Origin of the sequence: Streptomyces dioscori, from assembly GCF_003024195.1 — a bacterium.
Classification (GTDB): Bacteria; Actinomycetota; Actinomycetes; order Streptomycetales; family Streptomycetaceae; genus Streptomyces; species Streptomyces dioscori.
This window is the reverse complement of sequence record NZ_KZ679045.1, coordinates 114,187-229,529: the sequence shown is the minus strand read 5'-3', so window position 1 is coordinate 229,529 and position 115,343 is coordinate 114,187. Positions and strand designations below refer to the sequence as shown.

General features: G+C 70.1%; 90 protein-coding genes, 1 other RNA gene and 3 pseudogenes (1 of these 94 running past the window's edge). 46 read left to right on the top strand and 48 right to left on the bottom strand.

Annotated elements, in window-relative coordinates:
* Positions 1 to 269, top strand: the end of a protein-coding gene (locus C6Y14_RS21635) for a zinc ribbon domain-containing protein (protein ID WP_199854814.1). The gene continues 475 nt to the left of window position 1, outside the view; 269 of the gene's 744 nt are visible here — the last part of the coding sequence; its start codon lies beyond the left edge, outside the window; it ends in the stop codon at positions 267 to 269.
* Positions 270 to 489: 220 nt separating this feature from the next.
* On the top strand, positions 490 to 1,203 hold the full coding sequence (locus tag C6Y14_RS21630; RefSeq protein WP_107018416.1) for a histidine phosphatase family protein: 714 nt from the start codon (positions 490 to 492) through the stop codon (positions 1,201 to 1,203).
* Positions 1,204 to 1,401: 198 nt separating this feature from the next.
* Here C6Y14_RS21630 and eda read toward each other — a convergent pair whose 3' ends face one another.
* Positions 1,402 to 2,058 carry a bifunctional 4-hydroxy-2-oxoglutarate aldolase/2-dehydro-3-deoxy-phosphogluconate aldolase gene (eda, locus tag C6Y14_RS21625; protein ID WP_107018415.1) on the bottom strand — a complete coding sequence of 219 codons (657 nt, stop codon included), beginning with the start codon at positions 2,056 to 2,058 and terminating at the stop codon, positions 1,402 to 1,404.
* A gap of 69 nt (positions 2,059 to 2,127) precedes the next feature.
* Positions 2,128 to 2,955 carry a peroxide stress protein YaaA gene (gene yaaA / locus C6Y14_RS21620; RefSeq protein ID WP_107018414.1) on the bottom strand — a complete coding sequence of 276 codons (828 nt, stop codon included), beginning with the start codon at positions 2,953 to 2,955 and terminating at the stop codon, positions 2,128 to 2,130.
* A gap of 101 nt (positions 2,956 to 3,056) precedes the next feature.
* Here yaaA and C6Y14_RS21615 point away from each other — a divergent pair, with 101 nt between their 5' ends.
* Complete coding sequence (locus tag C6Y14_RS21615; RefSeq protein WP_107018413.1) at positions 3,057 to 4,568, top strand: RNB domain-containing ribonuclease; 1,512 nt, start codon at positions 3,057 to 3,059, stop codon at positions 4,566 to 4,568.
* Here the strand turns inward: C6Y14_RS21615 and C6Y14_RS21610 are convergent.
* Positions 4,519 to 5,181 carry a hypothetical protein gene (locus C6Y14_RS21610; protein ID WP_107018412.1) on the bottom strand — a complete coding sequence of 221 codons (663 nt, stop codon included), beginning with the start codon at positions 5,179 to 5,181 and terminating at the stop codon, positions 4,519 to 4,521. The genes C6Y14_RS21615 and C6Y14_RS21610 overlap by 50 nt on opposite strands.
* Positions 5,178 to 6,104, bottom strand: a complete 927-nt coding sequence (locus C6Y14_RS21605; RefSeq protein ID WP_107018411.1) for a MerR family transcriptional regulator — start codon at positions 6,102 to 6,104, stop codon at positions 5,178 to 5,180. The genes C6Y14_RS21610 and C6Y14_RS21605 overlap by 4 nt, the downstream gene beginning before the upstream one ends.
* Positions 6,105 to 6,337: 233 nt before the next feature.
* Here C6Y14_RS21605 and C6Y14_RS21595 point away from each other — a divergent pair, with 233 nt between their 5' ends.
* From C6Y14_RS21595 to rnpB, 3 genes and pseudogenes are all read left to right on the top strand, one after another.
* Positions 6,338 to 7,351, top strand: a complete 1,014-nt coding sequence (locus tag C6Y14_RS21595; RefSeq protein ID WP_225891194.1) for an AraC family transcriptional regulator — start codon at positions 6,338 to 6,340, stop codon at positions 7,349 to 7,351.
* Between the two features lie 19 nt (positions 7,352 to 7,370).
* Positions 7,371 to 8,153: pseudogene (locus tag C6Y14_RS45895) on the top strand (DMT family transporter); the annotation flags it as partial.
* A gap of 115 nt (positions 8,154 to 8,268) precedes the next feature.
* Positions 8,269 to 8,675: RNase P RNA component class A (rnpB, locus tag C6Y14_RS21585), an RNA gene on the top strand.
* A 227-nt stretch (positions 8,676 to 8,902) separates the two neighbouring features.
* Here rnpB and C6Y14_RS21580 read toward each other — a convergent pair.
* The gene (locus tag C6Y14_RS21580) at positions 8,903 to 10,807 is read right to left on the bottom strand and encodes a DUF2075 domain-containing protein (RefSeq protein ID WP_107018410.1); all 1,905 of its coding nucleotides are present in this window, start codon (positions 10,805 to 10,807) and stop codon (positions 8,903 to 8,905) included.
* 134 nt (positions 10,808 to 10,941) lie between these two features.
* Positions 10,942 to 12,951, bottom strand: coding sequence for a DUF2075 domain-containing protein (locus tag C6Y14_RS21575; RefSeq protein ID WP_159074294.1), 2,010 nt, complete (start codon positions 12,949 to 12,951; stop codon positions 10,942 to 10,944).
* A 265-nt stretch (positions 12,952 to 13,216) separates the two neighbouring features.
* Here C6Y14_RS21575 and C6Y14_RS45890 point away from each other — a divergent pair, with 265 nt between their 5' ends.
* Entirely contained in the window at positions 13,217 to 13,408 is a 192-nt protein-coding gene (locus C6Y14_RS45890; protein ID WP_404828815.1) for a DNA/RNA helicase domain-containing protein, read from the top strand.
* Positions 13,378 to 14,355: a DNA/RNA helicase domain-containing protein gene (locus C6Y14_RS21570; protein ID WP_404828811.1), complete on the top strand. Its 978-nt coding sequence runs from the start codon at positions 13,378 to 13,380 to the stop codon at positions 14,353 to 14,355. Before C6Y14_RS45890 ends, C6Y14_RS21570 begins: the two co-directional genes overlap by 31 nt.
* Positions 14,356 to 14,407: 52 nt before the next feature.
* Here the strand turns inward: C6Y14_RS21570 and C6Y14_RS45105 are convergent, their stop codons facing one another.
* Both C6Y14_RS45105 and C6Y14_RS45100 read right to left on the bottom strand, forming a co-directional pair.
* Positions 14,408 to 14,536, bottom strand: coding sequence for a DUF6408 family protein (locus C6Y14_RS45105; protein ID WP_225891193.1), 129 nt, complete (start codon positions 14,534 to 14,536; stop codon positions 14,408 to 14,410).
* Between the two features lie 251 nt (positions 14,537 to 14,787).
* Positions 14,788 to 16,599 (bottom strand): HNH endonuclease, encoded by a 1,812-nt coding sequence (locus tag C6Y14_RS45100; protein WP_225891192.1) that lies wholly within the window; start codon positions 16,597 to 16,599, stop codon positions 14,788 to 14,790.
* A 265-nt stretch (positions 16,600 to 16,864) separates the two neighbouring features.
* On the opposite strand from C6Y14_RS45100, the gene pglW reads away from it, so the two are divergent.
* Both pglW and pglX read left to right on the top strand, forming a co-directional pair.
* Entirely contained in the window at positions 16,865 to 21,610 is a 4,746-nt protein-coding gene (pglW, locus tag C6Y14_RS21555) for a BREX system serine/threonine kinase PglW (protein ID WP_107018408.1), read from the top strand.
* The gene (gene pglX / locus C6Y14_RS21550) at positions 21,607 to 25,227 is read left to right on the top strand and encodes a BREX-2 system adenine-specific DNA-methyltransferase PglX (RefSeq protein WP_107018407.1); all 3,621 of its coding nucleotides are present in this window, start codon (positions 21,607 to 21,609) and stop codon (positions 25,225 to 25,227) included. Before pglW ends, pglX begins: the two co-directional genes overlap by 4 nt.
* Here pglX and C6Y14_RS21545 read toward each other — a convergent pair.
* Entirely contained in the window at positions 25,154 to 25,678 is a 525-nt protein-coding gene (locus C6Y14_RS21545; RefSeq protein ID WP_199854813.1) for an ATP-binding protein, read from the bottom strand. The two genes, pglX and C6Y14_RS21545, sit on opposite strands and share 74 nt — an antisense overlap.
* Before the next feature lie 271 nt (positions 25,679 to 25,949).
* On the opposite strand from C6Y14_RS21545, the gene C6Y14_RS21540 reads away from it, so the two are divergent.
* From C6Y14_RS21540 to C6Y14_RS21525, 4 genes are all read left to right on the top strand, one after another.
* Complete coding sequence (locus C6Y14_RS21540) at positions 25,950 to 26,735, top strand: helix-turn-helix domain-containing protein (protein WP_107018405.1); 786 nt, start codon at positions 25,950 to 25,952, stop codon at positions 26,733 to 26,735.
* The gene (locus tag C6Y14_RS21535; RefSeq protein ID WP_107018404.1) at positions 26,732 to 26,935 is read left to right on the top strand and encodes a DUF397 domain-containing protein; all 204 of its coding nucleotides are present in this window, start codon (positions 26,732 to 26,734) and stop codon (positions 26,933 to 26,935) included. Before C6Y14_RS21540 ends, C6Y14_RS21535 begins: the two co-directional genes overlap by 4 nt.
* Positions 26,936 to 27,313: 378 nt before the next feature.
* On the top strand, positions 27,314 to 28,189 hold the full coding sequence (locus C6Y14_RS21530; RefSeq protein ID WP_107018403.1) for a hypothetical protein: 876 nt from the start codon (positions 27,314 to 27,316) through the stop codon (positions 28,187 to 28,189).
* Between the two features lie 307 nt (positions 28,190 to 28,496).
* Positions 28,497 to 30,689 (top strand): NACHT domain-containing protein, encoded by a 2,193-nt coding sequence (locus C6Y14_RS21525; RefSeq protein ID WP_159074293.1) that lies wholly within the window; start codon positions 28,497 to 28,499, stop codon positions 30,687 to 30,689.
* A gap of 12 nt (positions 30,690 to 30,701) precedes the next feature.
* On the opposite strand, the gene C6Y14_RS21520 is transcribed toward C6Y14_RS21525, so the two are convergent.
* The gene (locus C6Y14_RS21520; protein ID WP_107018401.1) at positions 30,702 to 31,061 is read right to left on the bottom strand and encodes a hypothetical protein; all 360 of its coding nucleotides are present in this window, start codon (positions 31,059 to 31,061) and stop codon (positions 30,702 to 30,704) included.
* A gap of 292 nt (positions 31,062 to 31,353) precedes the next feature.
* Here C6Y14_RS21520 and C6Y14_RS21515 point away from each other — a divergent pair.
* A pseudogene (locus C6Y14_RS21515) lies at positions 31,354 to 31,973 on the top strand (class I SAM-dependent methyltransferase); the annotation flags it as partial.
* Between the two features lie 145 nt (positions 31,974 to 32,118).
* Here the strand turns inward: C6Y14_RS21515 and C6Y14_RS21510 are convergent.
* Together C6Y14_RS21510 and C6Y14_RS21505 are read right to left on the bottom strand one after the other, a co-directional pair.
* A complete protein-coding gene (locus C6Y14_RS21510; protein WP_107018400.1) occupies positions 32,119 to 32,757 on the bottom strand; it encodes a DUF6879 family protein in 639 nt (212 codons plus the stop codon).
* Positions 32,750 to 33,019 carry a hypothetical protein gene (locus C6Y14_RS21505; protein ID WP_107018399.1) on the bottom strand — a complete coding sequence of 90 codons (270 nt, stop codon included), beginning with the start codon at positions 33,017 to 33,019 and terminating at the stop codon, positions 32,750 to 32,752. The genes C6Y14_RS21510 and C6Y14_RS21505 overlap by 8 nt, the downstream gene beginning before the upstream one ends.
* Positions 33,020 to 33,245: 226 nt before the next feature.
* On the opposite strand from C6Y14_RS21505, the gene C6Y14_RS21500 reads away from it, so the two are divergent.
* Entirely contained in the window at positions 33,246 to 33,656 is a 411-nt protein-coding gene (locus C6Y14_RS21500) for a hypothetical protein (RefSeq protein WP_107018398.1), read from the top strand.
* Positions 33,653 to 35,827, top strand: coding sequence for a tetratricopeptide repeat protein (locus tag C6Y14_RS21495; protein ID WP_107018397.1), 2,175 nt, complete (start codon positions 33,653 to 33,655; stop codon positions 35,825 to 35,827). The genes C6Y14_RS21500 and C6Y14_RS21495 overlap by 4 nt, the downstream gene beginning before the upstream one ends.
* 266 nt (positions 35,828 to 36,093) lie before the next feature.
* On the opposite strand, the gene C6Y14_RS21490 is transcribed toward C6Y14_RS21495, so the two are convergent.
* On the bottom strand, positions 36,094 to 36,492 hold the full coding sequence (locus C6Y14_RS21490; protein WP_107018396.1) for a PIN domain-containing protein: 399 nt from the start codon (positions 36,490 to 36,492) through the stop codon (positions 36,094 to 36,096).
* Positions 36,489 to 36,785, bottom strand: a complete 297-nt coding sequence (locus C6Y14_RS21485; RefSeq protein WP_107018600.1) for a hypothetical protein — start codon at positions 36,783 to 36,785, stop codon at positions 36,489 to 36,491. The genes C6Y14_RS21490 and C6Y14_RS21485 overlap by 4 nt, the downstream gene beginning before the upstream one ends.
* 109 nt (positions 36,786 to 36,894) lie before the next feature.
* On the opposite strand from C6Y14_RS21485, the gene pglY reads away from it, so the two are divergent.
* A complete protein-coding gene (pglY, locus tag C6Y14_RS21480; RefSeq protein WP_107018395.1) occupies positions 36,895 to 40,794 on the top strand; it encodes a BREX-2 system ATPase PglY in 3,900 nt (1,299 codons plus the stop codon).
* Positions 40,791 to 43,691 (top strand): BREX-2 system phosphatase PglZ, encoded by a 2,901-nt coding sequence (gene pglZ / locus C6Y14_RS21475; protein WP_107018394.1) that lies wholly within the window; start codon positions 40,791 to 40,793, stop codon positions 43,689 to 43,691. Before pglY ends, pglZ begins: the two co-directional genes overlap by 4 nt.
* 48 nt (positions 43,692 to 43,739) lie before the next feature.
* Here the strand turns inward: pglZ and C6Y14_RS21470 are convergent, their stop codons facing one another.
* Together C6Y14_RS21470 and C6Y14_RS21465 are read right to left on the bottom strand one after the other, a co-directional pair.
* The gene (locus C6Y14_RS21470) at positions 43,740 to 44,786 is read right to left on the bottom strand and encodes a CBS domain-containing protein (protein ID WP_107018393.1); all 1,047 of its coding nucleotides are present in this window, start codon (positions 44,784 to 44,786) and stop codon (positions 43,740 to 43,742) included.
* Complete coding sequence (locus C6Y14_RS21465; protein WP_107018392.1) at positions 44,783 to 46,606, bottom strand: DUF262 domain-containing protein; 1,824 nt, start codon at positions 46,604 to 46,606, stop codon at positions 44,783 to 44,785. Before C6Y14_RS21465 ends, C6Y14_RS21470 begins: the two co-directional genes overlap by 4 nt.
* A gap of 181 nt (positions 46,607 to 46,787) precedes the next feature.
* Here C6Y14_RS21465 and brxD point away from each other — a divergent pair, with 181 nt between their 5' ends.
* Both brxD and C6Y14_RS21455 read left to right on the top strand, forming a co-directional pair.
* Positions 46,788 to 48,137, top strand: coding sequence for a BREX system ATP-binding protein BrxD (gene brxD / locus C6Y14_RS21460; RefSeq protein WP_107018391.1), 1,350 nt, complete (start codon positions 46,788 to 46,790; stop codon positions 48,135 to 48,137).
* Positions 48,137 to 50,350, top strand: coding sequence for a DEAD/DEAH box helicase (locus C6Y14_RS21455; protein WP_107018390.1), 2,214 nt, complete (start codon positions 48,137 to 48,139; stop codon positions 50,348 to 50,350). The genes brxD and C6Y14_RS21455 overlap by 1 nt, the downstream gene beginning before the upstream one ends.
* A 142-nt stretch (positions 50,351 to 50,492) precedes the next feature.
* On the opposite strand, the gene C6Y14_RS21450 is transcribed toward C6Y14_RS21455, so the two are convergent.
* From C6Y14_RS21450 to C6Y14_RS21425, 5 genes and pseudogenes are all read right to left on the bottom strand, one after another.
* Entirely contained in the window at positions 50,493 to 50,942 is a 450-nt protein-coding gene (locus C6Y14_RS21450) for a spore-associated protein (protein WP_107018599.1), read from the bottom strand.
* A gap of 180 nt (positions 50,943 to 51,122) precedes the next feature.
* Positions 51,123 to 51,218, bottom strand: a pseudogene (locus C6Y14_RS45535) (restriction endonuclease); the annotation flags it as partial.
* A gap of 417 nt (positions 51,219 to 51,635) precedes the next feature.
* Positions 51,636 to 52,334 carry a polysaccharide deacetylase family protein gene (locus C6Y14_RS21440; RefSeq protein WP_107018389.1) on the bottom strand — a complete coding sequence of 233 codons (699 nt, stop codon included), beginning with the start codon at positions 52,332 to 52,334 and terminating at the stop codon, positions 51,636 to 51,638.
* Complete coding sequence (locus tag C6Y14_RS21435) at positions 52,331 to 53,002, bottom strand: glycoside hydrolase family 11 protein (protein ID WP_107018388.1); 672 nt, start codon at positions 53,000 to 53,002, stop codon at positions 52,331 to 52,333. Before C6Y14_RS21435 ends, C6Y14_RS21440 begins: the two co-directional genes overlap by 4 nt.
* Before the next feature lie 753 nt (positions 53,003 to 53,755).
* Entirely contained in the window at positions 53,756 to 54,427 is a 672-nt protein-coding gene (locus C6Y14_RS21425; RefSeq protein WP_107018387.1) for an enoyl-CoA hydratase-related protein, read from the bottom strand.
* A 281-nt stretch (positions 54,428 to 54,708) separates the two neighbouring features.
* Here C6Y14_RS21425 and C6Y14_RS21420 point away from each other — a divergent pair, with 281 nt between their 5' ends.
* Entirely contained in the window at positions 54,709 to 56,064 is a 1,356-nt protein-coding gene (locus tag C6Y14_RS21420) for an extracellular catalytic domain type 1 short-chain-length polyhydroxyalkanoate depolymerase (protein WP_107018386.1), read from the top strand.
* Between the two features lie 5 nt (positions 56,065 to 56,069).
* The gene (locus C6Y14_RS21415; protein ID WP_107018385.1) at positions 56,070 to 57,452 is read left to right on the top strand and encodes an SGNH/GDSL hydrolase family protein; all 1,383 of its coding nucleotides are present in this window, start codon (positions 56,070 to 56,072) and stop codon (positions 57,450 to 57,452) included.
* 68 nt (positions 57,453 to 57,520) lie between these two features.
* On the opposite strand, the gene C6Y14_RS21410 is transcribed toward C6Y14_RS21415, so the two are convergent.
* The gene (locus tag C6Y14_RS21410; RefSeq protein ID WP_107018384.1) at positions 57,521 to 58,048 is read right to left on the bottom strand and encodes a MarR family winged helix-turn-helix transcriptional regulator; all 528 of its coding nucleotides are present in this window, start codon (positions 58,046 to 58,048) and stop codon (positions 57,521 to 57,523) included.
* 91 nt (positions 58,049 to 58,139) lie between these two features.
* On the opposite strand from C6Y14_RS21410, the gene C6Y14_RS21405 reads away from it, so the two are divergent.
* Positions 58,140 to 58,673 (top strand): YceI family protein, encoded by a 534-nt coding sequence (locus C6Y14_RS21405; protein ID WP_107018383.1) that lies wholly within the window; start codon positions 58,140 to 58,142, stop codon positions 58,671 to 58,673.
* 183 nt (positions 58,674 to 58,856) lie between these two features.
* Here the strand turns inward: C6Y14_RS21405 and C6Y14_RS21400 are convergent, their stop codons facing one another.
* The 5 genes from C6Y14_RS21400 to C6Y14_RS21380 all read right to left on the bottom strand — a co-directional run bounded on the left by C6Y14_RS21400 (position 58,857) and on the right by C6Y14_RS21380 (position 63,289).
* The gene (locus C6Y14_RS21400; protein WP_107018382.1) at positions 58,857 to 59,180 is read right to left on the bottom strand and encodes a MazG-like family protein; all 324 of its coding nucleotides are present in this window, start codon (positions 59,178 to 59,180) and stop codon (positions 58,857 to 58,859) included.
* Positions 59,181 to 59,185: 5 nt separating this feature from the next.
* Positions 59,186 to 59,746, bottom strand: a complete 561-nt coding sequence (locus C6Y14_RS21395; RefSeq protein WP_107018381.1) for a DoxX family protein — start codon at positions 59,744 to 59,746, stop codon at positions 59,186 to 59,188.
* A gap of 218 nt (positions 59,747 to 59,964) precedes the next feature.
* Positions 59,965 to 60,675, bottom strand: coding sequence for an ABC transporter ATP-binding protein (locus tag C6Y14_RS21390; RefSeq protein WP_107018380.1), 711 nt, complete (start codon positions 60,673 to 60,675; stop codon positions 59,965 to 59,967).
* Positions 60,676 to 60,742: 67 nt separating this feature from the next.
* Positions 60,743 to 62,236 (bottom strand): ABC transporter permease, encoded by a 1,494-nt coding sequence (locus C6Y14_RS21385; protein WP_107018379.1) that lies wholly within the window; start codon positions 62,234 to 62,236, stop codon positions 60,743 to 60,745.
* A 240-nt stretch (positions 62,237 to 62,476) separates the two neighbouring features.
* Positions 62,477 to 63,289, bottom strand: a complete 813-nt coding sequence (locus C6Y14_RS21380; RefSeq protein ID WP_107018378.1) for an SDR family oxidoreductase — start codon at positions 63,287 to 63,289, stop codon at positions 62,477 to 62,479.
* Positions 63,290 to 63,434: 145 nt separating this feature from the next.
* Here C6Y14_RS21380 and C6Y14_RS21375 point away from each other — a divergent pair, with 145 nt between their 5' ends.
* Positions 63,435 to 65,081, top strand: coding sequence for an alkaline phosphatase D family protein (locus C6Y14_RS21375; RefSeq protein WP_107018377.1), 1,647 nt, complete (start codon positions 63,435 to 63,437; stop codon positions 65,079 to 65,081).
* A gap of 185 nt (positions 65,082 to 65,266) precedes the next feature.
* On the opposite strand, the gene C6Y14_RS21370 is transcribed toward C6Y14_RS21375, so the two are convergent.
* The gene (locus C6Y14_RS21370; RefSeq protein WP_107018376.1) at positions 65,267 to 66,268 is read right to left on the bottom strand and encodes a Gfo/Idh/MocA family protein; all 1,002 of its coding nucleotides are present in this window, start codon (positions 66,266 to 66,268) and stop codon (positions 65,267 to 65,269) included.
* A gap of 123 nt (positions 66,269 to 66,391) precedes the next feature.
* Here C6Y14_RS21370 and C6Y14_RS21365 point away from each other — a divergent pair, with 123 nt between their 5' ends.
* The 4 genes from C6Y14_RS21365 (at position 66,392) to C6Y14_RS21350 (ending at position 70,770) form a co-directional block, all read left to right on the top strand.
* Positions 66,392 to 67,759: a multidrug effflux MFS transporter gene (locus C6Y14_RS21365; RefSeq protein ID WP_107018375.1), complete on the top strand. Its 1,368-nt coding sequence runs from the start codon at positions 66,392 to 66,394 to the stop codon at positions 67,757 to 67,759.
* Complete coding sequence (locus tag C6Y14_RS21360) at positions 67,687 to 68,889, top strand: serine hydrolase domain-containing protein (RefSeq protein WP_404828810.1); 1,203 nt, start codon at positions 67,687 to 67,689, stop codon at positions 68,887 to 68,889. Before C6Y14_RS21365 ends, C6Y14_RS21360 begins: the two co-directional genes overlap by 73 nt.
* A 58-nt stretch (positions 68,890 to 68,947) precedes the next feature.
* A complete protein-coding gene (locus tag C6Y14_RS21355) occupies positions 68,948 to 69,940 on the top strand; it encodes a small ribosomal subunit Rsm22 family protein (protein WP_107018374.1) in 993 nt (330 codons plus the stop codon).
* A 209-nt stretch (positions 69,941 to 70,149) separates the two neighbouring features.
* Positions 70,150 to 70,770: a TetR/AcrR family transcriptional regulator gene (locus tag C6Y14_RS21350; protein ID WP_107018373.1), complete on the top strand. Its 621-nt coding sequence runs from the start codon at positions 70,150 to 70,152 to the stop codon at positions 70,768 to 70,770.
* Here C6Y14_RS21350 and C6Y14_RS21345 read toward each other — a convergent pair.
* On the bottom strand, positions 70,743 to 71,633 hold the full coding sequence (locus C6Y14_RS21345; RefSeq protein ID WP_107018597.1) for a glycerophosphodiester phosphodiesterase: 891 nt from the start codon (positions 71,631 to 71,633) through the stop codon (positions 70,743 to 70,745). The two genes, C6Y14_RS21350 and C6Y14_RS21345, sit on opposite strands and share 28 nt — an antisense overlap.
* A 170-nt stretch (positions 71,634 to 71,803) precedes the next feature.
* Here C6Y14_RS21345 and C6Y14_RS21340 point away from each other — a divergent pair, with 170 nt between their 5' ends.
* Positions 71,804 to 72,535: a bifunctional DNA primase/polymerase gene (locus C6Y14_RS21340; protein ID WP_107018372.1), complete on the top strand. Its 732-nt coding sequence runs from the start codon at positions 71,804 to 71,806 to the stop codon at positions 72,533 to 72,535.
* 76 nt (positions 72,536 to 72,611) lie between these two features.
* Here the strand turns inward: C6Y14_RS21340 and C6Y14_RS21335 are convergent, their stop codons facing one another.
* The 7 genes from C6Y14_RS21335 to C6Y14_RS21305 form a co-directional block, all read right to left on the bottom strand.
* A complete protein-coding gene (locus C6Y14_RS21335) occupies positions 72,612 to 73,592 on the bottom strand; it encodes a hypothetical protein (RefSeq protein ID WP_225891190.1) in 981 nt (326 codons plus the stop codon).
* Between the two features lie 218 nt (positions 73,593 to 73,810).
* A complete protein-coding gene (efeU, locus tag C6Y14_RS21330; protein WP_107018370.1) occupies positions 73,811 to 74,659 on the bottom strand; it encodes an iron uptake transporter permease EfeU in 849 nt (282 codons plus the stop codon).
* 3 nt (positions 74,660 to 74,662) lie between these two features.
* Entirely contained in the window at positions 74,663 to 76,039 is a 1,377-nt protein-coding gene (gene efeB, locus C6Y14_RS21325; RefSeq protein ID WP_107018369.1) for an iron uptake transporter deferrochelatase/peroxidase subunit, read from the bottom strand.
* Positions 76,040 to 76,048: 9 nt separating this feature from the next.
* The gene (gene efeO / locus C6Y14_RS21320) at positions 76,049 to 77,209 is read right to left on the bottom strand and encodes an iron uptake system protein EfeO (protein WP_107018368.1); all 1,161 of its coding nucleotides are present in this window, start codon (positions 77,207 to 77,209) and stop codon (positions 76,049 to 76,051) included.
* 209 nt (positions 77,210 to 77,418) lie between these two features.
* Complete coding sequence (locus C6Y14_RS21315) at positions 77,419 to 78,255, bottom strand: heme ABC transporter ATP-binding protein (RefSeq protein WP_107018367.1); 837 nt, start codon at positions 78,253 to 78,255, stop codon at positions 77,419 to 77,421.
* A complete protein-coding gene (locus C6Y14_RS21310) occupies positions 78,252 to 79,412 on the bottom strand; it encodes a FecCD family ABC transporter permease (RefSeq protein ID WP_107018366.1) in 1,161 nt (386 codons plus the stop codon). Before C6Y14_RS21310 ends, C6Y14_RS21315 begins: the two co-directional genes overlap by 4 nt.
* 2 nt (positions 79,413 to 79,414) lie before the next feature.
* Positions 79,415 to 80,407, bottom strand: a complete 993-nt coding sequence (locus tag C6Y14_RS21305) for a heme/hemin ABC transporter substrate-binding protein (protein WP_199854799.1) — start codon at positions 80,405 to 80,407, stop codon at positions 79,415 to 79,417.
* A gap of 256 nt (positions 80,408 to 80,663) precedes the next feature.
* Here C6Y14_RS21305 and C6Y14_RS21300 point away from each other — a divergent pair, with 256 nt between their 5' ends.
* From C6Y14_RS21300 to C6Y14_RS21290, 3 genes are all read left to right on the top strand, one after another.
* Positions 80,664 to 82,169, top strand: a complete 1,506-nt coding sequence (locus tag C6Y14_RS21300; protein WP_107018364.1) for an HtaA domain-containing protein — start codon at positions 80,664 to 80,666, stop codon at positions 82,167 to 82,169.
* Positions 82,170 to 82,254: 85 nt separating this feature from the next.
* Positions 82,255 to 83,745 (top strand): HtaA domain-containing protein, encoded by a 1,491-nt coding sequence (locus C6Y14_RS21295; protein WP_107018363.1) that lies wholly within the window; start codon positions 82,255 to 82,257, stop codon positions 83,743 to 83,745.
* Positions 83,746 to 83,806: 61 nt separating this feature from the next.
* Positions 83,807 to 84,451 (top strand): PhzF family phenazine biosynthesis protein, encoded by a 645-nt coding sequence (locus tag C6Y14_RS21290; RefSeq protein WP_107018362.1) that lies wholly within the window; start codon positions 83,807 to 83,809, stop codon positions 84,449 to 84,451.
* 344 nt (positions 84,452 to 84,795) lie between these two features.
* On the opposite strand, the gene C6Y14_RS21285 is transcribed toward C6Y14_RS21290, so the two are convergent.
* Positions 84,796 to 85,455, bottom strand: a complete 660-nt coding sequence (locus C6Y14_RS21285) for a biliverdin-producing heme oxygenase (protein WP_107018361.1) — start codon at positions 85,453 to 85,455, stop codon at positions 84,796 to 84,798.
* A gap of 182 nt (positions 85,456 to 85,637) precedes the next feature.
* Entirely contained in the window at positions 85,638 to 86,495 is an 858-nt protein-coding gene (map, locus tag C6Y14_RS21280) for a type I methionyl aminopeptidase (RefSeq protein WP_107018360.1), read from the bottom strand.
* Between the two features lie 58 nt (positions 86,496 to 86,553).
* On the opposite strand from map, the gene C6Y14_RS21275 reads away from it, so the two are divergent.
* Positions 86,554 to 86,784: an SPOR domain-containing protein gene (locus C6Y14_RS21275; protein WP_107018359.1), complete on the top strand. Its 231-nt coding sequence runs from the start codon at positions 86,554 to 86,556 to the stop codon at positions 86,782 to 86,784.
* 269 nt (positions 86,785 to 87,053) lie between these two features.
* On the opposite strand, the gene C6Y14_RS21270 is transcribed toward C6Y14_RS21275, so the two are convergent.
* The gene (locus C6Y14_RS21270) at positions 87,054 to 88,367 is read right to left on the bottom strand and encodes an MFS transporter (protein ID WP_225891189.1); all 1,314 of its coding nucleotides are present in this window, start codon (positions 88,365 to 88,367) and stop codon (positions 87,054 to 87,056) included.
* Positions 88,368 to 88,476: 109 nt separating this feature from the next.
* Positions 88,477 to 89,256 carry a hypothetical protein gene (locus tag C6Y14_RS21265; protein ID WP_107018357.1) on the bottom strand — a complete coding sequence of 260 codons (780 nt, stop codon included), beginning with the start codon at positions 89,254 to 89,256 and terminating at the stop codon, positions 88,477 to 88,479.
* A gap of 119 nt (positions 89,257 to 89,375) precedes the next feature.
* Here C6Y14_RS21265 and C6Y14_RS21260 point away from each other — a divergent pair, with 119 nt between their 5' ends.
* The 3 genes from C6Y14_RS21260 to C6Y14_RS21250 all read left to right on the top strand — a co-directional run bounded on the left by C6Y14_RS21260 (position 89,376) and on the right by C6Y14_RS21250 (position 91,530).
* Positions 89,376 to 90,455, top strand: a complete 1,080-nt coding sequence (locus tag C6Y14_RS21260; protein ID WP_107018356.1) for a sialidase family protein — start codon at positions 89,376 to 89,378, stop codon at positions 90,453 to 90,455.
* Between the two features lie 38 nt (positions 90,456 to 90,493).
* Positions 90,494 to 91,204, top strand: coding sequence for an NADPH-dependent F420 reductase (npdG, locus tag C6Y14_RS21255; RefSeq protein ID WP_107018355.1), 711 nt, complete (start codon positions 90,494 to 90,496; stop codon positions 91,202 to 91,204).
* A 131-nt stretch (positions 91,205 to 91,335) separates the two neighbouring features.
* Positions 91,336 to 91,530: a hypothetical protein gene (locus C6Y14_RS21250; RefSeq protein WP_107018354.1), complete on the top strand. Its 195-nt coding sequence runs from the start codon at positions 91,336 to 91,338 to the stop codon at positions 91,528 to 91,530.
* 38 nt (positions 91,531 to 91,568) lie between these two features.
* Here C6Y14_RS21250 and C6Y14_RS21245 read toward each other — a convergent pair whose 3' ends face one another.
* Positions 91,569 to 92,369 (bottom strand): site-2 protease family protein, encoded by an 801-nt coding sequence (locus tag C6Y14_RS21245; protein WP_107018353.1) that lies wholly within the window; start codon positions 92,367 to 92,369, stop codon positions 91,569 to 91,571.
* A gap of 191 nt (positions 92,370 to 92,560) precedes the next feature.
* Here C6Y14_RS21245 and C6Y14_RS21240 point away from each other — a divergent pair, with 191 nt between their 5' ends.
* The gene (locus C6Y14_RS21240; protein WP_107018352.1) at positions 92,561 to 96,082 is read left to right on the top strand and encodes an AfsR/SARP family transcriptional regulator; all 3,522 of its coding nucleotides are present in this window, start codon (positions 92,561 to 92,563) and stop codon (positions 96,080 to 96,082) included.
* Positions 96,083 to 96,100: 18 nt separating this feature from the next.
* Here the strand turns inward: C6Y14_RS21240 and C6Y14_RS21235 are convergent, their stop codons facing one another.
* The 3 genes from C6Y14_RS21235 to panB form a co-directional block, all read right to left on the bottom strand.
* Positions 96,101 to 96,931 (bottom strand): ABC transporter permease, encoded by an 831-nt coding sequence (locus C6Y14_RS21235; protein WP_107018351.1) that lies wholly within the window; start codon positions 96,929 to 96,931, stop codon positions 96,101 to 96,103.
* Positions 96,928 to 97,974, bottom strand: coding sequence for an ATP-binding cassette domain-containing protein (locus tag C6Y14_RS21230; protein WP_107018350.1), 1,047 nt, complete (start codon positions 97,972 to 97,974; stop codon positions 96,928 to 96,930). The genes C6Y14_RS21235 and C6Y14_RS21230 overlap by 4 nt, the downstream gene beginning before the upstream one ends.
* Positions 97,975 to 98,233: 259 nt before the next feature.
* Positions 98,234 to 99,100: a 3-methyl-2-oxobutanoate hydroxymethyltransferase gene (gene panB / locus C6Y14_RS21225; RefSeq protein ID WP_107018349.1), complete on the bottom strand. Its 867-nt coding sequence runs from the start codon at positions 99,098 to 99,100 to the stop codon at positions 98,234 to 98,236.
* 400 nt (positions 99,101 to 99,500) lie between these two features.
* Here panB and C6Y14_RS21215 point away from each other — a divergent pair, with 400 nt between their 5' ends.
* The 6 genes from C6Y14_RS21215 (at position 99,501) to C6Y14_RS21185 (ending at position 107,804) form a co-directional block, all read left to right on the top strand.
* On the top strand, positions 99,501 to 101,075 hold the full coding sequence (locus C6Y14_RS21215) for an MFS transporter (RefSeq protein WP_107018347.1): 1,575 nt from the start codon (positions 99,501 to 99,503) through the stop codon (positions 101,073 to 101,075).
* 369 nt (positions 101,076 to 101,444) lie between these two features.
* Positions 101,445 to 101,972 carry a TetR/AcrR family transcriptional regulator gene (locus C6Y14_RS21205; RefSeq protein ID WP_107018346.1) on the top strand — a complete coding sequence of 176 codons (528 nt, stop codon included), beginning with the start codon at positions 101,445 to 101,447 and terminating at the stop codon, positions 101,970 to 101,972.
* 227 nt (positions 101,973 to 102,199) lie between these two features.
* Entirely contained in the window at positions 102,200 to 103,237 is a 1,038-nt protein-coding gene (locus C6Y14_RS21200) for an endonuclease/exonuclease/phosphatase family protein (protein ID WP_107018345.1), read from the top strand.
* Positions 103,238 to 103,325: 88 nt separating this feature from the next.
* Complete coding sequence (locus tag C6Y14_RS21195) at positions 103,326 to 104,546, top strand: MFS transporter (RefSeq protein ID WP_107018344.1); 1,221 nt, start codon at positions 103,326 to 103,328, stop codon at positions 104,544 to 104,546.
* A gap of 122 nt (positions 104,547 to 104,668) precedes the next feature.
* Positions 104,669 to 106,006 carry an MFS transporter gene (locus C6Y14_RS21190; RefSeq protein WP_225891188.1) on the top strand — a complete coding sequence of 446 codons (1,338 nt, stop codon included), beginning with the start codon at positions 104,669 to 104,671 and terminating at the stop codon, positions 106,004 to 106,006.
* 178 nt (positions 106,007 to 106,184) lie between these two features.
* Positions 106,185 to 107,804, top strand: a complete 1,620-nt coding sequence (locus C6Y14_RS21185; protein WP_159074292.1) for a lipase family protein — start codon at positions 106,185 to 106,187, stop codon at positions 107,802 to 107,804.
* A gap of 19 nt (positions 107,805 to 107,823) precedes the next feature.
* Here C6Y14_RS21185 and C6Y14_RS21180 read toward each other — a convergent pair whose 3' ends face one another.
* Positions 107,824 to 109,578 (bottom strand): NAD+ synthase, encoded by a 1,755-nt coding sequence (locus C6Y14_RS21180; protein WP_107018342.1) that lies wholly within the window; start codon positions 109,576 to 109,578, stop codon positions 107,824 to 107,826.
* Between the two features lie 518 nt (positions 109,579 to 110,096).
* On the opposite strand from C6Y14_RS21180, the gene C6Y14_RS21175 reads away from it, so the two are divergent.
* Positions 110,097 to 110,783, top strand: coding sequence for a DUF998 domain-containing protein (locus C6Y14_RS21175; protein WP_107018341.1), 687 nt, complete (start codon positions 110,097 to 110,099; stop codon positions 110,781 to 110,783).
* The gene (locus tag C6Y14_RS21170; protein ID WP_107018340.1) at positions 110,780 to 111,673 is read left to right on the top strand and encodes an alpha/beta fold hydrolase; all 894 of its coding nucleotides are present in this window, start codon (positions 110,780 to 110,782) and stop codon (positions 111,671 to 111,673) included. The genes C6Y14_RS21175 and C6Y14_RS21170 overlap by 4 nt, the downstream gene beginning before the upstream one ends.
* A gap of 120 nt (positions 111,674 to 111,793) precedes the next feature.
* On the opposite strand, the gene C6Y14_RS21165 is transcribed toward C6Y14_RS21170, so the two are convergent.
* From C6Y14_RS21165 to C6Y14_RS21155, 3 genes are all read right to left on the bottom strand, one after another.
* Complete coding sequence (locus tag C6Y14_RS21165) at positions 111,794 to 113,752, bottom strand: S53 family peptidase (RefSeq protein ID WP_107018339.1); 1,959 nt, start codon at positions 113,750 to 113,752, stop codon at positions 111,794 to 111,796.
* A 166-nt stretch (positions 113,753 to 113,918) separates the two neighbouring features.
* Positions 113,919 to 114,542, bottom strand: a complete 624-nt coding sequence (locus tag C6Y14_RS21160) for a DUF305 domain-containing protein (RefSeq protein WP_107018338.1) — start codon at positions 114,540 to 114,542, stop codon at positions 113,919 to 113,921.
* A 5-nt stretch (positions 114,543 to 114,547) separates the two neighbouring features.
* On the bottom strand, positions 114,548 to 115,216 hold the full coding sequence (locus C6Y14_RS21155; RefSeq protein ID WP_107018337.1) for a DUF3105 domain-containing protein: 669 nt from the start codon (positions 115,214 to 115,216) through the stop codon (positions 114,548 to 114,550).
* Between the last annotated feature and the right edge of the window lie 127 nt (positions 115,217 to 115,343).

The following is a 115,343-nucleotide window of genomic DNA, read 5'->3' as shown; positions in this document are numbered from 1 at the left end:
CCTTCGACGGGGAGAGCGCGACGCTGACCAAGGAGCGCGAGGTCGTGGCGGGCACCGTCCCCGCCGACCTCCTCAAGCTCTACGAGAAGCTCCGCGAGCAGCAGGGCGGCGTCGGCGCGGCCCGCCTCTACCAGCGCCGCTGCGAGGGCTGCCGCCTGGAGCTCAACATCACCGAGGTCAACGAGGTGAAGGCGGCGGCCCCGGACCAGGTCCTCCGCTGCGAGAACTGCCGCCGCATCCTGATCCGCACGTCGGAGTCGGGCCTGTAGCCCCGCGCCCCGGACGGAGGGGCCCCATCCGGGGCCCCGCAAGGGGCGCGGGGAACGGCGCGGCCAGCCGCAACGGACGATCAGCCGAACGTACAAGCCCGCTAGGCAGCACCGGCCCACCCAGGGCCCCGTAAGGGGCGCGGGGAACGGCGCGCTCAGCCACGACGGTCCGTCAGCCGAACGACACCCCCGTGACACCGACGTACAGGCAGCCACACACATGACCCGCCCCCCAGACCTGGGCACCCCCACCACCTTCGTCCTCCTCCGCCACGGCGAAACCCCCCTCACCCCGCAGAAGCGCTTCTCCGGAAGCGGACGCGGACGCGGACCCGGGCGCGGAAGCGGAACGGGCGGCGCCGCCACAGACCCACCCCTCTCGGACACCGGCCGCCACCAGGCCGACCGCGTCGCCACCGCCCTCGCCGCGCGCGGCACCGTACAAGCCACCGAGGCCATCCAGGCCATCCAGGCCATCGTGTCCTCCCCCCTGACCCGCTGCCGCGAAACAGCCGAGTTCGCGGCGGCCCGTCTGGACCTGGACGTACACATCGAGGACGGCCTCCGCGAGACGGACTTCGGCGCGTGGGAAGGCCTGACCTTCGCGGACGTACGGGAGCGCCACCCCGCCGACATGAACGCCTGGCTGGCCTCACCGGACGCCGAACCGACCGGCGGCGGCGAGAGTTTCGACGCGGTGGCCCGGCGCGTGGCGGCTGCCCGTGACGGGCTGCTCGCGGCGTACGCGGGCCGTACGGTGCTTGTCGTGTCGCACGTGACGCCGATCAAGACGCTTGTGCGGCTGGCGCTGGGCGCCCCGCCGGAGTCGCTGTTCCGGATGGAACTGTCGGCGGCGTCGCTGTCGGAGGTGGCGTACTACGCGGATGGCAACGCGAGTGTGAGGCTGCTCAACGAGGTCACTGCGTTGCGCTGAGCGTTTTTTGGCTGCGGTCCGGTGGGGGCTGGTCGCGCAGTTCCCCGCGCCCCTTGTGGGGCGGGTGGTTGTTTGTCGGGTGCGGGCCGGTGGGGGTCGGTCGCGCAGTTCCCCGCGCCCCTTACGGGGTCGGTGGGGGCCCGCACGGTGTCGCGCACGCCCCCTATGGGGCCCCTGGGGCGCTCCATAGGGCCGCCCCTACGGGCGCAATCCCGCCGCCTCTCGGGCGAGGGTTTCCACTCGGGTCCAGTCGCCGGAGGCGATCGCGTCCGGGGGGAGCATCCAGCTTCCGCCGACGCAGAGGACGTTCGGGAGCGCGAGGTACTCGGGGGCGACGGCGGGGCCGATACCCCCCGTCGGGCAGAAGCGCGCCTGCGGCAGCGGCCCGGCCAGCGACTTGAGATACGCCGTGCCGCCGGCCGCCTGAGCCGGGAAGAACTTCATCTCGCGCACCCCGCGCTCCAGCAGCGCCACGACCTCCGACGTCGTCGACACCCCCGGCAGGAACGGCACCCCGGACGCCTTCATCGCGTCGAGCAGGGTGTCCGTCCAGCCGGGGCTGACGAGGAAGCGCGCTCCGGCGGCGACGGAGTCCGTCACCTGGGCGGCGGAGATGACCGTGCCCGCACCCACCACCGCGCCAGGCACCCCGTCCGCGATGGCCCGGATCGCGTCGAGCGCCACCGGCGTCCGCAGGGTCACCTCGATCGCGGGCAGCCCGCCCGCGACGAGCGCCCGTGCCAGCGGAACGGCGTCCGCGAGGTCCTCGACGACGACCACCGGCACGACGGGCGCGAGTTCGAGCACGGGGAGGGGCGACGGCGAAGACGACGAGGGCAGCGGTGAGGGCGACATGCCGTCATCCTGCCCGTAGTGCGCAGCATGCGCAAAGGTCATTGCGCATGCTGCAACAACAGGCGGTACTCAGTGGACCTCGTCCACCAGCACGTCCAACATCCACGGCTTGCCCGCACCCGCCGCACCCGCCGTACCCGACGATCCGGCCGCCCCGCCCGAACCGCCCGTCCCCGCGACCTCCACCACATATCCCAGGTCCCGCAACGCCTCCACCAGCTCCGCCGGCCCCGACGGAACAACCCCGGTCTCCATGAGGCTCCGTACGATCCGCCCCTTCGTCGCCTTGTTGAAGTGGCTGACGACCTTCCGGGTCGGCGCGTGCAGCACCCGTACGCTCGCCGTCCGCCCCGCGACCTCGCCCTTCGGCTTCCACGCGGCCGCGTACGCCGCCGACCGCAGGTCCAGTACGAGCCCGCTCCCGGCGGCCTCGGGCAGCACGGCGGCCATCGGCGCACGCCAGTGCGAGCCGAGCGCCCCGAGACCGGGCAGCTTCACCCCCATCGAGCAGCGGTACGAGGGAATCCGGTCCGTCACCCGGACCGCGCCCCACAGCCCCGAGAAGACGAGCAGCGAACGCGCCGCCCGCCGCTTCCCCGCCGTGTCGAGGGAGGCCAGGTCCAGCGCGTCGTACAGCACACCCGTGTAGATCTCCCCGGCCGGCCGCGCCCCCGCGGTCCGCAGTTCCGTGTTCTTGGCGACCTCGCCGCGTAGGCCTTCGCTCAGCCCGAGCACCCCGCGCGCCTTCTCCTCGTCGGCCGCGCACAGCTCGACCAGTTCGTCGAGCACCGCCTGCCGTGCCTCGGCGAGCCCCGGCATGGACAGCGACTCCGCCTTCAACGGCGCGCCCCGCCCGGAGGGAGCCTTTCCTTCGGACGGCGGCAACAACACGAGCACGGCGGATCTCCCTGGGGCTTTCGATACGTACGCCGAACGTACGCGGAGCACCCGCCAGCCTACGGGGTGCCGCCCGCCCCACCCCGTCCTACGCTCGTCGTGTGCCCCGCCGCCGGATACGAGCGACCGACGCAGCCGAGACCCCGCTGCGGGCCGCGCTGCGCGCCCTGCGCACCGAACTGGGTGTCCCCGAGGACTTCCCGCCGGACGTGCTCGCCGAGGCCGAACGCGCCGCCCGCGAGCCGACGCCGCCGGACCACGGCACGAGGGCCGACGCGACGGACATCCCCTTCTTCACCGTCGACCCGCCCACGTCCACCGACCTCGACCAGGCCATGCACCTCTCGCGCCGCCCGCACGGCTACCGGGTGCGGTACGCGATCGCCGACGTCGCCGCCTTCGTCGTACCCGGCGGCGCCCTGGACGCCGAGGCCCACCGCCGGGTCACCACGCTCTACTTCCCGGACGGGAAGACCCCGCTGCACCCGCCGGTGCTGAGCGAGGGCGCCGCGAGCCTGCTCCCGGACGGCACCCGCCCGGCCGTCCTGTGGACGATCGACCTGGACGCGGACGGCAACCCGACCGCGACCGACGTACGCCGTGCCCTGGTCCGCAGCCGGGCCAAGCTCGACTACGCGGGCGTGCAGCGGCAGATCGACGCGGGCACGGCCGAGGAACCCCTCGCCCTCCTCAAGGACATCGGGCTGCTGCGTGAGCAGCGGGAGGTGGACCGCGGCGGCATCTCCCTCGACGTCCCCGAACAGGAGATCATCGAGCGACCCGCCCCCGACGGGACCCACACCCACGGCGGCACGTACGAACTCGTCTACCGCGCCCCGCTCCCCGCCGAGGGCTGGAACGCGCAGATCTCCCTCCTCACCGGCATGGCCGCCGCCGAGCTGATGCTCACGCACGGCACCGGCACCGGCACCGGTATCGGCACAGGCGCCGGCATCCTGCGTACGCTCCCGGCCGCCCCCGACGGCGCGGTCGGCCGGCTGCGCCGCACCGCGCACGCGCTGCGCATCGACTGGCCGCACCACGTCTCGTACGCGCGCCTCATCCGCTCCCTGGACCCGCACCGACCGCACCACGCGGCCTTCCTCCAGGAGTGCACGACGCTGCTGCGCGGCGCCGGCTACACGCCCTTCCGGGACGGAGCCGTCCCGGACCTCATCACGCACGCCGCCGTCGCCGCGCCCTACACCCACTGCACGGCCCCGCTGCGCCGCCTCGTCGACCGGTACGCCTCCGAACTGTCCCTGGCCGCCGCCGCGGGCGCCGCCCCGCCCGAGTGGGTGCTCGCCGCGCTCGACGAACTGCCCGCGCGGATGGCCGAGGGCACCCGCAGGGCGGGCCAGGCCGAACGCGGCTGCGTGGACATCGTCGAGGCGGCCCTGCTCAAGGACCGCGTCGGCGAACTCTTCGACGCCACCGTCGTGGACGTACAGGAACGCGAACCCACCGTGGGGACGGTCCAGTTGGAGGTCCCGGCCGTCGTCGCCCGCGTCGAGAGCGGGAACGGTACGACGCTGCCGCTGGGGGAGCGGCTGCGGGTACGGCTCACCCAGGCCGATCCGGGGACGGCGAAGGTGCTGTTCGCTCCGGCGTGAGCGGAGCGGGCTGTACGGGCGGGGGCTGTACGGCCTCGCGTATCGCGCGTACCAGTGCGTCGGACTCGTCGGCGTGAAAGCGGATCAGCCGTACGTCCCGGGGGCGCCCCAGGAAGCTGAAGTGCCTCACCGGAGTGTCCAGTTCGAGGGTGACGGTGGTCTGCGCGGCCACCGCCAGATCCAGCCGGCCTTCGCTCCGCTCGTGCGTGGTGACCAACTCCCGCCGTACGGAGGCGATCGCGGACAGCGGCACGCGCAGATCGACTTGCGCGGCGCGGCGTACGCGCAGGACCGTGTCGCCGAGGACGTGCGGGCGGGTCACGGACGCCGCGTGCATACCGACGACGAGCAGCAGCGTGTAGACGTCGAGGGCGAGTACGACGCGGTGCACGGCGGGATGGTTGCGCAGCAGCACCGCCATGCAGGCGCTCTCCAGGACGCAGACGAACCCGAACCCGAACATCATCGCGCCCTGTCCGCGGGCGTACCCGAAAGCCCGCCCTCGCCCCGACCCCGACCCCGGCCCCACGCCGTCGGGGCGCCGGGCCACCCACCGGACGATGCTCGCCAGCAGCCGCACCTCGTGCGCGACGAGCCGCCGTACGGCCCTCATCGCTCACGCTCCCCGTGCGCGGGCTCGCCTTGCGCGGGCTCCACGCGTCCGGGCTCCACGCGTCCGGGATCCGCGCGTCCGGGATCCGCGCGTCCGGGATCCGCGGGCCCGGGCTTCGGGCGCGCCCGCCGCACGAGCAGCCGGATCGTGCGCAGGACGGCCGCGGACTGCGCTGGCGGGAAGTCGTCGAGGAAGGCGCTCAGGAAGCCGCCGCCGTTCGCCCCGGGCCCGTTCGCCCCAGGCCCGTCCGGGTCGAGATCGGCCAGGTCGAGGTCGGCCAGGCCCAGGCCGGCCAGGGCCTCGTCCGGAAGGCAGTCGGCGAGGGCATGGGCGGCCTCCTCGACGCGCGGGTCGGCCGGGTCGGCGTCCGCGAGCTCGTCCAGCAGCGTGTAGGCCGCGTGCGCCCGCTCCGCGGCGCCCGGCACATCGGCGGTGGCTCGCAGCGCGGACAGCAGGCGCTCCCGGTCCTTCGGGGCGGCGACCGTTTCGAGGAGGGCGATCATCTCGCGGTCCCTCGCGGCGATCGCCGGTTCCGGGTGCCGGGTCAACTCACCGAAGATGGCAGCGAGTTCGGGGGACACGGGGCCTTCGGCGGGCATCCGGCCCCCGTCGAGCAGGGCGCGCAGCCGCAGCCGCCTCGCCCGGATCGCCGCCTCCTGGCGTGCCAGGTCGTCGTCGAGTTCCGCGAGTACCTCGGCGAGGTCGCGGCCGGCGTCGTCCGCGAGGATGTCCCGTACCTCGGTGAGCCCGAGCCCCAGCTCGGTCAGCCGTCTGATCCGGGCGAGCGCGGCGGCGTGCCGCAGTCCGTAGTCGCGGTAGCCGTTGGGGCGCCGCTCGGGCTCGGGCAGCAGCCCGAGCTGGTGGTAGTGCCGCACGGTCCGCGTCGTGACGCCGACGGCCGCGGCGAGCTCTCCGATCCGCATGCCCTCAGTAGAAACGTTGACGTTGCGACAAGGTCAAGCGAGCCGCACCGCGACGGGCAGCCGGGAGACCTCGCGACGCGAAAAGGCATGGCGACGACGAAGAGGCATGGCGACGACGAAGAGGCATGGCGACGGCGAAGAGGCATGGCGACGGCGAAGAGGCATGGCGACGGGCACGGAAGCGGGGCATGGAAACGGGGCCGAGCGCGTTGCCCTGGCGAGGGGGTGCGTCCATGGGGGAGGCAAGCAGGCGTGAACACGCAGGCCACGACGGCCACGCAGACCACGCAGACCACGCAGACCACGCAGACCACGCAGACCACGCAGGCCACGGAGGCCATGACAGCCACGCAGGCCACGCAGGCCACGGAGGCCAGGGCAGCCACGGAGGCGACGGCAGCCACGGAGGCCCGGTACCCGCGGGCGGGCGTGAGCTGGCCGTCTGGACGAGGGCGACCCTCGGCGGCTCAGGCCTGCCGCTCGACCTCCTGACGGCCAGGTTCGACCGCCATCGGTACGCGCCCCACGCGCACGACGAGTTCGCCGTCGGCGTCGTCGTCGCCGGCGCGGACGTCATCGACTACCGCGGCGGCCGGATCCGTTCGGGCCCCGGCGCGATCGTGGTCCTGGGCCCCGGCGAGGTGCACACGGGCGGGCCCGCCGTGACCGACGACGGCTACGCCTACCGCGCCCTGTACCCGGCGACATCCCTGCTCACCGAGGGCACCCTGGGCATCCCGGACTTCCGCGAACCACTCGTCGACGACCCCGAACTGGCCGCCGCCCTGCGCCGCGCCCACACCGAGCTGAGCGCGTGCCCGGACCCCCTGGAGGCCGAGTCCCGGGTGCCGTGGCTGCTCACGGCCCTGGCCCGCCGCCATTCCACGGTCCGCCATGTGTGCGACACGATCCCGGGCGCGGGCCGCGTGGCGGAGGCGGTACGCGACCGCCTCGCCGACGAACTCCTCGCCCCGCCCTCCCTCGCGGCCCTGGCGGCGGACCTCGGCCTGTCCCGCTACCAACTCCTCCGCGCGTTCCGTACGAGCATGGGGATGCCGCCTTACGCATGGCTGGCCCAGTACCGGGTGAACCGCGCCCGATGCCTGCTGGATGCGGGCCACCGCCCCGCCGAGACGGCCGCTCTCGTGGGCTTCGCGGACCAGGCACACCTCACCCGCTGGTTCCGGCGGGTGCTGGGGGTGACGCCGGCGGCGTACCGCAACAGCGTTCAAGACTCCCGACGCTGAGCCGGCCGAGACTGCGCACATGACTGCACGCGGCTGGTTTCTCTTCTCCCTCATGGGAGTGCTCTGGGGCATCCCCTATCTGATGATCAAAGTGGCGGTGGACGGTGGCATGTCCGCGTCCATGGTGGTGTTCGCGCGCTGCGCGGTGGGCGCGGCGCTGCTCCTCCCCTTCGCCGTCCGCCAGGGAAACCTGATCAACGTCGTACGAGCACACTGGCGCCCCATGCTGGCCTTCGCGTGCATCGAGATCATCGGCCCGTGGTGGACCCTGACCGACGCCGAACGCCATCTCTCCAGCTCGACGGCGGGCCTGCTGATAGCGGGCGTACCGATCGTCGGCGTCCTCCTGGCCCGTTTCTTCGGCGACACGGAACGCCTCGGCGCCCGCCGCACGGCAGGCCTGGCGCTGGGTCTGGGCGGAGTGGCGGTCCTGACGATCCCGCACCTGACGGGCGGCGACGCCCGCTCTCTCACGGAGATGCTGGTCACGGTGGTGGGCTACGCGACGGCCCCCTTGATCATGGCCCGCTACCTCCGCCAGGTCCCCACCCTGCAACTGATAGCCCCCTGCCTGCTCCTCTCCGCCCTGGTCTACGCCCCGGCGGCGACCCTGCAATGGCCCTCCACCCCGCCCTCCCTCCCGGTCCTGGCCTCCCTCGCGGGCCTGGGAGTCATCTGCACGGCGCTCGCGTTCGTCGCCTTCCTGGAACTGATCAGGGAGGCGGGACCGACCCGCGCGGTGGTCTTCACGTACGTCAACCCGGCGGTGGCGGTGACGGCGGGCGTCCTGTTCCTGGACGAGGAACTGACGGCGGGAGTGGTGGCGGCCTTCACCCTGATCCTGCTGGGCTCGTTCCTGGCGACGGCCTCGGGACGGCGGCGGGGCGAACGCCCGGTAGCATGGTCGACACGGCAGACGAGCCGGGCGGACGGCCGCGTGGAGTCCCCTTCGGGGGCGCTTCCCGAGGAACGTCCGGGCTCCACAGGGCAGGGTGGTGGCTAACGGCCACCCGGGGTGACCCGCGGGACAGTGCCACAGAAAACAAACCGCCCGGGACCTCGGTCCCGGGTAAGGGTGAAACGGTGGTGTAAGAGACCACCAGCGCCTGAGGTGACTCAGGCGGCTAGGTAAACCCCACCCGGAGCAAGGTCAAAAGGAGCGCTGTAAAAGGCGCTCTGCGAGGACGTTCGAGGGCTGCCCGCCCGAGTCCCCGGGTAGACCGCACGAGGCCGGCGGCAACGCCGACCCTAGATGGATGGCCGTCTCCCCGGCCGCCGCGAGGCAGCCGGGCGACAGAACCCGGCGTACAGCCCGACTCGTCTGCCCCTAAGTGCCACTGACCAGTGAAAGTAATGGTCAGGGGCACTTTTCTACTGAATCTGAGACCTAGCCAGAACCCGTTCCGCACCGGTTCAGTCGGGGTCGCATGGCTACGTACGTAGCCATGAAGGTAGCCGTGAGGCGTGGTGTTGGAGATCGGCGTCCTCGAGGCCTGACCTGAGGCAAGTGACGTCTGCCCTGGAGCATCCAGGTTCCGCCGCCTAGTGGCACTATCCAGCGCTGAGAGCTATGGCTGTCGATCTCGTAGGCTTCACCAGCTCATGGAGCTTCGCCCGAGTCTCCGGATCCGTTGAGTAGATGGCCGTGCCGACCATGCCACGCGTCAGGAGCACCTTGTACGTATTGCGGATCAAGCGATCCACGTCGTTGTCCGATGCCGCAGTCTTGCCGTTCCCCCTCCGCAGGGCGGGATCCTTCGAAGCCGCCCGGTCGACGACCCAACCGTTCTCCCGCCAGACGAAATCGGGCCCGATGATCACGCCGCTCCAGTCGTACTCGAAGCCCTGCGCCGTGTAGACGCAGCCGATCTGGTCGAAGCCGGCAGGGTCAGTGGCCCAAAGCGCTGAGGGCGGTGCACCCATGATCGACCGCTCGCCCTTGAGGTTCCACGGCCGGGCCCATCCGCCGATTTGCACATCGGCGGGAAGCGGCTCGCCCGGCTTGGCATCCGACCAGCGCCAACAGAACCCGGCTGACAACCGGGCCCCGTACCCCTTCGACCGCTTCTCGTCCAGAAGGGCTTCCAACTCCTCCGGAGAATCGACGACATCGAGCTGCATCCGACCGTCGGGTTCCCATACGACGGCCTTGTCGCCCTCCAGCCCCAGCAGCCGTACGACCCACCGCAAATACGCGTCGCTCCCACCACAGCGGAACTGGCTGTCCAGCTCCACCACCCGGCACGCCAGATCCTTCTGCGCGGCCGCTGCCTTGATCTCATCGACGGTCCCTGTCTCTCCGGGCCGTACCACCTGATGCTGGTCCAGGAGAAAAACGGGCACACGGGCAACGTCGATCAGTTCCTCGAGCTGCCGCTTGCCGGTGCGCTGAGTCGCCGGAGTGAAACGGCTCGCGGACGTCTCCCGCACGCGATGGGCTTCGTCGCACATCAGCACGTCCAGGCTGTTGCGCTTTGCGGTCACGAAACTGTTGAAGTATTTGAAGAGGTCCCGCACTTCGGGCTTCCGCGCGCCGGCCACCTTGCGCATGGTCCTGGTGAACGACTGCGAGCCCGTCGCGTGCAGAGCGGGAACCCCACGCCGGTACAGCTCACCGAGGAGCGACAGAGCGATCACACTCTTGCCCGTCCCGGGCCCACCCGTGATGATTACAACTTCTTTACGATCAGCCTCGTGCGCCCGCTCGACGGCTTTCAGCACGGTCTCGTACGCCACACGCTGCTCATCGAGAAGGACGAAGTGCTCCCGCTCGCGCACCTCCTGCGCCGCGACGGCCATCAACTGCTTCGAAGGCTGAACCTTGGCAAGTAACAACTCGTCGGCTGCCTGGGCTCCGGACGCGGTGCTCAGCTTCGACTGCAGGTACGCGAGGAAGTCCCCGCGCCTGTCGGCCGTGAACATACGGCCACGCGCACTGAGTTCGACTTCGTCGAGACCGGACACACCGAACGCGGTCGCATTGTGCAGATAGGCGACCCCCGAAATCCGCTCAGGACGCTGAGCCAGTGCTCCGTTGAAGGCGACGAGGTAGTCGCAGTAACCACGGACCTGCTGGATGGGGTTGAGAACCGCACGTGCGTAGTCGGGTACGAAACACAGCAGGGGATCATCGTCGTCGGGATGCGCCTCACTCCATTGCTTCAGCTCGACGACGACATATGACGGCGCACCGGTCCGGGGGTGAACACCGGCGAGAACCGCATCGGCCCGCTTGCTCGTCAAAGGCAACCCGAACTCCAGCAACACCTCCACCTGACCCAGCCCCGCATCGAGTAATGCGTCGGTGAGTGCCGGGATGCTCCGCTCCCAGGAGCGCGATTCCGCCATGCTCGGCCTGTACCCGTGGATCCGAGTGAACTGCTCGATGAGATAGAGGCCCAGTGACCCTTCGAGGTGTCGGGCGGCGACCGCAGTGGCGGAATCACGGAACAGCAAGAAATGCCCCCAGGCAGCACGAAGTATCCCGTGCGGGTGGGGGCGTGTCCTGAGGCGGAAGCCCGGCGGGCCGCATTGACGATCGATCGAATGCTACCGAACGGCCTGCCCGGCCAACCGGCGGAAAGTCGTCGTCACGGGCTGGCGATCTTGCGCATCTTCTTGGGGAGCGGATGCTGCACCGAGGTGATCACGTGCCCGCGCAGAGCGTCCCGAGTGGCCTCATCCGTCGCATAGATCACCACGCCCATGATCCCGCGGGTCAACAGCACGTGATACGCGTTGCGGACGCACCGGTTGATGTCTGCCTCGTCGATAGTCCTGGGCCGGAGTTCCGGATCATGGGTGGCGGTCCGGTCGATGACGAAACGGCCGTCGCGCCAGACGAGATCGGGACCGATGATCACGCCCACCCAGTCGAACTCGAAGGTCTGGGCGGTGTAGACGCAACCGACCTGCCCCGTTCCCCGCGGGTCGGTCGCCCAGAAGTCGGCATCGGGTGCGCCTTCCACGGCATGGCCGCTCTTCACGTTCCAGGGCTGCTGCCAATCGTCGATGGTGACGTCCGGGACCAGCTTGCCGTTCTCGTCCGGATCACTCCACGGCCAACAGAAACCGGCGACGACGCGCGTGCTCGCCCCTGTGAGTCGATGCCCTTCAAGGAAGTCCGTCATTTCCTGCGGCGAGTCGGCGAGGTGGACCTGCATCCGTCCGTCGGGTACCCAGACCTGAGGGGTGTGCACGCCCACGCTGAGCAGCTTCAGCACCCAGTCCCTGTAGTAGGCGCTTCCCTGGGCCCGGAACATGCCGCCCAGGTCGATGAGCGTGTGCCGAAGCCCCAACGCCTTCGCACGTTCGATCAGGTACTCGGCCGTGCCTACCTCGCCCGGGCGAAGGGACTGCCAGTCGTCGAGCAGGAAGACGGGGACGCGCGCTGCCTCTATGATCTCGTCGGCCTGAGGGCGTGCGTTCTCCCGCTCCTCGCGTGGTGTGTATCGGTCGACGGAGTGACGACGGATGCGGTGCGCCTCATCACAGATGACCACGTCACAGCTGTCCGGTGGCAGCTTCTTCAGCTGGTTGAAGTAGGTGAACAGCCGTGTGGCTTCCTTCTTCAGCTTCCCCTTCATCCCACGCGGAGCGTTCTGCGCGTAGGTCTCGCGAAGGGTCAGGGTGAGCGCCTTGGCCCCGGAGGCGTGAACGACATTCCAGCCGGCCTGGTCCAGAGTGCGCCGGAGCTCGAGCGCGATGGCGCTCTTCCCGCTGCCGGGCCCGCCTCGGACGATGATGACTTCCTTCGTGCCGCCCTCGCGGACCCGCCGTACCGCCTCGTGCACGTCTTGGTGCGCCAACTCCTGCTCGTCCAGCAGCTGGAAGCGCTCCGGTGGCCCCATACGCGCGGGAAGGTTGACGTCGGCGATCTTCGGAGGATCGTACTCAGGGGAGTCGATCAGCACCTGGGCGGCCTCCCCACCCGGCAGCGCGGCCAGCCGAGCGCCGAGCAGCTTCCGGAACCGCTCGAACCGGTCCATGGTGTAGAGCCGTCCGTGCTCGCTCTCCGGAAGCTCGAAGAGCTCTCGCACGTCGTCGTCGTGAGTGTTGTGCATCAGCACGGCTCCGACGACGCTCTCGGGCTTCCCGCGCAGTGCGGCCTTGTACTGCACCAGGTAGTCGCAGTATTTCTGCACCTGCCGGACCGGATGCAGTTTCCAGTTCGCGAAACCGAGATCGACGGCGACCGACCGATTCGGGTGCACGGTCGCGGAACGTTGCTGCTTCAGCTCGATCAATACGTACGAGGGTGCGCCGCTGCCCGGGTGTACGCCGGCCAGGAGTACATCCACATCGGCGTCGGTGTGCGGAAGCCCGAACTCTATGAACACCTCCACCTGGCCAAGACCTCGTTCGACGAGGGCATTGATCACCGGAGGAAGACTGTTCTCCCAGGCCTCGACAAGACCGTTCGCCGGAGGCGTCCCGTCCTGATCCCTGCCCTTCTTCCGCTTGTGCTTGTCCTTGTAGGCCAGGACCAACCGTTCGGTCAGTGGACGATGAGCCATCCCGGGTTGCCGCTTGACCTCCTCGGCCAACGAAGCAGCAGACTCCCGGAGCAGATACGACGACAAGGACTTCTCCCACGGCACGCCAAACCCCTTGCGGGTGGAGGCGTGTCCTGGGGAGCGGAAGCCTGGCGGGCCGCGATGACAGCCTGCGACATTAGCTCGATTCGAAGCCTCGTGCGCAAGATTCAGCCAGGAACGCCAAGCGAGCAGAGGGGAGGTAATCGCTACACGGTAAGGTCGGCCGAATACTTTTTGACCGCATGCTCCCTGTGTCTCCCCGTACCGTTGGGACAGGACGTCCTCGACCACGTGCGGCGTCTCATGCCGTCGGCCGAGCCGTACCGTTCTGGGCGACGGGGAGTTCAAGGAGTCCTTCACCTACTTCAGCAACTTCGTCACCCCGCCCGACCCGCCTCTGGACGTACTGATCTGCGACGAGGCCCACCGTCTGCGTGACCGCTCCACCAACCGCTCTGGAAGCCGGAGGACTGGGGCAGCAAGCCTCAGGTGGACGAACTCCTCGACGCCTCGCGGTTGACGGTGTTCTTCCTCGACGAGGGACAGTCCGTGCGCCCTCAGGAGGTCGGCACAGCCGCTCTCGTGGAGGAGGCCGCGAAGCGCTACGACGCGGTCCTGCTCCGTAGCAGCCTGCGGGAACAGTTCCGCTGCGGCGGCAGCGACGGCTACATCCGCTGCATACGCGGCGCCTTGGGAGTGTCCGAGGCGAAGCCGGAGCTGTGGACCCCGGACGGCGTGATGCACGTCGAGGTCGTGAACAGCTCGGAGGAGGAACTGGAGCGGATCATCCGTTCCGAGGCGGGGGCCGGAGCGTCCGCCCGCATGGTCGCCGGTCACCGCTGGCCCTGGACGAAGCTCCTGGGCAAGGAGAAGCGACTCGAACCCGACATCTGGATCGGTGACTGGCACCGGCCGTGGAACGCGTACAGCGATTCCTTCTGCGAGAACAAGACCGTCCCGCCCTCCAATATCTGGTCGGTGCACGAGAACGGCCTCGGCCAGATCGGCTGTGTGTATACCTCTCAGTGCTTGGAGTGGGACTGGTGCGGCGTGATCATGGGTGACGGCATGGTGCGCCGGGGTGACCGCTGGATGTTCCGCCGGGGCAAGGAGCGGGCGGACAAGGAGGCGGACGTCAAGCGGGTCGCCGTTCCCGGGTCGTTCGATCCCGAGGTGAAGCCGAAGAGCGCGGACGACGACGAGTTCGCCCGGCTTGTCCGGCACGCGTATCACGTGCTGATGACCCGGGCGAGCCCGGCGACCGTGCTCTGTTCCACGGACGAGGAGACCAGGGCGCATCTGAAGGGGCTCGTCGGTAACGTCCACATCCACGGCCTGCGACCGACCTGGGAGAACCTCCCGGAGCAGGCGCGACAGCCACAGCTGCCCCGCCCCGGCCGCGGAGGTCGCCGCCGCAGGAACCGCCAGAAGAAGGGCACTCCGCCAGACGAGATGCGCCTGTTCTGAATCGGTGCGTCAGTAAGTGGAGTGGCGGGCTCCCGGGCCCGCCACCTGCCGGTCAGAAGACCAGGCGCGCTGCCACGGCAAGGGCCGTCACCAACAGATTGGTGACGACTCCCACCGCGACGTCGACCAGAATCTGACGAATCCGGTCATGACGTGCACGGGTGTACTCAACGGGGTTCATCGGTTTCCACTCCTGAGCATGAGCTGGGAATGGCAGGGATCGCCCTACCGGGCATCCGCAGTCACACCGCGTATGACACGCGGTGGAGACCGTTCGTCGCTCATCGCCGAGGACCGGCTCCTGGAACACCGCCGACGTAACCTCCGGGAAGGCGCGCAGCGAGTAACCACGTTAGTGCACGCGCCAGTTGACGCAAACCGATTCAGAACGTCGCCGGTCGCGGGACGACGGGTGGATCGGAACGACCTGGCTCAGCTCCGTGTCACCCTGTTGAGTTCGCAGAGAGCTCGGTGGTAGTCCAAGTGTGCTTCGTCGATGCGATGTCCGTTGTGTCGGCGAAGCTGTTCCACTGATCCGCCCCCGTGCGTATTCCTCACCATGCCGTTGACATCGACGTAGATTTCCAGCCCGTCGAAGAGAACGTGGTGGTTGGGGCACAGACAGAGCAGATTCGGCAGTTCGTCCGGACCGTTGTGAGGCTTCCCGAGACCGCGTATGTGAGCGGCCTCGCTGTACGGCCTGCGCTTGTACTGCAGACGCTTCCCACAGACCTGACAGCCGTGTCCGTGCAGTTCCTTGACCTCACGGGCGATCGCGGGGTCGCGGACAAGTTCTGAGAAGGTACGCGGCCGTCGTGCGGCGGGACCGGTCGCACGCTCGGTCGCGGCGGTACCCTCCTGGTCGTCAGAGTCCTCGTCTCCGTCGATCAGGCCGTCAGCCGTGGCGTACCCGGCGAGGCCCACCCGATCGAGCAACTCACGCTGGTCGACACCGTCGAAGTACGTGCCGCACAGCTTGATCACGGCCTGCAGACGGATGAGGGGGTCCCTCAGCAGCTCAGCGCTCGTGTGGGTGAGGCCGGCAACGGGTTGGGTCGAGTCGAGGGCGCCTACTCCCGGCGCAGAGCCGGCCTCACGGTCTATCCCGTGCAGCTCCCATAGGCCGCTGCCACGCAGGTGCCAGAAGGGGTACTCGGGGGTGACTTTCGAACCGGGGAGTCCGAACTCGGCGAGGAGTGGACCCACCTCCGCCCGGAAGAGCGCCCACGGTGTCAGGCGTGGCCTGTCCGCGGAAATCCGGGATATCGCCCACAGCAAGGACAACGGCTGGTGGCGGCTGGCTGCTTTGCTTCCTGGTTGACGATGAGTGTGGAGGGAGCCCAGCTGCTCCAGCAGGCCCTCCGCGGTGAAGTCGTCGGATGCGGTCGTGCCTGAAGGCGGCACCGGTGGTGACGGAACCACCCGCCAACTCTTCGGCGGCAGGAGTGGGAGAACGCCGCGGTAGTTCTCGGGGGACCGCAGGGTGAGGCTGCGCAGAGGTACCGGAACGTTCATCCTGCGCAGCACGGGTGCTGCGAGGACAAGGGTGGAGAATTCCTCAACGTCCCCCAGCGCCATGATGTGTTCCCAAGTGGCATTGTCGTCATCGGCTCCCCAGACCCTCCGTGCCACAGGTGGGCTGGTGAACAGGTGGAGGATGCGTGCGCGAGCGAAGAAATGATTCTCCGTGTAGAAGTACACGTCGTCGCCGACACGGCGATCTCGCAGGGCTCGCACTTTCTCGTTGTTGGCTTGCGCAGTGGGAGTGGTACCCCACAATCGCGCGATTCCGTCTGGATACAGGGCGTTCAGCGTGGTCGCCTGGTCGCCGAGCACATCGTGGATGTCCGCGATCCGGATGCCTCGATGCACCGACTTGGCGAAGTTCTCTGCCCCTCGAAGCCGGGCCCCGCCGCGAGGCTGGAGGAGTATCTGCGGCTCGACCTGTTGCGGGTGGTCCGCAGTGGTGCTTCCGTCCTTCACGGTGAAGCCGAGTGCTCGCAGGCGCTGCGCCACCGTGTGCGCACCTCCGCTGAAGTCGTCAGCCGGCAACAGGGTGCCGACCGAGTAGAGATGAGCTACACCGGCTATGGCCTTCGAGTCGTAGCTGTCTCCGTCCACGACCAGCACGTATGTCAACGCCCGGCCGAAGCTGTACCGATGGCGAAACGTTTCGCGTCCCAAGCGCTGACACTCCGCGACCGCAGCCAGCACGCCTGCACGCGTGATATCCCCAAGTCCCATGCGCAGGACATTAGTAGGTAGGTATGACAAGTGCCGCCGTGTGTCGACTCGTTGCCTGACCGGTTCACTGCTTTCGCCTCGGTGAATCCCCTATAGGCGCAAGGAGGGCAAATCGCCCGGCTGTATTTCGCCATGTGGGGCGAATGTCCTGTAGCCCCGCTCTTCACAACCTCTTCTCATGCCCCTGGCACCCACTAGGATCTGCTTTAAGGGTCTGACCATGGGCAAAGGCGACCTTGCGGGACAAGGGGAGCGGGGAACAGGCATGCGGGAAGGCCGGTGGGTCACGGTCACCGAGTCCGAGTTCGATCATGAGCGTCGTGGCCTGGAGGCGATCCGGGAGAAGCTGCCGGACTCCGACCCCTGGCGGGCCTGGTCGAACTTCACCTTCACCGCGAACACCGGGCACGTCCGCGAGGTGGACCTGCTGGTCGTCGCCCCCGGTGGCGTCTGCATGATCGAGCTGAAGGACTGGCACGGCTCGGTCACGTCCGAGAACGGCACCTGGGTGCAGACCACCCCGGGTGGCCGCCGCCGTACGCACGGCAATCCGCTGCACCTTGTCAACCGCAAGGCCAAGGAACTGGCCGGCCTGCTCGCGCTGCCCGGCAACAAGCGGGTCTGGGTCGCGGAGGCCGTCTGCTTCACGGACAACGGCCTCCGTGTACGCCTGCCCGCTCACGACCAGAACGGCGTCCACACCGTCCACCAGCTGGTCGAGATGCTCAAGCAGCCGCCGCGCGACGAGCGGCGCCGCATCACCGCGATCGGGTCGCGCGAGATCGAGGCGGCCCTCAAGCACATCGGCATCCGCAAGAGCGACGCGCAGTACAAGGTCGGCCCGTACGAGCTGCAGCGGAAGTCCTTCGACTCCGGGCCCACCTGGGCGGACTACCTCGCCCGCCACAGCGACCTCCCCGAGGCCGCCCGCGTCCGCATCTACCTCAGCGAACGCGGCTCCGACGCCTCCCTGCGCCAGTCCGTGGAGAACGCGGCCCGCCGCGAGGCCGCCGTGCTGGGCCGCTTCAAGCACCCGGGCGCGGTCGAGCTCAAGCAGTACTTCCCCTCCGGGCACGCGGCCGGCCCCGCGCTGATCTTCGACTACCACCCGGACACCCTGAAGCTGGACGAGTACCTGGTCCAGTACGGCGAGAAGCTGGACATCCTCGGCCGGATGGCGCTGGTCCGCCAGCTCGCCGAGACGATACGTTCCGCGCACCGCAGCCGTATCCACCACCGGGCGCTCGCCGCCCGTTCCGTGCTGGTCGTCCCCCGGCCGCGCGGTGCGAAGGGCCGGGCCGTGGGGGAGGAGGCCGCCTGGCTCACCCCGCAGCTCCAGATCTCGGACTGGCAGATCGCCACCCAGCGCAGCGGCGACTCCTCGCAGGGCCAGGGCATGACTCGTTTCGCGCCGACCGCGCTGTCCGCCCTGCACGTGGCCGACGACGCCGACGCCTACCTCGCCCCCGAACTCACCGCCCTCAAGCCCGACCCGGTCCATCTCGACGTGTACGGGCTCGGCGTCCTCACCTACCTGCTGGTCACCGGCAAGGCCCCGGCCGCCAGCCAGGCCGAGCTGCTGGCCCGCCTGGAGGCGGGCGAGGGCCTGCGCCCCAGCTCCCTTGTGGACGGCCTGTCGGAGGACGTGGACGAGCTGGTGCAGGCCGCCACCGCCTACCGGCCAGGCCAGCGACTCTCCAGCGTCGACGAGTTCCTGGAATTGCTGGAGGTCGTCGAGGACTCCCTGACCGCCCCGGCCCAGGCGGCCACCGCCGCGGAGGCCCCGGACGACGAGGACGGCGACGGGACCACAGCGGACAAGGATCCCCTCGAAGCCGTCGCCGGTGACGTGTTCGACGGCCGCTGGGAGATCCGCCGCCGCCTCGGCACCGGCTCCACCAGCCGCGCCTTCCTCGTCCGCGACCTCCAGGCCGAGGCCCGCAGGACCCGTCCGCTGGCCGTGCTGAAGGTCGCCCTCTCCGACAGCCGCAGCGAGATCCTCGCCCGCGAGGCCGAGGCCATGGGACGCCTGCGCCCCCACTCCGGCATCATCCGCCTCGTCGAACCCGAGCCGCTGCACATCGGCGGCCGTACGGTCCTGGCGCTGGAGTACGTCGGCGACGAGCGTGACGACAACGGACAGGGCACCGAGGGCGGGGTCCGTCCGCGCCGCCGTGAGGAGACCGTAGCTCGCCAGCTCCGCGACAACGGCCGTCTCCAGGTGGACCAGTTGGAGGCGTACGGCGACTATCTCTTCGGAGCCGTCGACTTCCTGGAGGGCGAGGGCATCTGGCACCGGGACATCAAGCCCGACAACATCGCCGTCCGCATCCGCCCCAACCGCACCCGCGAACTCGTCCTCATCGACTTCTCCCTCGCCGGCTACCCGGCGAAGAGCACCAACGCGGGCACCGACGGCTACCTCGACCCCTTCGTCGATGTCATCACCCGCGGCTCGTACGACTCGCACGCCGAGCGGTACGCCGTCGCCGTCACCCTGCACCAGATGGCCTCCGGCGAGCTGCCCAAGTGGGGCGACGGCAGCCTCCTGCCCCGGATGACCGACCCGAAGGAGTGGCCGTACCCGACGATCGCGGCCGAAGCCTTCGACCCGGCCGTACGGGACGGCCTCGTCGCCTTCTTCCAGAAGGCCCTGCACCGCGACGCCGGCCGGCGGTTCCCTGAGCTGAAGCCGATGCGGGACGCCTGGCGCAAGGTCTTCCTCGACGCCTCGCAGACCGTCCCGTCCAGCCACCGTTCCCGCCACCCCGCCGCCACGCCCACGGGGGAGGAAACCCCCGCCGGAGGCGCCGCCGCGGTGGCGATCGCCGACGCCGAGCCGGAGACCGCCGAGCAGCAGCGCGACCGCCTCGCCGCCGAGGTCACCCGCGACACCCCGCTGACCGTCTCCGGCCTCACGCCCGCCGCCCAGTCCTTCCTCTACGGCCTCGGCATCACCACGGTCGGCGAACTGCTCGACTACAGCCGCCGCAAGCTCGTCAACGCCCCCGGCCTCGGCGCCAAGACCCGCAACGAGGTCCAGCAGCGGCAGCGCGAGTGGGGCGAGCTGCTGCGCGAGATCCCCGTCTCGCCGCTCACACCGAAGGGCCGCGCGGAGGCCAAGGAGGAGCTGGAACAGCTCACGGCCGCCGAGTCGGCCCTGGTGGGCCAGCTCGCGACGGGCGAGTCGGCGGGTGCGCTGCCCGCCCGCACCCTGCGCTCGGTCAGCCTCGACACCCTGGCCACCGTCTTCGTGCCGGCCGTCAACAACAACGGCTCCAACCGCAACAAGGCGGAGATGGTACGGCTGCTGCTGCGCCTGCCCGACGAGCACGGCGTGCTGCCCGGCATCGGCGTCTGGCCGAAGCAGAAGGACGTCGCGGACGCGCTGGGGCTGAGCCATGGCCGTATCCCGCAGATGCTCAAGGACGAGCGCAAGCGCTGGAAGGCGGAGCCTGCCGTCCAGGCACTGCGCGAGGAGATCATCGACCTGCTCGTGAGCATGGGCCGGGTCGCCTCGGCGGTGGAGATCGCGGACGCACTGGCCGTTCGGCGCGGTACGCATCTCGCGGGGCGCGAGCAGCGGCGCGCGATGGCCTTGGCGGCCGTACGGGCCGTGGTCGAGGTCGAGCAACTGCTGCCGCAGGAGGCCGAGTTCCTGCACCAGCCGAACCGCAAGGCGACGGACGAGTCCCTGGGCGCCGGCCTGCTCGCCTTGGACGTACGGGAGAACGACGGCCCGGATACTCCTACTGCGCCGGGCTTGCTGGAGTACGCGACCCGCCTCGGCAAGACGGCCGACCGGCTCACCAAGCTGGACACCCTCCCGACAGCGGCGACCGTACTCGCCGAGCTGAGCGCGCTGACGGTACCGCCGGGCGCGGTGGACTGGGACGAGCGGCGGATGGTGGAGCTGGCGGCGTCGTCGTCGCTGAACGCCGCCGCAACTCCACGCCTGGAGATCTACCCGCGCGACCTGCCGCTGGTCCGGGCGCTGCGCCTCACCCAGGCTGGGCTCGTCCGCTGGATCCCGGGGATGCCGGAGGGGCAGCAGCCGGGCCTAATCGGCGAGGCCGTGCATGAGCGGGTCCGTGCCCGCTTCCCGGAGATGGTCGTTCCCGACGGGCGTGGCGGCACGACCCACGAACTGCCGACGGGCGGTCCGCTCACCAAGGCGTTGCGCGACGCCGGCTTCGAACTGTCGCTCAGCATGCACGAGCGCGAGGGCGTACTGCGCTACCTGCCGACTCGAGTGGACGACGCGTCGAGCTACCTGACGACGGGTGCGTGGCGGCAGTCGACGCGTATGGGGGCGGTGACGCGGTACGCCGACGACCCGCAGCTCGCGGGCGCGGTCCGCGCGGAGGAACGGCTGCTCGCCTCGGCCCGCCGGGACGGGTACCGGGTGCTGACCGTACGGCAGCAGCTGGTGCGGGACGCCGTACGGGAACTGGGTGCCGAGCGGCTGGGCGCGGATGTGCTGTCGGTGACCGAGCTGTTCCTGGAGGCCTTGCACGCGCAGGTCACGCCAGGCACCAAGCCGACCTGGGAGACCCTGCTGAAGGCGGACGCCGCCGAGCCGGGTTCGAAGGGGGCGGTGCGGTTCGCGGAGTACACGCGGACGGCGTGGGGGGCGGTGGAGCCGCGGATCGCGGAGTTGTTGGGTGGCGGCGGTGGCGGCGGTGGTGCAGGTAATGCCGGTGGTGCCGGTGGCGGGGCTGGTCCTGTTGGGCCCGTTCTGCTCACGGAGGCCGGGGTGTTCGCGCGGTACGACGCGATGGGCGTCCTGGACCGGCTGGCGTCGGCGGCCCGGCGGGGCGGGCGGGGGCTGTGGCTCCTGGTCCCGCAGAGTGACCCGTTGCGCGAGCCCCGGCTCGGGCAGGTGGCTGTGCCGTACCAGGCCGGCCTGGGGGAGTGGATTCAGCTTCCGGACACGTGGGTGGGCAACGTCCACCGTGGGTCCGGCGAGGTAGTGGCTAGCGCCAGTGGTGTTGAGGGAGACGTCAAGTGATCGACCGCAAGGCTCTGTTGAACGACCTGAAGCAGCAGGTCAAGGCGGTCGAGACCGACCTCGGACGCCAGGTGAAGGTGCTGGAGGATGTCGGCGCGCGGCTGAGGGCAGAGTACGACCAGGCGCGCAAACTGGGGCGTACGGCGGCGACGTGGACCTCGTGGCTGGACGAGCGGGTTACGCAGGTTGCGGTGGCGTGGGTGCTGGGGACTGTGTTCGTACGGTTCTGCGAGGACAACCGGCTGATCCCGGAGCCATTTCTGACGGGGCCGGAGGGGGACCGGCGGGAGCTGGCGGAGTCTCGGTACGACGCGTATGTGGAGACGGACGAGGACCCGACGTACCGGGGGTGGCTGGAGAAGGCGTTCGAGGAACTGGGACAGGGGCAGGCGGGTCGGCTGCTTTTCGACAAGCGGCACAACCCGCTGTACCAGGTTCCGGTTTCGCATGATGGGGCGCGGGAGTTGGTCGAGTTCTGGCGGGGGAGGGATGAGGGCGGTGTCCTCGTCCACGACTTCACCGATCCGCTGAACAAGGACGGCACGGAGGGGTGGGACACGCGGTTTCTGGGGGACTTGTACCAGGATCTGAGCGAGACCGCGCGGAAGACGTATGCGTTGCTGCAGACGCCGGAGTTCGTGGAGGAATTCATCCTTGATCGGACCATGGACCCGGCGGTTCGGGAGTTCGGGTACGAGGAATTGAAGATGATCGACCCTACGTGTGGGTCGGGGCACTTTGTGTTGGGGGCATTTCGGCGGCTGGTGCGGCTTTGGGGGGAGGGGCAGCCGGAGAAAGACTTGCACGAACGGGTGGAGGCTGCCCTCAAGTCGGTGCATGGTGTGGACGTTAATCCATTTGCAGTGGCTATCGCGCGCTTCCGATTGCTGGTTGCAGCAATGGCGGTAAGTGGGGTGCGGACCATGGGTGAAGCGATGAAGTATGAGTGGCCAGTCCACTTGGCAGTTGGAGACTCGCTCATCAAATCTCGGCAGCTGAGGCTCTTTGACGGAGACGAAGGCGAGGACGAGCTGGCTGAATTTGCGTACGTGACGGAAGACGTAAATGAGCACCCTGGTATTCTTCAGCAGGGGCGGTATCACGTGGTGGTTGGGAATCCTCCATACATCACAGTGAAGGATAAGAAGCTTAACGCATTGTATCGAGAAATGTACGATGCTTGTGCTGGGAAGTATGCCTTGTCGGTTCCATTTGCGCAGAGGTTCTTCGAATTGGCCCGGCGTGGAAACTCTGAAGGCTGCGGTTATGGCATGGTTGGGCAGATTACGGCCAGCTCATTCATGAAGCGCGAATTTGGGGCGAAGCTAATTGAAAATTACTTTGGGCGCGAGGTGGAACTGACAGAGGTGATCGACACTTCGGGCGCGTACATTCCGGGACATGGCACGCCGACAGTAATCCTCATTGGCAAGAGGCGTGGAGGGACTGGTCGATCTGTAACGATCCGTACGGTGCGGGGTGTCCAGGGTGAGCCGTCTGTCCCGAAGAGCGGAGAGAGTGGCGTCGTTTGGAGTTCTATCGTTAGTCATATTGATAAACCTGGACACTCTAATCCGTGGATCTCTGTTGACGACCTAGACCGCAAGCGTTATTTTGCCAAACAGCCGTGGATTCTTGCGGATGGCGGACTCGAGCTCAATCAAGCGATTGAGGAGGGTGCGGTTCTTAGGTTGCGATCAGTAATGTCGCGAGATATTGGGTTCGCTAGCTTTCCAGGGCAGGATGACGCATTCATCAGTACTCCTGCTGCGCTGCGACGCCATGGCGTCACTCCAGAGGTGGCCAGGCCGCTAATTGTCGGAGAAGTGGTCCGCGACTGGGACACGCACTGTGTCGAGAGCGCGATAACTCCCTACGGTCCGGACCTGAGGCCGCTTCCCTATGATCCCGATGCCGCCTGGGGGCGCCTCCTGTGGGGTGTACGTAGTCATCTTAGGTCCACGATCGACTTCGATGGCCACACGCAGCAGGATCTTGATAAGCCATGGTGGGCTTGGTACCGCTGGGTGTCGGAGCGATATCGTACCCCGCTTGCGATGACGTTTGCCTTTGTTGCGACGCATAATCACTTTGCGCTCGATCGTGGAGGGAAGGTGTTCAAGCAGTCTGCTCCAGTTATTAAGCTGAGAGAGGAGGCGAAAGAGGAGGAGTATGTGCAATTGCTGGGGCTCCTCAATAGTTCCAGTGCGGGTTTCTGGATGAAGCAGGTTTCTCATAATATGGGGAGCACTGTTGATTCGAAAGGTGCGCGACAGAGTACCGTACCCTTTGACGATTTCTATCAGTTCAACGGAACGCCGCTGCAATCATTTCCCCTGCCCGCCACGTATCCCACCTCTCTAGCCGTTAGTATTGAAACGCTTTCTCGGCAACTTGCTGCCCTTGCTCCTTCTGTGCTAGTAGATAAAGCAACCCCAGAAGCGATCGCACTTCGAGCGGCACGTATCAAATGGGAATCAATGCGTGCTCAGATGATCGCACTTCAGGAGGAATTGGATTGGCAGGTCTATTATCTCTATAACCTGATTCCGAACGATCTCCGTGTCTCTGAGAACGCCGATGACTCCAATGCGCGTGAAGTCGCGCTGGGCGAGCGAGCATTCGAGATTATCCTCGCCCGCCGCGTAGCTGCAGGCGAAGCCAGCGACGAGTGGTTCAAGCGGCACAGTTCCAAACCCATCACGGAGATCCCAGCTCACTGGCCCGCCCCATACCGCGAGATCGTCCAGAAGCGCATCGACGCCATCGAGTCGAACCGAGCCATCGGCATGGTCGAGCGGCCCGAGTACAAGCGGCGCTGGGCTACCGAGGGCTGGGACGTGCTTCAGGAGAAGGCCCTGCGCTCATGGCTGCTTGACCGTATGGAGAGCCGCGATCACTGGTTCGACGAGAACGACCAGCCCACCATCCTTACTCTGGCTCGCCTCACTGACGTCCTTTCCCGTGACGAGGACTTCGTCTCCGTTACCAAGCTCTACTCGCCCCGCAAGGAACTCGCGAAGGTCGTCGCCGAGTTGATTACCGGCGAGCACGTGCCGTTCCTCTCCCCTCTGCGTTACAAGCCCTCCGGCCTCAAGAAGCGCGCCGACTGGGAAGAGGTGTGGGACCGCCAGCGCAAGGAAGATGCCGCGCCGGACGAGCCCGCCAAGCAGAAGATCCGGGACTCCATCCCCGTGCCGCCGAAGTACACCTCGGCCGACTTCCTCCGTCCCTCCTATTGGAAGGCGCGCGGCAAGCTCGACGTGCCTAAGGAGCGGTTCATTTCCTACGGGCAGACCAACGCCGCCACACCCGAGCTGTACGGGTGGGCCGGCTGGGATCACCGGGAGCAGGCGCAGGCGCTCGCCACGTACTTCACCAACACCGCCCTGTCCACCGAGGAGATCACGCCATTCCTGGCCGGCCTGCTCGAACTCCAGCCGTGGCTGTCCCAGTGGCACAACGAGTTCGACATGGCCTACAGCGGCTCCCCGGCGGACTTCTTCGCCGGTTACCGCCAGCAGAAGCAGGGCGAGCACGGACTCACTGACGACGACCTCCGTGGCTGGCGTCCTCCGGCCGCGACCCGTGGTCGTCGCGCAGTAGCGAAGAAGTAATCAGGAGTAGATCGACGTCCGTCGGTTCAGGGGCCACCCGGTGCACAAGCGGGTGGCCCTGTTGCTGCACGCGCAGTTCTGCCCACACGGTCTTCCCCGGGGCGGCCTGGCGAGGGCTGACGCCCCAGTTGTCCGCGAGCGCTTCGACCAGGAGCAGGCCCCGGCCGGACTCGGAGAGTGAGTCAGCCGCCGGAGGGCTGGGTGGAGGCTGCTTCTCGGTACAAGTGTCGGTCACCTCAACGCGGACGGCGCCGTCAGCCAGGGTGAGGCAGAGGTGGAAGTCCCGGCCGGGGATGTGGCCGTGGCGTACGGCATTGGCGGTGAATTCAGCCGTGATGAGGCTGAGCGTCTCGTTGACCGAGGTCGTGTACGGGTGTCCCCAATCGTTGAGGCGGTGCGAGACGAGTCTGCGGGCGAGGCGGGCGCCGCGAGGTGTTGAGGTAAAGCACATCGCGAACTCGCGTTCGGGTGCGATGCGTTGTGGCATATGCCCGTTCGGGGGAGTTGTTGACTTCACAAGGTCAACGGTTGCCTACCGTGCGTAGCGTTGAATAGGAGTGATGCGCTGACGGGTGCGGCTGTACCCGTACGCGGTGCGCTTGTACGTGGTGTTGGGCGTGACCGGGTCCAGGGCTCCGAGTTGGCTGGCTGGGGCGGTCGTATGAGAGGAACCGTGGCGTGGACGACGAATTCAGCAGCCGGAGTACGCGGTCGGGACGGGCATGCTGTGCGTGTTCGGGCGACAGTTGAAGCTGTTTCGTGAGCGGGCGGGCATGGACCGGGCGGGGGTCGGGTCGCGGACCGGGTACTCGGCCTCGACGATCGCCTCCTTCGAGCAGGGGAGGAGGATTCCGCCGCCCCACTTCATCGATCAAGCCGATGAAGTGCTGGGCGCAGGCGGCATCTTGAGTGCGAGCAAGGAAGAGGTGGCTCGGGCTCAGTACCCGGCCTTCTTCCAGGGTGCGGCCAAGTTGGAGGCCGAGGCGGTCGAGCTTCACGTCTACGACACCCAGTTGGTCAACGGCCTCTTGCAGACCGAGGAGTACGCGCGTGCTGTGTTCGCCATATGGCAACCGCTGTTGGACGAGGCGCTCATGGAGCAACGAGTAGCCGCACGGCTGGCGCGACAAGAGATCTTCTCCCGATGCCCGGCGCCACACTTGAGCTTTGTGATCGAAGAGGCTGTCCTGCTTCGGCCACTCGGAGGAAAGGCGGTCTGGCGGGGTCAACTGGAGCACCTCATGCTGGTCGCAGAGAGACGCAATGTGGTGGTCCAGGTGATGCCGCTGTCCCGACAGGAACATGCAGGGCTTGCTGGCCCGTTCACCTTGATGGAGACAAGGGATGGGCGCAGAGTCGCGTACACGGAGGTGCAGGGCGACAGCCGCGTGCATACGGAGCGCCGGAAGGTGCGCGAGCTTGATCGTACGTACGGGATCCTTCGCGCGCAGGCCCACACTCCGACAGAATCACTGGCGTTGATCGCAAAGTTGCTGGGAGAGAGATGAGCGTGGAAAAGGCGGGGTCTGGCACCGATGCCCTGGCGTGGTTCAAGAGCAGTCACAGTGCTGGCGACGGGGGGCAGTGCGTTGAGACAGCGGCTGGCATAGGCGCCGTACACGTCCGCGACTCAAAGGACGCAACCCGCGCCTCTTTGGCCGTACAACCCACGGCGTGGACCGCGTTTGTTGAGTTCGCGGCGTTCTGACGGACGCAGGGCGGCCTTCGGCGGGCGTGGGGGCCTGTCGAGGGCCCTGCACGTGTCTGTTTCGCGCAGCACCTTCGGCAGGCCCGGCGCCTCGTCCGGATAGTGACAAGCTGACGCAGGTATGACAGGGCAATCACGTCCAACCGGCCGCGCTTGTTGGCAACGACGGTCGGGGTTCCAGGTAGCGATCAGCAGCATGACAGGCCCAGTCAGCACCCTCTGAAGGGCAAGGACGGTACGGTGCCCCGGCACTCAACTCGACCGCGCAAGCCGTGCGTCGCCACCAGCCGGCCCGCCACCAACCACTCGCGCGAGCAGACCCCTACCCAGCAGACACAACTCGGTCACATGGGACCAGAGTTGCTGTAGTTTCCTGCTATGAACCAGGGCAAAGCAGTCGAGAACCCCGAGTCCCGCTTCTCCGCAGTGCTGGTGGGCGCGGCCAAGCTTCCAGGCGTGCGTATCAACAGGGAGGCCTACCTCCGAAGCGCGCTAGCTCGCCACTGCTCCGAGGACGACATCCGAAGAGCGATCGAAGAGACCCCCGCGGCGGCGGGCATCACCGTCGAGGTTCTCGACAAGGTGGCCAACGACTCCATCCGCTACGAGACCGCCAAGGTCAGCGCTCTCTCCGCTGCCGCCGGTATACCCGGCATCCTTGCCCTTCCCGCCACCGTGCCCGCCGACTTGGCTCAGTACTTCGGCCACATGTTGCGCATCTCGCAGAAGCTCGCCTACCTCTACAGCTGGCCCGACCTGTTCTCCGACGACGGCGATGACGTCGACGACGCGACCATGGGCGTGCTCACCCTGTTCTTCGGCGTGATGTTCGGGACCCAGTCGGCGAACGCCGCTGTAGGCAAGGTCGCCGGGATGATGTCGGAGCAGGTCGCCAAGAAGCTGCCTCAGAAGGCACTCACCCAGGGTGTCATCTACCCCATAGTGAAAAAGGTTGCAGGCCACATCGGCGTCAAGATGACGAAAGACTCCTTCGCGAAGACCGTCTCGAAGGCCATCCCCCTCGTCGGAGCCGCTGTCTCCGGCGGCCTCACTTTCGCGACCTACCTCCCCATGGCCAAGAGGCTGAAGAAGCACCTCTCCAGCCTGCCACTGGCGGAACCGTCACACCGAGTGATGGATGAGGATGTCGTGGACGGCGAAGTCGTGGAAGAACACGAATCCTTCGTCAGCCCACGCAGTGAACAGCACGGCATGGACGCCACTGCCGGCACGTCGGAGGAATCCCGCTCCTGACGCCACGAACGCACTCCCGAACGCTGAAGGCGTAGAAGTGCGGGAGAACCCCTGCCCACACGCGTTGACGGGAGAGCGCAACAGATGGACGGTCTCTTCCCCAACGGCGCCGAAGCGGTCGTGGAGAAGCGACTTGGTGGCGGTTTTGCCATCTTCGGGAAGAGTGGAAGTCCTTCACCACCCCGCGTCTGGGCCGTGCAGTCTGCCTGAGTCATGTGGAAAACCGGACGGGAGCATGGGCCCGCTGCGTACTATCTGCACGTGTCAGGCCGCGCACGGTTCTGGCAGAAACCGAGGTGCGTGCGTCGTGGCCCGGCGGGACAATGCGGAATCTCAGGTAGCGAACTCCGGCGATGCCCGGGTCGAGGGCGACAACTCGATCGCCAACACGGGCATTCTCGTCGTTCGGCAGTTCCGCCAGTACTTCGTGGCAGCCCCGCCCAGCCCCTGGTCCGAACAGCTCGTGGCAGCCGCAGAGCTTCTCGCGAGGCAGGTCTCGAACCAGGGCAAGGAGCAGGAGCGCCGCAGGGGCATCAGTGATCCTTACCCGCTGCCGCTGCGTTGGCACACCGCACTGGGTGAACTCAGCGACCATGTGGCGAACATTCGCGGCACGCGATCCGACGCGGAGCTTCCACCGCTTGTCCTGGACGGTCGGTTCGAGGACATCGTGACGGTGTACCGGACCGTTCCCTCCGAGCGGCTCGTCGTGCTGGGCGGGGCTGGTTCAGGCAAGAGCATCATCGCTCAGCGGCTCGTTCTTGATTTGATCGCGACACCGCTCACCGAGGCGAATCCGGTGCCGGTGCTTTTCAGCGTGAAGGCCTGGAATCCGGCGGACGACCGGTTGGTGGACTGGCTTGCCGATCAGATCCTGCGTGATTACCACGGTTTCACCGCCGTCGGCCCGGATGGCCAAAGCGTGGCGGCCGGACTCCTGGAGGCCCGTCGAGTACTGCCCGTCCTGGACGGATTCGATGAGATGGCCCCAAGCCTCTACCGGGACGCGCTACGAGAGCTGAACGCCACGGACATGCCGCTCGTGCTCACCAGCAGACCCGAGCAGTACGCTGCGGCTGTCGCGGAGGCCGGCGTGCTCAGACGTGCCGCAGCCATCGCCCTGGACGACCTGACCCTGGACGACCTGACGCCTTACCTGCCCCGGACCACGCAGCCCTCGGCCGCCGGCAGGTGGGACTCGTTTCTCGGGCGGTTACGGGAGGGATCCGCGGGGCTGACAAGTACAGCGGCAGGTTCGGCACTGGCCATCCCTCTGATGGTCGGGCTTGCCCGCGCGGTGTACAGCAACGGCCGCAGCGCAGGGCCCGACCCGGTCGAACTCCTGGATTCCGAACGGTTCGCTTCAGCCGAGGCCGTCAAGTCCCACCTCCTGGAGGAGTTTCTTCCGGCTGTCTACGAGCGGCGGCCCGCCGGACGCTCGCGTCCCGGTGAGGTCCGGCCCGCCCCGCAGTGGGAGATCGAGGATGTGCGTCGCTGGCTCGGCCACCTTGCCCGGCGCCGGGCAAATCAGGATCTGGACGTGGCCTGGTGGCTCATGGGGAACGATGTACCCCGGTCCCAACGAATGCTGGTGTTCGCAGTTCTGGCCGCCGTGACGGGAGCTCTCGCCGGTCTCGTGGTCTTCGGCTCCATCGGCGCTGTCGTCGGCGCACTGGCTGTCGGCACACTCGGCGCGGCCGTCGGGTGGAGCAGGGGGCCGGTCCCGGCACGTATGGAGGTACGGATAGCCGGGCGGGCCAGGTACGCACTGCCGCAGCTCGTGGCCGGACTCACCGGCGGAGTCGTCGTGGGTCTCATCGGGTGGCCGGCTGTCAGCGCGTGGGGTTGGCCCGCGCTCGCTCCGGCGGGCGGGATCGGCAGCGCCCTGGGAAATGGTCTGTCGGGCTGGATCCGGCACAGCGACCCCGAGGCCGAGGCCAAACCCGTACCTCTGGAGACCCTGCTCGGCCTCGCGGGCGGCCTCGCGGGCGGATGCGCCGTGGGACTGATCGGCCTCCTGGCGGACGCGCCCATCGGTGGCTACGGAGGCTGGCTCGTGCTCGGGGGGACGATCGGCCTGGGCTTCGCCCTCGGAGCGGCGTTGCTGGCCCCGACCCGCAAGGAGACCGTCGTCACCCCCACTGAACTGCTCCTGTCGAACCGCACCTATACGGTCTTCCAATCGATCACCATCGGGACTGCGTACGGCCTCGTGCTCGCAGCCCTGGTCGGACCGGTGTGCGGGATCGTGTTCGGGCTTGTCATCGGTCTGGTCTTCGGCGTCGGCGCGCATGCCTGGGGTCGGTGGCTCGTCCTGGGCCGCTTGTGGTTACCTCTGGCCGGCCATCTGCCCTGGCGGGTATGGGTCTTGCTGGCCGATGCGCACGAGCGGGGGGTGTTGCGCCAGGCTGGCGCTGTCTACCAGTTCCGCCACGATCTGCTGCAACGGAAGCTCGCGGAGGGCAGAGACAGGGACCGGAGTAACCGCTTCCGGTCTTGATGTGTTCAGAAGTCAGTTATTGCTCTCGGTGATGCCGGTATCGGCCTCACTGCCGCTGCCGTGTGCGACAGCGTCACCACTGTTCTCCACCCGCAGTGGGCCGCGACCCCGTCCCCGCGTCTGGATCCCTGCCCGTGTCTTGGCCCCGCCGGTGGCGCGCGCGTTGCCGGATCCGATCACAGTGGCTCCCGACTCGTTGCTTGGGAGGCCGGTGATCACGGCCCACGCCAGGGCGGCTACACCGGTTCCTGCCTGCAATGAGGCACCGACGAACTCACCCGCCCCCGGATCGTTCAGCCACACCAGCGGTGTCGCCACGATCATCCCGAGTGCCACCACCCCGACAAGCCACTTCACCCAGACCGGCATCATCGAATCCCCTTACACAGGTGGAGGTTTCGTCACAAGGTAGCGTCTGACGGGGGAGGTGCACCCGACATCCCACCAGTTGTGCGCAAGCCGTGTCCGCGTCCTTTCGAGAGGGCGGTCGACCCTTCCGGCGTGACCGCGGATATGCCAACTTGAGCCGATGGCTACGTCCTCGACCCTGCCGAGCCATGAGCGGGAACGGACCAACCAGATGATCGTCCGCGGACTGGCCTGGCTTCGCGGAGCGCAGTCCGCCCTGTGGATTTGAGCTCCGGTTGCTCATGGCCTTGGCCGCTGGGACGCCTTCGCCGCTTCCGCCTTCAAGGAGGACGCGGAGCCGAGCTTTTGCTGGACTCAGTACGCCGGTCACGGACCTGGTCCGGAGCTACTGGGCGATGATCCGCGCTCCGTGCTGGAGATCGGCTGCGGCACCGGCCGCGCGCTCGCCCACCTTGCTCGGCGCGGCATCGATACCCGGGGTGTCGCCCTGTCTCCCGTCGTGGTCGAGAAGACCACCACGAAGTGGGCAGGCACCGGCGCGGAGTTCGTGTGCTCCGAGGTGCTGGGTTACCTGGCCTCGCACGAAGACGCGACGACGCCGTCTACTCGATCTTCGGTGCCGCCTGGTTCACCGACCCGGGCCGTCTCTTTCCGCTTGTCCGCCGGCGGCTCAGGCCCGGCGGTGTCTTCGTGTTCTCGCAGCCTCCGGCCATCCCCGGCGCGTACGGGCCGCAGGGCATGTACAAGGGCGGCTTCGCAGGCAAGGCGATGTTCACCTACCGCTACAGCTACCGTCCGGCCGTCCGGGAGCGGTTGCTCACCAGGGCCGGGTTCGCCACGGCTGGGGCGCAGGTTCTCGACGCGCCTCACCCAGGGCACATCGGGACGCTTCTCGTACGCGCGGTAGCCCCATGAGTGGCGTACGCATCCCGCTGTGTGAAGCCCCTGGCGCCTTGGTGTTCGCAGAAGTCGCATGTGAGCGGAACTGGTGGCCTGTCCTCGAAATCACGGAGGGCTGCTCCGCCTTCGGTACGTGAGATCGCAGGCGGAGCAGGGCTGGTCAACGAGAGTCGGAGGACGCCGTCCCGCTCCTGGCTACCCTGGGCGGGGGAAGCGGCGCGATCTCTCGCTCGAAGAAATCACGGAAGCCCTCACCGCGCCCATAGAGCGTGTTGAATCCCGCGTTGGTCTCCCGGATCAAGGACCGGTCGGTGTAACGCTCGGCTCCATCCGCGTTTCCATCCTCGTCGTAAACGACCTCGTACATCACCACATCGCCTAGGATTACCACTTCCGGAACCCGGCGGCACTGTTCGATGTCCGAAATCTCCCGGAGATTGAGAACCCTGATTTCCTCGCCCAGGTCCACGCGTACACGCAGAACGAACAACTCCCACTGCACGTACGGTGTGATTGGGAATTCCACCACGCGGAGGCGCCGGTGCGGGACTCCCAGCCGCCTCGCCCGCCGCAGTTCCTGTGCGTAGTCCTCGCGGCCCTCGTCGGCCAAGGACAAAGCCCTGGGCCAGTCCCCCGCCGCGAAGGCTTCCCAGCTCGCGAAGCCGCGCTCCTCGAAGTGCTGTCCGCGCTCAAGCTTGTTCAGGAAGCCGATGCCGTTGGCGTAGAACCGGCCGAGGTCCGCGTGGTACGCAGGACGATCCAGGCGCTGGGAGACGCCGTCGGGGAAGGAGTCAAACACTGGGGATGTCCGGCTTCGCCGCGATGAGCATGTTCCTGGGGATGACTACGAGGCGTTCGTCCGAACCGATCGAAACCCCGTCGGGAAGGTTCTTGGCGAGTGACTGGGTGAGGTCACGGTCGATGACGGCGATGTCCCCGTTGGTGAGTTCCCAGATGTCGGGGCAGTCGGGAGTTCCGGTTGTATTTCCGAGTTCCTGGGGTGTCTTTCCCAGGCGCTGTTTAAAAGTGGTGTCCGGATCCGCTTCCCAAGGTCGCACCATTTACGTCGCCCCTCGATCGATCGTGAGACATTACTGTAACGTGCCACAGGGGTGCCTGACCATGTGTTAGACGCGATCCGCGAGGGTAATGGCGAGGATTGGCTTACCCTTGTCTCAAGTTCGTCGGGGCGGAATGATTCTGCTCGGAAAGAAAATCATGCCAATGCTTGGCAGGCACGTTTCTTCTGCTGCTTGGTCGGACAATAGGCTGATCGGAGGGACGGCTGTGGACCCAGAAGTGGCCTCGCTCGCACAGAGCGCGGGAACCACCTTGGTCACATTGATGGCAGCGGACGCCTGGCAGCACACGCGTGACGGATTCACGCAGCTCTGGCGTCGGGTGTATCCCGAACGGGCCGAGACCGTGGCCGCCGAGTTGGAGACGAGTCGCGAGGACGTGCTGGCTGCCGTGGTGGCGCAGGACCAGGAAGCCTTGGACGAGCTGCGCCTGCAATGGCAAGGGTTCTTACGGCGTCTGCTTCTCGCCCGGCCCGACGCCGTCGGAGAACTGCGCCGGCTGTTGGACGAACTCGATCCCGACGGCTCGGCGGCCCGGCAGGTCACCCAGCACGCCACCGCTTCCGGCCAGGGCCGGGTCTACCAAGCTGGACGAGACCAGCACATCACAGAGCGATGACGGGTGGGATGGACGGTCGCGCCGAGGACCGTGGGCGGGTCTTCCAGTCGTCCGGTGACCAGCACATCAACGAGCACCACCACTACGGCGGTGACGGTTCAGGGCGCGGAGGGTCCGGGCCCAGCGGCCCCGACTCGGTGCGCCGGCCGGCCGTGGGGCGGCCTCCCGCCGTGCTGCGTGACCGCAGCGAGGTGATGGAACGCCTGCGGGCGAGCGTCGGAGCGGGGCGCGGCGGCGAGGTCTACGTGCTGTACGGCATGGGCGGCTCGGGCAAGACGGCGGTCGCGTGCACCCTCTTCCAGGAGGTGGCCGACGCACAGGGCCGGGCAGCCCTGTGGGTCAACGCCGCCGACCGTGCGAGCCTGCGCGGCGGCATGCTCGCCGTGGCCGCCGACCGAGGGGCGGACGACGGGGAACTGCTGGCCGCCCGCAACGGCCTCCGCCCTGCGGCCGATCTCGTCTGGCGCTACCTCGACCGCTCCGCCGAGCCGTGGCTGCTGGTCCTCGACAACGCCGACGAGCCGGAGATCCTGCGGGACGGCAGCTGGCTGCGCACCAGCCCGCGCGGCATCGTCGTGGTGACCACACGCCGGGCGGCGGCCCGCTGGTGGCCGGGGGCCGAGCTCCAGCACATCGGCGTACTGCCGCGGGAGGACGCCGCGCTCGTGCTGCGCGACCTCGCCCCGCACAGCGGTACGACGGAGCAGGCGGCGCGGATCGCGGACCGGCTCGGGCGGCTGCCGCTCGCCCTCACCCTCGCCGGGGGCTTCCTCTCCCACCAGGTGCCCGACCCCTGGACGATGGACGCGTACGGACATCAGCTCGACGGAGACGAACGGGTTCAGCTGATCGACCGCGGAGCCGACGCGCTGTCCGAGGCGGATCCACGGCACCTGGTCGGTCTGACCTGGCAGCTGACCCTCGACACGTTCGAGGCGCGCGGGCTACCCGAAGCGGTGGCCCTGCTCAGACTGCTGGCCCGGTTCGCCGCCGAGCCCCTGCCGCTGGCCCTGCTCAACCACGAGGGCGTCGGCGGTGTCCTTCCCCGGGCCCGTACCGAGACGGCTCTGCGGGCCCTGCTGGATCAGTCGCTGTCCGAGCTGGTCGGCGTCGTCGGCATGCGCTGCGTGCAGAGCCACGGCGTCCTGCTCGACAGCGTCCGCGCGGCGACTCCCGCCGAGCTGACGCCCGCTCTCGACACGGCGGCCGTCCGGCTCCTCGACGCGGCCGTGCCCGCCGTACCCGACGCCGGGCCGCACGAGCCGCGACTGCGCCTGCTGGTACCCCACGTGCTGGCCCTGCTGCATCGCGTCGGCGAGCCGTCGGCCGCAGCCGGCGCCCTGGCCGTGGCGACGCGGCTGTCGGTCGCCCTGCACCGGACCGGTGACTACCTCTCGGCCTGGGAGACCTCCCGGACCGCAGCGGACCTCGCGCAGCGACTGCTCGGCGCGGACGACCGTATGGTCCTGGCCGCCCGTTCCAGGGCCGGGCGGGCGCTGTTCCGGCTGGGCAGGTTCGCGGAGGCCGAGTCGCTGCTCCGCGGCGTCCGCACCACCCAGGAAAACCTGTTCGGGGCCGACGACCCCGACACCCTGGACACCTCCTACGGGTTTCAGCTCGTGCTGGCGAACCTCGGGAGGCGGGAGGAGTCGGTCGCGTTGCTCAACGCCACCGTCGCCGGTCGGGTTTCGGCGCTGGGGCCCGCGCATCCGCTGACCCTGCGCGCCCGCGCCAGTCTGCTGGAGATGCTGCCCGCGGCCGAGGTGGTCACGGAGGAGGACGGTGCGCTGCTCTCGCTGCCCTCGGAGTGCGACCGGCTTCTCGGCCCCGATCACACGGTGACGCTGGGGGCCGGGCACAACCACGCCTGGGCACTGTTCCTCCTGGGCCGCTTCGACGAGGCCGACAGCGAGATCCGGCTGGTCACCGAAGCGTACGTACGGCGCTTCGGGCCGGAGTACCCGATCGTGCTCGCCGCCCGGCAGCTGTTCTCCCGGACCCGGGCCGCGCTCGGCCGGGTGGACGAGGCGGTCGAGCTGATGGCCGACGTCGTCGCGCGGCGGGAACGCGGGCTGGGACCCGAGCACCCCTTCACGGTCGCGGGCCGGCAGCTCCTGGACACGTACCGATCGGGTCGATGGCGCCCACCACCGCGACCGCCCGGCGGATGACAGCGGGACGTGGCGCCGGTGCGTGCCAAGGCATACGGTCTCTCCCAGTGCTGCCCGGCGTACAGGCGTTCGTAGGATTGGCACGTTGCGTGCAGCTTTGCCTACCCGTATGTCCGGACTCTCCCCTACGATCTAGACCGGTGGCCGCCGCCCCGGGTGGAGGTGGCGGACCGCACCACACGGGGCGAGTCGGAGTACCCCGGTTCGGGTGGGGGCGCGGGCGCACCTGGGGAAGCGAAGCGCGAAGGGGGCAGGCCGTGTTCGGCTCAGAGTTTCACGACGACCACGCGGTCGGCGCACAACGTGCGCAGGTCGTCCTCGTCGGACGTGAACACGGTGACCGGGCCGGGCTGCCGCAGGGCGACGGCGGCGAGGGCCGCGTCGATGGCGTACTTGTGGCCGTGCAGGCCAGCCTCTTTGAGAAGGCCGGTGGCCTCCTTGGCGATCTCCTCCGTCACCGGTTCGACGCGGATCTTGGAGAGGGCCCAGTGCCACTTGGGAAGGTGGCGCGTGGGGTCGTACGCCTCGATGAGAGTCATCGAGGTGGTGACGACCGGGATACCCGCATGGTCCGCGTGCTTCAGGTAGGCGCCCATCCGGCGTTCACCGCGCACCCACCGGGAAAGTCCCTCGCTGTCGAGTACGTAGACCCGGTTTCCTGTCACGCGGCGTCCCGCTTCCCCTCGTACGGCTGCTCAGCGGCTTCGTGGGCGCCGGTCCGCTCGGCGTGCTGCCGCTCCAGGTCGCGGTGCTCGGCCTCGACCTCGGCCAGTTCCGCCTCGGTGATCTCCCCGTACTCGGACTCCCACCACCGCACCGCCTCGTGCAGCCGCTCCCGCTCCCGCTGGCGCTCTATGGCCTGCGTGACATAACGGCTGAAGCCGCCGGGGCCGACCTCGGCCCGGATGGCCTCGGCGAGCTCCTCGGGAAGCGTCACGGTGTACTTCTTCGTTGCCATACCGTCGACCATACCGAGAGCCCGGCCGGGCAGCCAGCCGATGACAGACATCCCACACGATCGAGTACGAGCGGCGGCGGAAGCCGCCAGATGGAGAGCGTGACCGGTAATGGCCCAGCAGCAGCCCCTGCTCCGCGATGTCATCGACATCAAGGAGAACATCTCCACCTCGGACTTCGTGCTGTCCCTCGCCGAGGCGACGACGGCCGAGGGCGCGGCGAACGCGCTCAAGGACTACGTCGTCACCGAGCGGCTGTTGGAGAACTTCGACGAGGCGCTGGCGCTGATCAAGTCCTCGCTCGACGGGCACCGCTCCAAGGCGGCCTACCTGCACGGCTCGTTCGGTTCCGGTAAGTCGCACTTCATGGCCGTGCTGTACGCGCTGCTCAGCGGCGACCCGGCCGCCCGCGCCCGTACCGAGTTCGACCCGGTGCTGACCAAGCACGAGTGGCTGACCACGGACGGGAAGAGGTTCCTGCTCGTGCCCTACCACATGCTCGGCGCGAAGGCCCTGGAACAGCGGGTGCTCGGCGGGTACGTCACGCACGTCAAGAAGCTGCACCCGGACGCCCCGACCCCGCAGGTCTACCGGACCGACTCTCTCTTCGACGACATCCGGGCCAACCGCGCCACCTACGGCGACGAGGCGGTCATCCGCGGGCTGGGTGGCGGCGACGCGGACGACGGTGAGACGGACGAGTGGGGTGAGGGCTTCGCCTGGACCCCGCAGCTCCTCGACACCGCCCTCGCCGCCGAGGAGAACCATGAGGGGGGCACCCCGCTCGACCTCCGCAACCCCTCCACCCCGGCCGAGCTGCGCGCCAAGCTGGTCAACGACGCCGGAACCAACCTCTTTCCCGGCTTCGCCAGGAACGCCGCCGAGAACGAGCACGGCTTCATCTCCCTGGACGCCGGTCTGTCCGTCATCGCCGAGCACGCAAAGTCGCTCAGCTACGACGGGCTGATCCTGTTCCTGGACGAGCTGATCCTCTGGCTGGCGACCCTCATCCACGAGCAGAAGTTCGTGGCCCGCGAGGCCAGCAAGATCACGAACTTCGTGGAGGGCGGTGACGCCCGGCGTGCCATCCCCGTCGTGTCGTTCATCGCCCGCCAGCGCGACCTGCGCGAACTCGTCGGCGAAGAGGTGTCCGGTGCGGCGGAAGCCTCCATCCAGGACACCCTGAACCTGGCCTCCGGCCGGTTCGACAAGATCACCCTGGAGGACCGCAACCTCCCGCAGATCGCCCATGCGCGCATTCTCAAGCCGAAGGACGCCGAGGCGCAGCGGCAGGTCGACGCGGCCTTCGAGCAGACCAGGCGGGTCGGCACCCAGGTCTGGGACACCCTGCTCGGCTCGGAGAAGGGCACCACCGGCGCGGACGCGGAGTCGTTCCGGCTGACGTACCCCTTCTCGCCGGCGTTCATGGACACCCTCGTCCACATCTCGTCCGCGTTGCAGCGTTCCCGCACCGGTCTGAAGCTGATGGGCGAACTCCTCGCCGACCACCGCAACGAGATCCGCCTCGGGCAGCTCATCCCCGTCGGCGACCTCTACCCGGTGATCGCGAAGGGCGGCGACAAGCCGTTCACCGACAGCCTGAAGGTCGTCTTCGAGGCCGCCGACAAGCTCTACAAGACCAAGCTGCGGCCCTACCTCCTCAGCTCGTACGACATCACCGAGGACGACGTCGAGCAGTTCGTCAACCGGCCCGAGGCCGTGACCGACCCGCAGCGCGCCAACCGCTGCCGGATGTTCATCGGCGACAACCGGCTCGTGTGCACGCTGCTGCTGTCCGCGCTCGCGCCCAGCGTGCCCTCCCTGGCGGAGCTGACCATCCGGCGGCTCGGCGCCCTCAACCACGGGTCGGTTCTCGCGCCCATCCCGGGCGCCGAGGTCGGCATCATCAAGAACAAGGTCGCCGAATGGGCCGCCAGGTTCCCCGAGATCAAGGAGACCGGCACCGACGCCAACCCCGGCGTACGGCTGGAGCTGTCCGGCGTCGACGTGGACTCCGTCATCGCCAACGCCCAGGTCAACGACAACCCCGGCAACCGGGTCGCCCTCGCCCGGCGCCTGCTGTCCGAGGAACTGGGCGTCGAGCACGGGCAGTTGAGCGACCAGCTCGGCTTCGTGTGGCGCGGTACCTCCCGTACCGCCGAGATCGTGTTCGGCAACCTCGCCGACGAGGACGAACTGCCCGACCACGACCTGATGCCGCAGGAGGAGGGGCGCTGGCGGATCGCCATCGACCTCCCCTTCGACGAGGGCGAGTGGGGCCCGATCGAGGACGTCAACCGCATCCGGCGGCTGCGCGAGCGCCAGCAGGGCGAGCGGTCCCGCGTCGTCGCCTGGCTGCCCGCCCACCTGTCCGCGCAGCGCTTCGCCGACTTCCGGCGCCTCGTCGTCATCGACAAGGCCCTCGCCGACGAGCACCGCTTCGACACCCAGTACGCCGGCCACCTCAACGCCGACAACCGCAGCCGCGCCAAGAACCTCCTCGAAACCCAGCGTGATGCGCTGCTCAAGCAGGTCAAGGGCGCCTTCAAGCAGGCGTACGGGCTCGCCCAGAAGCAAGCCGCCGACGTCGTGCCCGACTTCGACGACCACCTGGTCCCGCTGCCCGACGTGGACGGCCTCACCCTGTCCTTCGGGCAGAGCCTGCACGACGGCATCCGGCACGTCGCGGGCAAGCTGCTCGTCCACCAGTACCCGGCGCATCCCAACCTTGACCCCGACGGCATCGCGGTCAAGCAGACCGACGCCGTCAAGCCTGCCGACACCAAGAAGGTGTTCACCCACGTCCGGGCCGCCGCCGAGGCACGTGACGGGCGGGTGGAGGTCCCGGCCGGCGACCGCAAACTCATGGAGCGGATCGCTGGGCCCCTGCGCCTCGGACAGCAGAAGGAGGCGTACTTCGAGCTGTCCCGCTACTGGGCCGACCACTTCCGTCAGCTCGCCAGCGCCAAGGGCGTACCCGGGGACCTGTCCCTGATCACCCTGACCGACTGGACCGACAAGCCCGACCCGCGTGGCCTGCCCGACTTCCTCGCCCGGCTCGTCGTCGCCGCGTTCGCCGAGATGGACGACCGGGTGTGGGTACGCGGCGGCACCGTACTCGACCCCGCGCCCGAACTGTCAGCGATCAAGGACCATGACGCGCTGCGCAGCCAGCCGCTGCCCGCCGAGTCGGACTGGGACACGGCACGGCAGCGCTTCGAGACGATCTTCGGGCAGAAGGCTCCCGCCCTGCGGCGCGGCCGGATGGTCAATCAGTTCGCCCGCCAGATCATCGAGGCCGCCCGCGCCCACCGGGACCACGCGGCCGACCTGGTGCACCAGTTGGAGGCCCACGCCTCCTTCCTGGGACTCGACCAGACCGCCGACACCGGACGGCTCGCCCTCGCCCGCCGCGCCCTGCAACTGCTGGACGCGCTCACGGCGGAGGCGGGCAAGGGCGCGGCCGGGGCGAAGAAGACCGTGGAGGCCCTCGCCTCCTTCGATCTGGGCGAGACCAGCGCGGACCGGTACGGCACCTCCATCAAGCAGGCCGGTGGCGTCGCGGAGGCCGTGGCCTCCGCGCCCTGGGGCACCCTCGAACTCGCCGCAGGACTCGGCCCCGAGGGCGCGGCGCTGCTCGACTCGCTGCGCAACGTGGCCCGCGACGACCAGCGCACCGCGAACCTGCGCGACGCCCTGACCCGTACCCAGCGCGAGGTCGTCGCCCTGGTGAAGCGCAGCCAGGCCGCCACCCCGGCGCCCTCGCCCGTCGCGCCGCAGCCCAGGGCCGACGACCTGGACCTGGGCAGGTCGACGAGCGATCCGCGGATCCCCTTCACCCCGGCGGAGACACCCGCACCCGCCTCCTCCGGGAGCGGCTCCGCGCGAAAGACCGGCAACCGCCGTACGACCGTGGCACGCGCCGCCGCCGACCTCCAGGCGGAGCTGTCCGAACTGGCGGCCCGCCACCCCGACGCGACCATCGAGATCACCTGGACGGTCGTCGAATGACGGACACCGCCGTCGCTCCGGGCGCCGTCCGGCTCAACACCGCGACCGTCACCCAGTACCTGTCCTCGCAGTCCTCCCTCGCCGCCTCTCTGATCGGGGACGGCGTGGGCAGGCGCCGGGTCGTACTGCTGCGGTCCGCGCCCCAGTGGGACGGGCCCGCCGAACCCGCCTGGGGCGAGGGACGGACGGCCGCTGTCGCGGTGGCGCCCTCACCGCTCGCCGTCCACGAACTCGTCCTCGACCACCTGGCGGACCGGCGCCCCGGCCCCGCCGTCCTGGTGGTCCTCACCGACCGCGAGCAGAACGAACTCGACCCGGCGATCACCGCCCGTGTCCACAAGAAGGGCATCGACACGGTCGACAGCTGGGACGTGGTGCGCGAGGCGTTCGGCGCCCGGCAGATCGACCCGCGCCTGAAGGACGTCAACTGGGCCGCCGAAGCCCTGCTCGACGCCACTCCGCCCGGCGGCTGGCCGTCGGTGCCCGGTGGCTGGCTGTCGCGGCAGTACGCCCTGACCGCACTCGCCCAGCGCCGCCTGCGCCTCGGCCGCTACGACACCGAGGGCGGCACCCGGCGCCCCGGCGAGGACCGGCTCGACGCGCAGACCCTGCTGCACTGGTCGACCCGGCCCGGCGCCCCCGAGCGGCTGCCGGCCCTGCGGGGACCGGAGCGCGCCGGGCTGACCGCCTTCCTCAGCGAGGAGGACCAGGCCGGACTCGCCGGACGCGCTCTGCTCGCCCTCGTCGACGCCGAGCGCGGCGCGGACGCCGCCGCCTTCGGCCTCGTGTGCGCGGCCCTGTGGCAGCATGCCGAGCCCGCTCCGGAGACGTATCAGGCCCGGGGCCGCGCCGAACGCTACCTCGGAGAACAGCCCCCGGCCCCGGGTGAACAGCTCGATGCTCTGGTGGGTGTCTTCGGCCGGGCTGCCGAGGAATACGTGAGCACGCTGCTGACGGCCGGACACCGGAGCATCGGTGCCGACGCCGACCAGGTCCGCGAGGCGCGCCGCACCAGCGGCATCGTGCTCGACCGGGCCGCCGTGCTGGCCCGCCAGTTCGGCGCGGAGGCGGCCGTCGCGGCGAGCCCCGTCCTGCGCGGTGGGCTGGAAGCCCGGTTCACGGCCGTCGGCAGGGCACTGGGGGCGGGTGACCCGGTCGCTGTCGAGGAGGCCGTGCGGCGGCTCGCGGAGCACGGGCTCGCCGCCGACCCGGATGAGTCAGCCCGCATCGAACGCGCCCGCATGGGGCAGCGCCTCGCGCTCTGGATGGCCGCCGCCCCGCCGGTCGAGGCACCCACCGTCGCCGATGCCATACAGCGGCACATCGACGAGACGGGATGGGCCGACCTGGCCCTGGAGCACATCGAGTCCGGGGGTGATACCGATCGCGCCCTCAAAGCCATGTACGACGGCCTGGGTGCGCATGCCAGGAGCCTGCGGCGGCAGATCGACGGGGTCTTCGCGCGCTCGCTGGCCGGGTGGACGCGGGACGGTACCCAGCCCGGCAGGATGCTCACCGTCGAGACCTTTCTCGACCGGGTGATCGGGCCGGTCGTCCGGAGCGCGGGCGAGCGACGGGTGCTGCTGCTCGTGCTCGACGGCATGAGCGTGGCCATAGCGAACGAACTCGGCGAGGAACTGCGCCGCTCCTGGGCGGAGTTCGACCCACTGGACGAGGGCACGCCCCGTCGGCGGGCGATGGCCGCCGCCCTCCCCACCGTGACGGCCGTGTCCAGAACGTCGCTCTTCGCGGGCACCCTGATGAAAGGCACCCAGGCTGACGAGAAGCGGCTCTTCCCCGCGCTGAAGCTGTGGAGCGGGGCACCGGCCGCCGTCTTCCACAAGGACGACCTGCGTACCGAGACCGCGGGCGACACCTTCGGCCCGGCCCTCACGGAAGCGCTCACCGACGGCCGGACCCAGGTCGCCGTCGTACTCAACGCCATCGACGACCGCCTCGCCAAGGAACAGAAACTCGGCGACGCAGCCTGGCGGGTCGACGACGTGCCCGGCCTGCGCGACCTGCTCCGGGTGGCGGCGGCCCAGGGCATGGCTGTCATTGTCACCAGCGACCACGGCCACGTCGTCGACCGGCATGGGTGGAAGGCCGACGCGGCCACCGAGCCCGCGTCCGCGCGCCACCGACTGCCCGGCGGCCCGCTCGGCGGACCGGAGATCGCCCTCTCCGGACCGCGCGTGGTCTGGCCAGAGCCCGGCGCCTCCATCGTCGCGCTCTGGGACGCGGACACCCGCTACACCGCCCTCAAGGCCGGCTACCACGGCGGAGTCTCCCTCGCCGAGTTCACCATCCCGGTGCTGGCCTTCCTGCCGTTCGGAGCGGAACCGCCCAAGGGGTGGCGGGAGCTGGGGGACCAGCGACCGCCGTGGTGGGCTCCGGAAGAGACGGGGAGGCAGGTACCGGACGAGCAGGCGGGCCGGACGGCCGGCGCGGCTCCGAAGAAGGGGACCGCGAAACCACGGAAGAAGCAGCCCGACCCCAGGACGCTGCCCGACGCGCTGTTCGACGTGGAGCTGACGCCCGGGGAGAACGATGCTCTGCTCACCCCCACCATCGTCTCCCGGACCGAGAGGCTCGTGACGTCGCTGCTCGACTCGGAGACGTATCAGGCACAACTCGACGGTCTGGCGCGCAAGCCGCAACCGGAGCCGGTCCGCAAGGCACTCGCCGCCCTGCTCGACGCGGGCGGCACCCTGCCCGTGACCGCGCTCGCCCAGCGCGCGGGCATGCCCACCACCCGGGGCGACGGCTTCGCCGCGGTGCTTCGGCAACTCCTCAACTACGACGGCGTACAGGTGCTGGAGACCCTGCCGGACGGGCGCACGCTACGGCTCCACGAGGCTCTGCTGCGCGAGCAGTTCGCCCTCAGAGCAGGCTGAACGGGGTTCGGGGTGCCTCCGGCGTTCACGTCGAGGCACCCCGCCGTGTCAGGCCACGAACGCCCGCAGCAGGTTCGCGAACGTCGTCAGCTCGTCGAGCAGCTCCTGCGGCAGCGGCTTCTCGTCGAAATGGGCGATGCGGTTGCGGATGTCCTTCACCCGCTTCAGGCGGCCGATGAACTGTTCCCTGGGCATGCTGGGCCACTTGAGGGCTGCCCAGTTGGCGTCGGCGCTCTGTGCCAGCGACGTCTTCGTCTGGTCGCCGTCGAGGAGCCTCAGATAGTCGCCGAACATGAGGTCGGAGACCTGGCCGGTGCGGTGCTCGGCCCTCTTGTTCGTCTGGACGGCCTTGATGGTCTCCTCGTCCAGTGCCGCGCCCAGGCAGCGCCGCAGCAGGGACTCGATCTCCCCGACGATGAAGAAGGGCCGCGCCGCGCCCTCGAAGCGGTCCGTCACGTCCGCCGCGGTGACCATGCCCGAGAGACAGCCATCGTCGCCGCGCACCAGGAGATACCCGTGTTCGCGGATGAGTGGCAGGGAGGAGAAGAACTCCTGGCGGGTGTCGGTGACCGGGAAGGAGTCCTTCTCCATCGCGTTGTCCAGCGTCGGCTGCTTGCCCGCCTCGTACATCTTGGCGACGGACCCCCAGGTGACCACCCCGTGGATCTGCGCCATACCGGTGGTCACCGGGACCTGCGCGACGCCCTCGGTGCGCATCAGGAACGTGGTCTGCGGCAGGGACGTACCGGGGCCGACGGACAGCAGACCGCGCCGCGCCGACGGGATGTCCCCGAGCAGCAGGCGCTGCGGAAGGGCGGCCGAGGGCAGGGCCTCCTCCGTCTCGTCCTCTTCCGCCTCGGCGGGTGCTGCCTGCGCTGGGACGGATGCGAGCGGTAGAACGTCGACGTTGCTGCGCTGGCCGCAGACGGCGAAGTCCGGCAGGGTCGTCAGCCCGACGTCGGTGAGCGCCTGGGAGATTTGGTGCACCGACCGGTGGTCGCGGACCCTCACCTGGAACAGGTCGAGGATGTCCTGAACGGGGACGGTCCTGCCCTTGAGCGCGGCGAGGTCCTGCCCGCTCGGTGTGGTCGTCATCGGGCGTCGCCCTCCGCGAGATCGCGGAGCATGGTCCTCTTGCCCATGGCGGAGTGCACGAGATCCTGCAACTGCTTGGAACGGTCGCGGTAGAACCGTTCGTAGTCGTTGTCGCGAAGCGCTTCCGGATCGATGAGGTGGGTGGTGAGGACGTCGTCGAACCACTCGGGCCGCATGTCGGAGGCCGCGACCATGGTGGACAGGTAGGACGACGGTGCCCCGGTCATGTCCATCGCCGCGCGGTAGGACAACGGGGTCTTGTTCACGATGGAGTTCGTGGGCAGGCCCTCGCTGTTGCCCCGCCGGAACCAGGTCTTGGGGAAGATCTGCCGGACGTCCACGCTGTACTCGTCCAGCCTGCCGGGGCTGAGCGGGCTGCCCGTGTGGTGCCAGTCCACCGCCCCCTGTTTGATCAGCAGGGCGTAGATGCCCTTGTAGGCGGCGCTGTTGCGAGTTGTGAGGGTGTCCAGGCGGTCGTTGAAGAAGAATGCGTCCGTGACGGTGTCGGGTGCCCGGTCGTCCTGCGCGATCCAGGGGACGAACTGTTCGACGTCACGGGTGAAGCGGGTCTCGGTGGAGCCGCCGTACATCTCACCGAGGACCCCGCACCAGTACCACTGCTCGGTCTTCTCCTCCGCCCCCAGACCGTCCAGCTCCGTGTCGAGGATGGCGCGGACGGCCGCGAGCGGGACGAGCTGGGTCTGGTACGGCAGATCCCTCGGGTGGACGATGCACTGCCGTTCCAGGAAGTCGCCCACCCAGGCGAAGGCATCGGCGAGTTTCGGTGCCAGCCGGACGAAGTCGGCCAGCGGGAGGTCCAGCAGATCCCGGCGTTTGCACGACACCGTTGCCCTGGTGTTTGCCTGCTTCCGCTCCCAGGTACGCACCAGAGCGATGGCCTGCAGGAAGTCGATACTGCTCAGGCCCTTCTCGATGCTGCCGTCCGGACGGCCGAAGACCGGGTATTTGGCCGCCAGTCCCTGCTTGATCTCCCGCCACACCCGGGGGAGCTGGTAGTAGTCCCCGTCCCCGGTCGGGCCGACGTACCCGGGATCCCCGGCATAGGTCGCGGTGAGCAGTTCGAAGACGTTCAGCGGGACACCGCCCGTGTTAACCCGCTCGAACACAGCGCAGACGGCGTCCATGGATGTGGAGGCGCCCAACCGGATCATCGGGACCTGGAAGGCACGGACCTGCTGGAGCACCGACTCGTCGAACTGGCCCCACAGATCCCAGTTCCGGTCCTCGTCCGCCTTGATGTAGGACTTCTTCCACTGGTTCACACGCTGGGCGTCGAAGACGAGGTGCAGAGGGAAGAGACCGGCCGCGCACTCGCCGTCCGTGGTGCTCAGGTCAAGTACTGCCGAGCGATTGAAGTCCCTGCGGAGTGTTTTGTCCGCCGGAACGGACAGGATGGCCTCGTCGCGGTCCGCGGACGGGCCGACGGCCTTCGCGATGTCGACGTAGTACCACCGCTCGACGGGTTTGCCACGGGCGTCCGAGGTCTCCACCGGGGCGTCCAGCCACAGGGCCTGGAAGAGGGAGGTGAGGCGCTGCTGCCCGTCCAACAGGAGGAGGTCCGCGGCCGGATCCCCGTCCGGACGCGCTCCCGTGAGCGTCCGGGAGCGGAAGCGGGTGGCGCCACCGGTCTGCAGTGTCATCACCACGCCGAGCGGATAGTCCAGCGTCACCGTCGCGATGATGGCGCGGATCCGGTCGTCGTCCCACTTCCAGTTCCGCTGGAAATCGGGCAGTTGTAAGGAGCCCGACGCCACGTCCGCGAGTACGTCCTTCAACTTCACATTGTCCAGTGCCGCCACGTTCGTCCCACTCCCACCCTCGCGTATGTACGGAGAGTGATTCCAGCAGCGTCTTCGGGTGACCGTCAACCGATTCAACCAACTCGCCGCCTCGCCACCGTGCCGCGGGAACCGCGGACCGAGCGGCGGCCGTCATCGATCTCCGTAAAAGCGTGTGCGGGGAAATGGAAGACTGGCTCTTGTGAGCACCACCGGATCCCAGCGCCCCGCACAGGTGAGCGCCGCCCGCCGCCGTACCGTCATCGACGCGCTGCGGCGCGGTGCCGTACCCGACAGCGGACTCGACCTGCTGGCCACCGGGCTCGACCGATTCGAAGCGGCCCTGGACGCGGAACTGGACGCCGTGGCGTCCGGCGGCTCCGTGTTCAAGGCCGTGCGGGGCGAGTACGGGTCCGGAAAGACGTTCTTCACCCGCTGGCTGGGGGAACGGGCCAAGCGTCGTAACTTCGCCGTCGCCGAGATCCAGGTCTCGGAGAACGAGACCCCGCTGCACCGTCTCGAGACGGTCTACCGGCGGCTCACCGAACGGCTCACCACCTCGAGTTTCCCGCCCAGCGCACTGCGGCCCGTGGTGGACGCCTGGTTCTACGCCCTGGAGGAGGACGCTCTGGCGGCCGGCGCGACCGAGGAGGATCTTCCAGGTGAGGTGGAGAAACTGCTCGTCGCACGGCTCGCCGAGGTCTCCCGACACGCCCCGTCGTTCGCCACAGCTCTGCGCGGCTACCGGACCGCCCTCGCGGACGGCGACGAGGCGACCGCCGCGGCCGTCCTGGCGTGGCTCGGCGGCCAGCCGCACGTCGCGGCCTCCGCCCGCCGGGCCGCCGGGGTACGCGGCGACCTCGACCACTTCGGTGCCCTCGGATTCTTGCAGGGACTACTCACCGTGCTCCGCGACTCCGGGCACACCGGGCTGTTCGTCGTCCTCGACGAGGTGGAGACGCTGCAGCGGGTCCGCTCGGACGCCCGCGACAAGGCACTCAACGCGCTGCGGCAGCTCATCGACGAGGTGCACTCGGGCCGCTTCCCCGGCCTCTACCTGGTCATCACGGGCACCCCCGCCTTCTACGACGGTCAACAGGGTGTGCAGCGGCTTGCCCCGCTCGCTCAGCGACTCGCCACCGACTTCACCACCGACCCGCGCTTCGACAACCCTCGCGCCGTACAGATCAGGCTGCCCGGCTTCAACCAGGAGTCCCTGGTCGGACTCGGCCTCACCATCCGTGACCTGTACGCGGACGCGGCAGAGATGCCCGAGCGCGTGCGGAAGGTCGTCGACGACGCGTATGTGGCCGACCTCGCAGTGGCTGTCGGTGGGGCATTGGGCGGGAAGGTCGGGGTGGCGCCCCGGCTGTTCCTGAAGAAACTCGTCGGTGACGTGCTCGATCGTGTGGACCAGTTCGACGACTTCGACCCCCGGCAGCACTACCGCCTCACCGTCGCAGGCAGCGAACTCACCGATGTCGAGCGGAACCTGGCCGCCACGATCTCCGGAGACTCCGCGTCGGCCGATGACATCGACCTGGAGCTGTGATGGCGGACGCGGGACTCCCGGCCGGGAAGGATCCGGGCAACGCGGATAGCGAGGACGCCGACGTCCTGGACAGACTCGACCCCGTCGTCCTGCATCACATCGTCAACACCCTCGGATGGCCCGATCTGCGCCCCTTGCAGCGGGCGGCCATCACCCCACTCATGCAGGGGCAGGATGCCGTACTGCTGGCTCCGACGGCGGGGGGCAAGACCGAGGCGGCCTGCTTCCCCCTGCTGTCGGCGATGACCGAGCAGAAATGGACCGGCACATCCGTGCTGTACCTGTGTCCGCTCAAGGCACTCCTCAACAACCTGGCCGTACGCGTCGACGCGTACGCCCAGTGGCTGGGGCGCAGGGCCGCGCTCTGGCACGGTGACACCAAGGAGTCGCAACGGCAGCGCATCCGGGCCGAGGCTCCGGACATCCTGTTGACCACGCCCGAGTCGCTCGAAGCGATGCTGATCGGCGTCAAGACCGACCACGCCCGCCTGTTGGGAAGCGTCCGGGCCGTCGTCATCGACGAAGTACACGCGTTCGCCGGAGACGACCGGGGGTGGCACCTGCTCGCTGTGCTCGAACGGCTGGAGCGGGTCACCGGGCGGCCGATCCAGCGTGTCGGACTCTCGGCGACCGTCGGCAACCCGGCCGAATTGCTGCACTGGCTGCAGGGCGCGGGCGTCGATAGCCGCACCGGTCGTGTGGTCGCCCCCGGGATACACCTGCCGGCCACCAGCGACAGGGGACACGGCGGCGAAGCGAACCCCGAGCCTTCCAACAGGCTTGCGCCCGCCGGCGCGGTGGAACTCGACTATGTCGGCTCCCTCGACAACGCGGCCAAACTCATCGCGGCGCTGCACAAAGGAGAGAAGCGCCTCGTCTTCTGCGACTCGCGCCGCCAGGTCGAGGAACTGAGCGCGGCGCTCCGCGCGCGCGAGGTGACCGTCTTTCTGTCCCACGCCTCGCTCTCGGTCGACGAGCGAACCCGCTCCGAGCAGGCGTTCGCCGAGGCCCGCGACTGCGTCATCGTCTCCACGTCGACCCTCGAACTCGGCATCGACGTCGGTGACCTGGACCGTGTCATCCAGATCGACTCACCGGCTTCCGTTGCCTCCTTCCTGCAGCGCATCGGACGCACGGGGCGGCGGCCCGACACGGCGCGCAACTGTCTGTTCCTGACCACTCGCAAGGAGACGCTGCTCCAGGCAGCAGGTTTGTTGCTGATGTGGTCGCGGGGCTGGGTGGAGCCGGTCGTCCCTCCGCCCGAGCCACGCCACCTGGTGGCCCAGCAACTGCTTGCCGTTACCCTGCAACAGCACAAGCTCGGCGACCAGTTGTGGGACCGGCAGTGGAACGGCCTCGCTCCCTTCGACAGGTCGGCCGCCCCCATCCTGCGCTTCCTCAGCGAGGAGGGCTTCCTCGACAGTGACGGTGGGATGCTCTTCATCGGCCCCGAGGCGGAACGGCGCTTCGGCAAAAGGCACTTCATCGAACTCACCGCCTCTTTCACCGCGCCTCCGCAGTTCACCGTCCTGTCCGGACGTACGGAGATCGGCCGCACCGACCCGAGTGTGCTCACGGAAGAGCGTCCCGGCCCCAGGAGGTTGCTGCTCGGTGGACGCAGTTGGCAGGTCACGTACATCGACTGGCTGCGCAAACGCGTCTTTGTCGAGCCGGCCGACGGCGGCGGGATCGCCAAGTGGATGAACGGCGGCGTCACCGGACTGTCGTACGCCCTGACGCGTGCCATGCGCGAGGTGCTGCTGGGCGCGACTCCACCGGTCTCGCTCACCCGGCGTGCGGAGGCGTGCATGACCGAACAGCGCGAAGTCGACGCACCTGACACCGTCCATCCTGGCGGCACCTTGATCACGCGCGTCGGTGCCGAAGTCCGTTGGTGGACATGGGCCGGCTACCGCGCCAACGCCACCCTGGCGGCCACCCTCCAGTCGGTCACCGACCCCCTGCAACGACCCACCGACAGCTGGCTGCGCCTGCGGGAGAACGTCACCCCGGTCGAATGGCGTGCAGCCCGTGACAACGTCGGCGAGAACCTGGTCCTGCCGGACGTGGATCGTCGGGCTGTACGCGGACTCAAGTTCTCTGCCGCGCTTCCGGAGCGCCTCGCAGTGGCCACGGTGGCGGCCCGTCTGGCCGACTTCGAGAGCGCCCGCTCGGTGCTCGGAGAGCCGACGCGCTTTCAGTACGACGGTTGAGCCGGTTGAGCAGCGCCGCGGGGCTCTCATCCGTTTACGTCGATGACGTATGCGCTGTTCATCGATGTACCGCCCGATAGCGACGGCCCCCGCCCCGCCCCCGCCCCGGCCCGTGGCCCGGGGCGGGGGTACGAGGAGCAGTTCAGCGGGTCGACGTGACCCGGTTCTCCTTCAGGGCCGCGCAGTTCGAGCCCGTGATCTGTACGTATACGTTGTTGATGCTGCCGCCCCAGTCGATGCAGTGGCCCTTGCCGTACACGTACGCCGGGCCCGCGTACGAGGTGTACGCGCCGTCGTCGCCGGCGCCTTCCTGGGTGTCGGGGACGTAGACGTACGCGGACATGTTCACCGCGGTGCCCGGGTTGTTGCGGATGGTCGCCACACAGTTCTGGCCGTTCGCGGCGTTGTACGTCAGATAGACGGTGCCCTGGGTGCCGACGGCCGCCGAGTTCACGGTCTTGTAGGCGCTTCCGCAGACCTTCTGCGGTGTGGTGTTGGGTGCGGCCGAGGCGGGCACCGCCAGCGCGGTCGTGGTCCCCACCGCCAGGGCGGCGAACGCGGCAGCGGTCAGGACGGAACGGTTGAATCTCATGCTTCCCCCTTGTGGTCCATGAACTGTGGTCCATGAACTGTGGTGCGCGTTCTGTGGTGCGCGGGGTTCAGTGTCCGTGCCTGTGTTCACGTGCCGCAAAGCTTTCAATGATGGTCGAATAGTCGCCCGGAAGTGCGCCTTGGTGCCCAGCAGATCGCGCGGTTCGCGGCTCGCGATCGTGCTGCTCGGTGCGTACCGCTTGCACTGGATCACCATGGTCCGGCCGTCCGGGAGCCGCCCGAGGACATCGGCACCGTTGTCGTGCGAACCGCCCACCCGGCGGACCTCCGTACACCCGTCGCGATCCCGGCGAAGAGCACGGCCGCCATGGCGTACGGCCACCCGGTCGACCAGAACGACGCGAGGAGGGCCAGCAGCACCACGCCGCCGATCGCGGTCGCCTTCACCCGTGCACGTGTCTGTGCTTTCTGCCGCTTGCGACCAGTCATCCCCGTACTCTCCTGATGTTCCGCCGTCCTGCCGTCCTGCCGTTCTGCCGTCCCGTTGGGCTGTCTGGGCGGTGCGTCGGTGCGTCGGTGGGTCGGTGGGTCGGTGGGTCGGAAGGGCGCGAGTCGGCCACGGTCCGATCGGCCTCCGCGCCTCACTCGACGGTGACGGCCGACGCCAGGCCGACCGTCGCCGACGAGCAGGACGTCCGAGTCGTACAAGTGGTGTCCGGTCCCTGGCGGTGGGTCAGGGAGCCACCGCCTGGCCGGTCTGCGGGGAGATGCGGCCGGCGCACAGGCCGCGGGCGGTCAGGTTCTGCGCGATACGCGGGATCGCGGCGAGCGTGTTGGCGGGCCAGTCGTGCATGAGGATGACCTGGCCGTTGCCGAGCCGCCCGGCGGCCTGCACGATCGCGTCCGTGCTCGCGTTGTTCCAGTCCTGCGAGTCCACGTTCCAGAGGATCTCGGTCAGCCCGTACTTGGCCTCGACCGCCCGGACCGTCGCGTTGGTCTCGCCGTACGGCGGCCGGAACAGTTTCGGCGTACCGCCGCCCGCGGCCGCGATCGCCTGCTGGGTCCGCGAGATCTCCGAGTCGATCTGCGCCTGGCCGAGCTGGGTCAGATGCGGGTGGGTGTAACTGTGGTTGCCGACCCACATACCCGCGCCGACCTGGGCCTGGACCCGGGACGGGTTGGCCGCGGCGTAATTGCCCTGGTTGAACATCGTGGCCCGCAGCCCGTTCCGCGTGAGCGCGCCGAGCAGGGCCGGCGTGCTGCTGGACGGGCCGTCGTCGAAGGTCAGCCCGACGTATCCGCTGCAGGCGGCGGCGCCGGTCGCTTGCGCCGGGGCGGCGCCGACGGTCAGCGTGCCCGCGGCCGTCAGTGCGACGGCGGTCAGCGCGGTCAACGCGGTCGTCAGGGGACGCGTCCGGGCGCCGGTGCTCACGCCGCCACCGTGATGCTTGAGCTGCCGCTGCTCTGGTAACCCTCGGTCGCGAGGATCATGTAGTACCTGAAGCTGCCGAGGGGCATCCCGGCCCGCGCCCAGGCGTCGAAGTGGTTGCCGGTGGTGATGCTGCCGCCGGTCCTCCTCGACTGCCGGACGCTCCAGTACTGGTTGAAGGTCTTCGTGCCCTCGACGGACGGGGCGTTGTAGCGCGTCGTCTGGTAGATGTCGTACGTGCCGCCGTCGCTGGTGACCGCGCCCTTGTACGTGCCCGTGGGCCGGTACGTGCCCCAGTTGTCGACGATGTAGTACTCCACGAGCGGGCCGGCCGTCCACCCGTAGAGGCACAGGTAGGCGTTGCCGGACGGGTTGAAGGCGCCGGAGTACGTCACGGTCCTGCGGCTGCCGTTGCTCCAGCCCTTGCCGGCGACGAAGTTCCCGGTGTTCCTCCAGGTGGTGCCGTAGCTGCCGCCGGAGCCCAGGTTCATGGAGACCGTGCCCTGTGCGTCGGTCCAGAACGAGTAGTAGTACCCGTTGTTCGTGCCGGTCTGGTTCGTGGTGACGACCGTGTCGGCGTGGGCCGTGCCGGGCAGTGTGAGCGCGGTCGCGGCGCCCAGCAGCACGGCGCAGGCCTGCCTGCGGTTCGGCTGTGCGGGGGTGAGGTTCATGTGCGGGTTCCCTCCGTCTTCCACGGGGCGGGTTTGGTCGAACAGTGTTGACCTGGACCCGTCAAGCGTCAACAGTTTCGCCCATGATTACGAAACATTCGTGTGGCGTGGGGCGACACAGCAAGGCTAATTCCCTGGTGGAAGCCCTCAATTGGGGTGCGTGTGGCAGCGTGTGCGGGATCTCTGTCCGGTAGAGATCAAATAACGGAGGCTGCATCTTCGAATGTTTCGAAGCGCTTACGGAGTGAAGCGCCGCGACGTCATTCGGCGGTCGGGGCCGCCCCGGGCCCTTCCGTCCCCCACCCCGCCGCCCTCGCCGTGCCGATGAGCAGGGGCCAGAGCGCGGCAGACATCGTCTCGGGCGTGCCGGGGCAGCCGCTGCGGAGCCAGTCGACGACCGGGCCGAGCACCGCGCCCGCCACGAACGCGGCGGCCGGATCGTGCGGGATGTGCCGGGTCCTCGTCGGGCGCGGGCGCGGACGAGGGTGCCGACAGGGGGCGTATGGGGGCGTCGGACTCCTCGGCCGGGACGCGGCGGACGTGTGCCGCGACCGTCATGGGCCACCTGGGCGCCATGGGCCGTACGGCGACCGCCGACGAACAGGCCGCCGCCGTGAGCAACATCAACGGCGTCGTCCCCCCGGTGGGCAACGGCCGGTCCGCCGTCTGGACCCGGCCCACGGGACCCGCAAGCCTCCGTGCCGGTCGAGGTCGGGACCCGGGACCGGGGCCGGGGTCGGGGTCGGGTCGGGGTCAGCTGAGAGGGTTGCCCCTGGTGCGCAGGGTGTCCAGGACGGGCGCGTACATACGGGACTTGATGGTGCCGAGGGTCGGTCCGGCCTTGCCCGCCTGTGCCGCGGCCAGTTCCACCGCCTTCGCCCGTACGGCGTCCTCGGTCACCGCGTGGTCGACGAGCCCGGCGTCCAGGGCGTCGCCGCCTCCGTAGCGGCGGGCGGTGAGCATGGCCTCGTGTGCGGTACGCGGGTGCAGCCGGGACTGGATCAGTGCCGACATGCCCGGGGTGAAGGGGATGTTGATCTCGGCCTCGGGCAGGCACCAGTAGCCGCGGTCGGCCCGCATCACGCGGAAGTCGTGGGCCAGGGAGAACATCGCGCCGGCCGCGAAGGTGTGTCCCTGTAGGGCGGCCACGGTGATCACAGGCAGGGACAGCGTCCGCGCGAACAGCTCCTGGACGCCGCCGACGTAGGCCTCCTGCTGGTCGGCGTGGGCGAACAGCCAGTCCAGGTCGAGGCCGTTGGAGTAGAACTTGCCGGTGGCGGCGGTCACCAGGGCGCGCGGCCCCTCCGCCTTCTCGACCTCGTCCAGCGCGGCGTTGACGGAGGCGAGCCAGTCGGGGTGGAAACGGTTCTCGCCGTCTCCGAGGTCGAGAACGAAAACGTCGTCCTGGCGGTCGAGTGTCGGCACGGTGACTCCTTCGGACTGACGCTTCCCTCGTCGGCAGTGCGGGTGCCTTCACCGTCGCCTCCGCCATGAGGCTACCTGCGGGTAACTTATGTCACGTGGTGCGGGCGCGCAACGGTTTCCAGGAGCCGCTCGTCGAATCGGGTTGTCCGTAGTGGCCGGTTTCGGTCTCCACCCTGTGGGAGCGCTTCCACCACAGTCATGGCCATGCCGCGCGACCGGCCCCGTCGCGTGGTGCCACTCCACCGCACCACACCCGCAGCCGTGATCCGGAAAGGACAGACATGTCCGCCACTGGCAGTAATACCGCGCGCAGACAGCCGCGTTCGGGGCCCGCAGTGCTCTTCGCGGCACTGGTGTCCCTGCTCGCGACGATGCTCCTCGGCGCACCCGGGGCCGCCGCCCGCGAGCCGGTCGAGAAGGCGCCCGTCGCGAAGGTTGCCGCCGCACCCGCCGCACCCGCCGCGGCCCTCACCGAGATCACCGGCTTCGGCAGCAACCCCAGCAACCTCCAGATGTACCTCTACGTACCGGACAGCGTCACCGCGAACCCCGCCGTGGTGGTGGCCGTCCACTACTGCACGGGCTCCGGCCCGGCGATGTACTCCGGCACCGAGTACGCCTCGCTCGCCGATCAGTATGGGTTCATCGTCGTGTACCCCTCGGTCACCCGCGCCAGCAAGTGCTTCGACGTGTCCTCGCCCCAGGCGCTGACCCGCGGCGGTGGCAGCGACCCGGTCGGCATCAAGTCGATGGTCGACTGGGTGACGCGCACCTACTCCGCCGACACCGACCGCATCTTCGCCACCGGTATCTCCTCCGGCGCGATGATGACGAACGTCCTGCTCGGCGACTACCCGGACGTGTTCGCGGCGGGCGCCGCGTTCTCGGGCGTCCCGTTCGGCTGCTTCGCCACCACGGACGGTTCCGAGTGGAACAGTGCCTGCTCCGGCGGCACCGTGCTGCACACCCCGCAGGAGTGGGGCGACCTGGTCCGCAACGCCTACCCCGGCTACACCGGCCCGAGGCCCCGCATGCAGGTGTGGCACGGCACCGAGGACGACGTGCTGCGCTACCCCAACTTCGGGGAGGAGATCAAGCAGTGGACCAACGTGCTGGGCGTCGGCCAGACCCCGGCCGCCACCGACTCGCCCCAGTCCGGCTGGACCCGTACGCGCTACGGGGCCACCGGTGACCAGGCCCCCGTCGAGGCCGTCAGCCTCCAGGGCATCGGCCACAACCTGTACGCCTGGGGCATGGCGGCCCGCGTCCTCACCTTCTTCGGCCTGGACAGCTCCGGCCCCGGCCCTCAACCCCAGCCCGGCGCCTGCAAGGTGACCACCACGACCAGTGCCTGGAACACGGGGCTGACCAGCTCCGTGACGATCACCAACACCGGCAGCTCACGCATCGAGGGCTGGCAGTTGGGCTTCACCCTGCCGTCCGGGCAGGCCATCACCAACGGCTGGGGCGCCACGTACGCCCCGGCGAGCGGCGCGGTGACGGCCACGAACGCCCCGTACAACGGCACGATCGCGGCGAACGCGAGCGTCAGCATCGGCTATCAGGCGAGTCATACGGGGAACAGTTCGCCGCCGACCGCCTTCACTCTCAACGGCACTGTATGCAGCGGTAGTTGAGGGATATGGGACCGGTACGGCCCGTGCCGCCGTCGAGAGCGCACTCCTTCGTCCGTCTCGTCACCGCCTTCGTCCTCGTCCTGGTGCTTGCCGTGAGCGCGTCCGTCGTGGTGGCCCTGGTCGAGGGGGCACGGGGTGCGGACCGTGGTTCCGGCGGGCCGGCCGGTGCCCGGCACTGGGTCAACACCTGGACCGCGATGCCGCAGCTCACCGAGCCGGGCAACCTGCCGCCCCCGCCGTTCACCGAGGAGCGGGCCGTCCTCGCCGACGCGACCCTGCGGCAGACCGTACGGGTCTCGACCGGCGGCGGGCGCGTCCGGCTGCGGTTCTCCAACGCCTTCGGCGACACCGCGCTGCCCCTCACCGCCGTGAGCGTGGCTCGGCCGCTCGGCGGGCGGGCCGGCGTCAGTGCCGTCGAACCCGGCTCGCCGCGACGCGTGACCTTCGCCGGACGCGCGTCGGCGACCGTGCCCGTCGGGGCCCAACTCGTCTCCGACCCACTGGACTTCGGGCTGGAACCGGGTTCCGTACTGACCGTGACCGCCTATCTCGCCGAGGGGCAGCCGTCCACCGCGCTCACCTCGCACCCCGGGTCACGTACCACCTCGTACCTCCAGAAGGCCGGTCGCGTCGACCGCACCCGGGATCTCGATCTTCCGGGGGCGACCGCCGTCGACCACTGGTACCTCCTCAGCGATGTCGAGGTGCTTTCCGGCCCCGGTACGGCGGCGGTCGCCGTCCTGGGCGACTCGCTGACCGACGGGCGCGGCTCCACCACCAACGGGAACGACCGCTGGACCGACCGCCTGCTGGACCGGCTCCGCGCGCACCCCGCGGCCGGCGAGGTCGCGGTGCTCAACCAGGCCGCCGGCGGCAACCGCGTCCTCAACGACGGTCTGGGCCCCAACGTCCTCGCCCGTCTCGACCGCGACGTCCTGTCCCGCAGCGGAGTCTCCTGGCTGGTCGTCTTCGAGGGGGTCAACGACCTCGGAACCGCCGCCGCCACGCCCGCCGCCCAGCGCGGCGTCACGGCCGAGCTGATCGCCGCGTACGAGCAGATCGTCGTCCGCGCGCACGCGCAGGGCATCCGCGTGTACGGGGCCACGCTGACGCCGTTCGGCGGCAACGCGATGTACGACGACCCCGACGGGCACCGCGAGGCGTCCCGGCAGGAGGTCAACTCCTGGATCCGTACGAGTGGACGGTTCGACGCGGTCGTCGACTTCGACCGGGCCGTACGTGACCCGGCGGATCCACGGCGCCTGCGGGCCGCGCTGCACGACGGGGACCGGCTGCATCTCAATCCGGAGGGGTACCGGGCGCTGGCCGCCGCGGTGCCGCTCCGGTTGTTCCGGACCGGCGGACAAGCGGACCGGCTGGCCGGCTGACCGGTCGACCTGATGGCCGGCTGACTCGGGGCAACCGGCCGACCGGCTGACTCGGGCGACCGGTCGGGTCAGGTGGGCTTTTCCGTGGTGTCGGCGGGCGGGGGCAGGAGGTCGTGGAGCTGTGTGTACCGCTGGGCGCAGGCCGTCTGCGCTATGGCCTGCGAGACGGCGGCGGCCAACGGGCCCGTGGACTCGCTCAGCAGACGGCGGGCCTTGTCCGTGAGGGCCACCTCGATGCCGCGCCGGTCGCCGCACGCGGAGTTCTTGGTGATCAGCCCCGCATGCTGCAGACAGGCGACCTGGTACGTCAGCCGGGTCTTCGGGCGGCCCAGCAGCTCCGCGATGCGGGTCATCCGCAGGCTGGAGCCCGGCTGGTCGGCCAGCAGGCACAGCACCAGGAACTCGTCGTGCGAGACACCCATGGCGTCCTTCACGCGCGAACGCAGCTGTTGCTCCACCGCGCCGGCCGCCGCCAGCAGGCGCATCCAGGAACGGAGTTCGGCGGGCAGGAGGCCGTTCGCCGGTGTGCCGTCGGCGTCTTCGTCGCCCGACAGGAGGGATGCGGGCTGGTCGGCGGGGGCGGGGGAGTCGGCCATGGTGTCACAGTCTACTGGTTGTCCATTTTTGGATGACCCGCTAGCGTGGGGTCATCCAAATTTGGACAACCGATCAACCAGGAGAAGACCCATGACCGTCGCTGTGGAAACCGGCCTGTGGCAGCTCGACGCCGTTCGCTCCACCGTCGCCATCAAGCACAAGACGATGTGGGGGCTGGTCACGGTGAAAGGTGCCTTCAGCGGTGTCGCCGGTGAGGGTGAGGTCCAGGCGGACGGCACCGCGCACGGCACGATCACGGTGGACGCCGGGTCGCTCGACACGAAGAACGCGAAGCGGGATACGCATCTGCGGGGTGCGGACTTCTTTGATGCCGAGGGGCATCCGACGCTCGTCTTCGTCGTTCGTGACGCCGTGGTCCGGCCGGACGACACCGTCGCGATCGACGGTGAGCTGACCGTCCGTGGGGTCAGTCGGCCGCAGTCCGTCAGCGCGACGGTCGCCGAGTCGAGCGCCGACGCGGTTGCGCTCGCCGCTGAGTTCACCGTGGACCGGGAGCAGTTCAATCTGGGCTGGAACCAGTTGGGGATGATCCGGGGGCTGACCACTGTGACGGCGACGCTCCGGTTCACGCGTCGCGCTTCCGCCTCCGGCGAGGGGGTGTAGTTCGGCTGCGGGTGGGTGGGGGCTGGTTGCGCTGTTCCCCGCGCCCCTGAGGGGTGGGGTGGCTGAGGTCGGATTTCGGCTGCGGCCCGGTGGGGGTCGCTCGCGCAGTTCCCCGCGCCCCTCAGGGGGCTTGGGGCGGTGTCGGCCGAGAGGTTGCGCCGTTCCCCGCGCCCCTTCGGGGGCTCAGGGGTGTGAGCGGGCTGTTACCCGGGCCAAGTGGGTGGTGAAGATCTCCTGGGCGTCCGGCGAGAGCGTTCGTAGTGCCACCGCCGCTGTGATGATCACGTCGCAGAGTTCCGAGCGCACGTCGTCCCACGTGTGGGACACGCCCTTGCGGGGGTTCTGGCCCGTGGCGCCGATGACCGCCTCGGCGACCTCGCCCACCTCCTCCGAGAGCTTCAGCATCCGCAGGAGCAAGGTCTCCTGGGGTGGGCGGTCCGGCTGGGTCCGGGCCAGCCAGTCCTGGAGGTGCTCGATGGACTCCCAGAGATCACCGTCGTCGCTCATGACGCTCAGACTGTCACGCCCTCCTCGTCGAACAACTCGCCCTGCCCGTCCTCCTCCTGGCGTCGCACCCGCGCTTGCCGCGCTCCGATCACCGCCAGGGTCGCCGCGGCCGTCACCGCGAGGGCGACCGGCACCATCCAGTTCCGGTCGACCGTGTGGCCCAGGGCGTGGTCGAGGGAGATCCGGCCGGGGCCCGTGACGGCCAGGCCCGCCGCCGTGAGGCCCAGGGACGCCGCGTGCTCGTAGCCGCCGCTCTGCGCGAAGAAGCCGTTCGGCGCGTGCAGGGCGGAGGCGCCCGCCATCGCCCCGGCCGCGGCCGCGCCGGCCGCCGGGGTCGCGAGGCCCAGCGCGAGCAGCGTGCCGCCGCCCGTCTCCGCCAGGCCCGCCGCGGCGGCGCTGGCCCGGCCGGGCGCGTACCCCACGGACTCCATGAACTCGCCGGTCCCGGAGAGGCCGCCCCCGCCGAACCAGCCGAAGAGCTTCTGTGCCCCGTGCGCCGCCAGCACTCCGCCCGTACCGAGGCGGAGCAGCAGCAGTCCCAGATCGCGTCGGTCGAAACAGGTCACGATTCCCGTCACTCCTCGCAGGTCAGGTCACAGTGTTTACGGCGCTCGTACGTGCCTGCTCACCGTCGCACCGGACCGTCGTCGGGGCCCTGGTCCGCGCCGCCGTTCGGGTGATCGCGATAGATAATCGTCGGGACTGTCGGGACTGTCGGGACCGCCCGGACCGCGAAAGGCCGCCCACCGGTGAGGGTGAGCGGCCTCCTTCGAGGACTGACCGGTCAGAGTGCCGGCTGCGGCTGCGGCCGCGGCTGCTGCTGCTGCTCGGTCAGGGTGATCCGGCCTTTTCTGATCGTCGCGAGCCGGGGTGCGCGCCGGGCGATCGACGAGTCGTGCGTGACCATGACGAACGTCAGCCCGTGCTCCCTCCACAGTCCTTCCAGCAGGGCCATGATGTCGTCGCGGGTGCCCTCGTCGAGGTTGCCCGTGGGCTCGTCGGCGAGCAGCACCTTCGGGTTCTTGACCAGCGCGCGGGCGATCGCGACGCGCTGCTGCTGGCCGCCGGACAGCTCGCTGGGCGCGTGGGTGAGGCGGTCGCCGAGACCGACCGAGCCCAGCGCCTCGGCGGCCTTCGCGCGCCGCTCGGACGGCTTGACCCCGAGTGGTACGAGCGCGGTCTCGACGTTCTCCTGCGCGGTGAGCGTGGGGATGAGGTTGAACGACTGGAAGATGATGCCGATCTTTTCCGCGCGCACCCGGGTCAGCCGGGCCTCGCTGATGGACGCGAGGTCCACGCCGTCCAGTTCGACGCTGCCGGAGGACGGGCGGTCCAGGCCGCCGATCATCTGCAGCAGGGTCGACTTGCCGCCGCCGGTGGGGCCCTGGATGACGAGCTGGTCGCCGTCCTCGATGGTGAGGTCGACGCCGCGCAGCGCCTCCACGGTCTCCTTGCCTCTCGTGTAGTTCTTGGTGACGCCGGTGAGCGTGTACATACGTCTTCTCCGTAACGTGCGTGACGTGCGTGTCGTGCGTGTCGTGCCGTGGTGGTGAGGGGCGCGGCTACGACACGCTGCGCAGCGCGTCGGCCGGGCGCATCCGGGAGGCGCGCCAGCCGCCCATCGCACCGGCGATCAGGCCGCCCGCGACCGCGAGGCCCACGGCGAGCGCGATGGTGGTGACGGAGACCGGCGCGGACAGCGCGATGTCGAGGGTGCTCGACGCGCTCTGTCCGCCGGGGCCGCCACCGCCACCGGGGCCGCCACCGCCGGGGCCGCCGCCCTGGCCGCCGCCGCCCGTGGAACCGAGTTCTGCGGTGAGGGTGGGGCTGACGGCCGTGACCGCGTAGGCCGCCGCCAGGCCGAGGGCGATACCGAGCGCCCCGCCGAGCAGGCCGTTCACGACCGACTCGCCGACGACCTGCCGGGTGACCTTGCGGCTCGGCCAGCCGAGCGCCTTCAGTGTGCCGAACTCCCGCACCCGGCGGCTGACCGCCGACGAGGTGAGCAGCGCGGCGACGAGGAACGCGGCCACCAGTACCGCGACGGAGAGCCACTTGCCCACGCTGGTCGCCAGGTTGGAGGCGGTCGACAGCGAGCCGGAGACGGTGTCCGCGAGATCGGCCGAGGTGGTGACCGTCGTACCGTCGATGTTCTTCTGGATGGCGGCCTTGACCGCGTCGATGCGCTGGGAGTCGGACGCCTTCACATAGATCGTGGAGATCTTGTTCTTGGAGTCACCGAGCGTCTGGGCCTGCTTGAGCGGCAGGTAGACGTCGGTGGTCGACTCGCTGCTGTCCGGGGTCGCGATCCCGATGACCTCGTACTTGGTGCCGGAGATCTTGATGCTCTCGCCGACGGTGTACTTGTTCTCCTTGGCGTACGACGTGCTGAGCACCGCGACCTTCGCGTTCGTCTGCGCCGCCGTGAACGACTTGCCCTTGCTGATCTTCGTGGTGGCGAGCGGGCCCAGGTCCTGGTTCGTGACGTCGACCCCGGAGACCGAGTACGAGTTCACGTCGAAGGAGGCGCCGCCGCCCTGCACCTGGGGCTGACCGGTCGAACCGCCGCCGCCCGCACCGCCGGGGCCGCCGCCCTGGCCCTGCGAGCCCTGCGTGGAGGTGTCGGTCTTGGCCTTGCCCTGGGTGAAACTGCCGTCGACCTTCGTGACGTTCAGGGTCAGTGCGCCCACCGCGCTCGCCACGTTCTTCTGCGCGGCGACCTTTTCGATGAGGGAGGACTTGAGTGTCTGGCCGCCCTGTGTCGTCACGCGGTCCGAACTCTGCTCCTCGTCGTCGTCGGAACCGGCGTCGAATTCGAAATTCGGTCTGCCCGACTGGTTGTTGCCGGAGGAAGGGGCCTCCCTGGCCTTCGTCACCGTCATGTCGGTGCCGAGTCCGTACAGCGACTGCAGGACCTTGTCCTGTGCCTGTGACATGCCGGCCGACACCGAGTTGACGGTGATGACCAGCGCGATTCCGAGCGCCAGACCCATGGCGATGACCAGAGCCGACTTCTTGCGCCGGCTCAGCTCACGCTTGAGATAGATGCCAAACATCCCTGTCCCTAAGGTTCTTGGCGCCCGCTGTGGGCGCTGCCACAAGCTATGGACGAACCTTTGAGACACCCTGAGGACAGAATGTGTAGGACCTGAGAATGCACCCCCGGGAATCAGAATCCCGTAAGACAGCTATTTCCGGGCCAATTGAGGGCCACTTCTCAGCTTCGCCCCTTAAGGCGCCCCAAAGGGGCGCGGGGAACTGCGCGCCCAGCCACGACGGACCCGCACGGGTAGTCGCTACCCCCGCCCCACGTAGGGCATCGCGCTGGCGAGAACCGTCGCGAACTGCACGTTCGCCTCCAGCGGCAACTCCGCCATGTGCCGAACCGTCCGCCCCACATCCCCCACATCCATCACCGGCTCCGCGGCCACCTCCCCGTTCGCCTGCAACGCCCCGGTCGCCATCCCCGAGGTCATGTCCGTCGCCGCGTTCCCGATGTCGATCTGCCCGCAGACGATCCGGTACGGCCGCCCGTCCAGCGACAGCGACTTCGTGAGGCCGGTCAGCGCGTGCTTCGTGGCCGTGTACGCCGCCGACCTCGGCCGGGGCGTGTGCGCCGAGATCGAGCCATTGTTGATGATCCTGCCGCCCTGCGGATCCTGCTCCTTCATCTGCCGGTAGGCCGCCTGCGCACACAGGAACGCCCCGTCGAGATTCGTCCCCACCACGTGCCGCCAGGCCTCGTACGGGAGGTCCTCGAACGGCACGCCGCCGGGGCCGAACGTGCCGGCGTTGTTGAAGAGCAGGTCCAAGCGGCCGAAGCGGTTCCGCGTCGCGTCGAAGAGCGCGGTCACCTCCTCGGGCCGCGAGACGTCGGTGCGTACGCACAACGACGTGCTCTCTTTCCCGGCCGGCTCCCCGGCGGCGGCCCCGGACGGCGTGTCCGCGAGGGCCGCCCGCGCGAGCGCCGCGGTCTCCTCCAGCCGCTCGGCGCGGCGGCCGGCCAGCGTCACCGACCAGCCGGTACGCAGCAGTTCGACGGCCACGGCACGGCCGATTCCCGAGCCGGCACCTGTCACGATCGCGATCTTCGTTCGATGGGCGTTCATGGCCCCGCAGCGTACGGGAGGCCGTGGTCGACGGTCCGCCATCCGGATCTCATCCGTCCGACATCCGACTGTTGTGTACGTGACGGTCCACCGTTGACTCTGACCACTCCAATTCCTCGTACAACAACCGTCAGGGGAGGGCCAGATGACATCCACCGGCCACCAGCAACCGTCGCAGCACGCCCCCGAACTCCGCGCCGCCGCCCGTCACCTCGGGCGCCGCCGGCTCTTCACCGTCACCGGCGCGGCCGCCGTCCTGGCGTTCGCCACCAACCTGCCGACCGCGGGCGTGGCGGGCGCAGCCGAGTTCGACGCGGCGAAGATCACCGAGAACCCCTTCACCCTCGGTGTCGCCTCGGGCGACCCGCAGGCCACCTCCGTGCTGCTGTGGACCCGGCTCGCCCCCACCCCGTACCAGGCGGACTCCGGACTGCCCCCGGAACGCGTCACCGTGCACTGGGAGCTGGCCCGCGACGAACGGTTCCGCCACGTCGTCAGACGGGGGGCGACCTTCGCCCACCCCGAGTTCCACCACTCCGTGCACGTCGAGGTCGGCCACCTCGACTCCGACCGGGTCTTCTACTACCGCTTCAAAACGGGCAGCTGGATCAGCGAGACCGGGCGCACCCGCACCGCGCCCTCGTCCCGCGCGCGCGTCGACGAACTGCGGCTGGCCGCGGTCTCCTGCCAGGCGTACCACGACGGGTACTTCACCGCCTACGGGCATCTCGCCGAGGACGACGTCGACGTGGTCTTCCACGTCGGCGACTACCTCTACGAGTACGCCGTCGACTCCGTGGGCGGCGCCCGCAACTACACCGACCGCGTGCTGCCCGACCTCTTCAACCACGAGACGATCACGCTGGAGGACTACCGCCTGCGGTACTCCCTCTACAAGACCGACCCCGATCTACGGGCCGTGCACGCCGCCCACCCCTTCGTGGTCACCTGGGACGACCACGAGGTCGAGAACAACTACGCGGACGACATACCCGAGAACTCCGTACCGCCGGAGGAGTTCCTGCTGCGCCGCGCCGCCGGGTACCGCGCCTACTGGGAGAACCTGCCGCTGCGCCGCCCGCAGCGGCCCGAGGGCCCCGACATGCAGATGTACCGGCGGCTCAACTGGGGCCGGCTCGCGCAGTTCGACATCCTCGACACCCGGCAGTACCGCTCCGACCAGGCGTACGGGGACGGGGCGGACGTGCCCGGCCCCGAGACGGACGATCCGGCGCGCACGATCACCGGGGCGGCGCAGGAGCGGTGGCTGCTGGACGGGTGGCAGGCCTCGCAGGCGCTGTGGAACGTCGTTCCGCAGCAGGTCATCTTCTCCCAGCGGAAGTTCGACCTGACCGTGCCGTCCCGGGTGTCCATGGACGCGTGGGACGGCTACCGGGCCTCGCGGGGGCGGGTGCTGGCCGGTGCGGAGGCCGCCGGGGTCGAGAACCTGATGGTGTTCACCGGGGACGTCCATGTCGGGTACGCATTCGACATCAAGGACGACTTCGACGATCCCTCGTCCCGGACGGTCGGTACGGAGATCGTGACCACCTCGATCACCAGTGGGCGGGACGGGGTGGAGAAGCCGGCCAACTGGGAGACGTACATGGCGGCGAATCCGCATCTGAAGTTCTACAACGGGCGGCGGGGATATACGACCGTGCGGTTGGGGCGGGAATCCGCTCGGGCCGACTTCAAGACCGTGCCGGCGGTTACCGTGCCGGGGGCTGCGATCAGTACGGCCGCGTCGTTCGTCACGGAGGTCGGGGACCAGGGGCTGAAGCCGGTGTAGCTCCGCGGTGTAGCTCCGCTGGGGTGGGGCGGGGAACTGGCGGTCGTTCGTCGGCTGCGGGCCGGATGTGGCTGGTCGCGCAGTTCCCCGCGCCCCTTGAGGGCGAAAAGATTGCGCCGTTCCCCGCGCCCCTGAAGACAAAAGATTGTGCCGTTCCCCGCGCCCCTGAAAGCTCCCCGCGCCCCTTAAGCCGATTCGCCGGGGTAGGTGACTCCTACCTCGGCCCTTACCTTGTCCAGGGTGCGCATGACCGCCAGGGTGCCGTTCAGGGGGACCAGGGGGGACTCCTTCTCGCCGGCTCGGAGGGCTCGCATCACCTCTGTCGCCTCGTGCTTGAGGCTGGCGCGGGTGCCGTCCGCCGTGTTCGCCGTGTACTCCTGCGGGTCGCGGCCGTCGCGGTGCAGGACGAAGCGGTCCGAGTGGAAGAAGCCGTGCGGGATGTCGATGCGGCCCTCGGAGCCGGTGACCGACGCGGCCGTCGACGTGCCGCCGACCAGGGAGCAGTGCAGCGCGGCGAGCGCGCCGCTGTCGTACGAGAGCAGCATGCCCGTCTGGAGGTCGACGCTCTCCTCCGAGAGCACCGCGCGTGCCGTCACGCCGGAGGGCTCGCCGAGCAGCAGGTGCGCGAACGACACCGGATACACGCCCAGGTCCAGCAGTGCCCCGCCGCCCTGCGCGGGATCGCGCAGCCGGTGGGTGGGAGGGAACGGGCCCGAGAGGCCGAAGTCGGCCTGGACCGTGCGGACCTCACCGATCGCGCCGTCGTCCACGAGCGCCTTGAGCTGGCGGATCAGCGGGTTGCAGTACATCCACATGGCCTCCATCAGGAAGCTGTCGTGCTGCTTCGCGAGGCCGACCAGCTCCTCGGCCTCGCGCGCGTTCAGCGTGAACGCCTTCTCGCACAGCACATTGCGCCCCGCCTCCAGACACAGCCCGGCCGCCGCCCGGTGCGCCGAGTGAGGAGTCGCCACGTACACGACGTCGACGTCCTCGTCCGCCGCGAGGGACTCCCAGTCGCCGTACGCCCGGGGGATCCCGAACCGCTCCGCGAACCCCTTCGCCGACGCCTCGGTGCGCGACGCCACCGCCACCACCTCGGCATCGGGCAGATCGATCAGATCCGCGGTGAACGCCGCAGCGATCCCACCGGTCGCCAGCACACCCCAGCGCACGCGTTCCTCCGTCATGCCCGACCCCTCGCTCCGTGCCGTCGACGCCCGCGGCGCCCTCGACCGCTTCGACCATCTGTACGAGACCACCCGTACGAGCTGAGAGCATAGGTGGCGGATCACACGGAGAGGGAGGGGCGCATGCCCGAGCGCGGCCGTACGACGAGGGACCCGGACGGCCCGGAGGCCCGTATACCCGGCACGGCGGTCACCGAGGAGAGCGTGGTCGCCGCCTCGGCGCCGCCGGTACCGCCACCGGCCGCCCGCCGTTCCGTGGGACTCCTGGTCACGCTCATCCTCGGCGGGCTCACGGCCGTACCGCCGCTGTCCATGGACATGTACCTCCCGGCCCTCCCGGACGTCACCGACGCGCTGCACGCCTCCGCCGCCACCGTGCAGCTGACGCTCACCGCGTGCCTCGCCGGGATGGCGCTCGGGCAGCTGGTCGTCGGGCCGATGAGCGACAAGTGGGGCCGCAGACGGCCGCTGATCACCGGGCTCGTCGTCTACATCCTCGCCACCGCCGTCTGCGCGATCGCCCCCACCATCGAACTCCTCATCGCCTTCCGGCTGCTCCAGGGACTCGCGGGCGCCGCCGGGATCGTCATCGCGCGGGCCGTCGTACGCGACCTGTACGACGGCATGGACATGGCGCGGTTCTTCTCCACGCTCATGCTGATCTCCGGGGTCGCGCCGATCATCGCGCCGCTCATCGGCGGCCAGGTGCTGCGGATCACCGACTGGCGGGGCGTCTTCTACATCCTGACCGTCATCGGGATCGCCCTCACCGCCGTCGTCTGGCGGCTGCTGCCCGAGACACTGCCGCCCGCCGAGCGCCACGACGGCGGCACCGTCGAGGCGCTGCGCACCATGCGCGGACTGCTCGCCGACCGCGTCTTCACCGGCTACATGCTCACCGGCGGCTTCGCGTTCGCCGCGCTCTTCGCGTACATCTCCGCCTCCCCGTTCGTGATCCAGGAGATCTACGGCGCCTCCCCGCAGACGTACAGCATCCTCTTCGGCGTCAACTCCGTCGGACTGGTGATCGTCGGCCAGATCAACGGCAAGATCCTCGTCGGCCGGGTCAGCCTCGACAAGGTGCTCGCGGTCGGCCTCGCCGTCATCACTCTCGCGTCGGCCGCGCTGCTCCTGATGTCCGTCGGGGCGTTCGGCGAGGTGGGCCTCGTCCCGATCGCCGCCGGACTCTTCGTCCTCATGTCGGCGATGAGCCTGTGCATGCCCAACACCAACGCGCTCGCCCTCATGCGCACCCGGCACTCCGCGGGCTCCGCGTCCGCCCTGCTCGGCACGTCCTCGTTCCTCGTCGGCGCCGCCGCGACACCCCTGGTGGGCATCGCCGGGGAGCACACGGCCGTCCCGATGGCCGTCGTCCAGCTCGCGTGTTCACTGGTCGCCGTCGGCTGCTTCATGGCACTGTGCCGTCCCTGGCGGAAACAGCCGGACGCCACGGCGGGCAAGCGGACGGGATCGAAGGGAGCGGGGAACTGAGCGCACCGAGACTGCGCCCCGGCACGGCGGAACGTGCCGGGCTCGACCCCGCGGAACTCGACACCCTGGTACGGGAGTTCCGCGCGATCACCGCCGGGGACCGGCCCTGGGCCGCGGGCGCCGTACTGGTCGCCGGACGCGGGCCCGTCATCGCCGTCGAGGAGGCGGCGGGCTGGGCGGTCCGGTACCGCGCCTACGACGAGGACGCGGACGCGGGCGTGGAACTGCCGCGCGCCGAACGCGTCCCGACGACCGTGCGCACCCCCTTCGACCTGGCGTCCCTGACGAAGCTCTTCACGAGCGTCGCGGCCGTGCAGCAGCTGGAACGCGGCACGCTCGGCATCGACGCGCGCGTGGGGGCCTACCTGCCGGGCTTCACCGCCGCCGCCGAGTACGGCATCACCGTGCGGCACCTGCTCACCCACACCTCCGGGCTGCGGCCCGAACTCCCGCTGTACGACTGCCGGGACGACAGGGCACGGTTCGCCCTGCTGCGGGCCGAGAAACCGGTGACGGCGCCGGGCGCCGCGTACGGCTACTCGGACCTCAACATGCTGCTGCTCCAGCAGGTCCTCGAACGCATCACCCGGCGCCCGCTCGACGCCCTCGTCCGGGACGGGATCACCCGGCCGCTCGGCATGACCGACACCGCCTTCGGCCCCTGCCCCGGCGCCGCAGCCACCGAGGACCAGCGGCGGCCCTGGGCCAAGGCCGACCGGGGCATGCTGCGGGGCACGGTCCACGACGAGAACGCGTGGGCGCTCGGCGGGGTCGCGGGCCACGCCGGCCTCTTCTCGACCGCCGCCGACCTCGCCGTCTTCTGCCGCACCCTCCTCGCCGGCGGCTCCTACGGCACCGCCCGCATCCTCGGCCCCGACTACGTCGAACTGCTCCTCTCCCCGCCCGGCCTCGGCTTCGCCCTCGACCAGCCGTCCTTCATGGGCGCCCTCGCCGGCCACGGAGCCGCGGGCCACACGGGCTTCACCGGTACGTCGCTGGTGCTGGACCCCTCCACGGACACGTTCCTCGTCCTCCTGGCCAACACGGTCCACCCGCGCCGCCGGCCCGCGGACCACGGGCCCCGCGCGGCGGCGGCCACGCGGCTGGCCAGGGCGGTCCGGGGAGCCTGAACGGGCAGCGGCCGGGGAGCGGCCGGGGTGCACCGCGCGGTGCTCGTAGACTTCCCTCGTGACCGCCCCCGTTTCCCCAGCTGAGACCCTGCGCGCGGCCCTCGCGGGCCTGCTCGACGGACTGCCGCCCAAGGTGGCCGCGCAGGCCGTCGACCGGCTGATCGCGAACTACCGGGGCACCACCCCGACCGACGCCCCGATCCTGCGCGACCGCGCGGACGTCGCCGCGTACGCCGCGTACCGGATGCCCGCGACCTTCGAAGCCGTACGGGCCGCGCTCGCCGCCTTCGCGGACGCCGTGCCCGAGTGGGTGCCCGGCAGCCACGTGGACGTGGGTGGCGGCACCGGCGCGGCGACCTGGGCCGTGAACGCCACCTGGCCCGGCGAGCGGCCCGTGACCGTGCTCGACTGGGCCGAGCCCGCGCTCGTCCTCGGCCGCGAACTCGCCTCCGCCAGCCCGCAGTTGCGGTCCGCCGAGTGGCGGCGCTCCCGGATCGGCGCGGAACCGGCCCTGCCGGACGCCGATCTCGTCACCGTGTCGTACGTCCTCGGCGAGCTGACCGAGGCGGGGCGCGACGCCGTCGTGGACGCCGCGGTCGGCGCCGCGCGAGCCGTCGTGATCATCGAGCCGGGGACGCCGGACGGGTACGCCCGCGTCATCGCCGCGCGGGACCGGCTGATCGGCGCGGGCTTCTCCGTCGCGGCGCCCTGCCCCCACAGCGCTGCCTGTCCGATCGTGCCCGGTGAGGACTGGTGCCACTTCTCGGCTCGGGTGAGCCGGTCCTCTCTGCACCGGCAGGTGAAGGGGGGCTCGTTGGCGTACGAGGACGAGAAGTTCAGCTATGTCGCCGCGACGCGTGGGCCGGTGGCTCCGGTTGCCGCGCGGGTGGTGCGGCGGCCGCAGATCCGTAAGGGGCAGGTGCTGCTGGACCTGTGCGAGGTGGGGGGTGGGCTGGGGCGCTCCACCGTGACGAAGCGGCACGGGTCCCTTTACAAGGAGGCACGGGACGCGGCATGGGGCGACGGGTGGCCCCCGGCCGAGCCCGAGTAGGGGCGTTTTCTCGCCCCCGCCGCCCCTACCCGTTCCCGTCCACGCATGGGGCTGCGCCCCTCGCCCCCTTTGTCCTCAAACGCCGGACGGGCTGATTTTCAGCCCGTCCGGCGTTTGAGGACACAGTGACGGGAAGGGTAGGGGCGGCGGGGGCGAAGGAGAGTCTTTGGCGAGACGGCCCGTCTTGTCGTGCTGGTAGGTTCGGGCGCATGCCTCCCGACTCCAACCGCCGCAGCGAAAAGTCCCGCCGCGCGATCTACGCCGCCGCCCTCACCCTCGTAGCAGAGGTCGGCTACCCCAAAACCACCATCGAAGCCATCGCGGCCCGCGCGGGCGTGGGCAAACAGACCATCTACCGCTGGTGGTCGTCGAAGGCCGAGGTCCTCATGGAGGCCTTCGTCGACCTGGGCGCCCAGGCGGCGGAGGCGGCCGGGAGCGGGGACTGGGCGGAGACGGACGGCATCCCCGACACCGGGGACCTGGAGGCCGACCTCAAGACCGTCCTGCGCGCCACCGTCGACGAGCTGAACGACCCCCGCTACGAGGCCCCGGCCCGCGCGCTCGCCGCGGAGGGCGTGGGCAACCCCGCCTTCGCGAAGGAGTTCGTCGCCACCCTGCTCCTGCCGTCGCTGGAGCTGTACGTACGACGCCTGCGGGCGGCCCAGGACGCGGGCCAGGTGCGCGCGGACGTGGACCCGTACATCGCGCGTGACCTGTTCGTCTCGCCCCTGGCCCAGCGCTGGCTGCAGGGCACCGGACCGCTCGACCACGCCTTCGCGGAGAGGCTCGTCGAGTACGCCCTCTACGGCATCGCCCCTCGCCGACCCTGACCCTGAGCCTGCTCATGGCGCCGGCCCCAGGCCCTGACCCGTACGCGGGCCAGCCGTCCCGGGGTGTCCGTGATGATCCCGTCGCAGCCGAGCGCCAGGGCGCGGTCGCGTTGCGCCGGGGTCACCACTGTGTGCGCCCACACCCGTGGGATGCCGGACCGGACGGCCCGTACGAGATCGCGGTCGCGGGCCTTGTGGTCCACGTCCAGGACGTCCACGAACGGCCGCCACCGCGCGGGCCGGTCCGTACGCATCTGGTGCGCCGAACGCCACAGCTGCGAGAGCAGGCCCAGCCGGTGGGTGCGCAGGGCCACGGCGGGGTGGTTGGAGTTGACCAGCACCGAACGGGTCAGACCGCGTTCCCTGAGCATGGCCGCGATGGCCCGAAGGCTCCGCGGGTCCTTGGCCTCCAGCATCAGCACCACCCGCCCGCCGAACCGGTCCAGCACCTCGGCGAGCGTCGGCGGCCGTTCCGAGCGCCAGCTTCCGGGGAGGGTGTCCCTGGGGCGCAGCCGTACCCCTTGCCAGTCCCGCCGGTCGAGCGCGTGCACGGGCCCGCCCATGTAGGTGGTGCGGTTCAGGGTGGCGTCGTGCATGACCACCATCGTCCCGTCGCGCAGCATCCGGGTGTCCAGGTCGAGCACCTGGGCCGTCCCGCGCTCGTACGCCGTCATGAGGCCCGTCATGCTGTTCTCCGGCACCTCGCGGGCGCCGCCGCGGTGTGCCGTGTAGACGACGCGGGGCAGCGCCGACACCGTCAGGGGGCCGGGGCCCCATTCCAGAGGGGTGATCGCCCCGCTCTGTCCCACGAGAGCCAGTGACGTGAGACCGGCGATACCCGTCAGCGCAGTCCGTGTGACCATGCCGACACCGTAGGCGGGCATATCGTGTCAAAGTACGCAATGACACTCGATCACTGCCCCGGGCGGGCATCACCCCACCTACCCCGGATGTGGGCTCCGGCCCCCCCGGAGCGCAGGATGGTGGGAGCATGAGGCATGCTGTCCGCACAACAGCCAGGCGAGGGCAATATATGAGCGCAGAGATGGGCCGCCGCTCCGGCGGGCAGGGCAGGATCTCCCAGTGGTTGCGCGGTCGGCGCCCACGGACGGACGCCGCGGACGACTCCGCGAGCCGTGAGGAACTGCTGCTGGCCGCCGCCGGAGCCGGGCTGCCGCTCGCGCCCGCCGCCCATCCCTCCGCCTACCGGTGTTCGTGTGACCGCGTCGGGTGTCCGACCCCCGCGCGCCACCCCGTCTCCTTCGCGTGGCAGACACAGTCCACGACCGACCGGGCGCAGATCGAGCGGTGGGCGCGGCATCAGCCCCTCGCCAACTTCATCACCGCGACCGGCATGGTGCACGACGTGCTGGACGTGCCGGTGGAGGCCGGGCAGGAGGCGCTGGAGCGGTTGCTCGGCTCCGGCATCGAGGTCGGGCCGGTCGCGCTGTCCGGGGACGACCGGATGCTCTTCTTCACGGCGACGCGCGGTACGCCCGAGGACGAGGACGAGTGGTGGCCGTGCGAGCTGGACTGCCATCCCGAGACGATGGATGAGCATCCGGGGCTTCGGTGGCACTGTCGGGGGTCGTACGTGCTGGTGCCTCCGGCTCGGTTGCCGGGGGAGTTGGTGGTGGAGTGGGTGCGGGGGCCCGAGCATCCGTTGCCGGATCCGCTGTCCCTGCTGGAAGTTCTGACGGATGAATGTGCTCGGTATGCGGGGGTTGAGCGGGAGCATGTTGCGGCGTGGCCCCTCCGGGGATGACGCCGCTTTTTGTCTGCGGGTGAGTGGGGGCGGGCCGCGCAGTTCCCCGCGCCCCTGACGGGGCGCGGCCCCGCCTCTATTCGCCCTTTGCCGCTGTCAGGCCCTGGATTCTGCTCAGGAATTTGATCCTCTGGTCCGATGCTGATTTCGGGGGGTCCAGGACTGCCTGGTTGGAGATGGATTCCAGGGTCAGGGACTGTTTGGGGTCGCCGGTCATCAGGGCTTTCACGTCGGCGTTGGTGACGTTGATCGGGACGCCCTGGGCCGCCGTCTGCTTCTGGTAGTGGCGGGTGGTGAAGAAGACGAGGGCGCCGCCGTCCGCCGTGCGCAGACCGACCGGGGCGTAGTCGCCGGACGTCAGCGGCTCGTCGATGTACTGCTGGGCCAGCCCCGGACGCGCGGCGCTCTTCGCCCGGTCGGAGCGCCACTTCGTGGTGTGGGCGCCGTCCGCGAAGGTGCTGCCGCCGTCCTTGAGGTACGTCGCGTACTGCTGGGGGAGTTTCCCGGGGGCGACCGCCAGATCCGCCGCGTTCGCCGTGACCGGCTCGGCCCAGCCGTCGGCGTTCTTCTTGAACGTCGGTATCTCGTCGGCGGAGGAGATCGTCAGATACGCGACCTGCCACACCTCGTTCGCGTCGCTGCGGGTGAACACCATCAACCAACGGTCCTCGGCGCGGCCCTTGTTGGCCTTCGAGTCGGTGACGAACCAGCGCGGCCAGCCGGCCTTCTCCGGGATCGTGAACTCGGTGTCGGTCAGCTTCAGCGGCACATAGCCGGTGTTGCCGCCCGGCTGGTTCTTGCCGCCGGCCTTCAGCTTCGCCCCGTCGATGTCCCCGAGTGCGCCGGTGACCCGGTCCGCGTCCAGGGACGGGTCGTTGGCGCCGTTCGCCTCGTTGTAGGCGGCGGTGAAGTCGCGCAGGGCACGTGCGGCCTCGCTCTTCGTGGCTCCGGGAAGGATCTCCCTTTCCCCGTGCACCACCACGCACCCGCTCGCCGTCACCGACAGCACGGTCACGGAGGCCGCCGTCAGCGCGCCGCGGCCAAGTCGGCGAGGCATGCGAGGCCTGCGCGGCCCAGGAGACCTACGAGGGCTGCGATCCCTGCTCATCGAGTCCCTTCACCTTCCCCGTCCCGGATCCCAAATCCTGGGTCCCAAATCCCGGATCCGGTTCCCGAATCCCGGTTCCCGATCCCGGTTTCCCGGAGGCGAACCCTACCGGGGCCGGGAAGCGCCCGGGATGCGGGATGACGTACCGCGCCCTCCGCGCGCCGGTCTCATGCCTCTTCGCGCACCGGTGCGGGCGACTTGGCCCCGCTTCTGCCGGACCGCGAGGGCGCCAGGAAGAACGCCAGCGTCGGCACCAGGTACAGGACCCACACGACCACCTGGACGACGGTCGGGTCGGGCTGGAAGTTGAAGACGCCCTTCAGGAGCGTGCCGTACCAGCTGTCCGGCGGTACGGTCTCGCTGATGTCGAAGGCCTTGTTCGTCAGGCCCGGCAGGAAGTCGGCCTCCTGCAGGTCGTGCACGCCGTACGCGAGGACGCCTGCGGCCACGACGACCAGCATGCCGCCGGTCCACGTGAAGAACTTCGCGAGATTGATGCGGACCGTGCCCCGGTAGAAGAGGTGGCCGAGCACGACCGCGGTCAGGATGCCGAGGAGCACGCCGATCAGCGGGCCCTGCGTGCCGTCGTTCGACGCGCGCACGGACGCCCACACGAACAGCGCCGTCTCCAGGCCCTCGCGCCCCACGGCCAGGAACGCGGTGGCGACCAGTGCGGCCGTGCCCATCTGCAGGGCCGCGTCGAGTCGGCCGTGCAGCTCGCTCCTCAGATGGCGGGCGGTGCGGCGCATCCAGAAGACCATCCACGTCACCAAACCGACCGCGATGATCGACAGTGAGCCGCCGAGCGCCTCCTGCGCCTCGAACGTCAGCTCCTGGGAGCCGAATTCGAGCGCGAAACCGAAGCCGAGGGCGAGCACGACGGCGACCGCGATGCCGATCCAGATGGGCTTCAGGGCGTCCCGGCGGTCCGTCTTCACCAGATAGGCGATGAGGATGCAGACGACGAGGCCGGCCTCAAGACCTTCGCGCAGGCCGATCAGATAGTTGCCGAACACGGCCTACGCCTCCTTGGAATCGCCGGAATCGCCGGAATCGCTGGGATCTCGGGGGTTCTCGGCGGTGAACAGGGCCCTGCCCCACCAGTCGTCCTTGTCGCGGACACCCGGCGGGATCGCGAACACCGCCGAACCCACGTGCTGGATGTACTCGTTGAGCGCGTCGGCCGCCAGGCTGCGCTGCACCGGGATGAAGCCCTTGCGCACATCGCGCTGGTAGGCGAGGAAGAACAGGCCCGCGTCCAGCCGGCCCAGCCCGTCCGTGCCGTCCGTGAAGGAGTAGCCGCGGCGCAGGAGCGTGGCCCCGGCGTTGGTGTCGGGGTGTGCGAGCCGCACGTGCGCGTCGGGCAGCATGGCTTTGAGGAAGGGCTTGTCGCGCTCCTTGGCCTTGCCGACCGGGGCCCCTTCGCCCTTGTCGCGGCCGAAGATGTCCTCCTGCTCCTGGAGGGAGGTCCGGTCCCAGGTCTCGATGTTCATGCGGATGCGCCGGGCGACGAGGTAGGAACCCCCGGCCATCCAGGCCGAGTTCGCGTCGCCGTCCGTCGCCTCGCCGTTCTTCGCGTCGCCGTCCTTCGCCTCGCCGTCCTCGACCCACACGAACTTCTTCAGGCGGTCGGTCTCGGTCCCCGCGATGTTGCGGGTGCCGTCCTTGAACCCCATGAGGTTGCGGGGGGTCTGGGCGTCCGGGGTCGTCGACGAGGTCTTGCCGAAGCCCAGCTGCGACCAGCGGATGACGACCTTGCCGAAGCCGATCCTGGCCAGGTTGCGGATCGCGTGCACGGCGATCTGCGGATCGTCCGCGCACGCCTGGATGCACAGGTCGCCGCCGCTGCGGTTCTTGTCGAGGTTGTCGCCGGCGAACTTCGGCAGGTCGACGAGGGCCTCGGGCCGCCGGCCGGAGAGGTCGAACTTCCCGAAGAGGGAGGGGCCGAAGCCGATGGTGAGGGTCAGCCGTGACGGTGAGAGGCCGAGTGCCTCCCCGGTGTCGTCCGGCGGCGCCTCGGCGAGACCGCCGTACGCGCCCTCGCCGACCGCCCGCCCCGCGGTCATCCGCCGGGCCGCCTCGGTCCAGTCCTTCAGCAGCTGGACGAAGGCGGCCCGGTCGGTCGTCTTCACGTCGAAGGCCGCGAAGTGCAGCCGGTCCTGCACCGGGGTGGCGATGCCCGCCTGGTGCGTGCCGTGGAAGGCGATCTCGCCGCCCGCCCCGGCGGCGGCCGGTCCGGTGTCGTCGACCGAGCGGGCCACCGCCACCGCGCCACCGGCCGCGGCGGCACCCAGCGCGAGCCCGGCACCGCCCCAGCCGATCAGCGCACGCCGGGAGGGAGCAGCCGATGCGGTGTGCTCACAGGACGTGGCCTGCTCGGCGGGGGTGTCCGTCATGGCCGGTCCCTACTTCTTCGCGACGACGGCGGCGGCGAGCTTGGACAGGGGCTCCGCGAGCGCGTTCACCGCGTCGGAGAGTTCCTTCTGGTCCGCCTCGGAGACCTTGTCGTACGAGGTGAAGTCGTACGAGGTCTTGTCCTTGCGGTAGGTGTCCAGCAGCGTGTCGAGCGCCGCGAACTGCTTGTCCAGCTCGGTGACCAGTGCCGCGTCGTTCTCCATCGCCACCGGCTTCAGCAGCTCGTACGACTTCTCGGCGCCCTCGACGTTCGCCTTGAAGTCGACCAGGTCGGTGTGCGAGTAGCGCTCCTCCTCGCCGGTGACCTTGCCGGTCGCGACCTCGTCGAGGAGTTCCTTGGCGCCGTTGGCCATCGAGGTCGGGGTGATCTCCGCCTTGCCGACGCGGTTCTGCCAGTCGGTGAGGTCCTTGATCAGCTGGTCGGCCAGCTCGGAGTCCCGGTCGGTGAGCTTCTTGTCCTTCCACAGCGAGCGCTCCAGGCGGTGCCAGCCCGTCCAGTCCGTCTCCAGGTCCTGGCCCTCCTCCAGACCGTCCTCGCGCAGGTCGACCTTGGGGTCGATGTTCCCGAACGACTCGGCGACCGGCTCGGTGCGCTCCCAGCCGATGCGCGAGGTGGCGTACGCCTTCTTCGCGGCCTCGATGTCACCGGCCTTGACGGCGTCCGTGAACACCTTGGTCTTCGGCAGCGTCTCGTCGGCCTGCTCCTGCGCGTACTCCCGGTAGGAGGCGACCGCCGCGTCCAGGCGCGGGTCGCGCTTCGCGGCCTTGCCGCCGCCGGTGACCGTGACGTCCTGCCGGATGCCCTTGCCCTTCATACCGGGCTTGCAGGCGATCCGGTAGTCGCCCGCCTTCACCTCGGCGGTGACCTTCTGACGGGTGCCGGGGCCGATGTTCTCGCGCTCGGTGACGATGCGGTCGTCGGGGAAGAGGAGGTAGACCTCGGTGACCTTGGAGCCCTTGTTGGTCACGTCGAGCTGCACGTGGCCGGCCGGGAACTCCTTCTTCGACACCTCGCACTTGCTGTCCGTGGCCGTCACCTCGACGACGTGGTCGTCGCTCGACGCGTCGCTCTTCTCGGTGCAACCCGTGACAGCGGCCAGCGCCACCGCGGTCGCGGCAGCGGTGACGACGGAGAGTCGGACGGCTCGCATACAGGCTCCAAGAGGGTCACAGACGGGAGGAAACGGATCACAGGGAAAGCACAGTGACCCCACAGCGGCTCAGTGAGGCTGCCCTAACTTATCTGAGCCTTACCTGACTGAAAGCCGCCCGTCCAGTGATTCAGCTCTCATGGACGGCGTACGAGCACGGCACGGTCACGGAGGCGCTATCCACCCCCCACGAAACGGTCAAAGACGGGTCAAGAACCCCTGACAGGGGCCACCATGACCCCGCCCGTGCGCGGGTGGGGAAACACCTCCACCGGCTGTTTGTAGACGTCCGAAAGCAGTCGGTCGGTGAAGACCTCCGAGGGCGCCCCGTCGGCCACCGCGCGCCCGGCGCACAGGATCACCACCCGGTGCGCGTACGCGGCGGCGAGACCCAGATCGTGCAACACCACGACCACCGCGTCCCCTTCACGCGCCCTTTCGCGGCAGACCCGCAGCACCAACTCCTGATGCCTGAGGTCCAGCGCGGCCGTCGGCTCGTCGAGCAGCAGCAGCCGGGCCCGCTGGGCGAGCACCCGGGCGAGCGCGACCCTGGCCCGCTCGCCGCCGCTGAGCGCCGAGAAGGGCCGGCCCGCGAACCCGGTGACCTCGGTCGCCCTCATGGCCGACGCCACCGCCGCGTCGTCCTCGGCCTCCTCGGGCCGGCCGGCCCAGGGCGCCCGCCCCATCCGTACGACCTCCTCGACCGGGAAGGGGAAGGAGAGCGAGGCGGACTGGGGGAGCACCGCCCGGCGCAGGGCCAGTTCGGGCGCCGACCATTCGGACACCGGGCGCCCGTGGACCCGTACGACACCTTCGGCCGCCGGGAGGTCGGCGGCGAGAGCGCCCAGCAAGGTGGATTTGCCTGCCCCGTTGGGGCCGACCAGCGCCAGCACCTCACCGGCGCGGACCTCGACGTCCACACCTGACAGCACCTCGCGGGCGCCGAGCCGGACGTGCAGGGCCTCGGCCCCGGCGAGCACGTCACCGGCGGCCACGGGTCCGGGCGCCGCGATCCCCGTACGGAGCCATCCCCTGCGCCTGATCATGCCCAGCCTCCCTGCCTGCGACGGGTCCTGCGCAGCAGCCAGAAGAAGAACGGGCTGCCGAAGAGAGCGGTCAGCACGCCGAGCGGCAGTTCGGCGGGCTCGGCGACGGTACGTGCCGCGAGATCGCCCGCGAGCAGTACGACCGCACCGCCCAGGGCGCTGCCGGGCACGAGGAAGCGGTGGCCGGGACCCGCGACCATCCGCAGCAGATGCGGAACGACGAGACCCACGAAACCGATGACCCCGGAGACGCTGACGGCCGCGGCCGTCAGCAGCGCGACGACCAGGACCAGCACGATACGAAGCCGTTCGACGTCCACGCCGAGATGCCGGGCCGGGCGCTCGCCGAGCGCCAGCAGGTCCAACTTGCGTGCGTACAACGGCGCGACGGCGAGCCCGGCCACCGCGCACGGCAGGACCGCGAGCACCTTCGGCCAGGTCGCCTGGGAGAGCGAGCCGAGCTGCCAGAAGGTGATCTGGTTCACCGCGGCGGTGTCGGCCAGGAAGATGAACAGGCCGATCAGCGCGCCCGCGAAGGCGTTCACCGCGATACCGGTGAGGATCAGCGTCACCACCTCGGTACGGCCGCCCGAGCGGGACGTCGAGTACACGAGCAGCGCGGTGCCGAGCCCCGCGACGAAGGCGAAGACCGGGATCGTCCAGGTGCCCAGGAAGCTCAGGCCGAGCGAGATCGCGGCGACCGCGCCGACCGCCGCACCCGACGAGACGCCGATGACGCTCGGTTCGGCGAGCGGATTGCCGAACACGCCCTGCATCAGCGCGCCCGCGCAGCCCAGTGAGGCGCCGACGAGCAGCGCGAGCACGATCCGCGGGAAGCGCACGTTCCACAGCACGGACTCGGGGACACGGTCCAGTGCGCCGCCGCCGAGACCCGCGCGGTGCGCGACGGAGGAGAGCACGTCCCCGGGCGGGATCTCGTACGCGCCGAGCCCGGCGGAGGTGAGGGTGAGCAGCAGGAGGAGGGCGGCCAGCCCGGCCGTGAGCAGCCAGGGCACGCTGCGACGAGGCCGCGTGACACCGCCACGGGCGAAGGCGGCGGGGGTGTCGGGAGCCGGAGGTTCAGGGGCCGGGGCTGCCTCGGAAGAGGGGGCCCCGGCAGGGCTCTCGGGGGCCTCGGCGGCGGCCTTGTCGGTCACGCTCACTTCTTGTCCCCGTACAACTGGCCGACGATGGACTTCAGTACGGCGTCCGTGCGGGGCCCGTAGTTGAGGAGTACGCCGTCCTCGACGGAGACCACCCGGCGTTCCATCCCGGCGGGGGTCTGCGCGACGCCGGGAATCTTGACCAGGCCGTCGATGCCGCCGACGGACTCAAGTCCCTTCGACATGACGAGGATCGCGTCGGGGGCCGCCTGGGCGAGGGCCTCCGTGGTGATCGCGGTGAAGTCCTTCTCCAGGCCCGAATCCGCGCCCGCGTCCACCGCGCCCGCCGCCCGAAGCAGAGAGGTGGCTCCCGAGCCCTTGCCCCCGATCAGATAGACGGACGCGGAGCCGCGGAGGTAGAGGAAGGCGACCCGCGGTGTGTCGGTCTTCTTCGGAACGTCCGCGCGCACGGCGGCGATCCGGTCCTCGGAGCGCTTCGTGAGCTCCTTGCCCGCGGCCGGTACGCCGAGGGCGCGGGCCACCGCCTCGATGCGCGGGCCCACGTCGTCGAGGCCCTGCGCCGGGTCGACGACGAGGACGGGTATGCCCGCGTCACGGATCTGACCCATCGCCTCCGCGGGCCCGGTGGTGGCCTCGGCGAGCACCAGATCGGGCTTGAGGGACAGCACGCTCTCCGCGGAGACGTCGTGGTTGCGGGTGACCACCGGCAGCTTCTCCGCCTGCGCGAAGGTGGCGGTGATGTCACGGGCGACGACCCGGTCGCCGAGACCGAGGGTGAAGACGATCTCGCTGAGGCTGCCGGAGAGCGGAACGATGCGTTCGGCGTCCTCGACCGTGACGTCGTGCCCGTCGGCCGACCGTACGGTGACCGGAAGTTGCGGCTCCGGCGGGTCGGCGAGCGGCTCGACGCGGTCGGCGGCGGCGCGGGCTTTCGTGCCCGGTTCGGAGGTCCCCTCGCCGGAGGTGCCGGAGCCGCACCCCGCCACCACAAGCACCGCGAGCAGCGCACCCGCCACTCGTACACGCATGCGTCCCACGGTCGTGTAGTTCCTTTCGGTTCGCCGGTGAGGCGGTCTGCTCACCGGACGGGGCCCGCCCCGTCGCTGTCAGGGGCGCGGGGAACTGCGCGACAAGCCACGACGAACCGTCAGTCGAAAAACAACCCGCGGTCCCCGTATGTCTCATCCCGTGCTTCCCGTCCCGGCAGGGCATAGCTTAGGTTAGCCTTACCTTTCTCGCCAGGACGCAGCCGTATCCGGCCAGATCCCCCGCCCCGGAGGACACATGCCAGCCCGCCCGCACCTACGCACCCATGTGACCCTGCTCTGCGCGGCAGTGCTCGCGGCAGTGCTCACAGCGCTGCTCCCGGCCGGCCAGGCCCACGCGGCGAGCCGGACCGTGCAGGGCGGCCGCCTGGACTGGGGCATCAAATCCTCCTTCCAGAGCTACGTCACCGGCCCGATAGCGAACGGCAGTTTCTCCCTCACCGGGGGCGCGGCCACGGTCGGCGGCAGCCAGTTCCGCTTCCACTCGGCGACCGGCACGTACGACGGTTCCTCGGGTGCCTTCAACGCGGGCTTCTCCGGCGGTGTCCACTTCCTCGGGCACAAGGAGGACAACGGCACCTACCAGCTCGATCTGACGATCAGCCGCCCCACCGTCCGCCTCGCGGGCAACGGCGGCACGCTCTACGTCGACATCGTCAGCAAGGCGAAGGGCACCGGGGCGGTCACGACGTCCTCGCAGGTGCCCTTCGCCTCCCTCTCCCTGGGCGGCATCGACATGAAGGGCGGAGGCAACGCCGTCCAGCTGAACAACCTGCCCGCCACACTGACCGCCCAGGGCGCCAAGTCCTTCGCCGGCTACTACACGGCGGGCACCGCCCTCGACCCGGTCAGCCTCTCCGCGGACGTAAAGGCGGCAGCCGCCGAACCGACCCGCACGCAGTCGCCCTCACCGGCCGAGTCCACGTCCAAGCCGAAGGCCGACAAGAAGACTTCGGGCCGGATCGAGAACGGCGCCGTGGACTGGGGGGTGCGCAGGACCTTCCGCGAGTACGTCACCGGCGCCATCGCGCAGGGCGAGTGGAAGCTCAGCGACGGCGCCCAGGACGGCGGCGCGCTCTTCCGCTTCCCCGAGGGCTCGGGCACGTACGACGAGAAGAAGGGGACCCTCGACGCGGCCTTCACCGGAGCCGTCCGCTTCACCGGCGAACAGGGCCTCGACCTGAAGCTCGGCGGACTCCGGGCCAAGGTCACGGACGACGGCAAGGGCACGCTGTACGCCGATGTCACGAGCGCCGATGTCACGAGCGGCGGCGACACGGGCAAGGCGGGCGGGACGGCAAAGGCGGGCGGGACGGAGAAGAAGGTGCCGCTGGTCACCTTCACCGCCAAGGACCTCAAGCCGAAGGACGGCCTCGCCCAGGTCACCGAGGCCCCCGCGGAGCTCACCGCCGAGGGCGCCGAAGCCTTCGGCGGAATGTACAAGGCGGGCACGGAGATGGACCCGGTGTCCCTCGCCGTCGCCCTGACGGCCAAGGCCGAACTGCCCGCCCTGCCCGACCTGGGCAGCGCGGAGTCGGCCACGCCCGAGGCCGCGGCGGCCGAGCCGAAGAAGGCCGAGCCGAAGACCGAGGCCGCCGCGAGCGAGTCGGACACCCCCGTCCTGCCCATCGGTCTCGCGGTCGCTTCCCTGGCCGCGATCGCCGCGGCCTTCCTGATCATCCGCAGGCGCCGTACGCCACGGACGGCCACCGCCGCGGCCCCGGACGCCCCCGACGAGCACTGAACTTCTCTCCCCCGTCCTCCCCCGTCCGCGAGTTGCGCGGGCTCCCACACACTGCACGCACCCTGAACCGAGGAGATCCACGACCATGGCCGCCAACCGCCGCCGCCCGACAGCCCTTGCCGCAGCCTGCGCGACCGCCGTCACGCTCGGCGCCACCACGCTCGCCGTCACGTCCGCCTCCGCCGCCGAAGTACCGCTCAAGGGCTACGAGTTGACCTGGGGCATCAAAGAGTCCTACCGCAACTACGTGACGGGCATGGCGGCCGGTACCTTCACGCCCGAGGCCGGTGCCACCCAGGCCAAGAACAACAGCGTGTTCACCTTCGTCAACGGCACCGGGAGCTACGACTCCGAGGCCCACACCGTCGCGCTCGGCTTCGAAGGCACCCTGAACATCGTCTCCAAGGCACACGGCTTCGAACTGAGGCTGTCCGACGTGAAGTTCGACAGCAAGGTCGCGAGAGTCACCGCCGATGTGACGAAGGCCGGTACGACCGAGCAGGACGTGCCGCTCGCCGAGGTCACCGTCAACCGCACGATGACGGACATGACGACCAAGCTGACCAAGGAGGCGGGCGACGTCTTCGGCAGCTCCTCCTACACGGGCGCGGCCGGCGACCCCCTGACGGTGGTGGAGAAGAAGGCCGAGTCGCCGACCCCGACGCCCACGGGCACCACCACCCCGCCGGCCACTCCGCCCGCCACCCCCACCAGCACGCCGACCACCAGCGCCACCCCGAAGCCGACGGGATCGGCGACCCCGAAGCCCTCGACCACCGAGGCCGCCACCAAGGGGGACATCAGCTACGGCACGCTCGGCTGGGGCGTCAAGCAGTCCTTCCGTACGTACGTCGTCGACGGGGTCGCCAAGGGCAGGATCACCGTGTCGGGCGGGGCGGAACAGGCGTCCGGCAACGGCGTCTTCACCTTCCCCGACGCCACCGGCACCTACGACACGGACGCCGACACCCTCAAGGCGTCCTTCAAGGGCTCCGTCAACTTCAAGGGCCATGAGGACAACGGCAGTTACGGTCTCGACCTCACCCTCAGCGACCTGAAGGCCGAGATCGACGGCGGCTCCGGCAAACTGACCGCCGACGTCGACAGCCTCGGTGAGAAGTCCGAGGACGTGACCCTCGCCGAACTCAAGCCCAAGTCCGCCGACCTGACCGCGGAGAAGGACGTCATCACCCTCGACGGCGTCACCACCACCCTCACCAAGGCGGGCGCGGAGGCCTTCGGCGGCTTCTACCAGGCAGGCGCCGAACTCGACCCGGTCGACCTCGCCGTGGCCCTGACCGCCGACGCCGAACTCCCGGACACCGACCCGACGTCCGGGACGGGTGGCACCGGCGGCACCGGCGGCACCACGGGCGGCACGACCGGCGGAACCACCGGAGGCGGCGCGGGCACGACCGGGTCCACCACGGGCGGTGTGAGCGGCAACCTCGCCTCCACCGGCTCCGACGTCCCGGTCGGCGCGCTCGGAGCGGCCGCCGCTGCCACCGTCGCGGCGGGCGCGGGCGTGGTGTTCGCGGTACGCCGCCGCCGTCTGACGGACTCCACGCAGGCCTGACCGCCCGCCTGACCGTGAAGTGCCCGCACACGCGTCGTGGTCATGATGTTTGAATGCCGGAGTGACTGATTACGACGTGGTGCGGGTCTTCTGCGGGCCCCGCGGCGAGTACGGCAATGAACTCGGGGTCGTACGGGAGGGTTCCGTACTCCCCGAGCGGGACGAACGACAGACGTTCGCGGCGAAACTCGGCTTCAGCGAGACGGTGTTCGTCGACGACCCCGAGCGCGGGGTCATCGACATCTACACACCCAGTGCGCGGCTGCCGTTCGCGGGCTACCCCTGCGTGGGCGTGGCCTGGCTGCTCGACGTACCCGAACTCGTCACGCCCGCCGGCGTGGTGGGCACGCGGCTCGACGGCGAGTTCACCTGGATCGAGGCCCGCTCGGAGTGGCCGCGGCCGCGCACGCTACGGCAGTACGCGACCGCCGCCGAGGTGGAAGCGCTGACTGTGCCGCCGGCGGGGGAGTGGCTGTACGCCTGGGCGTGGGAGGACGAGGCCGCGGGCCGTGTCCGGGCCCGCGGCTTCCCTGGCCGGGGCGACGGCATCGACGAGGACGAGGCGACGGGGGCGGCGGCGCTCCAACTGACGGCCCAACTGGGCCGGGCCCTGAACATCATCCAGGGCACAGGCTCCCAACTCCTCACCGCCCCCCAGCCGGAAGGCTGGATAGAACTGGGCGGCAGAGTCTTCCTGGAACGCTGACACCATCCGGGCGGGGGCCGGGACTTTCGGGTGCGGGCCCGGTGGGGGCTGGCCGCGCAGTTCCCCGCGCCCCTCAAAGGCGGGGCTGCGCCCCGGCCGGGAGTCCCGTGCGGGTGTGTGGGGGCTGGCGGGGAGTCCCGTGCGGGTCCGGTGGGGGCTGGTCGCGCAGTTCCCCGCGCCCCTCAAAGGCGGGGCTGCGCCCCGGCCTTTGTGCCCTGGGGGCGCGGAAGTTTTGGGGGCGCGGGGAACGGCGCAATCTTTTGCCTTTCGCCCTCAGGGGCGCGGGGAACTGCGCGGCCAGCCCCCACGCACCCGCACCCGGGAACGCGACCCCCAGTGGAACGTCACGCGCTGATGCGGAACTCTTCGCCCAGTGCCCGGAAAACCCCCGTGTTCAACGCGAACGCCCGCCGGCACTCGGCAACAACCCGCTGCTTCTCCAGCTCATCCACGGGAAGCGCGTCGAGCAACTCCCGATAACCGCGCTTGAACGCCGCCGGGTTCCCGATGTCCTCGAAGACATAGAACCGCACCCCGTCACCCTTGCGCGCAAACCCCCACGTCTTCTCCGCCGTCCCACGGATGATCTGCCCACCGGAGAGATCCCCGAGATACCGCGTGTAGTGATGCGCCACGTACCCCCCGGTCCACGTACGCGCGCACTCGGCGACCCGCTCCGCGTACTCCACCGTCGCAGGCAGCGCGGTGACACCCTCGCGCCACCCCGGCCCCCGCAGATGCGCGAGATCCCGCTCCAGCGAGGCGAGCCGCATCAGCTCGGGCTGGATGAACGGCCCCGCCACCGGGTCACCGGAAAGATCCCGCGCTCCCGACTCCAGCGCCTCGTACACGAACCACAGCTGTTCCGTGTAGCGCGCGTACGCCTCCACTCCGAGCCTGCCGCCGAGCAGATCGCTCATGAAGGTCGAGGTCTCCGCCTCCACGTGCTGCTCGTGGGACGCGGTGCGGATGAGCGTCGAGAACGGCGTACTCGACGATGTCATGAGGACCTCCGGGGCTGAGCGGGGGAGACGGGAGCCACACCAATCTTCTATGGTTAGGCTTACCTAAGTCAATGGTTTCCCGACGCCCTGTCGGTAAAACGGTACCCCGATCCTCCACCGTTCCCACATGAAAGAGCCGCCCGCTCGGAACGAGCGGGCGGCACCTGGCGAGGCGGGGGCGGCTACGGCAGCGTGAGGACCTCGGCCCCGCTGTCCGTGACGACCAGCGTGTGCTCGAACTGCGCGGTCCGCAGCCGGTCCTTCGTGACGACCGTCCACCCGTCGTCCCACATGTCGTAGTCGTACGAGCCCAGCGTCAGCATCGGTTCGATCGTGAACGTCATCCCCGGCTGCATCACGGTCGTCGCGTGCGGGCTGTCGTAGTGCGGGACGATCAGCCCGGAGTGGAACGACGAGTTGATGCCGTGCCCGGTGAAGTCCCGGACGACCCCGTACCCGAACCGCTTCGCGTACGACTCGATGACCCGGCCGATGATGTTGATCTGGCGGCCCGGCCTGACCGCCTTGACGGCCCGCTCCAGCGACTCACGGGTCCGCTCGACCAGCAGCCGTGACTCCTCGGCCACGTCGCCCACGAGATACGTGGCGTTGTTGTCGCCGTGCACGCCCCCGATGTACGCCGTCACGTCGAGGTTGATGATGTCGCCGTCCCGCAGGACCGTGGAGTCCGGGATGCCGTGACAGATGACCTCGTTCACGGAGGTGCACAGGGACTTCGGGAAGCCGCGGTAGCCGAGCGTGGACGGGTAGGCGCCGTGGTCGCACATATAGGCGTGCGCGACCCGGTCCAGTTCGTCGGTGGTGACGCCGGGCGCGATGAGCTTCGCGGCCTCGGCCATGGCTTGCGCGGCGATCCGGCCGGCGACGCGCATCGCCTCGATCGTCTCGGGCGTCTGCACCTCCGGCCCGGTGTACGGGGTCGGGGCGGGCTTGCCGACGTACTCCGGGCGGCGGATGTTTCCGGGCACGGAACGGGTGGGGGACAGCTCCCCTGGGACGAGCAGCGACTGGCCAGACATGCCAGCGAGTCTAACCAGCGGAGATGGGGGAACATGTCGGTGGCGAGAGGAGCTGGTCATGGCCCTGTTCAAGAAGCGGACGGTCGGCAAACCGGGCGAGTGGTACTACTGCCTGGAACACAAGAAGGTGGAGGAGGGCCCGGAGTGCCCGGCGAAGGACCGCTTCGGTCCGTACGCGTCCCGCGAGGAGGCCCAGCGGGCGATGGACACGGCCCGTGAGCGCAACCTCGACTGGGAGACGGACCCCCGCTGGCACGACGCCGCCCCACGGAGCGCGGACGAAGACTAACCCTCTTCTCCCCACCCACCCGCCCAAGCAACGGCACCGGACGCCCCCCGCTCCCCAGCACCCACCCAGGGAGCGCGGGGAGGACGGGCAAGCGCGCGGGGGCCAGGGGACCGGCGAACGGCGCGAGCAACCCCCACGCACCCGCAGCCACAAACACAAGGACCACCCCCTCGGGCCCCTTAGGGGCGCGGGGAACGGCGCAGTCTGTTGCCTTCGCCCCTAAGGGGCGCGGGGAACTGCGCGACAAGCCCCCACCGGGCCCGCACCCGTCACCGCTCCCCAGCCACCCCCTCCCGCAACGCCTTCATCCGCACGGCATGCGCATTGCTCCGCACGTCGTACCGCATGAGCTGCGGCAAGCACACCGCCAACACCCCCACCGCGGCCACGCACATCACACCCCCCGCCCACACGGACGCCCGTACGGAGAACACCGCCGCCATCCCACCCGCCCGCACCTGCCCCAGCTGCGGCCCGGCGGAGTACGACAGCAGCTCGATCCCGGCGAGCCGCCCCCGCAGCTCATCGGGGATCGTCTGGTTCCACATCGCCGCCCGGAAGATCCCGCTGACCATGTCGAAGCAGCCGGCCAGCGTCAGGAACAGCAGCACCAGCCACACGTCGTGCACCGCTCCCGCGGCCACCATCGCGAGCCCCCAGCACGCCGCCGCGTACGCCACCATCCGCCCGTGCCGATGGATCCGCGAGGTCCACCCGCTCGTCAGGCTCACCAGCAGCGACCCCGCCGGCAGCGCCGCGTACATCAGCCCGAGCGACCACTCGGCGTCCAGCTCGTCCGCGAGGAACGGCAGCACGGCGAGCGGGAAGGCGAAGAACATCGCGGCCAGGTCGATCGCGTACGTACCCAGCAGTTCCTTGCGGCTCCACGCGTACCGGGCCCCCTCCGCGATCGCCCTCAGCGACGGCTTCGCCGCCTCGTGCGCGGCGGGCGACGCGGCGAGTCCCACGGCCAGGAAGAGCGAGACGGCGAACGTGGCGAGGTCCGCCGCATAGGCCCAGCCGAGCCCCGCGTACGCCACCACGAGCCCCGCGACCGCGGGTCCCGCGACCCCGCCGACCGTCCAGCGCAGCGAGTTGAGCGCGGCGGCGGCCGGCAGGTGCTCGTGCCGGACGATGCGCGGGGTGAGCGCGTCGAGCGCCGGCCGCTGCACCGCGACGAGCGCGGAGGACAGCGCGGCGACGGCGTACAGCGGCCACACCAACGGCTCCGTCAGCAGCGCGTTGACCAGCAGGACGGCCGACAGGACCCCCTGTCCCGCCTCCGTCCACATGATCAGCTTCCGCTTGTCCAGAGCGTCGGCGAGCGCCCCGCCGTACAGCCCGAACACGATCAGCGGTACGAGCTCCACGGCGCCGATCGCGCCGACGGCGACCGCGGAACCGGTCAGCTCCTTCATCTGCACCGGCAGCGCGACGAACGTCAGGAAGCTGCCGAAGTTGGTGATGAGCCCGGCCACCCACAGCCGCCGGAAGTCGGCGGAGGTCCGCCACGGCGCGAGATCGGGCAGCAGTGCCCGCAACCGCGAATCGGCCTTGGGCCCGGGTTTGCTCAGTTCCGTCACGACGGGACATGCTGCGGTGGCGACCCCGCCGCGGACAAACGCTTTTTCGACCGAAGCGGCCACACCGGGGCGGCCATGCCGAAGCGGCCACGCCGGGGCGGCCCTCGGCTCACCACCGCGCGGGCGGCGGTGCCGTCAGCCGGTCCGCCAGCCGCGACAACCGGTCGGTGAACCGCCGCCGGCCCCGGGGCGCGGGCAGTGAGTTCTCCCCGGCGGCCGCACTGACCAGATGCTGAACGGTGTCCAGATCAAGCCCCGTATCCGTGCCGAGGCCCGTATCCGTGCCGAAACCCGTATCCATGCCGAGGCCTGCATCCGTGCCGAAACCCGTATCCGTGCCGAGGCCTGCATCCGAACGGAGGCCTGAATTCGGGCGGAGGCCTGTATCCGGGTCGAGCCCCGTGTCCAGATCAAGCACCGTGTCGAGGCGGCCCGCCCCCGGCGGCACCGCCAGCGTCTCGTGCGCCAGCGCGTGCAGTTCGCGGTCGCCCGAGCCCAGCGCGAGAACCGTCGCCCCGGCCCGGCGCGCGTCGTACACCCGCTCCAGGAGCGGCGCCCCGGGCTCGCCCGGCGCCACGACGAGCAGTGTCTCGCCGCGCCGGGCTGCCTCGATCCGGCCGAGCCCCACCGCCAGATGGGCCGGGTCCCCGGGCCGCGCCCCGTGCCGTACCAGCGTCGGGGTCAGCTCCGGCGTGCCCGACCAGGCGGCCTCGTCCACCAGATGGGCGGCGAGGTGCCAGGGCTCGTACTCCGCCGTGCCCACCAGCAGCAGCCCGCCCCCGTGCGGCAGCACGGACGACCGCAGCGCCCCCGCGAACCGCCGTGTGGCGCCCGGCCACTCGGTCCCGGCGAGCACTTCGCGCAACAAGGCCACCCGTACGGCATCCATGGGGCCGCATCCTGCCGCAGCGGACTGCCCGTCAGACGGCGTTCACGTCGAATTCGCCCATCCTGGGCAGAGTGGCCCGTTCACCGGTGCACCCAGTCGGCAAGGAGAGGGAGGGTTCCATGGCCGGAGTTGAGATGTCCGTGCCGTTCCGGGCCGGGCAGGAGGGCTACGCGAGTTTCCGTATCCCGGCCGTCGTCGTCACCGGCGAGGGAACCCTGCTCGCCTTCTGCGAGGGCAGGGTCGGCTCCCGCGACGACTTCGGGCACATCGACATCGTCCTGAAGCGGTCCACGGACGGCGGACTGACCTGGGGCCCGCTCCAGGTGGCCGCCTCGAACGGCGAGGCGCTGGCCGGGAACCCCGCCCCCGTCGTCCTCGACACCGGCAGGATCCTGCTCGTCCACGTCCGCAACGCGGCCCTCGCCACCGAGGACGCCATCCGCCGGGGCAAGGTGAGCGCCGCCGACGGCCGCCGCGTCTGGATCCGGCACAGCGACGACGACGGCCGCACCTGGTCCACGCCGCGGGAGATCACAGGGCAGACGAAGAAGGCGCCCTGGCGCTGGTACGCCACCACTCCCGGCCACGCCCTCCAGCTCACCGGCGGCCGGGTCGTCGTCCCCGCCAACCACTCCCTCCCGCCGGCCGGCACGGACACCGGCACCGAGGGCAAGTACAACGGCGGGCACTGTCTGCTCAGCGACGACCGGGGCGCGACCTGGCGCATCGGATACGTCGACGACAACCCCGGCAACTACATCAACGCGAACGAGACGACCGCCGCCGAACTGCCCGACGGCCGCGTCTACTTCAACACCCGCAACGACTCCACCGCCCCCGGCACCCGCGCCGACGCGTACTCGCGGGACGGCGGCCGGACCCTGGTCAAGCCCTTCCGCCCGCAGGCGGGACTCGTCGGTCCCGTCGTCGAGGGCAGCGTGCTCCAGCTCCGCGCACCCGACGTGCTCCTCTACTCGGGCCCCGCCGACCCCGGCTTCCGCGCCCTGCTGACGGTCCGCGCGAGCACCGACGGCGGCGTCACCTGGCGCACGGCACACACCGTCGACGGACTGCCCGCCGCCTACTCCGATCTCGTGCGCGTCGACGACGACACGGCCGGACTCCTCTACGAGACGGGCAACTTCAGCGCGTACGAGACGATCACCTTCCGGCGGATCCCCGTGACGGCCCTCACGTGAGCGGCGCCGGCCGGAACCACGCACGTAAAGTCGGCCCCATGACCTCTACCTCCACTGACAGCGCACAGAAGGCCCCCGCCAAGGACCCCTGGGACCTTCCCGACGTCTCCGGGCTCGTCGTCGGCGTGCTCGGCGGCACCGGGCCGCAGGGCAAGGGTCTCGCCTACCGGCTGGCCCGCGCCGGGCAGAAGGTGATCATCGGTTCGCGGGCCGCGGAGCGCGCGCAGGCCGCCGCCGACGAGCTCGGACACGGCGTCGAGGGCGCCGACAACGCCGAGACCGCCCGCCGCAGCGACATCGTGATCGTCGCCGTGCCGTGGGACGGGCACGGCAAGACGCTGGAGTCGCTGCGCGAGGAACTGGCCGGCAAGCTCGTCGTCGACTGCGTCAACCCGCTCGGCTTCGACAAGAAGGGCGCGTACGCGCTGAAGCCCGAGGAGGGCAGCGCCGCCGAACAGGCCGCCGCGCTGCTCCCGGACTCCCGTGTCACCGCCGCCTTCCACCACCTGTCGGCGGTGCTGCTCCAGGACCCGGAGATCGAGGAGATCGACACCGACGTGATGGTCCTCGGCGAGGAGCGCGCCGACGTCGAGATCGTCCAGGCGCTGGCCGGCCGCATCCCGGGCATGCGCGGCATCTTCTCCGGGCGGCTGCGCAACGCCCACCAGGTCGAGTCGCTCGTCGCGAACCTGATCTCGGTCAACCGCCGGTACAAGGCCCACGCGGGCCTGCGCCTCACCGACCTGTAGGACCGCCGGGCCGCGGGACCGCGTACGGGCACGTTCCGGACGTGGGGGACACTGGAGCCGAGCAGTGTCCCCCTTCGGAACCCGCGCGCTGTGGCGCCGGGCCCCGGAGTTCCCCGACAGGAGCAGACCCCATGTCCCGACTCGCCCTCTACGCCCTCGTCGTCTGCGTCCTCGCCACGGCGGCGGCCGTCGTCTCCTTCGTCCAGGGCAGCTGGCTGGGGATCGTCTGGGTGCTGCTCGCCGGACTGTCGTCCAACATGACCTGGTACTACCTGCGCCGCGACCGGATGCGCCGCAAGGCGTCGGCGTCCTCCGTCACCGGCTGACGTCACCGGCCGGCGTCACCTGCCGACTCGGCGGTCCGTCACTGGCCGATCGAGCAGTACTGGTCCGTCTCCGTCCAGAACCGGTAGAGGTTCTGCCCGCAGTACGTACGGATCTCGTCGATGTCCAGGGCCCGCAGCAGCGCGTCGATCGCGTCGAAGAACTGGTTGTTCACCTCGGGGATCCACAGGATCGCGAAGACGAACAGCAGACCGAAGGGCGCGTACGGCTCCACCTGGCGCCGGATCTTGTACGACAGCCAGGGCTCGATCACGCCGTAGCCGTCCAGGCCCGGGATCGGCAGGAAGTTCAGCAGCGCGGCCGTGACCTGCAGCAGCGCCAGGAACGCGAGCGCGAACTGGAAGTCGGCCGGTACGCCGTCCAGTGCGTCCAGCCAGAACGGGGCGGTGCACACCACCGCGAACAGCACGTTCGTCAGCGGGCCCGCCGCCGAGATCAGGCTGTGCTTCCAGCGGCCCCGGATCCGGCTCCGCTCGATGAACACCGCGCCACCCGGCAGACCGATGCCGCCCATGATGACGAAGAGCACCGGCAGCACGATGCTGAGCAGCGCGTGCGTGTACTTCAGCGGGTTCAGGGTCAGATAGCCCTTCGCGCCGATCGAGATGTCGCCGCTGTGCAGGGCCGTGCGCGCGTGCGCGTACTCGTGCAGACACAGCGAGACGATCCACGCGGCCGTCACGAACAGGAACACGGCCACGCCCGGCTGCTCGGCGAAGCCCGTCCAGGTGGCCCAGCCGGTCACCGCCGCGACGGCCACGATCCCGAGGAACACGGGGCTGATACGCCGGTCACTGTGCCGGCCTGTGGCGGTGGTCATGGGGTGGGGCTCCCTGGAATGTTCGAACGGGCTGGGCGTGCCGGGTAGACCGTACCGGTGGTGTGGGGGGAACGTCCTAAGGAGGGTCGGAGGTTCCTGCGGCCCTCCACCCACGCCCTCGACCCGTTTCCGGCCGTCCCGGTTCATGCCGGACCAAAATCCGGGGCGGACCCGGGGCGCAGACAGGGACAATGGTCCGCGTGCGCTACCGCATCCTCGGCACCACCCAGGCACTCCGTACCGACGGCACCCTCGTCCCGGTCGGCGGGGCGCGGCTGCGCGCCCTGCTGACGGTGCTCGCCCTGCGACCCGGCCGGACCGTGTCCGTGGCCGTGCTGGTCGACGAGGTCTGGGGCGCGGACCCTCCGGCCGACGCCCCGGGCGCCCTGCAAGCGCTGGTGGGCCGGCTGCGCAGGGCGCTGGGCGCGGACGCGATCGGCTCCGACGAGGGCGGCTACCGGCTGCGCGCGGCGGCCGACGACATCGACCTGCACCGGTTCGAACGGCTCGCGGGCGAGGGCTCGCGCGCGCTGGCCGACGGCGACCCCGGCAAGGCCGCCGTCATCCTCGACGATGCCCTCGCCCTCTGGCAGGGCCCGGCCCTCGCCGACCTCCCGGACCGTACGGCGGAGTCGTCACGCTGGGAGGCCCGTCGGCTCGACGCCCGGCGCGCCCGTCTCGGGGCCGCCCTCGCCCTCGGCCACGCCGAGCAGTCCCTGCCCGACCTCACCGCCCTGTGCGACACCCACCCCCTGGACGAACCGCTCCAGGTGCTGCGCCTGCGGGCCCTGCGTGACGCGGGCCGCGCGGCGGAGGCCCTGGCCGCCTACGAGTCCGTACGCCGTCTGCTCGCCGACCGCCTGGGCACGGACCCGGGCCCGGAACTGCGTTCCCTGCACGGAGAACTGCTGACCGGCCTCCCCGCCTCACGCGGCCAGGTCCCCGCGCGCCCGAGGGGCGCGGGGAACGGCGCGACCAGCCCCCACGGCCCCGCACCCGAGACACCACCCCGCTCCGGCCACTCCCACGGCCACGCCCCCGGCAGCCCGGACCCGGCCCCGTACGCCGCCGGCCCGGACCTCGCCGCGCACAACGGCCGCCCCGGTACGGGCGGTTCGGAGCGTGACGCGGAACCCGCGCCGCGCGACCGCTCCGCGCCACGCGGCAATCTGCGGGCCCGGCTCACCTCCTTCGTCGGGCGGGACGGCGATCTCGCCACCATCCGCGGGGACCTCGCGGGGGCGCGGCTCGTGACCCTGCTGGGGCCGGGCGGCGCCGGGAAGACCCGGCTGTCGCAGGAGGCGGCGGAGAGCGTCGCCCAGGACCTGCCCGACGGCGTGTGGCTGGCCGAACTCGCGCCCGTCGACGACCCGGAGGCCGTCCCCGAGGCGGTCCTCACCGCGGTCGGCGCGCGGGAGACCGTGCTGCGCAGCGCCGGGGCCGAGGAACTGCGGGCCGTCACCGACCGGCACGACGACCCGCTCGTCCGGCTCACCGAGCACTGCGCCAAACGCCGCATGCTGATCGTCCTCGACAACTGCGAACACGTCGTGGACGCCGCCGCCCGCCTCGTCGAGCAACTGCTGGAACGCTGCCCCGGACTGACCGTACTGGCCACGAGCCGCGAACCCCTCGGCGTACCGGGGGAGTTGCTGCGGCCCGTCGAACCGCTGCCTGAGCCGTACGCGCTGAGACTGCTCGCCGACCGGGGGGCCGCCGCCCGGCCCGGTTTCCGGATCGAGGACGACCCGGAGGCCGCCGCCGAGATCTGCCGGCGCCTGGACGGACTGCCGCTCGCCATCGAACTCGCCGCCGCCCGGCTGCGGATGCTCACCCCGCGCCAGATCGCCGACCGCCTCGACAACCGGTTCCGGCTGCTCACCTCCGGGAGCCGTACGGTCCTGCCGCGCCAGCAGACCCTGCGGGCCGTCGTCGACTGGTCCTGGGACCTGCTGGACGAGGACGAACGCGACGTACTGCGGCGGCTGTCCGTCTTCGCCGGCGGCTGCGACCTCGCCGCCGCCGAGGCCGTCTGCGGACCCGCCGCGCTGGAGGCGCTCGGCTCGCTCGTCGACAAGTCCCTCGTGGTGGCCGCCCCTTCGGGCGAGAAGGCGGGGGAGGGGGCGGACGAGAACGCGGGGCCGGGCCCGGCCCCGGGCGACGGCGACATGCGCTACCGGCTCCTGGAGACCGTCGCCGAGTACGCCGGACAGCGCCTCGACGCCTCCGGTGAGCGCACCGCGACCGAGCGCGCCCACCTCACGTACTACCGCGAACTCGCCCGCACCACCGACCCGTTGCTGCGCGGCCCCGGCCAGCGCGCGGCCATCGAACTGCTCCAGCTCGAAGGCGAGAACACGCGCGCCGCACTGCAGCGCGCCGTCGCCGCGGGCGACGAACAGGAGGCGCTCTGCCTCGTCCTCTCCCTCGCCTGGTACTGGCAGATCCGCGACCTGCGCATGGTCACCCGCAACTGGACGCGGGAGGTCATGGCGATGGGCCCCGACCCGTTCGCGCCACCCACCGAACGAGCCGTCCCGCTGTACGAGTCCTGCGTCGCCGACCCGCCGCCCATGAGCCAGGACGTCCTCGTCGAGGCCAGGCGCGGCGTCCACCTCCTGCATCTCGCCTGCATGGACCTGGAGCTGGACACCTGGCAGACACCGGAGGCGGAGGCCAAGCTGCTCGCCGTCACCGAGGCCTACGAACCCGGCCTCCCGCAGGTCTGCCGCAACCCCGGCTACCTGTGGTTCTTCGCCGTGCTGCTGACCGGCGACATGGACCGGCTGCGCCGGGTCATCGACGCGAGCGTGGAGACCTGCCGGGAGCTCGGCACCCGCTGGGAGCTGGCCGTCGCCCTGCAGATGCGCGCCAACATGCTCGCCAACCGCGCCGACTGGGCGGGCGACGCGGCCCGGGACGCCGACGAGTCGCTGGAACTCTTCGTCGGCCTCGAAGACGCCTGGGGTGCCGCCGAGGCGCTCTCCGCGCGGGGCGAGGCCCATGAGCGCAAGGGCGAGTACCGGCTCGCCGCGACGGACTACGAGACGGCCATCGCCCACGCCGAACGCCTCGGCGCCCGCGCCCAGATGGCCATCCTCACCACCCGGCTGGGCAGCGTGCTCATCGACGCGGGCGAGACCGGCCGGGGCGAGCGGCTGCTGCGCGAGGTCCTGGAACAGGGGGACGGCGCGCAGAACGAGGCCATGCCCGGGGCCCGGCTCTTCCTCGCGATGTGGCTCGGCCGCACCGGCCGCGTCGCCGAGGCGCGGGCCCAGATGGAACGGCTGTGGGAGGACTTCGGCGCCGTCCGCTTCGTGGTCTTCGACGGGTTCGTCATGGGCGTGGAGGCCTGGCTGGACTCGCAGGAGGGCCTGTACGACGAGGCGGTGGTGAAGGTGCGGGGAGCCCTGGAGCGGGCCAAGGACCCGCTGACCCAGATGATCGCGCCGCACATGTTCTCGGTGCACCTGGCCACCGCGTCCATCGCGCTCGCCGGGGCCGAGGGCGGCCGGCGCGCCGAGGACGCCGCCCGGTGCCTGGGCGCCGCCGACGAACTCCTGCCGCCCGGACACTTCCGGGCCGTCGTGGAGCACGAGATCAGGGCACAGGCCGAGGCGGCGGCGCGCGAGGTCCTCGACGACCGGGTGTACGACGCCGCGTACGCGCAGGGCGGCGGCCTCTCCTTCGAGGAGGCCGCCGCCCTGGTCTGACGCAAGAGGGTCCTCGTGTCAGGTCTTGGTGCGGTACTTGTGAATGGCGACCGGGGCCATCACCACCGTGATGACGAGCGACCAGAGCAGCGTGATCATGACGTCGTGGGCGACCGGCTGGCCGCCGTTCATCAGACCCCGGGCCGCGTCCGCGAGGGACGACAGCGGGTTGTAGTCGGTGAACGTCTGCAGCCAGCCCGGCATGGTGGACGGCGGCGAGAAGATCGAAGAACCGAACTGCAGGGGCATCAGCACGAGGAACCCCATTCCCTGGATGGCCTGGGCGTTCTTCATCACCACGCCCATGGTCAGAAAGATCCACATGATGGAGGAGCCGAAGACCAGGGCCAGGCCGATGGCGGCGAACAGACCGGGCACGTTCGACACGGACAGGCCGAGCAGGAAACCGACCCCGAGCAGGATCGCCGTGGCGAGCAGCAGCCGGCCGATCTCGACGGAGATCTTGGCGATCAGGACCGAGGCACGGGAGATCGGCAGGGACCGGAAGCGGTCCATCACGCCGGTCTGGAAGTCCTGGTTGAAGCCGGTGCCCACGCCCATCGCGATGTTCATGCCCATCATCGCCATGAGGCCCGGGACGACGTAGTTGACGTACTCGTCCTGGTTGCCCTTGCCGGCGATCGCGCCGCCGAAGACGAACACGAAGAGCAGAGTGAAGACGATCGGCATCAGGATGACGTCGAACATCGACTCCGGGTCCTGGCGGATCCACAGCACGTTGCGGCGGACCAGGGCGCTGATGTGCCGCAGATGGGCGCGCAGGCCGACGTGCGGATCGTCGCCGGTGTCGAGCGCCGCGGGTTTGTCGATGACGGTGGCGGCGCTCATACGGCGGCCTCCTCGTAGGACTCGTGGGAGCGGTCGGCCGGGGTGTCCCGCGGGTCACCCGGATCGGCCGGTTCGGTGGCCCGGTGGCCGGTCAGGGAGAGGAACACCTCGTCCAGGCTGGGCAGTTCGGTGCTGAGGCCCGCGAGGGTGATGCCCCGGGCGGTGAGCGCGCCGACCACGGCGGTCAGCTGCTCGTCGCTGAGGATCGGGACGAGGACCGTGCCGGTGGTGACGTCCACCGTGGCGCTGCCCGGGCCCGTGAGACCGAACTCGTCGAGCGCGGCGGCCGTGGGGCGCAGTTCCAGCGGGTCGGCCGGGCGGATACGCAGGGTGCGGCCGCCGACCTTCGCCTTCAGCTCGTCGATGCCGCCGTTCGCGATGACCCTGCCGCGGTCGATGACCGTCAGCTCGTTCGCGAGCTGCTCGGCCTCCTCCATGTACTGCGTGGTGAGCAGCACGGTGACGCCGTCCCCCACCATCCGCTTGACCTCGCCCCACACCTCTTGCCGCGTACGGGGGTCCAGGCCGGTCGTCGGCTCGTCCAGGAACAGGACCGTCGGACTGCCGATCATGGACGCGGCGAGGTCGAGGCGGCGCCGCATGCCGCCGGAGTACGTGCTCGCCGGGCGCTTGCCCGCCTCGGTGAGCGAGAAGCGCTCAAGAAGTTCGTCCGCACGGGTGCGGGCGTCCTTGCGGGTCAGGTCGAGGAGCCTGCCGATCAGATAGAGGTTCTCGCGGCCGGAGAGCTTCTCGTCCACGGACGCGTACTGGCCGGTGAGGCCGATCACGCGGCGCAGGCGGCGGGGCTGGCGCACGACGTCGAAGCCGGCGACCGTGGCGCGGCCGGAGTCGGGTATGAGGAGGGTGGAGAGGATACGTACGAGGGTCGTCTTGCCGGCGCCGTTCGGGCCGAGTACGCCGCGGACCGTGCCCTCGCGTACGTCCAGGTCCACGCCGTCCAGTGCTTTGGTCTCGCCGTAGTGCTTGACCAGTCCCCGCACGCTGACGGCGTCCTGCCGGGGCTCGTTGTCGATTCGCGTCATGCCACCAAGCTCGCACCCCCCACCGACAAACCACCGACAGCCCACCGACACGTTCCACCGGGACGCGTCTGTGTCTGTCTGCGGCCCGGTGGGGGCAGGCCTGAAGGACTGCGCAGTTCCCCGCGCCCCTAGATACCTAGGGGCGCGGGGAACTGCGCAACGGGGGCGAGGGGGCGCAGCCCCCATGCGGGTGGGAAAACGGCAGCCCGCCGATGGGGGAAGTCGGCGGGCTGCCTCCGTGCCGCAGTGGACCACTGGGTCAGTGGACGGAATGCTCCTCCTGAGGGAACGTTCCGCCAATGACGTCATCGGCGAACGCCTTCGCCGCGTCCCCCATCACCCGCCGCAAATCCGCATACTGCTTGACGAACCGCGGCATCTTCCCACCCGTGAGCCCGAGCATGTCCGTCCACACGAGAACCTGCGCGTCCGTCTCGGCCCCCGCCCCGATCCCCACGGTCGGAATGTGCAGCACCCGGGTCACCTCGGCGGCAAGCTCCGCCGGCACCAGCTCCAGCACGACGGCGAACGCCCCCGCGTCCTGCACGGCCTTGGCGTCGCGCAGCAACTGCTGAGCCGCTTCCTCGCCCCGCCCCTGCACCCGGTACCCCATGGAGTTCACGGACTGCGGGGTGAGTCCGATGTGCGCCATCACGGGGATACCCGACTCCACGAGCAGTTTGATCTGCTCGTGCGAGCGCTCACCGCCCTCCAGCTTCACGGCCCCGACCCCGGCCTCCTTCACCAGCCGCATGGCCGAGCGCAGCGCCTGCACCGGCCCCTCCTGGTACGACCCGAACGGCAGGTCGCCGACGATGAGGGCGCGCGAGGTGCCCCGTACGACCGCGGCCGACAGCATGGTCATCTCGTCGAGGGTGACGGGCACGGTGGTCTCGTAGCCCAGGTGACAGTTGCCCGCCGAGTCGCCGACGAGCATGACCGGGATGCCGGCCTCGTCGAAGACGGACGCGGTCATCGCGTCGTACGCGGTGAGCATCGGCCATTTCTCGCCGCGCTCCTTGGCCACCGTGATGTCGCGGACAGTGATACGGCGTGTGCCCTTGCCCCCGTACAGCGCCCTGTCGCTGCTGTCGGTGGTCTTCTGGGCAGCCGAGAACTGCGTCATTGCAACGGCTCCTTCTGTCATCTCGAAGCGCCCTGACGGCGTCTCCGGATCCCCTCCATGGTGGCACCTCGTGCCACGGAACGGCTAGGGGGCTTCTGATGGATCTCCGTGGGGAAGGAGCGGCGACCGGTGCGTGCTCTCGGGGTGCCGGGCGCAGTCCCGCGTACTGGACGTACTCGGGTCTGTGCTCGGTGCCGCGAGAGTGCGTGCCGGGCGCCGCGACGCCGCGGAGATCCATCAGAAGCCCCCTAGGGGGGCCGCAGTGGCCCTCGTCTCCGCGGCGGCGGGCCGCGACTTCGCCTCCACCGGGCCCCAAGCCCGCCTCCAGAGCTCGTAAGGTCTCGGTAAAGGATTCCGATACGAGACGGTCTCGTATCGAAACTCCTCTAGCGTTGTCGGCATGACAACTCCTGCCGACACCGCGCCCCGGATACCGGAGGCCGTGCACCGACGACGCTGGGCGATCCTCGGCGTGCTGATGCTGAGCCTGCTGATCGTCGTACTCGACAACTCGATCCTGAACGTCGCGATCAAGACCATCTCGACGCCCGCCCCGACCGGCCTGGGAGCCACCCAGAGCGAGCTGGAATGGGCCATCAACTCGTACACCCTGGTCTTCGCGGGCCTGCTCTTCTCCGCCGGTCTCCTCGGTGACCGGCTCGGGCGCAAGAAGGTGCTGCTCGGCGGCCTCCTCGTCTTCGGGATCGGCTCGGCGCTCGCCGCCTCCTCGGGCTCCCCGGTCGAGCTCATCTCGTTCCGCGCGGTGATGGGCCTCGGCGCCGCCTTCGTGATGCCGGCCACCCTCGCCGTCCTGATGAACGTCTTCGAGCGCGACGAGCAGCCGAAAGCCATCGGCATCTGGGCGGGCGGTGTCGGCCTTGCCATCGCCATCGGCCCGATCACCGGAGGCGTCCTGCTCGACCACTTCTGGTGGGGCTCCGTCTTCCTGATCAACGTACCGATCGTGATCGTGGCGCTCGGCCTGATGATCTGGCTGGTCCCCGACTCCCGCGACCCGAAGCCCGGCCGTATCGACCCGGTGGGCGTGGTGCTGTCCGTCATCGGCCTCGTCCTGCTGGTGTACGGCATCATCAAGGGCGGCCAGCTCGCCGACTTCACGGACGCCAAGGTCCTCGCGACCATCGGCGCCGGACTCGCCGTACTCATCGGCTTCGTCGTGCACGAGAAGCGCAGCGACCACCCGTCGATCGACATCGACTACTTCAAGAACAAGGTCTTCTCCGCGGCCATCGCGGCCATAGCGCTGGTGTTCTTCGCGCTGATGGGCGTGACGTTCTTCTCCGTCTTCTACACCCAGAGCGTGCGCGGTTACTCGCCCCTGCAGACCGGTCTGCTGATGCTGCCGCTGGCCGTCGCGCAGCTCGTCTTCGCGCCGCGCGCCCGGCTGGTCGTGGACCGGTTCGGCAACCGGGCCACCACGACCGCGGGCATGCTCACCATCGCCGCCATGCTGGCCGCGTTCGCCGCGCTGGAGGCGGACACGCCGATCTGGATCCTGGAGGTCGTCTTCTTCCTGATGGGCGCGGGCATGGCGCACATCATGACGCCGACCAGCGTCGTGATCATGCAGGCGCTGCCCCGCGAGAAGGCGGGCTCCGCCTCCGCGCTGAGCAATACCTTCCGTCAGGTCGGCGGCGCCCTGGGTATCGCCGTACTCGGCTCGGTCCTGTCGGCCGCGTACCGCTCGGGCATCGAGGACAAGCTGCCCGAGGCCGCCCGGCACGAGGCGGGCGAGTCCATCGAGGCGACCCTCGGCTTCGCCGCGAAGCTCGGCCCCAAGGGCGACGCCCTCATCGGCCCGGCCAACGACGCCTTCCTCCACGCGATGCACGTGACGGCCCTGTGCGGCGCGGGCGTGGCCGTGATCGGCGCCCTGGTCGTCTACCTGTACCTCCCGGGCCGCCCTCCGAAGCAGGCGGAAAAGGAAACGAACCTGGTAAGCGTCGATCACTGAGGGGCCCGTAAGGGGCGCGGGGAACGGCGCAGTCTTTTGCCTTTCAGGGGCGCGGGGAACGGCGCAATCTTGTGGCCCCTAAGGGGCGCGGGGAACTGCGCGGCCAACCCCCACGCACCCGCACCCAAGTCACAACCCTCCGTCCCCCATGGACAATCGACCCGAACGGCGAGCGACGGCGCGGCGTCAAGGCGGCAACACCCGACAGAGCGGAGCGATCACGTGGGCGGCGCGGAGCAGGGGTCGGCCGGAACCGGAGCCGTAACCGGAATCGGAGCCGGAGCCGGAACCGGAGCCGGACGGGGCGGCGCCCCCGCCAGAGGCCGCCCCCGCAGCGAGGCGGTGGAACGCTCGATCATCGAGGGCGTCATGCGCCTCCTGGAGGAAGGCGTCCCCCTCGCGGAGATCTCCATAGAACGCGTGGCCCGCATCGCGGGCGTCGGCAAAGCCACCATCTACCGACGCTGGAGCGGCCGCGAGGAACTCTTCTGCGACGTGATGCGCACCGCCGAACCGCCCGACCCGGAACTGCCCGGCACCTCCATGCGCGACGACCTGATCGTCATACTCGAAACGCTGCGGCACCGAGGTCTGGCCTCGCGCTCGTCGGCGATCATGCACAACGTCTACGCGCAGATGAAGAGCAGCCCCAAGCTGTGGAAGGTCTACCACGCGGCCGTCATCGAACCGCGCCGCCTGCTGACGCTCGACGTCCTGCGGCGCGGTCAGGCGAACGGCGAGTTCCGTGCGGACGTCGACGTCGAACTGGCCAACGACCTCTTCGTGGGCCCCATGCTCGTGCGCGCGGTCATCCGCCCGGACGCGGGCCTCGAAGAGGGACTGTCCGAACGAATCGTCGACACGGTCCTGGCGGGACTGGGCCCCACCGCCCGCTGACCCCGGCCACCCGCTGAGCCCCGCGGGTTCGGCCCCCGCACGCCGGCCAGGTCAATGTGCGCGTTCCGTCACAGACCACCCCACCTGGCCCGCCGCCGGAACTCGCCGCGCCCTCTCGCTCGTCCTTGTGCCCGTACGGCCGCCGTGCGGCGGCGGGAACGATCGCGATCATCCCCTAGGGTCTTAGGCGCGGGGTTGATGTGAACGGCAGTTGGTGAGGCGACGGTATGGCGCAGGCGTACATGACGGAGACGGGCAGCGGCGGCCAGGGACCCGACCGCAGAGGCCCCCGGCTCCGCCGCCTGCTGACGTCGCTCCGTACCGACCGGGGCATCTGGCGGCGGGGCATCGTCCTGGCCGCGTTCGCCCTCGTACTCGCCCTGGTGATGGCGCTGCACGCGCAGATCCCGAACAGGATCGGCAACCTCGGCAGCCTCCTGGAGACCTTCCTGCCCTGGCTGGGGCTGGCCGTCCCGGTGCTGCTCGTCCTCGCGCTGGTCCGCAGGTCCGCGACCGCGCTGATCGCCGTGCTCCTGCCCGCGATCATCTGGGTCAACCTGTTCGGCGGGCTGCTCGTCGACCGGACGGGCTCGGGCGGGGACCTCACCGTCGCGACGCACAACGTCAACGCGGACAACCCGGATCCGGAGGGCACGGCCCGTGACGTGGCCGCCTCCGGCGCGGACGTGGTGGCCCTGGAGGAACTGACCACGTCGGCGGTCCCGGTCTACGAGAAGGCCCTCGCCCCGACGTACAAGTACCACTCCGTGCAGGGCACCGTCGGCCTGTGGAGCAAGTACCCGCTGAGCGGGGCCGCCCCCGTCGACATCAAGCTCGGCTGGACCCGTGCGATGCGGGCGACCGTCACCGCGCCCGAGGGACGGCTCGCGGTGTACGTGGCGCACCTGCCCTCCGTGCGGGTGAAGATGGAGGCCGGTTTCACCGCGCGGCAGCGCGACAAGAGCGCCGACGCGCTCGGGGAGGCCATCGCCGACGAGAAGCTGCCGGACATCGCCCTCCTCGGCGACCTGAACGGCACGATGAACGACCGCGCGCTGAACGGCGTCACCTCGCAGATGCGCTCCGCGCAGGGCGCGGCGGGCAGCGGCTTCGGGTTCAGCTGGCCGGCGTCGTTCCCGATGGCGCGGATCGACCAGATCATGGTCAAGGGCGTCGAGCCGGTCACCTCGTGGACGCTCCCGGAGACGGGCAGTGACCATCTCCCGATCGCCGCCCGCGTGAAGCTGTCGGCAACCAGCTCGTAACCCCTGGGAATACTGGGGCTGGGAGGCTTTGTTCCGCAGGTGAACATAAACTGCACGGAACACCGCTCTCCCCTGTGAAAGGTCCCTCATGCCCCTGGCCCTGCTCGCCCTCGCCGTGGGCGCCTTCGGCATCGGCACCACCGAGTTCGTGATGATGGGGCTGCTGCCCGACGTCGCGGACGACCTGAACATCTCGATCCCCAGCGCCGGCCACCTCGTCTCGGCGTACGCGATCGGTGTCGTCGTCGGCGCCCCGCTGCTCGCGGCGGTCACCGCGCGCATGGCCCGCCGCAAGGTGCTGATCGGGCTGATGGCGCTGTTCGTCGTGGGCAACACGCTCTCGGCGTTCGCCCCCGACAACACCTCACTGCTCGCGGCCCGCTTCCTGAGCGGCCTGCCCCACGGCGCGTTCTTCGGCGTCGGAGCGGTCGTCGCCACCGGCATGGTCTCCGCCGAGCGCAAGGCCCGCGCGGTCTCCCTGATGTTCCTCGGCCTGACCGTCGCGAACATCGTCGGCGTCCCCGCCGCGACCTTCGTCGGCCAGCAGTTCGGCTGGCGCGCCACCTTCCTCGGCGTCAGCGTGATCGGCCTGGCCGCCATCGGCTCCCTGGCGCTGCTCCTGCCCCGGAACACCGAGCACGACATCGCCCCCACCGGGCTGCGCGGCGAACTCCGGGCACTCAAGTCGCTCCCGGTCTGGCTGGCCCTCGGTACGACCGTCGCGGGCTTCGGCGCGCTCTTCTCGGCGTACAGCTACATCACGCCGATGCTGACGGACTCCGCCGGGTACGCCGACTCCAGCGTGACCCTGCTGCTCGCGCTGTTCGGCGTGGGCGCGACGGCGGGCAACCTGCTCGGCGGCCGGCTGGCGGACCGCTCGATGCGGGGCACCCTGTTCGGCGGCCTGGTCTCGCTGGTGGCGGTCCTGGCCCTCTTCCCGCTCATGATGGGTACAGCGTGGAGCGCGCCCCTCGCGGTGGTCCTGCTCGGCGCGGCGGCGTTCATGACCAGCTCCCCGCTCCTGCTCATGGTCATGGAGAAGGCGTCCTCGGCCCCGTCCCTGGCCTCCTCCGCCAACCAGGCGGCCTTCAACCTCGCGAACGCGGGCGGCGCCTGGATCGGCGGTCTGGCCCTCGCGGCGGGTTACGGCGTCACGTCCCCGGCGCTCGCGGGCGCGGGCCTGGCGGTGCTGGGCCTGGGCGTCGCGGCCGTCGCGTACACGGTCGACCGCAACCGCGGCACGACGAACGCGGGCCGCATAGTGGCGACGCACACCCCGCAGCACGCGGAGGTCCCGGCCCACCACTGACGCCGGCCGCCGCTGCCCCTGCCGCCCGGCGGCGGCGGGGATAAGCGGTTGAGGCGCACCGGCATCCCTGTTACAAACGTGGGCCGGTCAGCGGGTGGCCGGCGGAACGAGGGGGCCATCACGTGGCACGGGCGAGGACGGGCGGCGGTACGGGCCGCGGCGGCTTACGGCGCGGACGCCGGCCGCTGCTGGCCGCGGTGGCGGTCGACTCGCTGGGCACGGGCCTGTACCTCCCGCTGTCCATGCTGTACTTCCTGCGGGTCACCGACCTGGACCTGGTGGCGATCGGCGTGCTCACCAGTGTGAGCACCGCCCTGACCCTGCCGCTGCCGCTGGTCGTCGGAAAGCTGGCCGACCGGTTCGGGCCGCGGCTGGTGGTCGCCGCCGGACAGGCGCTGCAAGGGACCGGGTTCCTGCTCTACCTGCTGGTGTCGGGCACGGGCTCGCTGGTGGCCGCCATGCTGGTGACCACGGCGGGCCTGCGGGTCTACTGGTCCTCGGTCTTCACCCTCATCGCCGACCTGGCGGACGCCGAGAGCGCGAACGCCGAGGGCACGGACGCGGCGGGGCCGGCTGCGATGGGGGCGGACGCCAAGGACCACTGGTTCGCCCGGGCCGGGATGATCCGGGAAGCGGGCGCGGGCGGCGGCGCCCTGCTCGCGGGCGCGGTGCTCGCCGTCGACTCGACACGCGTCTACGACGGACTGATCCTGGCCTCCGGGCTGGCGTTCCTGGCCGCCGCGCTGGTGGTCGCCCTCGCGGTACCCGCCACACCGCACGCCGCCCCACCATCCGAGGGCCGCTCCGGCTACGGCGCACTGCTGCGGGACCGCCCCTACCTCGCACTGATCGCGATCTCCACGATCTTCGCCACGTGCAGCACGTTCCTGTCCCTGTCACTGCCCGTGTACGTCATCCAGGGCCTGTCGGGACCGGACTGGGCGCCCGGCCCCCTCCTCGCCCTCAACACCCTGCTGCTCGCCACCTGCACGGCCGCCGTGACCCGCTTCGTGCGACGCCGCTGCACCCGCTCCCGCGCCATGGCCTGGGCCGGCGGTCTGTGGGCGCTGTGGTGTGCCGCGTCCGCGTCGGCCGTCCTGCTGCCGCCCGGGGCACTCGTGCCGTTCCTGGCGGCGGCGGTGGTCTGCTACACCCTCGCGGAGATGGTCTACGGACCCGCCTCCAACGCGCTCGCCGCGGACGCGGCGCCGCCCGGTTCCCGGGGCACCTATCTGGCGGCGTTCCAGTACTCCTACGCAGGGGCGAACGTCCTCGCGCCCACCCTGTTCGGGGTGCTCTTCAGCCACGACCGCCTGCTGCCCTGGCTCGCCGTCGGCCTGCTCGCCGCACTGGGCGCGGCACTGATGCTGCTCCTGGCCCCCCGCCTGCCCGGCGAACACCGCCCGCCGCGGCGCGGACCGGTCGCCGCGTTGGGCCGGGAGCCTGAAATCCACGGCTGACCGGAGCCGCCAGGTCGCCCGGAGCCGGACATCACCGAGTGGGCTCCGTACGATCGGCGCGGCTTCGACGCGACGACGGCGCTGCGCCGGCGTGACTCCTGTGCGACCCCGCGCGACTTCGGCGATCGAGGGCCGCCCGCCCGTCCCTGGTGATGACATGCAAGGAGCAGGTGCAGGTATGACACAGGTGTCCCGGACGTTGCTGACCGAAGCCCAGACGATGGCCCTCGCCGCGATCGCCGCCACCGCGGCCACCCCGCGCCCCTCGGGGGAGACCCGCGACGAGCACGTGGCACGCATCGTGGGCGGTATCTGGCTGCAGCTGCACGACCCCTCGATCGACACGGGCGGCACGTGGCGGCTGGCGTGGCTGGGGCTCACCCCGGACAACGCGAACATGGCCTGCATCGTCCGGAACCACGACGGCTCGAACCAGTTCGCCGTGGTGGTCCGCGGCACGGTGGACAGCCCGGTCGACATGATGGAGGACCTCGACGTCGGCACGCTGGTGCCGTTCACCGCCGCCGGGTCGGCGGCGCCCGTGGCGGTCTCCGCCGGGGCCATGGCCGCCTTCACGGAGATCGCCAACGCCCGCGGCTTCATCGGAGGAACACCCACGGAGGAGGCGCCGGAAGGAGAAGCGCCGGTGGGGAAGGTGCTTGTTGGGAAGGTGCCCGTGGGGGAGTCGGGCCGACCCGGTCCCGCCCTTCCGTCGAGGGTGACGCTCAGGGAGGCACTCGCCGCCCTGCTCGCGGCCGCGCCGTCCACGCCCCGGCCGGTGGTCCACGTCACCGGCCACAGCCTCGGCGGCTGTGTCGCGACCATGCTGGCCCCCTACCTCCAGGCCCAGGACTGGGCGCCGAGCGAGCCGCAGTTCGGCCTCGTCACCTTCGCGGCGCCCACCGCGGGCCCGCTGGACTTCGCCCAGTTCGTCGACGGCGGACCATGGACGCCCTTCGTGACCTGCACCAACTACTACGACCTGGTGCCGCGGGCCTGGTCCGACCTGGCCCTGGCGAAGACCTGGTACCCGAAGGGCCAGGGCCCGGTGGCGAACACTGAGGTGGGCATCCTGCTGGACGAGATCGACCTGCTCCGCAAGGGCAACGTCTACGTCCAGCCCGACGCCGGAACCGTCGCGCTGAACCAGGACTACGGGAATCACGACCCGGGACTGGTCGAAAAGACCACGGCCGACTATCTGGGCCAGGTCGCCCACCAGCACGCCAACTCCACGTACCTGGACCTGCTGGGCGGTACTCCCGTCCTCGCCGGACCGGTGGTGACCGCGGTGGACCCCACCTTCGGAACGGGCGACACCCCGGTCCTCGTGCACGGCACGGGATTCACCCCGGGGAGCGTCCTCGACTTCGGCACGATCCCGTGCGCCGACTGGTCCGTCGACCCGTCGGGAACACTGATCAGTGCCACGGCTCCGGCGGGAGTCGGCATCGTCGACGTCCGGGTCACCAACGACCTCGGCACGTCGCCCGCCGTCCCGCTGGGCCGCTTCGCCTACGACGGCCCCGCCCCGCTGGTGGTCGGCGGAGTCGAACCGCCACGCTCCAGGGAGGGCAAGCAGGTCACCGTCAGGGGCTCGGGTTTCGTCGCGGACAGGACCACCGTCCGCTTCAAGGACACGGCCGGGACCGGCGTCATGGTCCAGAGCGCGACAGAGCTCACCGTGACCGTGCCGTCCAAAGGCCTCATGCCCGAAACGGTGGACATCACGGTGGCCGTGGGCGTGACGGCATCCCCCACGGCCCCCGAGGACGAATTCACCTACGAGGACCTCTGATCCCCTTCACCGCGGACGACTACAACCGCTCGCGCCACTGATTGGTGATGGGCAGCCGCCGGTCCTTGCCGAACCCCTTCGCCGAGATCTTCGTACCCGGCGGATACTGCCGCCGCTTGTACTCGGCCGTATCCACCATCCGAAGCGTCTTGGTGACCACCTCACGGTCGAACCCCGCCGCCACGATCGCGTCGGCCCCCGTGTCCCGGTCGACGTACAGCTCCAGAATCGCGTCCAGGACGGGATAGTCCGGCAGCGAGTCCGTGTCGACCTGCCCCGGCCGCAGCTCGGCGCTCGGCGGCTTGGAGATGGAGTTCTCCGGGATCGGCGGAGTCTGCCCCCGCTCGGCCGCGGCCCGGTTGCGCCACTCGGCGAGCCGGAAGATCGACGTCTTGTAGACGTCCTTGATCGGCCCGTACGCGCCCACGGAGTCGCCGTACAGCGTCGAGTACCCCACCGCCAGCTCGGACTTGTTGCCCGGCGCCAGCACGATGTGCCCCTCCTGGTTCGAGAGGGCCATCAGCATGGTGCCGCGCAGCCGGGACTGGAGGTTCTCCTCGGCGAGCCCGGTGAGACCCAGCGACCCCATGTACGCGTCGAACATCGGCTCGATCGGTACGGTCCGGAAGTTGAGCCCGGTCCGCCGCGCCAGCTCGGCCGCGTCACCCTTGGAGTGGTCCGAGGAGTACTTGGACGGCATCGACACGCAGTACACGTTCTCGGCGCCGAGCGCGTCGCAGGCGATCGCGGCGACGAGGGCGGAGTCGATACCGCCCGAGAGCCCGATCAGCACGGAGCGGAAACCGTTCTTCGCGGTGTACGCCCGCAGGCCCACCACAAGCGCGGAGTACACCTCCTCGTCGGCGTCGAGGCGCTCGGCGTACCCGCCGGACAGCTCCGCCTCGTACGGCGGCAGCGGCTCGTCGGAGATGACGAGGTGATCGATGCGCAGCCCGTCGTCCACGACACCCGAGGGCGGCTCGGGGGCCGCCGCGGGCAGGTCCAGGTCGAGGACGACACACCCCTCGGAGAACTGGGGCGCCCGCGCCACGACCTCGCCGTGCCGGTCGACGACGATCGAGTCGCCGTCGAAGACCAGCTCGTCCTGACCGCCGATCATGGCCAGGTACGCGGTCGTGCAACCGGCCTCCTGCGCGCGCTTGCGCACGAGGTCGAGGCGGGTGTCGTCCTTGTCGCGCTCGTACGGGGAGGCGTTGATCGAGAGCAGCAGGCCCGCCCCGGCGGAACGGGTCGCCGGGACCCGGCCGCCGTCCTGCCAGAGGTCCTCACAGATGGCGAGCGCCACGTCGATGCCGTGCACCCGTACGACCGGCAGGGTGTCGCCGGGCACGAAGTAGCGGAACTCGTCGAAGACGCCGTAGTTCGGCAGGTGGTGCTTGGCGAAGGTGAGGACCACCTCGCCGCGGTGCAGCACCGCTGCCGCGTTGCGCGGGGCGCCGGCCGGCTGCCCGTACCTGGGCTGGGCCTTCTCGGAACGGTCCAGGTAGCCGACGACCACCGGCAGCTCCCCGAAGCCCTCCTCGGCGAGCCGGGCGGCGAGGGCGTGCAGGGCCGCGCGGGAGGCTTCCACGAAGGACGACCGCAGGGCCAGGTCCTCTACGGGGTACCCGGTCAGCACCATCTCGGGGAACGCGACGAGGTGCGCTCCCTGCTCGGCTGAGTGCCGGGTCCAGCGGACGACCGCCTCGGCGTTCCCGGCGAGATCGCCGACGGTCGAGTCGATCTGATTCAGGGCGAGGCGTAGTTGAGGCACGGGTCCAGTGTAATCGTCAGAGAGACGTTATGGCCTGGCCGCCCCGGGCACGCCCCGGCGGGGGTTGCCCACGCGGCTCCCGAGGCCCTCGTTCTCGGCGCGGGCCCGGCGGGGGCTGAGCGCGCCGTTCCCCGCGCCCCTTTGAGGGGTGCCCCCTCGGGTTTGTCGGTTGGCTGCGGGCCGGTGGGGGTTGGTCGCGCCGTTCCCCGCGCCCCTAAAAGCCAGGCCGCTGGGGCTGGTCGCCGCTGTGGCGGGCGCGGTCCCGTCGTTTTCAGGGGCGCGGGGAACTGCGCAGTCTTTTCGCTTTTAGGGGCGCGGGGAACTGCGCAGTCTTTTCGCCTTTTGGGGCGCAAGGAACTGCGCAGTCCTGTCGTCTTTAGGGGCGCGGGGAACTGCGCGCTCAGCCCCCACCGGGCCCGCAGTCGAGAACAGGGGCGCGGGGAACGGCGCGACCAGCCCCCACCGGCCCGCACCCGGCAACGTGCGAAACCAACCCCCCGCCCCGATCATGGGCGTCAATGATCACACCCCGCCCGGCCCCGGCCGCAACCGCCACCCTCTTGGCCCTGGCAGCCCTGACCTACTCCGCATGGACCCTGGAGGCGCTCCTCGGAACAGGCCTCCCCCCGACCCACACCTACGTGAGTGAACTCGCCGCCACCAACCAGCCGTACACCACCCTCTTCCGCACCACGGACCTCCTCGCAGGCACGCTCGTGTGCGCCGCAGCCGCAACAATGTCGGCCGGACGCATCCCACGCACCGCCCGAGCCGCCCTCTTCCTCTTCGGCGCAGCCACAGCCGTCGACTCCCGGCTCCCGCTCAGCTGCACCCCCACCACCGACCCGGAGTGCGCCGCGAACGAGACCGCGGCCCTGGTCCCGTGGACCCATTCCGCGCACACGGTGAGCAGCACGGTCGCCCTGTGCGGCATCCTCGTCGCCATGGCGACCCTCACCCGCACAACCCGCATGGGCCCCGCCCTCCTGGCGCTCGAACTGGCCGCCACCGCCTGGACCCTGGCCGCGATCGCCGCTCTGGAGACGGGCCACGCCGGCTGGGGCGTCGGCATCGCCCAGCGCCTTCAGGTCGGCGTCATCGCGATCTGGCTGGGCGCACTGGCCGTCTCCCTCCTCCACGCTCCTGAGCCAGCCGCCCGCGGGGCTCTCCGCGGGGCTCTACGCGAAGCGGAAGCCCGCTCATGACCTTCGTCCGCATCGGCGGAATCCCGCACCACATCCGCGTGGACGGCGCAGGCGCAGGCGCAGGCACCGCCCCCGTCTGTCTGCTCAGCGTCGGCCTGGGCATGTCCTGGTTCGACTGGGACCCCGTGGTGCCGCTCCTCACCCCGTACCGCACGGTCGTCCGCTTCGACCGGCCGGGCTTAGGCCTCAGCGCCCCCGCGCCCGCGCGCGCTTGGCCCACGCTCACCGGTGAGGCGCACCGCATCGCGCGCGTGCTCGACGCGGTCGGAGTCCACACGCCCGCCACGGTCGTCGGGCACTCGCTCGCCGGTTTCCACTGCGAGGCCTTCGCGCGGCTGTACCCGGACCGGACGGCCGGGCTCGTCCTGGTCGACTCCAGCGTCGAGGAGGCACCACGCCCGAGCCGCGCCCCCGCCCTGCGGAACACCGCCACGCGCGCGTGCGGCACGCTGCTGGCGGGCGCGGGCCTGCCAAGGGCACTGGGCCCCCTCCTACGGCGTACCGCGGTCAGGGCCGTACGCAGGAACAGCGGAGACGGAGATTCCACCCCGTACGATCCGGCGCCGTACGACCCGGCGCCGTACGACCTCGTCCGGCGCGCCTACTCCACCAGCCGCTCCCTGCGGGCTGCCCTCGCCGAGAACGCGACCTACCGGGACCAGGCGGTCGAGCTGGACGGCCTCCGGGAGCGTCCTCTGCCGGACGTACCCGTCACCGTCCTCGCCGCCCACGCGGACCTTGACCGTACCGGCTCACGACACTGGCCGGACCGCCAGGAACGCCTCGCCGAGCGCCTCGGCGCCACCTTCCGCGTCGCCGCCCCCGCGGGTCACCTCGTCATGCTCGACCGCCCCCAGGACGTGGCGGCGGCAATCCTGGATGAGCCGTAGGAGGGGAACGAACCGGTGCGCCCGTCCCCCGCCGGCCAGGAAGAGGAACGGACGCACCGGAGATGAGAAGCCGCTGAACCTCAGATCCTCAGATCCTCAGATCCTCAGCGGCTCAGTGACTCAGCGGCGGTACGAGGTCACGTAACCCGGCGCGGGCGAACCCACCCCCGTGACGTCGTCGTACCCCCGCACAGCCTTCAGGCTGCTGTCCTTGCCGAGGCTGCGGACCGAGGTCAGCAGGCCCTCCGAGGCGTCGAAGGCGTTGACGAAGTCCACGCGGGCCACCGCGAGGTCGCGGCCCGTGGGGCGGTCCGTGACGTCGTGGTAGAGCTTCGTGCCGTAGCGGTCGTAGATCGCCGGGTTGGCGAACCCGATCGCATGCCCGCCGCGTGCCTGCTGGGCGAGCGCCTGGATGCCCGCGATGACGGGCGAGGCGAGCGAGGTGCCGCCGATGCGGTACTCGTCGTACTTCTGCGTCCCGTCCGGGAGGGTCTGCGTCTGCCCGACGAGGAACCCGGTGTTGGGGTCGGCGATCGCCGCGATGTCGGGAACCGTCCGCATGGCCTGCGCCTGCCCGCCGTTCGCCTTGGCCTTCGTCTTCGCCAGCCTCGACGGCACGACACCCCGCTGGTAGTACGGCTGCTTCACCGTCGCGCTGGTCCCGCCGCCCGCGCCTGAGGTGTACGCGCCCGGGAAGTCCGTCCAGCTCTTCCCGTCGTCGGACAGCGCGGCCCGGAGCGTGCCCCAGCCGGTCTCCCACTTGTACGTGTCGCCCTTGCCGACGGCGAGCGAGGTACCGCCGACCGCCGTGACCCATGCCGAGTTGGCGGGGGTGTCGACCTGCTTCGTACCGGTGTTGGCGACCTCGTCGCCGTTGTCGCCGGACGAGAAGTAGAAGCCGATGCCCTCGATCGCGCCGAGCTGGAAGACCTGGTCGTAGGCGGCGGCGAGGTCCGGTGTCTGGTTGGCCTCGATGTCGCCCCACGAGTTGGAGACGATGTCGGCGAGGTGCCCGTCGACGATCTTGCCGAGCGTGTCGAGGAAGTCGTCGTCGTAGCAGGACGCGGCGCCGACGTAGACGATGTCCGAGGCGGGCGCGACCGCGTGCATGGCCTCGACGTCGAGGGTCTCCTCGCCGTACCAGCCCGCCGCCCCGCACTCCTCGGTCCGCGTGTACTGACCGGGCAGCACCTGCGTCAACTGCCCGCCGCGATAGGCCGCGTCACCGTGCTTGCGCGCGTACGTGGCCGCGTCCGCCGCGATCGTCGGCGAGGCGTACGCGTCCGTGATCGCCACGGTCACGCCCTTGCCGGTGGCCTTCCCCGCCCCGTAGGCGGCCCGCAGCTGCTTGCCGGTGTACCCCTTCACGGCGTACGGGACCTTCGTGCCGTACGCGCCCGGTAGCGTCGTCGCGGTCTTCGAGCCGTAGTACGAGGAGAACGGTCCGGCGTTGCGGAACACGGCGTCCGGCGGCGGCAGGGTGTCGGCGTGGTCCGCCTTGTGCGGGGCGTTGTCCAGACCGGTCACGGTGAGGACGGCGCCGTTCAGCCCGGCGGGCGCGGAGGCGGCCTTCGAAGGGGCGCGGTAGGTCTTCTTGCCCTTCGCGTAGTTGTGCAACTGCGTGCCGAACGCCTTCTCCGCGTCCGCCACTTCACCCGTCACGGACACGTAGTGCGTGCTGGTGCCGGTGACGGTCAGTCCCGCCGACTTCAGCCAGGCCGTCACCTCGGCCACCTGCGCCTCGGTCGCGCCGAAGCGGGACTGCGCCTGCCGCGCGGTGAGGTACTTCCCGTACGAGGCCGACGACGGGTCGGAGACGGCCTCGGCGTAGGCGCTCAGGCCCGCCGCGTCCCGTCCGGCGAGGTAGACCCGGGCGGAGACCCGGGAGCTGTCCGCCGTGGCCCCCTTGTCCGCCCCGGCCGTGGCCCACAGGGGCTTGGTGCCTTGGAGCGTGTCACGGCCGGCCGGGCCGTCGGAGGCGTGGGCCGCGGGTATGCCCAGGGCCAGCGCGCCGGCGAGCAGCGGCAGGGTCGCCGCCATGCTCACACCGGCGCGCACCGCGGCGCGATTGGATCTCATGAAACCCCCAAAGGATCACTGGATGGGGGTCACTCTTGCGATGAACCGTTCATGCCAGGGGAATGGCCGGGACATGGCTGGCCCAAAACCAACCCAAGGAAACGTATGGGAAAGGGATTTGGGGTGGTACGGGTCAGTTGTGGACTGATCGTGGATCAGTTGTGGATCAGTTCAGCGGCTTCGCACCGCGCTGCTTGAGCAGATCCGAGATCAGCTTCATCTCGGACTCCTGGGCCTGCACCATGCCCTGCGCGAGCCGCCGCTCCACACCGACCTGGCAGCGCTCCACACACCCCTTGGCCATGTGCACACCGCCCACGTGGTGGGCGTACATGAGCTGCAGATAGCGCACCTCGGCCGCCTTGCCGCTCAGCTTGCGCAGCGCGTCCATCTCGGTGTTGGTCGCCATGCCCGGCATCAGCGCGCCGTCCTCGCCGGACCCCATGCCCGCCATGCCCATCCACTCCATGGGCTCGTCGGCGGACACCTTGGGCAGCTCCCACAGGTCCAGCCAGCCGAGCATCATGCCGCGCTGGTTGGCCTGGGTCTGCGCGATGTCGTACGCCAGGCGGCGCACGTCCTCGTCGTCGGTGAGGTCGCGCACGATGTACGACATCTCGACGGCCTGCTGGTGGTGCACGGACATGTCACGGGCGAAGCCCGCGTCCGCGGAGTCCGCCGCGGGCGGCCGCATCCCGGAGTCGTCGCCGTCGGCGACCGCGTACGTGATCGCCCCGGCCGTCACGAGGACGGCCGCGGCGGCTCCGGTGATCCAGCCCGCGGACTTCATCTTCCTCACTTCGACAGGCCGTTGGTGCAGGCGGCGCCGGGCTCGGGCGTCTGCTTGCCCTGGACGTACGTCTCGAAGAACGTGCCGACGTCCGGGTCGCTCGCGCTCTTCACCGTCCGCTGGTGGCCCCACGCGGAGAGCATGATCGGGTCCTGCTGGTCCTCGACGGGGCTCATCAGCGAGTACGGCGTCTTCTTGACCTTCTCGGCGAGCGCCTTCACGTCGGCGTCGGACGCCTTGCTGTTGTACGTCACCCAGACCGCGCCGTGCTCCAGGGAGTGCACGGCGTTCACGTTCTTGATCGCGTCTTCGTAGACGTCGCCGTTGCAGTTCATCCAGACCTGGTTGTGGTCACCGCCGACCGGGGGCTCCATCGGGTACTTCACGTCCTTGGTGACGTGGTTCTGCGTGAGCTTGGTGCTCCACTTCTTCACGCCGTCCTCGCCCGTGACGAACTTCCCCGACGCCGCCTTCGAGTCGCTCGCCGCACTGTCCTTGTCATCGGACTGCGACTTGATCAGGAACGCGCCACCGGCGACGAGACCGGCGACGACGATCACGCTGGCGGTGATCGTGAGGACCCGGTTACGGCGCTCGCGGGACTGCTCCGCGCGCCGCATCTCCTCTATCCGCGCCTTGCGCGACGTGGACTCTGTCTTCTTGGCGGAACCCATGGGGTGGTCCTTCTGGGGGAAAGGGGCAGTGGAGTGGTCTGCTGATCGTAGTGGGGGAGGAGGGGTTCCAGGCGGGGAGCCCCGCGGATTGGCCAAATGGGCGGGGCTGCGGCAGATAATTTGAAGC

What these genes read in the sequence shown, in the direction of transcription:
- C6Y14_RS21630 (WP_107018416.1), top strand. Translation starts at nt 490, where the DNA reads ATGACCCGCCCCCCAGACCTGGGCACCCCCACCACCTTCGTCCTCCTC.
- eda (WP_107018415.1), bottom strand. Translation starts at nt 2,058, where the DNA reads ATGTCGCCCTCACCGCTGCCCTCGTCGTCTTCGCCGTCGCCCCTCCCC.
- C6Y14_RS21610 (WP_107018412.1), bottom strand. Translation starts at nt 5,181, where the DNA reads ATGAGGGCCGTACGGCGGCTCGTCGCGCACGAGGTGCGGCTGCTGGCG.
- C6Y14_RS21605 (WP_107018411.1), bottom strand. Translation starts at nt 6,104, where the DNA reads ATGCGGATCGGAGAGCTCGCCGCGGCCGTCGGCGTCACGACGCGGACC.
- C6Y14_RS21595 (WP_225891194.1), top strand. Translation starts at nt 6,338, where the DNA reads ATGGGGGAGGCAAGCAGGCGTGAACACGCAGGCCACGACGGCCACGCA.
- C6Y14_RS45105 (WP_225891193.1), bottom strand. Translation starts at nt 14,536, where the DNA reads ATGAACCCCGTTGAGTACACCCGTGCACGTCATGACCGGATTCGTCAG.
- C6Y14_RS45100 (WP_225891192.1), bottom strand. Translation starts at nt 16,599, where the DNA reads ATGGGACTTGGGGATATCACGCGTGCAGGCGTGCTGGCTGCGGTCGCG.
- pglW (WP_107018408.1), top strand. Translation starts at nt 16,865, where the DNA reads ATGCGGGAAGGCCGGTGGGTCACGGTCACCGAGTCCGAGTTCGATCAT.
- C6Y14_RS21545 (WP_199854813.1), bottom strand. Translation starts at nt 25,678, where the DNA reads ATGTGCTTTACCTCAACACCTCGCGGCGCCCGCCTCGCCCGCAGACTC.
- C6Y14_RS21540 (WP_107018405.1), top strand. Translation starts at nt 25,950, where the DNA reads ATGCTGTGCGTGTTCGGGCGACAGTTGAAGCTGTTTCGTGAGCGGGCG.
- C6Y14_RS21535 (WP_107018404.1), top strand. Translation starts at nt 26,732, where the DNA reads ATGAGCGTGGAAAAGGCGGGGTCTGGCACCGATGCCCTGGCGTGGTTC.
- C6Y14_RS21530 (WP_107018403.1), top strand. Translation starts at nt 27,314, where the DNA reads ATGAACCAGGGCAAAGCAGTCGAGAACCCCGAGTCCCGCTTCTCCGCA.
- C6Y14_RS21520 (WP_107018401.1), bottom strand. Translation starts at nt 31,061, where the DNA reads ATGATGCCGGTCTGGGTGAAGTGGCTTGTCGGGGTGGTGGCACTCGGG.
- C6Y14_RS21505 (WP_107018399.1), bottom strand. Translation starts at nt 33,019, where the DNA reads ATGGTGCGACCTTGGGAAGCGGATCCGGACACCACTTTTAAACAGCGC.
- C6Y14_RS21495 (WP_107018397.1), top strand. Translation starts at nt 33,653, where the DNA reads ATGACGGGTGGGATGGACGGTCGCGCCGAGGACCGTGGGCGGGTCTTC.
- C6Y14_RS21485 (WP_107018600.1), bottom strand. Translation starts at nt 36,785, where the DNA reads ATGGCAACGAAGAAGTACACCGTGACGCTTCCCGAGGAGCTCGCCGAG.
- pglY (WP_107018395.1), top strand. Translation starts at nt 36,895, where the DNA reads ATGGCCCAGCAGCAGCCCCTGCTCCGCGATGTCATCGACATCAAGGAG.
- pglZ (WP_107018394.1), top strand. Translation starts at nt 40,791, where the DNA reads ATGACGGACACCGCCGTCGCTCCGGGCGCCGTCCGGCTCAACACCGCG.
- C6Y14_RS21470 (WP_107018393.1), bottom strand. Translation starts at nt 44,786, where the DNA reads ATGACGACCACACCGAGCGGGCAGGACCTCGCCGCGCTCAAGGGCAGG.
- C6Y14_RS21455 (WP_107018390.1), top strand. Translation starts at nt 48,137, where the DNA reads ATGGCGGACGCGGGACTCCCGGCCGGGAAGGATCCGGGCAACGCGGAT.
- C6Y14_RS21450 (WP_107018599.1), bottom strand. Translation starts at nt 50,942, where the DNA reads ATGAGATTCAACCGTTCCGTCCTGACCGCTGCCGCGTTCGCCGCCCTG.
- C6Y14_RS21435 (WP_107018388.1), bottom strand. Translation starts at nt 53,002, where the DNA reads ATGAACCTCACCCCCGCACAGCCGAACCGCAGGCAGGCCTGCGCCGTG.
- C6Y14_RS21420 (WP_107018386.1), top strand. Translation starts at nt 54,709, where the DNA reads ATGTCCGCCACTGGCAGTAATACCGCGCGCAGACAGCCGCGTTCGGGG.
- C6Y14_RS21415 (WP_107018385.1), top strand. Translation starts at nt 56,070, where the DNA reads ATGGGACCGGTACGGCCCGTGCCGCCGTCGAGAGCGCACTCCTTCGTC.
- C6Y14_RS21410 (WP_107018384.1), bottom strand. Translation starts at nt 58,048, where the DNA reads ATGGCCGACTCCCCCGCCCCCGCCGACCAGCCCGCATCCCTCCTGTCG.
- C6Y14_RS21405 (WP_107018383.1), top strand. Translation starts at nt 58,140, where the DNA reads ATGACCGTCGCTGTGGAAACCGGCCTGTGGCAGCTCGACGCCGTTCGC.
- C6Y14_RS21400 (WP_107018382.1), bottom strand. Translation starts at nt 59,180, where the DNA reads ATGAGCGACGACGGTGATCTCTGGGAGTCCATCGAGCACCTCCAGGAC.
- C6Y14_RS21390 (WP_107018380.1), bottom strand. Translation starts at nt 60,675, where the DNA reads ATGTACACGCTCACCGGCGTCACCAAGAACTACACGAGAGGCAAGGAG.
- C6Y14_RS21385 (WP_107018379.1), bottom strand. Translation starts at nt 62,236, where the DNA reads ATGTTTGGCATCTATCTCAAGCGTGAGCTGAGCCGGCGCAAGAAGTCG.
- C6Y14_RS21380 (WP_107018378.1), bottom strand. Translation starts at nt 63,289, where the DNA reads ATGAACGCCCATCGAACGAAGATCGCGATCGTGACAGGTGCCGGCTCG.
- C6Y14_RS21375 (WP_107018377.1), top strand. Translation starts at nt 63,435, where the DNA reads ATGACATCCACCGGCCACCAGCAACCGTCGCAGCACGCCCCCGAACTC.
- C6Y14_RS21370 (WP_107018376.1), bottom strand. Translation starts at nt 66,268, where the DNA reads ATGACGGAGGAACGCGTGCGCTGGGGTGTGCTGGCGACCGGTGGGATC.
- C6Y14_RS21365 (WP_107018375.1), top strand. Translation starts at nt 66,392, where the DNA reads ATGCCCGAGCGCGGCCGTACGACGAGGGACCCGGACGGCCCGGAGGCC.
- C6Y14_RS21350 (WP_107018373.1), top strand. Translation starts at nt 70,150, where the DNA reads ATGCCTCCCGACTCCAACCGCCGCAGCGAAAAGTCCCGCCGCGCGATC.
- C6Y14_RS21345 (WP_107018597.1), bottom strand. Translation starts at nt 71,633, where the DNA reads ATGGTCACACGGACTGCGCTGACGGGTATCGCCGGTCTCACGTCACTG.
- C6Y14_RS21340 (WP_107018372.1), top strand. Translation starts at nt 71,804, where the DNA reads ATGAGCGCAGAGATGGGCCGCCGCTCCGGCGGGCAGGGCAGGATCTCC.
- C6Y14_RS21335 (WP_225891190.1), bottom strand. Translation starts at nt 73,592, where the DNA reads ATGCCTCGCCGACTTGGCCGCGGCGCGCTGACGGCGGCCTCCGTGACC.
- efeB (WP_107018369.1), bottom strand. Translation starts at nt 76,039, where the DNA reads ATGACGGACACCCCCGCCGAGCAGGCCACGTCCTGTGAGCACACCGCA.
- efeO (WP_107018368.1), bottom strand. Translation starts at nt 77,209, where the DNA reads ATGCGAGCCGTCCGACTCTCCGTCGTCACCGCTGCCGCGACCGCGGTG.
- C6Y14_RS21315 (WP_107018367.1), bottom strand. Translation starts at nt 78,255, where the DNA reads ATGATCAGGCGCAGGGGATGGCTCCGTACGGGGATCGCGGCGCCCGGA.
- C6Y14_RS21305 (WP_199854799.1), bottom strand. Translation starts at nt 80,407, where the DNA reads ATGCGTGTACGAGTGGCGGGTGCGCTGCTCGCGGTGCTTGTGGTGGCG.
- C6Y14_RS21300 (WP_107018364.1), top strand. Translation starts at nt 80,664, where the DNA reads ATGCCAGCCCGCCCGCACCTACGCACCCATGTGACCCTGCTCTGCGCG.
- C6Y14_RS21295 (WP_107018363.1), top strand. Translation starts at nt 82,255, where the DNA reads ATGGCCGCCAACCGCCGCCGCCCGACAGCCCTTGCCGCAGCCTGCGCG.
- C6Y14_RS21285 (WP_107018361.1), bottom strand. Translation starts at nt 85,455, where the DNA reads ATGACATCGTCGAGTACGCCGTTCTCGACGCTCATCCGCACCGCGTCC.
- map (WP_107018360.1), bottom strand. Translation starts at nt 86,495, where the DNA reads ATGTCTGGCCAGTCGCTGCTCGTCCCAGGGGAGCTGTCCCCCACCCGT.
- C6Y14_RS21275 (WP_107018359.1), top strand. Translation starts at nt 86,554, where the DNA reads ATGGCCCTGTTCAAGAAGCGGACGGTCGGCAAACCGGGCGAGTGGTAC.
- C6Y14_RS21265 (WP_107018357.1), bottom strand. Translation starts at nt 89,256, where the DNA reads ATGGATGCCGTACGGGTGGCCTTGTTGCGCGAAGTGCTCGCCGGGACC.
- C6Y14_RS21260 (WP_107018356.1), top strand. Translation starts at nt 89,376, where the DNA reads ATGGCCGGAGTTGAGATGTCCGTGCCGTTCCGGGCCGGGCAGGAGGGC.
- npdG (WP_107018355.1), top strand. Translation starts at nt 90,494, where the DNA reads ATGACCTCTACCTCCACTGACAGCGCACAGAAGGCCCCCGCCAAGGAC.
- C6Y14_RS21250 (WP_107018354.1), top strand. Translation starts at nt 91,336, where the DNA reads ATGTCCCGACTCGCCCTCTACGCCCTCGTCGTCTGCGTCCTCGCCACG.
- C6Y14_RS21245 (WP_107018353.1), bottom strand. Translation starts at nt 92,369, where the DNA reads ATGACCACCGCCACAGGCCGGCACAGTGACCGGCGTATCAGCCCCGTG.
- C6Y14_RS21240 (WP_107018352.1), top strand. Translation starts at nt 92,561, where the DNA reads ATGGTCCGCGTGCGCTACCGCATCCTCGGCACCACCCAGGCACTCCGT.
- C6Y14_RS21235 (WP_107018351.1), bottom strand. Translation starts at nt 96,931, where the DNA reads ATGAGCGCCGCCACCGTCATCGACAAACCCGCGGCGCTCGACACCGGC.
- C6Y14_RS21230 (WP_107018350.1), bottom strand. Translation starts at nt 97,974, where the DNA reads ATGACGCGAATCGACAACGAGCCCCGGCAGGACGCCGTCAGCGTGCGG.
- panB (WP_107018349.1), bottom strand. Translation starts at nt 99,100, where the DNA reads ATGACGCAGTTCTCGGCTGCCCAGAAGACCACCGACAGCAGCGACAGG.
- C6Y14_RS21215 (WP_107018347.1), top strand. Translation starts at nt 99,501, where the DNA reads ATGACAACTCCTGCCGACACCGCGCCCCGGATACCGGAGGCCGTGCAC.
- C6Y14_RS21205 (WP_107018346.1), top strand. Translation starts at nt 101,445, where the DNA reads ATGCGCCTCCTGGAGGAAGGCGTCCCCCTCGCGGAGATCTCCATAGAA.
- C6Y14_RS21200 (WP_107018345.1), top strand. Translation starts at nt 102,200, where the DNA reads ATGGCGCAGGCGTACATGACGGAGACGGGCAGCGGCGGCCAGGGACCC.
- C6Y14_RS21195 (WP_107018344.1), top strand. Translation starts at nt 103,326, where the DNA reads ATGCCCCTGGCCCTGCTCGCCCTCGCCGTGGGCGCCTTCGGCATCGGC.
- C6Y14_RS21185 (WP_159074292.1), top strand. Translation starts at nt 106,185, where the DNA reads ATGACACAGGTGTCCCGGACGTTGCTGACCGAAGCCCAGACGATGGCC.
- C6Y14_RS21175 (WP_107018341.1), top strand. Translation starts at nt 110,097, where the DNA reads ATGATCACACCCCGCCCGGCCCCGGCCGCAACCGCCACCCTCTTGGCC.
- C6Y14_RS21170 (WP_107018340.1), top strand. Translation starts at nt 110,780, where the DNA reads ATGACCTTCGTCCGCATCGGCGGAATCCCGCACCACATCCGCGTGGAC.
- C6Y14_RS21165 (WP_107018339.1), bottom strand. Translation starts at nt 113,752, where the DNA reads ATGAGATCCAATCGCGCCGCGGTGCGCGCCGGTGTGAGCATGGCGGCG.
- C6Y14_RS21160 (WP_107018338.1), bottom strand. Translation starts at nt 114,542, where the DNA reads ATGAAGTCCGCGGGCTGGATCACCGGAGCCGCCGCGGCCGTCCTCGTG.
- C6Y14_RS21155 (WP_107018337.1), bottom strand. Translation starts at nt 115,216, where the DNA reads ATGGGTTCCGCCAAGAAGACAGAGTCCACGTCGCGCAAGGCGCGGATA.